The 93,742-nt window shown below is 59.3% G+C and carries 83 protein-coding genes, 3 pseudogenes and 1 riboswitch; of the genes and pseudogenes, 42 read left to right on the top strand and 44 right to left on the bottom strand.

Features of this window, described 5'->3' with window-relative positions; all coding sequences use genetic code 11:
* A pseudogene (locus FOY56_RS21070) lies at positions 1-130 on the bottom strand (IS3 family transposase); the annotation flags it as partial.
* A gap of 79 nt (positions 131-209) precedes the next feature.
* Here FOY56_RS21070 and FOY56_RS21065 point away from each other — a divergent pair.
* Positions 210-1,255: pseudogene (locus FOY56_RS21065) on the top strand (cytochrome ubiquinol oxidase subunit I); the annotation flags it as partial.
* Between the two features lie 97 nt (positions 1,256-1,352).
* A pseudogene (gene cydB / locus FOY56_RS21060) lies at positions 1,353-2,360 on the top strand (cytochrome d ubiquinol oxidase subunit II).
* Between the two features lie 134 nt (positions 2,361-2,494).
* On the opposite strand, the gene ychF reads toward cydB, so the two are convergent.
* Together ychF and FOY56_RS21050 are read right to left on the bottom strand one after the other, a co-directional pair.
* Entirely contained in the window at positions 2,495-3,592 is a 1,098-nt protein-coding gene (ychF, locus tag FOY56_RS21055; RefSeq protein WP_146348129.1) for a redox-regulated ATPase YchF, read from the bottom strand.
* A gap of 69 nt (positions 3,593-3,661) precedes the next feature.
* Positions 3,662-4,681: a Hint domain-containing protein gene (locus tag FOY56_RS21050; RefSeq protein ID WP_146348128.1), complete on the bottom strand. Its 1,020-nt coding sequence runs from the start codon at positions 4,679-4,681 to the stop codon at positions 3,662-3,664.
* Between the two features lie 170 nt (positions 4,682-4,851).
* Here FOY56_RS21050 and trpA point away from each other — a divergent pair, with 170 nt between their 5' ends.
* From trpA to FOY56_RS21025, 5 genes are all read left to right on the top strand, one after another.
* Positions 4,852-5,643 (top strand): tryptophan synthase subunit alpha, encoded by a 792-nt coding sequence (gene trpA / locus FOY56_RS21045; protein WP_146348127.1) that lies wholly within the window; start codon positions 4,852-4,854, stop codon positions 5,641-5,643.
* A gap of 298 nt (positions 5,644-5,941) precedes the next feature.
* Entirely contained in the window at positions 5,942-7,324 is a 1,383-nt protein-coding gene (locus tag FOY56_RS21040) for a trimethylamine methyltransferase family protein (protein WP_281288848.1), read from the top strand.
* 76 nt (positions 7,325-7,400) lie between these two features.
* Positions 7,401-8,567 (top strand): alpha-hydroxy acid oxidase, encoded by a 1,167-nt coding sequence (locus tag FOY56_RS21035; RefSeq protein ID WP_146348125.1) that lies wholly within the window; start codon positions 7,401-7,403, stop codon positions 8,565-8,567.
* 69 nt (positions 8,568-8,636) lie between these two features.
* Complete coding sequence (locus FOY56_RS21030; protein WP_146348124.1) at positions 8,637-9,254, top strand: sulfotransferase family protein; 618 nt, start codon at positions 8,637-8,639, stop codon at positions 9,252-9,254.
* Between the two features lie 119 nt (positions 9,255-9,373).
* A complete protein-coding gene (locus tag FOY56_RS21025; RefSeq protein ID WP_146348123.1) occupies positions 9,374-10,009 on the top strand; it encodes a 50S ribosomal protein L25/general stress protein Ctc in 636 nt (211 codons plus the stop codon).
* Positions 10,010-10,076: 67 nt separating this feature from the next.
* On the opposite strand, the gene FOY56_RS21020 is transcribed toward FOY56_RS21025, so the two are convergent.
* A complete protein-coding gene (locus FOY56_RS21020; RefSeq protein ID WP_146348122.1) occupies positions 10,077-11,999 on the bottom strand; it encodes a DUF3604 domain-containing protein in 1,923 nt (640 codons plus the stop codon).
* Between the two features lie 259 nt (positions 12,000-12,258).
* Here FOY56_RS21020 and pth point away from each other — a divergent pair, with 259 nt between their 5' ends.
* From pth to FOY56_RS21000, 4 genes are all read left to right on the top strand, one after another.
* Positions 12,259-12,948 (top strand): aminoacyl-tRNA hydrolase, encoded by a 690-nt coding sequence (gene pth / locus FOY56_RS21015; protein WP_146348121.1) that lies wholly within the window; start codon positions 12,259-12,261, stop codon positions 12,946-12,948.
* Positions 12,945-13,973, top strand: a complete 1,029-nt coding sequence (locus tag FOY56_RS21010) for a DUF2332 domain-containing protein (RefSeq protein ID WP_146348120.1) — start codon at positions 12,945-12,947, stop codon at positions 13,971-13,973. Before pth ends, FOY56_RS21010 begins: the two co-directional genes overlap by 4 nt.
* Before the next feature lie 72 nt (positions 13,974-14,045).
* Positions 14,046-15,209, top strand: a complete 1,164-nt coding sequence (locus FOY56_RS21005; RefSeq protein ID WP_146348119.1) for a serine hydrolase domain-containing protein — start codon at positions 14,046-14,048, stop codon at positions 15,207-15,209.
* 10 nt (positions 15,210-15,219) lie between these two features.
* The gene (locus FOY56_RS21000) at positions 15,220-15,594 is read left to right on the top strand and encodes a DUF2237 family protein (protein ID WP_146348118.1); all 375 of its coding nucleotides are present in this window, start codon (positions 15,220-15,222) and stop codon (positions 15,592-15,594) included.
* Between the two features lie 103 nt (positions 15,595-15,697).
* Here FOY56_RS21000 and FOY56_RS20995 read toward each other — a convergent pair whose 3' ends face one another.
* From FOY56_RS20995 to FOY56_RS20955, 9 genes are all read right to left on the bottom strand, one after another.
* Positions 15,698-16,150, bottom strand: coding sequence for a hypothetical protein (locus tag FOY56_RS20995; protein WP_146348117.1), 453 nt, complete (start codon positions 16,148-16,150; stop codon positions 15,698-15,700).
* Positions 16,151-16,206: 56 nt separating this feature from the next.
* Positions 16,207-17,454, bottom strand: coding sequence for a tryptophan synthase subunit beta (gene trpB / locus FOY56_RS20990; protein ID WP_146348116.1), 1,248 nt, complete (start codon positions 17,452-17,454; stop codon positions 16,207-16,209).
* A gap of 93 nt (positions 17,455-17,547) precedes the next feature.
* On the bottom strand, positions 17,548-18,732 hold the full coding sequence (locus tag FOY56_RS20985; RefSeq protein ID WP_146348115.1) for a hypothetical protein: 1,185 nt from the start codon (positions 18,730-18,732) through the stop codon (positions 17,548-17,550).
* A gap of 58 nt (positions 18,733-18,790) precedes the next feature.
* Entirely contained in the window at positions 18,791-19,453 is a 663-nt protein-coding gene (locus FOY56_RS20980; RefSeq protein ID WP_146348114.1) for a phosphoribosylanthranilate isomerase, read from the bottom strand.
* 7 nt (positions 19,454-19,460) lie between these two features.
* Complete coding sequence (locus FOY56_RS20975; RefSeq protein WP_146348134.1) at positions 19,461-19,811, bottom strand: lipopolysaccharide assembly protein LapA domain-containing protein; 351 nt, start codon at positions 19,809-19,811, stop codon at positions 19,461-19,463.
* Positions 19,812-19,815: 4 nt separating this feature from the next.
* Positions 19,816-20,097 (bottom strand): integration host factor subunit beta, encoded by a 282-nt coding sequence (gene ihfB / locus FOY56_RS20970; protein ID WP_113825123.1) that lies wholly within the window; start codon positions 20,095-20,097, stop codon positions 19,816-19,818.
* A gap of 280 nt (positions 20,098-20,377) precedes the next feature.
* A complete protein-coding gene (gene rpsA, locus FOY56_RS20965; protein WP_146348113.1) occupies positions 20,378-22,060 on the bottom strand; it encodes a 30S ribosomal protein S1 in 1,683 nt (560 codons plus the stop codon).
* Positions 22,061-22,261: 201 nt separating this feature from the next.
* Complete coding sequence (locus tag FOY56_RS20960) at positions 22,262-22,510, bottom strand: DUF6525 family protein (RefSeq protein ID WP_222435015.1); 249 nt, start codon at positions 22,508-22,510, stop codon at positions 22,262-22,264.
* 266 nt (positions 22,511-22,776) lie between these two features.
* Positions 22,777-23,418, bottom strand: coding sequence for a nitroreductase family protein (locus tag FOY56_RS20955; protein WP_146348111.1), 642 nt, complete (start codon positions 23,416-23,418; stop codon positions 22,777-22,779).
* Between the two features lie 124 nt (positions 23,419-23,542).
* Between FOY56_RS20955 and FOY56_RS20950 the strand changes: the two genes are divergently transcribed.
* Together FOY56_RS20950 and FOY56_RS20945 are read left to right on the top strand one after the other, a co-directional pair.
* The gene (locus tag FOY56_RS20950) at positions 23,543-23,923 is read left to right on the top strand and encodes a winged helix-turn-helix transcriptional regulator (protein ID WP_146348110.1); all 381 of its coding nucleotides are present in this window, start codon (positions 23,543-23,545) and stop codon (positions 23,921-23,923) included.
* Positions 23,924-24,033: 110 nt separating this feature from the next.
* Positions 24,034-24,552 carry a redoxin domain-containing protein gene (locus tag FOY56_RS20945; protein WP_146348109.1) on the top strand — a complete coding sequence of 173 codons (519 nt, stop codon included), beginning with the start codon at positions 24,034-24,036 and terminating at the stop codon, positions 24,550-24,552.
* A 113-nt stretch (positions 24,553-24,665) separates the two neighbouring features.
* Here FOY56_RS20945 and FOY56_RS20940 read toward each other — a convergent pair whose 3' ends face one another.
* The 15 genes from FOY56_RS20940 to miaB form a co-directional block, all read right to left on the bottom strand.
* Entirely contained in the window at positions 24,666-25,664 is a 999-nt protein-coding gene (locus FOY56_RS20940; RefSeq protein ID WP_146348108.1) for an aldo/keto reductase, read from the bottom strand.
* 19 nt (positions 25,665-25,683) lie between these two features.
* Positions 25,684-26,295 (bottom strand): (d)CMP kinase, encoded by a 612-nt coding sequence (cmk, locus tag FOY56_RS20935; RefSeq protein ID WP_146348107.1) that lies wholly within the window; start codon positions 26,293-26,295, stop codon positions 25,684-25,686.
* A complete protein-coding gene (locus FOY56_RS20930) occupies positions 26,292-26,807 on the bottom strand; it encodes a hypothetical protein (RefSeq protein ID WP_146348106.1) in 516 nt (171 codons plus the stop codon). The genes cmk and FOY56_RS20930 overlap by 4 nt, the downstream gene beginning before the upstream one ends.
* A complete protein-coding gene (aroA, locus tag FOY56_RS20925; RefSeq protein ID WP_146348105.1) occupies positions 26,804-28,156 on the bottom strand; it encodes a 3-phosphoshikimate 1-carboxyvinyltransferase in 1,353 nt (450 codons plus the stop codon). The genes FOY56_RS20930 and aroA overlap by 4 nt, the downstream gene beginning before the upstream one ends.
* Positions 28,157-28,203: 47 nt before the next feature.
* Entirely contained in the window at positions 28,204-29,298 is a 1,095-nt protein-coding gene (locus FOY56_RS20920; RefSeq protein ID WP_146348104.1) for an amidohydrolase family protein, read from the bottom strand.
* A 54-nt stretch (positions 29,299-29,352) separates the two neighbouring features.
* Complete coding sequence (gene trmB / locus FOY56_RS20915; RefSeq protein WP_146348103.1) at positions 29,353-30,084, bottom strand: tRNA (guanosine(46)-N7)-methyltransferase TrmB; 732 nt, start codon at positions 30,082-30,084, stop codon at positions 29,353-29,355.
* A 66-nt stretch (positions 30,085-30,150) separates the two neighbouring features.
* On the bottom strand, positions 30,151-30,789 hold the full coding sequence (locus tag FOY56_RS20910) for a COG3904 family protein (protein WP_246139553.1): 639 nt from the start codon (positions 30,787-30,789) through the stop codon (positions 30,151-30,153).
* Positions 30,790-30,890: 101 nt separating this feature from the next.
* Positions 30,891-32,072, bottom strand: coding sequence for a methionine adenosyltransferase (gene metK, locus FOY56_RS20905; RefSeq protein WP_146348102.1), 1,182 nt, complete (start codon positions 32,070-32,072; stop codon positions 30,891-30,893).
* 6 nt (positions 32,073-32,078) lie between these two features.
* A riboswitch (SAM-SAH riboswitch) is annotated at positions 32,079-32,127 on the bottom strand.
* Between the two features lie 32 nt (positions 32,128-32,159).
* Positions 32,160-33,662 carry an apolipoprotein N-acyltransferase gene (gene lnt / locus FOY56_RS20900; RefSeq protein WP_146348101.1) on the bottom strand — a complete coding sequence of 501 codons (1,503 nt, stop codon included), beginning with the start codon at positions 33,660-33,662 and terminating at the stop codon, positions 32,160-32,162.
* A complete protein-coding gene (locus FOY56_RS20895; RefSeq protein ID WP_146348100.1) occupies positions 33,659-34,549 on the bottom strand; it encodes a hemolysin family protein in 891 nt (296 codons plus the stop codon). Before FOY56_RS20895 ends, lnt begins: the two co-directional genes overlap by 4 nt.
* 34 nt (positions 34,550-34,583) lie before the next feature.
* Entirely contained in the window at positions 34,584-35,090 is a 507-nt protein-coding gene (ybeY, locus tag FOY56_RS20890) for an rRNA maturation RNase YbeY (RefSeq protein ID WP_146348099.1), read from the bottom strand.
* A 21-nt stretch (positions 35,091-35,111) separates the two neighbouring features.
* Positions 35,112-36,119: a PhoH family protein gene (locus FOY56_RS20885; RefSeq protein WP_146348098.1), complete on the bottom strand. Its 1,008-nt coding sequence runs from the start codon at positions 36,117-36,119 to the stop codon at positions 35,112-35,114.
* 141 nt (positions 36,120-36,260) lie between these two features.
* On the bottom strand, positions 36,261-36,554 hold the full coding sequence (locus FOY56_RS20880) for a hypothetical protein (RefSeq protein ID WP_146348097.1): 294 nt from the start codon (positions 36,552-36,554) through the stop codon (positions 36,261-36,263).
* A gap of 11 nt (positions 36,555-36,565) precedes the next feature.
* Entirely contained in the window at positions 36,566-37,114 is a 549-nt protein-coding gene (locus tag FOY56_RS20875; protein ID WP_146348096.1) for an OmpA family protein, read from the bottom strand.
* Between the two features lie 261 nt (positions 37,115-37,375).
* Positions 37,376-38,701 (bottom strand): tRNA (N6-isopentenyl adenosine(37)-C2)-methylthiotransferase MiaB, encoded by a 1,326-nt coding sequence (miaB, locus tag FOY56_RS20870; protein WP_146348095.1) that lies wholly within the window; start codon positions 38,699-38,701, stop codon positions 37,376-37,378.
* 123 nt (positions 38,702-38,824) lie between these two features.
* Between miaB and FOY56_RS20865 the strand changes: the two genes are divergently transcribed.
* On the top strand, positions 38,825-39,694 hold the full coding sequence (locus FOY56_RS20865; protein ID WP_146348094.1) for a hypothetical protein: 870 nt from the start codon (positions 38,825-38,827) through the stop codon (positions 39,692-39,694).
* Positions 39,695-39,714: 20 nt separating this feature from the next.
* Here FOY56_RS20865 and FOY56_RS20860 read toward each other — a convergent pair whose 3' ends face one another.
* A complete protein-coding gene (locus tag FOY56_RS20860; RefSeq protein ID WP_146348093.1) occupies positions 39,715-40,506 on the bottom strand; it encodes a phytanoyl-CoA dioxygenase family protein in 792 nt (263 codons plus the stop codon).
* 57 nt (positions 40,507-40,563) lie between these two features.
* Positions 40,564-40,983 (bottom strand): iron response transcriptional regulator IrrA, encoded by a 420-nt coding sequence (gene irrA / locus FOY56_RS20855; protein WP_146348092.1) that lies wholly within the window; start codon positions 40,981-40,983, stop codon positions 40,564-40,566.
* A gap of 188 nt (positions 40,984-41,171) precedes the next feature.
* On the opposite strand from irrA, the gene fabA reads away from it, so the two are divergent.
* The 4 genes from fabA to FOY56_RS20835 all read left to right on the top strand — a co-directional run bounded on the left by fabA (position 41,172) and on the right by FOY56_RS20835 (position 44,122).
* Positions 41,172-41,681, top strand: coding sequence for a bifunctional 3-hydroxydecanoyl-ACP dehydratase/trans-2-decenoyl-ACP isomerase (fabA, locus tag FOY56_RS20850; protein WP_146348091.1), 510 nt, complete (start codon positions 41,172-41,174; stop codon positions 41,679-41,681).
* A 24-nt stretch (positions 41,682-41,705) separates the two neighbouring features.
* Entirely contained in the window at positions 41,706-42,935 is a 1,230-nt protein-coding gene (gene fabB, locus FOY56_RS20845; RefSeq protein ID WP_146348090.1) for a beta-ketoacyl-ACP synthase I, read from the top strand.
* 8 nt (positions 42,936-42,943) lie between these two features.
* Positions 42,944-43,735 carry an enoyl-ACP reductase FabI gene (locus FOY56_RS20840; protein WP_146348089.1) on the top strand — a complete coding sequence of 264 codons (792 nt, stop codon included), beginning with the start codon at positions 42,944-42,946 and terminating at the stop codon, positions 43,733-43,735.
* A 63-nt stretch (positions 43,736-43,798) separates the two neighbouring features.
* On the top strand, positions 43,799-44,122 hold the full coding sequence (locus tag FOY56_RS20835) for a hypothetical protein (protein ID WP_146348088.1): 324 nt from the start codon (positions 43,799-43,801) through the stop codon (positions 44,120-44,122).
* A gap of 57 nt (positions 44,123-44,179) precedes the next feature.
* On the opposite strand, the gene FOY56_RS20830 is transcribed toward FOY56_RS20835, so the two are convergent.
* Positions 44,180-44,611: an FKBP-type peptidyl-prolyl cis-trans isomerase gene (locus FOY56_RS20830; RefSeq protein ID WP_146348087.1), complete on the bottom strand. Its 432-nt coding sequence runs from the start codon at positions 44,609-44,611 to the stop codon at positions 44,180-44,182.
* Positions 44,612-44,762: 151 nt separating this feature from the next.
* Here FOY56_RS20830 and FOY56_RS20825 point away from each other — a divergent pair, with 151 nt between their 5' ends.
* The 10 genes from FOY56_RS20825 (at position 44,763) to FOY56_RS20780 (ending at position 54,784) form a co-directional block, all read left to right on the top strand.
* Positions 44,763-45,449, top strand: a complete 687-nt coding sequence (locus tag FOY56_RS20825) for a haloacid dehalogenase type II (protein ID WP_146348086.1) — start codon at positions 44,763-44,765, stop codon at positions 45,447-45,449.
* Positions 45,449-46,288 (top strand): alpha/beta fold hydrolase, encoded by an 840-nt coding sequence (locus FOY56_RS20820; protein WP_146348085.1) that lies wholly within the window; start codon positions 45,449-45,451, stop codon positions 46,286-46,288. Before FOY56_RS20825 ends, FOY56_RS20820 begins: the two co-directional genes overlap by 1 nt.
* Complete coding sequence (locus tag FOY56_RS20815) at positions 46,275-47,252, top strand: threonine ammonia-lyase (RefSeq protein ID WP_146348084.1); 978 nt, start codon at positions 46,275-46,277, stop codon at positions 47,250-47,252. Before FOY56_RS20820 ends, FOY56_RS20815 begins: the two co-directional genes overlap by 14 nt.
* A gap of 4 nt (positions 47,253-47,256) precedes the next feature.
* The gene (locus FOY56_RS20810; RefSeq protein WP_146348083.1) at positions 47,257-48,447 is read left to right on the top strand and encodes an endonuclease/exonuclease/phosphatase family protein; all 1,191 of its coding nucleotides are present in this window, start codon (positions 47,257-47,259) and stop codon (positions 48,445-48,447) included.
* 62 nt (positions 48,448-48,509) lie between these two features.
* Positions 48,510-49,298 carry a 3-oxoadipate enol-lactonase gene (pcaD, locus tag FOY56_RS20805; protein ID WP_146348082.1) on the top strand — a complete coding sequence of 263 codons (789 nt, stop codon included), beginning with the start codon at positions 48,510-48,512 and terminating at the stop codon, positions 49,296-49,298.
* A 21-nt stretch (positions 49,299-49,319) separates the two neighbouring features.
* A complete protein-coding gene (locus FOY56_RS20800; protein WP_146348081.1) occupies positions 49,320-50,663 on the top strand; it encodes a class-II fumarase/aspartase family protein in 1,344 nt (447 codons plus the stop codon).
* Between the two features lie 70 nt (positions 50,664-50,733).
* Positions 50,734-51,936, top strand: a complete 1,203-nt coding sequence (locus FOY56_RS20795) for a TCR/Tet family MFS transporter (RefSeq protein ID WP_146348080.1) — start codon at positions 50,734-50,736, stop codon at positions 51,934-51,936.
* A gap of 87 nt (positions 51,937-52,023) precedes the next feature.
* Positions 52,024-53,115 (top strand): zinc-binding dehydrogenase, encoded by a 1,092-nt coding sequence (locus FOY56_RS20790; protein WP_146348079.1) that lies wholly within the window; start codon positions 52,024-52,026, stop codon positions 53,113-53,115.
* A 43-nt stretch (positions 53,116-53,158) separates the two neighbouring features.
* Positions 53,159-54,391, top strand: a complete 1,233-nt coding sequence (locus tag FOY56_RS20785) for a mandelate racemase/muconate lactonizing enzyme family protein (protein ID WP_146348078.1) — start codon at positions 53,159-53,161, stop codon at positions 54,389-54,391.
* A 108-nt stretch (positions 54,392-54,499) separates the two neighbouring features.
* A complete protein-coding gene (locus FOY56_RS20780) occupies positions 54,500-54,784 on the top strand; it encodes a metalloregulator ArsR/SmtB family transcription factor (RefSeq protein ID WP_146348132.1) in 285 nt (94 codons plus the stop codon).
* 7 nt (positions 54,785-54,791) lie between these two features.
* On the opposite strand, the gene FOY56_RS20775 is transcribed toward FOY56_RS20780, so the two are convergent.
* Positions 54,792-57,800, bottom strand: coding sequence for a cyclic nucleotide-binding domain-containing protein (locus tag FOY56_RS20775; RefSeq protein ID WP_186766416.1), 3,009 nt, complete (start codon positions 57,798-57,800; stop codon positions 54,792-54,794).
* Between the two features lie 188 nt (positions 57,801-57,988).
* Between FOY56_RS20775 and FOY56_RS20770 the strand changes: the two genes are divergently transcribed.
* Positions 57,989-58,378 carry a DUF3307 domain-containing protein gene (locus FOY56_RS20770; protein ID WP_146348077.1) on the top strand — a complete coding sequence of 130 codons (390 nt, stop codon included), beginning with the start codon at positions 57,989-57,991 and terminating at the stop codon, positions 58,376-58,378.
* Here FOY56_RS20770 and FOY56_RS20765 read toward each other — a convergent pair whose 3' ends face one another.
* From FOY56_RS20765 to FOY56_RS20735, 7 genes are all read right to left on the bottom strand, one after another.
* Positions 58,379-60,091, bottom strand: a complete 1,713-nt coding sequence (locus FOY56_RS20765; protein ID WP_146348076.1) for an adenylate/guanylate cyclase domain-containing protein — start codon at positions 60,089-60,091, stop codon at positions 58,379-58,381. It lies immediately after the preceding gene.
* A 137-nt stretch (positions 60,092-60,228) separates the two neighbouring features.
* The gene (locus FOY56_RS20760; RefSeq protein ID WP_186766415.1) at positions 60,229-65,091 is read right to left on the bottom strand and encodes a PKD domain-containing protein; all 4,863 of its coding nucleotides are present in this window, start codon (positions 65,089-65,091) and stop codon (positions 60,229-60,231) included.
* 41 nt (positions 65,092-65,132) lie between these two features.
* Complete coding sequence (locus FOY56_RS20755) at positions 65,133-67,487, bottom strand: FecR domain-containing protein (RefSeq protein WP_186766414.1); 2,355 nt, start codon at positions 67,485-67,487, stop codon at positions 65,133-65,135.
* A 184-nt stretch (positions 67,488-67,671) separates the two neighbouring features.
* Positions 67,672-68,556, bottom strand: coding sequence for an NAD(P)-binding domain-containing protein (locus FOY56_RS20750; protein ID WP_342779819.1), 885 nt, complete (start codon positions 68,554-68,556; stop codon positions 67,672-67,674).
* Entirely contained in the window at positions 68,462-69,091 is a 630-nt protein-coding gene (locus FOY56_RS20745) for a glutathione S-transferase family protein (protein WP_146348072.1), read from the bottom strand. Before FOY56_RS20745 ends, FOY56_RS20750 begins: the two co-directional genes overlap by 95 nt.
* A gap of 102 nt (positions 69,092-69,193) precedes the next feature.
* The gene (locus FOY56_RS20740) at positions 69,194-70,339 is read right to left on the bottom strand and encodes an acetate/propionate family kinase (RefSeq protein ID WP_146348071.1); all 1,146 of its coding nucleotides are present in this window, start codon (positions 70,337-70,339) and stop codon (positions 69,194-69,196) included.
* Complete coding sequence (locus FOY56_RS20735) at positions 70,336-71,709, bottom strand: bifunctional enoyl-CoA hydratase/phosphate acetyltransferase (protein WP_246139552.1); 1,374 nt, start codon at positions 71,707-71,709, stop codon at positions 70,336-70,338. The genes FOY56_RS20740 and FOY56_RS20735 overlap by 4 nt, the downstream gene beginning before the upstream one ends.
* Positions 71,710-71,886: 177 nt before the next feature.
* Here FOY56_RS20735 and FOY56_RS20730 point away from each other — a divergent pair, with 177 nt between their 5' ends.
* Positions 71,887-72,519: a class I SAM-dependent methyltransferase gene (locus FOY56_RS20730; RefSeq protein ID WP_186766413.1), complete on the top strand. Its 633-nt coding sequence runs from the start codon at positions 71,887-71,889 to the stop codon at positions 72,517-72,519.
* Here the strand turns inward: FOY56_RS20730 and FOY56_RS20725 are convergent.
* Positions 72,503-72,988 (bottom strand): class I SAM-dependent methyltransferase, encoded by a 486-nt coding sequence (locus FOY56_RS20725; RefSeq protein ID WP_146348068.1) that lies wholly within the window; start codon positions 72,986-72,988, stop codon positions 72,503-72,505. The genes FOY56_RS20730 and FOY56_RS20725 overlap by 17 nt on opposite strands.
* A gap of 215 nt (positions 72,989-73,203) precedes the next feature.
* Here FOY56_RS20725 and FOY56_RS20720 point away from each other — a divergent pair, with 215 nt between their 5' ends.
* The 4 genes from FOY56_RS20720 to FOY56_RS20705 are packed head-to-tail and all read left to right on the top strand — an operon-like array spanning position 73,204 to position 79,086.
* On the top strand, positions 73,204-74,976 hold the full coding sequence (locus FOY56_RS20720) for an ABC transporter ATP-binding protein (RefSeq protein ID WP_146348067.1): 1,773 nt from the start codon (positions 73,204-73,206) through the stop codon (positions 74,974-74,976).
* The gene (locus FOY56_RS20715; protein WP_146348066.1) at positions 74,969-76,894 is read left to right on the top strand and encodes an ABC transporter substrate-binding protein; all 1,926 of its coding nucleotides are present in this window, start codon (positions 74,969-74,971) and stop codon (positions 76,892-76,894) included. Before FOY56_RS20720 ends, FOY56_RS20715 begins: the two co-directional genes overlap by 8 nt.
* A 12-nt stretch (positions 76,895-76,906) precedes the next feature.
* Entirely contained in the window at positions 76,907-77,935 is a 1,029-nt protein-coding gene (locus tag FOY56_RS20710) for an ABC transporter permease (protein ID WP_146348065.1), read from the top strand.
* Complete coding sequence (locus FOY56_RS20705; RefSeq protein ID WP_146348064.1) at positions 77,932-79,086, top strand: ABC transporter permease; 1,155 nt, start codon at positions 77,932-77,934, stop codon at positions 79,084-79,086. Before FOY56_RS20710 ends, FOY56_RS20705 begins: the two co-directional genes overlap by 4 nt.
* A gap of 1 nt (position 79,087) precedes the next feature.
* Here the strand turns inward: FOY56_RS20705 and FOY56_RS20700 are convergent, their stop codons facing one another.
* From FOY56_RS20700 to FOY56_RS20690, 3 genes are all read right to left on the bottom strand, one after another.
* Positions 79,088-79,921, bottom strand: a complete 834-nt coding sequence (locus tag FOY56_RS20700; RefSeq protein ID WP_146348063.1) for a glycosyltransferase family 25 protein — start codon at positions 79,919-79,921, stop codon at positions 79,088-79,090.
* On the bottom strand, positions 79,918-82,125 hold the full coding sequence (locus tag FOY56_RS20695) for an FkbM family methyltransferase (RefSeq protein WP_146348062.1): 2,208 nt from the start codon (positions 82,123-82,125) through the stop codon (positions 79,918-79,920). The genes FOY56_RS20700 and FOY56_RS20695 overlap by 4 nt, the downstream gene beginning before the upstream one ends.
* 84 nt (positions 82,126-82,209) lie before the next feature.
* A complete protein-coding gene (locus FOY56_RS20690) occupies positions 82,210-84,534 on the bottom strand; it encodes a mechanosensitive ion channel family protein (RefSeq protein WP_146348130.1) in 2,325 nt (774 codons plus the stop codon).
* 243 nt (positions 84,535-84,777) lie between these two features.
* Here FOY56_RS20690 and FOY56_RS20685 point away from each other — a divergent pair, with 243 nt between their 5' ends.
* Genes FOY56_RS20685 through FOY56_RS20650 form a run of 8 tightly spaced genes read left to right on the top strand, consistent with a single transcriptional unit; the run spans position 84,778 to position 92,574 of the window.
* Positions 84,778-86,058 (top strand): nucleotide sugar dehydrogenase, encoded by a 1,281-nt coding sequence (locus FOY56_RS20685; protein ID WP_146348061.1) that lies wholly within the window; start codon positions 84,778-84,780, stop codon positions 86,056-86,058.
* 5 nt (positions 86,059-86,063) lie between these two features.
* On the top strand, positions 86,064-87,290 hold the full coding sequence (locus FOY56_RS20680; protein WP_146348060.1) for a glycosyltransferase family protein: 1,227 nt from the start codon (positions 86,064-86,066) through the stop codon (positions 87,288-87,290).
* The gene (locus tag FOY56_RS20675) at positions 87,287-88,528 is read left to right on the top strand and encodes a glycosyltransferase family 4 protein (RefSeq protein ID WP_146348059.1); all 1,242 of its coding nucleotides are present in this window, start codon (positions 87,287-87,289) and stop codon (positions 88,526-88,528) included. The genes FOY56_RS20680 and FOY56_RS20675 overlap by 4 nt, the downstream gene beginning before the upstream one ends.
* A 3-nt stretch (positions 88,529-88,531) precedes the next feature.
* Entirely contained in the window at positions 88,532-89,611 is a 1,080-nt protein-coding gene (locus FOY56_RS20670) for a glycosyltransferase family 4 protein (RefSeq protein ID WP_146348058.1), read from the top strand.
* Positions 89,608-90,198, top strand: a complete 591-nt coding sequence (locus FOY56_RS20665; protein WP_146348057.1) for a histidine phosphatase family protein — start codon at positions 89,608-89,610, stop codon at positions 90,196-90,198. The genes FOY56_RS20670 and FOY56_RS20665 overlap by 4 nt, the downstream gene beginning before the upstream one ends.
* Positions 90,195-91,337, top strand: a complete 1,143-nt coding sequence (locus FOY56_RS20660; RefSeq protein ID WP_146348056.1) for a glycosyltransferase family protein — start codon at positions 90,195-90,197, stop codon at positions 91,335-91,337. The genes FOY56_RS20665 and FOY56_RS20660 overlap by 4 nt, the downstream gene beginning before the upstream one ends.
* Positions 91,334-92,101 (top strand): polysaccharide deacetylase family protein, encoded by a 768-nt coding sequence (locus tag FOY56_RS20655; RefSeq protein ID WP_146348055.1) that lies wholly within the window; start codon positions 91,334-91,336, stop codon positions 92,099-92,101. The genes FOY56_RS20660 and FOY56_RS20655 overlap by 4 nt, the downstream gene beginning before the upstream one ends.
* Positions 92,098-92,574: a class I SAM-dependent methyltransferase gene (locus FOY56_RS20650; protein ID WP_146348054.1), complete on the top strand. Its 477-nt coding sequence runs from the start codon at positions 92,098-92,100 to the stop codon at positions 92,572-92,574. Before FOY56_RS20655 ends, FOY56_RS20650 begins: the two co-directional genes overlap by 4 nt.
* Before the next feature lie 817 nt (positions 92,575-93,391).
* On the opposite strand, the gene FOY56_RS20645 is transcribed toward FOY56_RS20650, so the two are convergent.
* Positions 93,392-93,742: integrase core domain-containing protein (locus tag FOY56_RS20645; RefSeq protein ID WP_146348053.1), on the bottom strand; the 351-nt coding region annotated here is incomplete at its 5' end.

Below are 93,742 nucleotides of genomic sequence, written 5' to 3'. Positions count from 1 at the left end.
GGTAATAGGTTTGTTCCGTCACTCCGATCTGTCTGATCGCATCAATCCGGGGCATCCCTTGCCCCATCAGAACTTCAACCTGCCGCAACTTCACGACAATCTCTTCGGGCTTGGGTCTTTTAATGGCCATCTCTGATCCTCAGCTTTCCTAATCATAGGGGCGGACCACTTCAAAGGGGGAGGCTCAGAGACAAGAACGAGTCCTGACCCTAGGGCCTTTAATGGCCTATGAAGTGATGTCGGCCCTTTTTTTCTGGAGGCCGGGCTTCTTGGCATCATGTTGTTCGGGCGTGACCGGGTCGGTAACAAACTGCATATGGCCGCCACGACGATGGTTGCGATTGGAACTTTTGTGTCGGCCACATGGATTTTGAGCGTCAACAGCTGGATGCAGACACCAGCCGGGTATGTGATAAATGAAAACGGCCAGTTCATGCCCGATGATTGGCTGGCAATCATTTTCAATCCGTCGTTTCTGTATCGGCTGGTCCACATGGTTCTGGCTGCCTACCTTACGGTGGCGTTTGTCGTCGGCGCCGTCAGCGCATTGCATTTGTTGCGCGACAGGACAGACCCCGAGTCACGTCGGTCTTTTTCGATGGCGATGTGGACTGCAGTTCTGTTTGCCCCGCTTCAGATGTTGGCGGGCGACCAACACGGCCTCAATACGCTCGAGCATCAGCCGATCAAGGTGGCTGCGATGGAAGGGCATTTTGAACATCACTCAAGCGGCAATCAACCTTTGGCGCTGTTCGGTATCCCAAACACGACCGATGGCCGGTTGGATTATGCAATAGAAATTCCTTATCTGGCGTCTTTGATCCTGACGCACACGCTGCACGATCAGATCCGGGGATTGAATGAATTTCCGAAAACCGAATGGCCACCGGTGGCAATCGTCTTTTTCAGTTTCCGCGTGATGGTCGCCGTTGGGATGGCGATGCTGGCGTTGGCGCCGGTCAGTGCCTGGGCTCGTTACAGGTTGCGATTGTTTGACTGGCCCTGGCTGTTGCGCGCAGCCGTTGTCATGGGCCCGTCGGGATTTATTGCCGTGCTTGCCGGGTGGATCACAACCAAAGTTGGGCGACAACCCTATACGGTGTACGAATTGCTGCGCACATCCGAGTCTCTGGCTCCGGTTAAGGCTCCTGCAGTGGCGGCCTCTCTGATCGCCTTCATTGTTGTCTATTTCTTCGTTTTAGGGGCCGGAACAGTTTACATCTTGCGCCTGATGAACCACCGCCCTTCCACTCCTTGACCGGGGTTGCGAGATGGCCTGCTGCGCGCCACCGGCAGCGCACATAGATCATCGGGCGGGGCTGAGGCTGATCGGGCAAACGGGGGCGGACACCTTGGTCTTTGATCTGGCAAACATCTGGGCCGAGCTGATTGCCTTTGCGGTTCTGACCTATGTCATTCTGGACGGCTTTGATCTGGGGCTGGGCATTCTGTTTCCATTTGCCCGGACAGAGCAGAATCGCAACACGATGATGAATTCAGTGGCCCCGGTCTGGGACGGAAACGAGACCTGGCTTCTGCTTGGCCGCGGCGGGTTGTTCGCAACGTTCCCTTTGGCTTGCGCAATTGTCATGCCCGCATTCTATATGCCGATCATGCTGATGCTGCTTGGATTGGTGTTTCCCGGCGTGTCCTTTGAATTCCGCTGGCGGACCACCGAATGGAGGTCCGTCTGGGACGCCGCTGTTTGTGGCGACTCAACTGTCGCCGCGATGTGTCAGGGAATGGCTTTGGGCGCCTTGCTGCAGGGTATTGAAGTCGAAGGGCGGGCCTATTCCGGTGGATGGCTTGACTGGCTGACAACACTATTTTCGGTGTTCACCGGGCTGGCAGTTGTGGTGGGATATGGGCTGTTGGGGGCGACATGGCTGATCCTCAAAACCGAGGGAGATCTGCAAGCCTAGATGCGCGCCTTTGCCAGGGTTTTGGCGGTCGCCACGTTGACCTTTATCACTGCCGTCACCATCGTGACCCCATTGCTGGTATCGGCCTATCTGGATCGATGGCGGGCCTTTCCGCAATTTCTGTTCACATTCAGTGTTCCGGTGCTGGTATTGGGGCTTGCCGTGTTTCTGTTCTCTGGGCTGAGATCTGGCCGCGACGTGCAACCGTTCTTTTCGACGCTTGGCCTGTTCGTATCTCTTTCATTGGAATCGGCGTTGGGTTTTACCCGATGATCGGGTCCCCTGATATCACCATTGTGCAAGCTGCGGCGCCCGACAAAAGCTTGGCTTTCGTCTTGGTTGGCGCGGCCATACTGGTCCCACTGATCCTGAGCTATACGGCATACGCGTATTGGTTTTTTTTGCGGCAGGATCGACGCGAACAAGGGATACCACTGATGGCCCCGAAACCCGGTTCCACTCAGTTGTTATGGTTTCTCGGCCTTTGGCTGGCAGGCGTTGCGGTGCTAGCCGGTGTGGGCTTTGCCATAAAGTTGGTTCTGACCTGACAGCAAAGCAGGTCATCGTCAGGGTCAGGTGTTGAACAAAAAGTGCAACACGTCCCCGTCCTTGACAATGTACGCTTTGCCTTCCGCGCGCATTTTTCCGGCTTCTTTCGCTCCCTGTTCGCCATTGCAGGCGATAAAATCGTCAAAAGCGATCGTTTCGGCGCGGATGAAACCCTTTTCGAAATCACCATGGATGACACCCGCCGCCTGCGGGGCCGAGGTTCCTTGGCGGATGGTCCAGGCGCGGGCCTCTTTCGGGCCAACGGTGAAATAGGTTTCAAGATGCAAAAGCTCGTATCCGGCCCGGATCAATCGGTCCAACCCAGCTTCTTCCAGCCCCATTTCTTCAAGGAACATCTGCGCCTCGTCATCTTCAAGCTGGCTGATCTCTTCTTCGATCTGCGCCGAGATAACGACATGCGAGTTGCCTTCGGCGGCTGCCATCTCGGCCACACGGGCAGAATGCGCGTTGCCTTCGGCGGCTTCATCTTCGGCGACGTTGCAGACATAAAGCACCGGTTTGGTCGTCAGCAGTTGCAGCATCTGCCATGCTTTGGCGTCTTCGGCATCCACTTCGACCAGACGCGCGGGCTTACCTTCTTCCAGCATCGCCAGCGCTTCGGCCAACAATCGGTCCTGCTGTTGGGCTTCCTTGTCGTTGCCTTTGAGCTTGCGCACCAGATTGGCGCGGCGCTTTTCGATCGATTCCAGATCGGCCAGCATCAATTCGGTTTCGATGGTTTCAGCGTCGGCCACCGGGTCCACACGCCCCTCGACATGGGTCACGTCGCCGTCCTCAAAGCAGCGCAGCACATGCGCGATCGCATCGACCTCGCGGATATTGGCCAAAAACTGGTTTCCAAGCCCCTCGCCTTTTGAGGCGCCCTTGACCAGCCCTGCGATGTCGACAAATGTCATCCGGGTCGGAATAATCTGTTTGGACTGGGCGATTGCGGCCAGCTTGTCCAACCGGGCGTCGGGCACGCCGACTTCGCCCACGTTGGGTTCTATGGTGCAGAACGGGAAATTCGCCGCTTGCGCCGCAGCGGTTTTCGTCAACGCATTGAACAGCGTGGATTTGCCCACATTCGGCAGACCCACAATCCCCATCTTAAAGCCCATACCGGCCTCCCACTATCGATGTGGCGCGTTCTAGGGCTTTGAGCGGGCGCACGCAAGGCGGGCCAGAAATCAGGCCGCCGCGAGGGCTTCGGACTTGTGCACCATAGGCCGGGCAAGAGATCCGAAGGTGTCGATTCCATACTGATCCATACAGGATTGGATCTCGGCCTGATGCGACGATGTAAGCTCGCCCTGCGCGACATCGCCCGGGAAAAAGCTTTCGCTCCACATGCCGTCCGACAAGATAACAGAATGCTGTGGCAAAAGCAGATGAACATATTCGACCCGCCCGCCCTCGATCTTGCGGATCGTTGTGCCATTCTCCAGATCACCGGCCATTGCAAACGCTTCGGGCAACCCGGCGAAGCTTGGTCCTGTCCGGTCCCCCACCAGAAGACGATGACGCTGCGAAACCCGAACAGCACTTTCGGCCCCCAGAACACCGGCTGCGATCTCGATCGGGGCGCATTTCCCAACGGCCCAGAACTTGCGCCGGATTGCACTCAGAACCGGTTGATAGCCACTGTCCCGCGTCAAAACGCGATCCCCCTCAACCAGGGTTTCCACAGATTTCAGACCACGATCCGTGGCAATACGCGATCCGGCGACGAAACAGGGAGGGGTAAAATGGGAAGACGCAAAAACACCGGGGCCTTCCTGAGCGTTGACGATGCGCAGCGGAACGCCCGTGGGGGGCGGGGCCGTGCCAGCAATCGCGATGCCTTCGGCGGCCCGAAATTCTGGCGATGTCGTGACAAAATTGAACGATGTCACCGTCCAGTTTTCTGCCCCTTGAGACACGACGAAAGAATACTCAGCTTCGACGCGCGTTCCGGCCCCGTAGGTCACCCCGCCGAATGTTTGTGCCGTCGTCAGGGTCCGGTTGTCGCAGCCTTGAAACGCGAATTCAGCCCCAGTTATGTCAATCGGGGTCCATTGCGAAGAATCAACCGTCATGGTTTGTCCAACGCGATGGCTGCCATTGCCCTGCATCACGCCATCACGCTCGGCACTGCCGGAAAACAAAACATCGCTCTCAGTGAGAGCCCAAACCACATACTGCACCATTACAAACAGATCCCGCTGCATCCCGCCGTAATCATTATGGGGGTGTTAATTATGAACAAAGGGGAAAGTTGTCGAAAAAAATTCATATCCAGGGTGTGAAGAGAATCAAAGCACCAGAACAGATCGTGGGATTGATTTTCCCGGTCAGTTTCTGCACATCAGGGCGGATGGTTTTTGCAAAGGATTCCACGATGACCCGGATTGACGCCAAGTTCGCCGCCCTTAACACCGCAGGCCGCAAGGCGTTCGTTGCCTATGTCATGGCCGGCGATCCGGATTTCGATACTTCACTGGACGTGGTCAAAGGCCTGCCTAGTGCCGGGGTCGATGTTATCGAACTGGGGTTACCCTTTACCGATCCGATGGCAGACGGCCCGACAATCCAGTTGGCCGGACAGCGCGCATTGGATGCAGGCATGACGCTTGAGCGCACGCTGGACCTTGCCCGCAGGTTCCGCGAAACTGATGACACCACGCCAATCGTGCTGATGGGATACTACAACCCGATCTATAACCGAGGTGTCGACACGTTTCTGGTTGATGCCAAGGCCGCCGGGATTGACGGGCTGATTGTGGTCGACCTGCCGCCCGAAGAAGACGAAGAATTGTGTATCCCGGCGCAGGCAGCAGGCCTTAACTTTATCCGTCTGGCCACGCCGACGACGGATGACAAACGCCTGCCGCGTGTGCTGCAGAACACATCTGGCTTTGTGTACTATGTCTCGATCACCGGCATCACTGGCGCAGGCGAAGCGGATTCGGTTGATGTTGCCCCCGAAGTGTCCCGGATCAAGTCCAAGACCGACCTGCCCGTCATCGTCGGCTTTGGAATAAACACGCCCGAAAAGTCGCGCGCCATCGCTTCGGTCGCAGATGGCGCAGTCGTCGGCTCTGCCATCGTCAGTCAGATCGGCGCGGGCAAACCGGTCGAAGAAGTGCTTGCTTTCGTCAAGACTCTGTCCGACGGCGCGCACTCGGCCTGATATTTCTTTGAGCTGAAGACGCTTTCTGCTATCAAAATCAAAGCTCAAGTCGGCAGGCAGTGAGCCAAATAGGTGTGTGCCACGTTCTTCGCGTCAAACTGAGGTGCCGACATGACCGAACACGCCCCCTGCCCCACACAAACGCCGTGGACGAAATAATCCGCCTGTCACCCGTGGCGCTGCGGATGCCTTTACCCTTGATCCGATGATGACATTCCGAGCCACGTTCGGCTTTCTGGATGCCGACCGCCTGGATTTCATGTAGAATTGGGTTCTGTCCCTGCCGGAAGATTACGGCGTGATGATCGTGCATCCGACGGTCAAAGCAGCCTTGCTGCGCGCCGGAGCCTGCGAAGGAACCGAAGCCGGGCGCCTGCGCTTTCCGCGCGAACTGGTGGCCGAGGCTTTGGCCAATGCGCCAAAATCCATTCGCCTCAGCGACAAAACCCGCGCGCTCGACATGGAACTACCGCGCACGGATGGCAGTTTTATTCTGCGCACCGGTACCGGCGCGCATGGCTATGTGAACCCGCGCGATGCGTCTTATTACAACATGGATCTGACCGCTGCAGGCGAAATAGCCGCCGTAGCCAACACGCTGGATAAGGTCGGGTTCATCGCGCACCCCTGTGTGCATGGCGTGCCCGAAATCACCGCCGATATCCATTCTTATGGACGGATCTCGGCGAACACCCACAAACACGTCTGGATGCAGCCCTATCAAGAGAATAACGTTGAATATCTGATGAAAATCGCCGCCGCGGCTGCGGGTGGCGAAGACGCGTTGCGCGGCAATCCGTCAACCAGCGTTATCACCTGCCCGTTCTCTCCGCTTGAGTTCAAGTTCGTGGATACCGAGGTGATCATTCAGGCAGGCCACTACGGTGTTCCCGTCCACGCCTGCTCGCTGCCCAGCGCAGGTGGAACCGGGCCTCTTTTCCCCTCTGCCGCCGCCCTGATGGCCCCCGCCGAAGTGGTCGGAATGGTGACAATGGCACATGTTCTGGCCCCCGGCACCCCGGTCATCGCAACGCCGCTGATGTTCGCGCTGGACATGCCCACCGGCAGCGCCCTGCAATCCAGCGTCGAGGCCATTCAGGCCGCCAGCCTGTCGATTCAATTGGTCAAACAGGGCTTTGGCCTTGTCGCGCGCACCTATGGCTCAGGGGCGGATACGCCAGACAGCGATCACCAGTCGATGGCCGACCGGGCGTTCCTGATGCAGACCGGGGCCTTGGCCGGGGCTGACATCCTTGGCGGCGTCGGCCAGCTGGAATGCGCCACCGTGTTCTGCCCGGTGCAGGCGGTTCTGGACAAGGAAATGGGCACAATGATGCGCCGCTTCACCCGACCACCGCAAATCGACGAGGCCAGCCTGAACTGGCAGGAAATGCTGAATGTCTCGGTCGGCGGTCATTTCCTGGACAGCGACCACACCGTCCACGGCTGTCGCGACAAGCAGGTGCCCGAAATTTGCCCACGTGTTGGTCGGGACGATTACGAGGAGTCGGGCAGACGAACCGCTTTCAATGTCGCGCGCGATCACGATCTGGCCGCCATTGATGCCGCACCTGAAGAAGGTGTTCTTTCAGCCGATCAACGCAAAGAGATCGCAACCCTTGCAGCAGCAGCCGACAAGCACATCGTCGAAGTCTACAAGGGCGCGGTTGAGACGATCTGACAGGCCAATCTGGCGCATAGACAATGCACCCCTCGATTGGTAATCAATTCTTACCAGTCGAAGGAGCCCGTCCGTCATGCCCGTGATCACCAACATTCAGGACCTAAAGCGGATCTATGAGCGCCGCGTGCCACGCATGTTCTATGACTATGCCGAAAGCGGCAGCTGGACCGAACAGACCTTCCGCGAAAACACCACCGATTTTGACCAGATCCGCCTGCGTCAACGCGTGGCGGTGGACATGACCGGGCGCACAACAAACAGCCAGATGATCGGCGAAGATGTCTCGATGCCGGTGGCACTGGCCCCTGTTGGGCTAACCGGCATGCAGAATGCAGATGGTGAAATCAAAGCAGCGCAGGCCGCCGAGGAATTCGGTGTTCCCTTCACTTTGTCGACCATGTCAATCTGTTCGATCGAAGACGTGGCCGAGCACACCAAGAAACCATTCTGGTTTCAGGTCTATACACTGAAGGATGATGATTTCATGCGCCGTTTGCTGGAACGCGCGCGCGCTGCCAAGTGTTCGGCCATCGTTGTAACCGTCGATCTTCAGATCATGGGCCAGCGGCACAAGGATCTGAAGAACGGCCTGTCCGCCCCGCCAAAGCTGACCCCGAAATCAATCGCCAACATGATGACCAAGGTGCCATGGGGGCTGGAAATGCTTGGGACCAAGCGCCGGTTCTTTGGCAACATCGTCGGCCATGCCGCCGGAGTAGATGATGCGTCGTCGTTGTCTTCATGGACAGCGGGAGCGTTTGACCAGTCGCTTGACTGGGCGCGGATCGCGCAGCTTAAAGAGATGTGGGGCGGCAAGATGATCATCAAGGGCATTCTTGACGCCGAAGATGCCAAGATGGCGGCCAAAGTTGGCGCCGATGCTATTGTTGTTTCAAACCATGGCGGTCGGCAGTTGGATGGCGCGCTCAGCTCGATCCGGATGCTGCCGCAGATCATGGATGCCGTCGGCGACGAAATCGAAGTGCACCTGGATAGCGGTATCCGGTCGGGTCAGGACGTGCTCAAGGCCGTCGCATTGGGCGCCAAGGGGACGATGATCGGTCGTGCGTTCGTTTATGGGCTTGGGGCGATGGGCAAGCAGGGTGTGACAACGGCTCTGGACGTGATCCACAAGGAACTGGACACCACGATGGCGTTATGCGGCGAGAAATCAGTAACAGATCTGGGTCGCCATAACCTTTTGATTCCCCGAAACTTCGAAGGATCATGGCAAGACTGACACATTCCCTGCCCTGCCGGTATTTCCGAAGATTCGACACGGCGGGTGACAAAAACGATGGTCCGGATCATGTTGATTTTTCTGAAGCAGTCCCTTGTGTTCATCGCCGTGCCCAAAACCGGGACCACGGCGATCGAAACGGCGTTGTCGCGCAAGGCCGACATCATTTTAGCGCGTGATCGCAAACACCTGACCGCGCAGCGGTTCCATCGCCAGATTGCTCCGTTTCTGGATAAGACATTCGGAGCGACGCCAGACCGCTTCGCCGTGATTCGCCACCCCGAAGAACAGTTACGCAGTTGGTATCGATACCGGATGCGCGACAGTCTAAAAGACCCGAAACGGACAACCCATTTCCTGAGCTTTGACCAGTTTGTACAAGACGTTCTTAGCGATCAGTCCCCCCGTCACGCCCGGATCGGGAGCCAGTTCCGCATCCTGACATCCGCCCGAAAGGCGCTGTTGGTCCACCACCTGTTTGCCTATGAGCAGCCAGAAAAACTGGCCGCGTTCTTGCAAGACAGATTTGGCGAGACATTCTCCCTCAAGCGCAAGAATGTTTCACCGCCTGTGGACGCGCCGTTAAGTGACGATCTGCGTGCCCGGCTTAAAGCCGAACGCTGCGACGAATATGCATTGTATGAAAAGGTCGTCGCTGCTGGCGGGCATCTGGTCAACCAGATCTGATCGCGCTTATCATGGTCACCGGAATCGCCTTGCATTTCCATCCAAAGGATTTATACGGCCAAGCTTCACGCGGGCATACAGCCTTGGAGGATGCCCGCCCTAACTTTGGAGATATACACATGGCTGGTGAGATTCCTGATCTCGAAGCTCTGGAACGGACGGGGACAGGCAAGGGCGCCGCTCGTCAGGCACGCCGCGACGGCATGGTTCCAGGGATTGTTTTTGGTGGCGACGTTGATCCGCTCCCGATTAACATCCCGTTCAATGTTCTGTTCAAGCGCCTGAAAGCAGGCCGCTTCAAGTCGACATTGTTCAACCTGAAGGTTGAAGGCCACGATGACGTCCGTGTCATTTGCCGCGACGTTCAGCGCGACGTGGTCAAAGACCTGCCGACGCACCTGGACCTGATGCGCCTGCGCCGCAACACCAAGATCAACCTGTTCATCCCGGTTGAGTTCATCAACGAAGAAGAAGCCCCCGGCATCAAAAAGGGTGGCATGCTGACCGTTGTCCGCCCCGAGATCGAACTGATCGTGACCGCCGGTGACATCCCCGAAAAACTGACCGTCGATCTGGCCGGTCTGGAAATCGGTGATACGGTGACCATTTCGTCGATCACATTGCCTTCCGGCAGCAAGCCGACCATCGACCGTGATTTTGTGGTTGCCAACCTCGCGGCCCCTGCTGGGCTTGGATCAAGCGACGACGAAGAGGCCGAAGCCGACGCCGAAGTCGAGACCGCTGCAGAAGAGTAATCTTCGCGACAGGTATTCATATGAAACGGGGCCCTTGCGGGCCCCGTTTTTCGTTTGCGTGGTTCGCTTAGCTGGCTGGCGTGTACCAGATCGGCGACGAATACGCCCGTTCCTGATGGATCAACTGAGCCTCCTCTGGAAGCTCGATCCCAAAGCGCAGCTTGTCATAAACGACCCAGCGCGGTGTCGGGATTTCAAGAACCCGGGTGTAATAGAACGCCCGCTCTTCGGGATCGAACTCGGGGTCCGTCCAGACCGCGGTCAATTCCGAAGCGCCGATCGAGTTTTGCCAGCTTGCGGTTTCAATATCGACGGTGTTGCCAACCTCGGGCAACTTGCCGTCAGCACCAACCTCACGATCACCAGACCAAGCCACATCGAAGACCTTTTCATGCAAGGCCCCGTCTGCATCCATCCAGCCCTTGATGACTTGAATACGGTCCAGATTGGCCCCGATCGGATCCCGCAAAGCGGCAATTAGGAAGGTCGGAGCGCCGTCGCCTTCACGCGGTCGCAAATCTGACCCCATGGGCACGCCCTTGGTATACCCTGACTCAGCCACTGACCGGGTACGCAAATCATTGTCGGTGTACTGCCAGCCCCCAAAGAACCGCAAACCAATCCGGGGGCCTGTCGTGGCATAGGTTTCCCGCCGCTTGAACGCATCAAAGATCGCGGCGCGGGTGTTTTCTTGCGCCCAGACACCGGTATAGCCCGACGCGACCAGCTTGTGACCTTCGATCCGTCCAAGATCACTGGCAATGAACGGGTGTTCGATGCGGGTTGGCGAGGGTTCAACACTCACGGATTTGCTGAAGAAGTTATCTTCTTCGGCGGTGGTCAGGGATGTATGGCTGTCCGTCGCCCCGCCCACTCCGAACTTGTAGGGGTTCGTGCCCAGCTTGGCTTCCAACGCCAAACCCTGTTTCAACGCCTCGCGGGCATATTCACGGCCCAACATGTCCGGCGTCTTCAGTTCGGTTAGATCAAGATTGCCGACGTCCCAGTTTTCATAGTCGGCGAATTCATCTTCGGGGCTAAGAACGGGGTGTGCCTCGCCATCGCCTTTGATCTGGGTGATTTCGTAGTGGGGCTCCCATTTTGCACGCAGCTCGACATACTCAGCATCAACCTTGCCGCCGTGATAGGTATCTTCCGTTGGGAACATCCACCCGTTCGACAGGTTGCCATTGTGCGAAAACGCGACGGCGCGCCCGCCGGTTTTGTCCTGATACGCCTCGAGCCATCGATACAACGAATGCGGGTCAGTATCGCCCAGCGGCGGCTGCGTCACCGGTGGCACCACCTGAAGGGCACGCATCGGGCCGTCGCGCAGCATCACATTACGGTGCAGATTGAACCCTTTGGGAACCGAGGTCCATTCAAACCCGATGAACGCCGTGAACCGGCCCGGGTCATTATGCTGCTCGGCAGCCAGAACGATCTCTTCCCAAATATAAGAGAACGCATCTGACCCCGGGCTGTATGCATCGACGATCGCTTTGGGCAGCGTCATCTGCGAAAAGTTTGTGATAAGATCGAAGGCCGACTTGCCCGCCGCTTCGCCACCTTCAGAATAGCCTTCGTACCATTCCCGCCCCTTAGGGTCGGCCAGAATTTCAGGCTTGCCGGTCTGCAGATCCGGCGCAAACCCCATCAAATCGGTGTGGTCGGTCAGAACCATCCAATCCAGTGGCCGGCTCAATCGGACCGGTTGCCCTGTCGAAGACACTACCTGCTCGCCTTTGGCAAAACGCCAGGCGTCATCCGGTCTCAGGATATTGCCGAAGGCTCCGGCATCCAATGACAGCCCTGTATGCAGGTGCGTCTCACCCCACAGGGGGCGTTCGGGAAACGTTCGGTTGGCATAAGGTGAATACGGTTTATCCGCGAATGAGCCTTCGGCGGCTTCATGAGTTGGAACAACCTGGGCATTAAGAACACTTGCCGAAATAGTTAAAAACGCAGCTATGGACAGTCGACTGAGCATTGAAACCTCCCAATTTCGCTGCCTTGGCTTGGCCTGCAACACGGGCGCGAGGCGCTGCCTTGCAGCTTTTTGCATTTTTTGCTTTAGACCGCTGAGTTTGCCGCAAACCTGCAAAAACTCAAGAAAAAATCGCTTTTGGCTTGCTTTGCACCTGACTGTTTGACTCGGACATTATGGCTGACAATGCTGTGGCTGCACTGGCGTTCGCGCGGGTTTCCGTGCATCTATGGTGCACCTATTGATCAGCGCAGGACATGGCATGAAGCTTTTGGTCGGACTGGGAAACCCCGGCGGAAAATACGAACGCAACCGGCATAACATTGGTTTCATGGCCCTGGACCGGATCGCCAGCGATCACGGGTTTGGCCCGTGGAAAGCCAAGTTTCAGGCCGAGATCAGCGAAGGGCGGCTGGGTTCGGAAAAGGTGCTGTTGCTTAAACCGCAGACGTTCATGAACCTGTCAGGGCAATCCGTTGGCGAAGCCATGCGGTTTTACAAGCTATCGCCCAAGGACGTCATCGTACTGCATGATGAACTGGATCTTGCCCCCGGCAAGGTCCGGGTCAAACAGGGCGGCGGACATGCGGGGCATAATGGGTTGCGGTCGCTCCATTCGCATCTTGGCGACACCTATGGTCGGGTGCGGCTGGGGATCGGGCATCCGGGTCGCAAAGAGCTGGTGTCGGCCTATGTGCTGCACGACTTTGCCAAGGCCGACGAAGACTGGCTGGAAAATGTACTGCGCGGCATTTCCGATGGGGCCGCACATCTTGCCGCCGGGGATGGCGGGAAGTTCATGAATGCCGTGTCCTTGCGTACGGCCCCGCCCCGGTCATCCACCACGCCGAAACCGGCCAAGCCAGCGCCCAAGGCGCCCAAAGCCGAGCCTGACCCTGCACCCGCAGATGATCGCAACGCGTTTCAAAAACTGGTGGATAAATTCAAATGACCCTGACCGACGCGTTCTTGTCTCAGGCCGGATCCTGCACCGCGCTTGGATCCCCATTCATGGGAAGGTTGCTGACCAGCCTTGCCGATGTGTGGCCCACAGAGACCGCTTTGGGCCAGCTTTGCGCCAGCTGGAACGGAGATATTGGCCCCGGCGGCGCGTCCCTGCCCTTGCGGATTGCAGGCGGCCTGCATGCATTGGTGCTGACCGAACGTGACCCGGATCTCGCGACGGTCTATCCCCCTGCAAACCCGACAGATGCCGAACTGACCAAACAGGTTCTGGCCGCGTTGGAGCGAAATCAGGATTTCATGATCGACTGGATGCAAAACGCACCGCAGACCAACGAAGTTCGCCGGAGTGCTGCACTGATCCCGGCGGCACACTGGATTGCGGTCCGCCATGATTTGCCCTTCATGGTCTCGGAACTGGGGGCAAGCGCTGGCCTGAACCTGATATGGGACAAATTTGCCCTGCAGACGGCAGGCGGGCGGCTGGGCCCCGATGACGCGGCTTTGGTTCTGGAACCCGACTGGGCGGGCCCCTTGCCCGCGCAGGCCGAAATCACAGTGGCCGAGCGGCGTGGAGTCGATCTGAATCCGCTGAACGCCAAAGCCCCTGATCAGGGGCTACGATTGTTTTCTTACCTCTGGCCCGATCAACCACACCGGATGCAACTGACCCGTGCCGCTATCGCCGCGCAGGACGCTATCGTTGACCAAGGCGATGCCATCGATTGGCTGGAAGGCCGTCTGGCGCAACAACCCCAAGGCCAGGTGCACCTGATCTATCACACCATCGCGTGGCAGTATTTTCCGACCGAAAGCCAGAAACGCGGAACCGCCCTGATCGAAACCGCCGGAACGCAGGCGACCCCGGACCGCCCTCTGGCGTGGTTGCGCATGGAAGCGGATGAGATCACTGGCGGTGCTGGGCTGACGGTGCGGCTGTGGCCGGGGGATCAGACCGTCACGCTGGGCCGGGTGGATTTCCACGGCCGCTGGGTTCAGTGGGACGCGCCCTGAGCTTTGCCGTCAGGTTAGCATTGCACCAACACGCTGCACGTAGTCTGCTGCGCCAAGCTTAGGGGGGAATCCATGCGTGTAATCGGGAAATGGCTGGGCCGGATCATACTGGCCATTGTTCTGGCCGCTGTCGTCGTTGGTGTCTGGAAACGTGAACAGATCGAACGCCTGTGGACTGTCAATACGCTGTTTGACGAAGACCGGATCGTGCACAACTTCTCGAACATGGGATCGGCATTTCTGACCGCACCTCTGGATCGTGGCAATGGCCCAACCAGCCCACTGGACTATGGCGCTGAAACTACGCTGCCCGACGGGACCGAAGCCTGGATTACTGACCGCAAAGTGACGTCGCTTCTGGTGATGAAGGACGGTCAAATCCGGTACGAGGAGTACTTTCAGGGGACCGGACCAGAGGATCGGCGCATTTCATGGTCGGTCGCCAAAAGCTATCTCTCAGCATTGTTCGGCGTCCTGCTGGATGAGGGCGCAATCGACAGCATCGACGACCCGGTGGTGAAATATGCGCCCCAACTGACTGGAAGCGCCTATGATGGCGCCACCATCCGCAACGTGCTGAACATGGCCAGCGGCGTGACCTTTGACGAGGATTATTTTGACCCCAAATCCGACATCAACCGAATGGGCCGGGTTGTTGCCCTGGGGGGAACGCTGGATGATTTCACGGCCAGTTTCACCGGCCGCTTCGCCGCCCCCGGCGACAAGTGGCAATATGTATCTATCGATACGCATGTCATCGGCATGGTGATCCGTGGCGCGACGGGCCGCGGGATTGCCGAATTGCTGGCCGAAAAGATCCTGCACCCGCTGGGACTGGAATATGACGGGTACTACGTCACCGATGGGGCCGGCGTGGCCTTTGTTCTGGGTGGGCTGAATTTCACGACCCGCGACTTCGCCCGGTTTGGCCAGATGATCTTGCAAAACGGCACCCTCGACGGTCAGCAGATCGTACCCGCCGATTGGATCGCGGAGTCGACCCAGGCCTCGGCCCCGACCGAGCCTGGCAAGATCGGCTATGGCTATCAATGGTGGATCCAGGCCGATGCCCGCCCGGGTGAGTTTCTGGGACGCGGCGTTTATGGCCAATACCTGTATTTCGATCAGCCGCGCGGGGTTCTGATTGTCACGACCGGGGCAGATCGCGGGTTCCGGGGTGACGGCGTGCATGACGGTAACATCGAAATGTTCCGCAAGATCGCAGAAAGCCTGTAAGCTATCCCTCATGAAACCGGATGACAGCATCAATGTACTTGGCGGCCCGCTGGGCTTGTGTTCAATCGACCCGCTCACTGGGTTCTTTCGCGATGGGCAGTGCAACACCTGCGCGCAGGACGCCGGAAGTCACACGGTCTGCGCCGTGATGACAGCCGAATTCCTGGCATTTTCGAAATATGTCGGCAACGATCTGAGCACGCCCCGACCCGAGTTCGGGTTTTCCGGGCTAAATGCGGGCGACAAATGGTGCTTGTGCGCCGCGCGTTTTCTGCAGGCCCATGACGAAGGCTGCGCGCCACAGGTCGATCTGACGTCGACTCATCAAAGGGCGCTGGACATCGTGCCGTTGCACGTTTTGCAGGAGCATGCCCATGGGACTTAAGGTGGTGCCGAAAAGAAGGCTGCCCCAAAAACATGATCGGGGCAGCACGCGTTTCCAACCAAGTCTTACTTGTTAAAGGCAGTCGCCATCAGGCGTCGTGTTCTTATCGACTTGGACCCATCGGCCCGCCTTGACCACCACCGTTGCCATCACCACGTTCGTGAGCTCCGACAGAGTCGCGGTCACCGCCTCCGCGCCCAAAACCGGCCCCTTGATCCCGATCACGGTCGCCATATTTCTCGCCGTCATCCTTGTGAGCGCGATCAGGTCCCCTGTTATCGGTTTCATGTGCCTGATCACGATCTCCGAACCCTTGCATGGCCTGAGCAGATGCCATGCCAGCGCCCGTCACCAAAGCCGCAGCCACTAACCCTGCACTGAAAAATTTCAACATTTGCTTTCCTCCTCTTTCACCAGGCTCTGTAGTTTTCGAGCCATGATAATAGTTTAGCAAACATTCCATTTTCTGTATTTGATGTTGGTCAAATTCTTGATCACGGAAAAACACGCAATAGTCGGACAAGCCGAAGTCTGCGCCAAGGACGGCACCAGACAAACGAATACCTGCAGCTGTTGATGGCTGCAGGTATCAGGAACACGCGGATCTTGGTTTCAGTCGGCCGTGCGCCCTTCGGTATCTGACATGTCAAACCCAAGGTGCTTAGCCACGGTGAAGATGTCTTTGTCGCCGCGCCCACACATGTTCATGCAGATAAGGTGATCCTTCGGCAGCTCGGGCGCGATCTTCATTACATGCGCCAGCGCATGCGAGGGTTCGAGCGCGGGAATGATGCCTTCGCACTCACAACTCAGCTGAAACGCCTCAAGCGCTTCTTTGTCGGTGATCGAGACATATTGCGCCCGACCGACTTCGTGCAGCCATGAGTGTTCGGGCCCGATACCCGGATAATCCAGACCCGCCGAGATCGAATAGCCTTCGAGGATCTGGCCATCGTCGTCCTGCAACAGATAGGTGCGATTGCCATGCAACACGCCCGGACGCCCGCCGGTCAGTGAGGCGCAATGTTCCATCTTTTCGTTCACGCCGCGACCACCGGCTTCGACCCCGATGATGTTGACCGATTTGTCATCCAGAAACGGATAAAACAGACCCATCGCGTTCGATCCACCACCAATCGCAGCGATCAGAGTGTCCGGCAAACGGCCTTCGGCGGCCATCATTTGTTCCTTGGCTTCCTTGCCGATGATCGACTGAAAGTCGCGGACCATAGCCGGATAGGGATGCGGACCAGCCACGGTTCCGATGCAATAGAACGTGTCGCGCACATTGGTGACCCAGTCGCGCAGCGCGTCGTTCATCGCGTCTTTCAACGTGCCGCGCCCGCTGGTGACCGGAATCACCTCGGCGCCCAGCAGGCGCATGCGGAACACGTTCGGGGCCTGACGCTGAACGTCATGCGCGCCCATGTAGACAATGCACTTCAACCCGAATTTGGCACAAACCGTTGCGGTTGCCACACCGTGTTGGCCAGCCCCGGTTTCGGCGATGATCCGGGTCTTGCCCATGCGGCGCGCCAGAATGATCTGGCCCAACACGTTGTTGATCTTGTGAGCACCGGTGTGATTCAGTTCATCGCGCTTCAGATAAACCTTTGCCCCGCCCAGACGCTCCGTCAGGCGTTCCGCAAAATACAGCGGCGACGGGCGACCGACATAATGGGTCCAGAGATCATTCATCTCGTCCCAAAAGGTCTGATCGGTCTTGGCCTTTTCGTATTCCTCTTGCAGCTCCAAGATTAGCGGCATCAGGGTTTCACTGACGAACCGCCCGCCAAAAATACCGAACCGTCCGTTTTCATCCGGGCCGGACATGAAAGAATTAAAAAGGTCGTTGGCCATGGAAACCTCCTGAAGGATCACATTGCGTTTAAGAGCAAACTAGGTCGGGGTAAAGCAGAGCACAGCGAATTTCACACGGTCAACCGACCGGTCCTATTGCCCCGGACGGTTGCGTCCCGCCGCCCGCTGCATAGGGCCACCAGCCCGCGGCCCCGGGCCACCCGGCCTTGGACGACGCGGGCCCCGGTCGCCCGGGTTCGGTTTTGGGGCCCCTGGAAGGCGGTTGGGCTTTAGCGTGCCGCGCAGTTGGCGCAGAACAATCATATCTTCCCGGGTTAGTGCGTAACCTGGCTTTGCCTTGGCTACGAGTTCCCCGAATGGCCCGACCGCCGCATGATCAGGAAATTCATTCGACACGGATTGAACCAAAAGCCTCAGTTGATCTGCAGTGAACGAAAACCGGTCTTCATCACTGGGCGCGTCGCCAAAAACCTCTTCATAGGTTTCCAATACATAGGCTTGTTCAGGGGGAAGGTGGCGATTTTGATCGGCCAAGATTGGCAGAATCTGGGCCTTGAAGGCCTGATACACCTCACGACTTATGTAAGGCTGGGACTCGGGCTTGTGATCGGGCAGTTTGTTGCACAGTACATCCGACACGAACTTGCTGCTGCTGGCGCCCCAGAATTCGTTAAAGCACCGCTGAACGAACAATTCGCTTGGGGTCAGAGATCGGTTGACGTTACCGACCGGCGGTTTCGCAAGCACGCTTTCCGGCACCCCGATGGCATTGGCGAAACTGGACAGCAGCTGTTTTTTGCACCGGCTGTAATTCAACACCGACACTTCAGCGCCGACCTGTTCCATCCGCGTCAGAAACTGGCCCACCAACAGGGGCATCCGGTAAGATAGCACCGCATTGGCGAGATCCCCGGTTTCGCCACCACGCTTGATACCCTGACCATAAAGAGAGATCGCATGCTTCAGCGGATCACGGATGTAGAGGACGATCTTGGTGCGCACGCCGCGTTGCTTGAGCTGGGTGATCAAGCCCGCGTTTGCCAGCAGGGCTTGAAACAATCCTTCATTGGACATCAGAACAGCCCGGGCGCCGGGGCGTTCGGCGGCAGCCTCATCGAACTTCTGCAGCACCTTGTCGACCGGAACATTCCCGCTGGTAATCTGCCCCTGACGCGCCGCATCGGTCCGTTCGGAAGATGGATAATAGATCCCCGCAGCTTCGAGGGCCTGCTGGCTGAGTGCAAAAGATGACTGCAACGCACTGCTCCCGGTTTTGCCGTATCCGACATGCAGGATAAGTGTATCTGGACCGCTCATTTGGTTTCCTTACAGGGGCCGGGACAAAAGATCGATCACCGACGGTATCTTTGGTGTTTTAAGCAATTCGTAAGTTCGGCACCTGTGTCGCGCGCACAAATTCCGCAATTTTCGCAGCATCCTTGATACCCGGAGCGGATTCGACACCTGAACTGACGTCGACCTGAACCGCACCCGTGCATCGAATAGCCTCGCCGACATTAGCGGGTGTCAGGCCCCCGGCAAGCATCCATGGGATCGGCCAGCGTCGACCGGCAATCAGGCGCCACTCGAAGGCAAGGCCATTGCCGCCCGGAAGCGCAGCACCTTTAGGCGGTTTGGCATCGATCAAAATTTGGTCGGCCACGCCAAGGTACCGGTCAAGGTTTTCAAGATCCTCTGCCCCGGCAACACCCACGGCTTTCATCACAGGCAAGCCATAGCGCGACCGAACCTCGGCCACCCGTTCAGGCGATTCGCTGCCATGCAATTGCAGCATGTCCAGCGCCACGGATCCGGTCAGGCGATCAAGGAACGCATCATCGGCATTCACGGTGAGGGCAACCTTGCAAATGCCCTCGGGCACCAACAGCGCCAACGGCCTTGCGTCTTCAACCGACACGTTTCGGGGGGATTTTGAGAAGAATACAAACCCGAAATACCGAGCCCCGGCACCAACCGCAGCGTCGATATCTGCAGCCGTGCTCAAGCCACAGATTTTCACCTGGACCTTGGAAGACATCACAGACTCAGCTGGCTTCGTCGAGGATCGCCAGAACGTCGTCTTTGCCTTCGTTCTTCTGATCCTTAAGGCGTGAGACTTCCCGTTCCAGCTTGCGGACTTCGCGGGTTTTCTTCGTGGCCTCGCGGCGCAGATGATGCTCGCGCATCCATTCCCACAGGAAACCGATTACCAGCCCAAGCGCGATACCGCCAAGAACAACCACGAACAATGGCATGGCGATGGTGAAATTAAATCCAGCCAATCCGGCCAAATCAGCAGGCATAAGTTTCAGAGTGACAAGTTCACGGTTCGCCAGTGACACCGAGATCAGAATGATCCCAAGTGCTGCCAGGAACGCATAGCGAATGTAGCGCATCAATTTACTTTCCGTTCAGACGGTCTCGCAACAACTTACCGGTCTTGAAGAACGGCACATGCTTCTCTTCGACATGCACTGTTTCGCCGGTTCTGGGATTGCGACCAATCCGCGCGTCGCGCTGTTTGACCGAGAACGCGCCGAACCCGCGCAGTTCCACCCGGTCGCCGCGCGCCATGGCGTCGGTCACTTCTTCGAAGACCGTATTCACAATGCGCTCGACATCCCGCTGGTACAGGTGAGGATTTTCGTCGGCGATTTTCTGGATCAGTTCCGAACGGATCATGCGTGTACCCCTCCCAAGGCCAAGGCGGCGAGCAACAGTTCCAAAGACTATAGGAACAAAATCAATTCCTTAAAACAGAAAGAATATCAATATCGGGGGTTTTCCGCCGGAGAACCCCCAAAATTTTTGATGGTTAGACCCTGCCCCCCAGCCAGCGCCGCGATAGCAGGCAACTGCGAAACGTTTTGCGTCCTGTACACGGGGCGATGATTCGGCCAAAAGAAAAAGCCCCGCGCAGTGCACGGGGCTTTTCCAAATCTTCGTTTCGATGGCGCGACGCTTATTCGTCGCCCGTTTTCAGGGCAGCGCCCAGGATGTCGCCCAGCGACGCACCCGAGTCGGACGAACCGTACTGCTGAACGGCTTCCTTCTCTTCGGCGATCTCGCGTGCTTTGATCGACAGACCCAGACGGCGTGTTTTGCTGTCCACGTTTGTGACCCGCACGTCGACCTTATCGCCAACCGAGAAACGCTCAGGACGCTGCTCTGCACGGTCGCGCGAGAGGTCCGAACGGCGGATGAAGGATTTCATGCCTTCGAATTCCACCTCGATGCCGCCATCTTCGATCGCGGTAACGCCAACGGTGATGATCGAGCCACGCTTCACGCCACCAACGGCTTCAGCGAACTTGTCGCCACCGACGTTCTTGATCGACAGCGAGATGCGTTCCTTGTCGGTGTCGACTTCCGAAACCACTGCATGGACCATGTCGCCCTTGCGATAGTTCTGGATGGCGTCTTCACCGCGCTCGTCCCATGACAGGTCGGACAGGTGAACCATGCCGTCGATATCCCCCGGCAGGCCAACAAACAGACCGAATTCGGTGATGTTCTTGACTTCGCCTTCGACCTCGGTGCCCATCGGATGGGTTTCGGCGAACACTTCCCACGGGTTGCGCTGAGTTTGCTTGAGACCAAGCGACACGCGGCGTTTGGCGGGATCGATTTCCAGCACCATGACGTCGACTTCCTGGCTGGTCGAAACGATCTTGCCAGGGTGGACGTTTTTCTTGGTCCAGGACATTTCCGAAACGTGCACCAGACCTTCGACACCAGCTTCCAATTCGACGAATGCGCCGTAATCGGTGATGTTGGTGACGCGACCCTTGTGGACCGACGCCAGCGGGTACTTGACGGCCACCAGATCCCACGGATCTTCCTGCAACTGCTTCATGCCCAGGCTGATGCGGTGGGTTTCCTTGTTGATCTTGATGACCTGAACCTTAACGGTTTCACCGATCGACAGGATTTCCGAAGGATGGTTCACACGGCGCCATGCCATGTCGGTGACGTGCAACAGCCCGTCAACGCCGCCCAGATCAACAAACGCACCGTATTCGGTGATGTTCTTGACCACACCGTCAACTGCCTGACCTTCGGTCAGGTTGCCGATAACTTCGGCACGCTGTTCGGCACGTGATTCTTCAAGGATGGCACGACGCGATACAACGATGTTGCCACGGCGACGGTCCATTTTCAAAATCTGGAACGGCTGCTTCAGCCCCATCAGCGGGCCAGCGTCGCGCACGGGGCGCACATCGACCTGCGAGCCGGGAAGGAACGCAACTGCGCCGCCCAGATCGACGGTGAAACCACCTTTGACACGGCCAAAGATCGCACCTTCGACACGCTGGTCGTCGGCATATGCTTTTTCCAGGCGGTCCCATGCTTCTTCGCGGCGGGCCATCTCGCGCGAGATGACAGCTTCGCCACGCGCGTTTTCGGCTGAGCGCAGATAGACTTCTACCTCGTCGCCAGCAGCGATATCAGGGGCTTCGCCAGGATTTGCGAATTCTTTCAGATCAACGCGGCCTTCCATTTTATAGCCGACGTCGATGATGGCTTGTCCCGCTTCGATTGCGATGACCTTGCCTTTGACAACCGACCCTTCGGTCGGTGTGTCCATTTCGAAGCTTTCATTCAGAAGGGCTTCGAAGTCCTCCATTGATACGTTTTGAGCCATGTGGTCTCAGGTTTCCTTTACAAGTGTTTGACTGGCCGTGCGGTTGTCTCCGCCGGTCTTCGAGATTTCGTTGGTCAGACGGTCCGATAACACAAAGAGGGCCGGTATTCCCCGACCCTGCTCGTCTCTTATGTTTATTGGCGTTACCCGCCTTGTCGACGGAGGCCGTATAGTCACGGTTTGCGTGGAAAGCAAGGGATTTCAGCCGCAACGCCAGATTCCACGATCTTTGTCCAACATGGTTTTTTCCACCGCATTCAAGCGCTCGATTGCCTGCGACGGGTCAGACGACCCGCCAGCTTTCGACCAGATCCGCAGGGCCGAGGCCGGGCTCCACGGCAGGCTGGCCGACGATAGCCAGTGACGCAAGTCAGATGGAAGCGCGTCGTAGTCTCGCATCGCATTCCCAAACCGCCTCCGACGCGGCAGACCTGATTTTATGTTCCGCATCGTCATCAGCCCCACCCCCGCTATCGGGGCATCCCCGGATCGCATTGGGTCAGGCGGGCGAGCCTGCTGATGAGACACCGAACTATAAGGCCAGTGTCTCGTGATACGCGTTGAGGGTTTTCGACCTTGGCCCAAACCGCCGCCATAGTGTTCTCCATCCTTATTAAGCAATGTTATAACATAACAATACCTATGGGACGCAAGCCGAAAATCAACAGAAACCAGTCGCGCGGGATTTGTCCTCCGCGCGACTGCAACAGTGCTATTTAGTCAATCAAGGTGACCATGGTTTCGCTGGCTTTGCGCACCTTCTTCATCGGCAGCAGCCAATCGCCATCGGCCTGACGATATCCAAGCGGCAACAGCAGAACCGACCTCAGGCCACGGTCTTTCAGGCCCAGGATCTCGTCGACCTTGGCCGGGTCGAAGCCTTCCATCGGGGTGCTGTCGACGCCCAGTTCTGCCGCCGCAGCAAGGGCAAAGCCCAGCGCGATATAGGCCTGACGGGCCGCGTGATCATGGTTCACGGTTTCATCGCGCGGCAGATACTTGGCCTTCAGGTTGTCGTAATACTGGTTCAACATCGGGATTTCACCGCGCTCGTCCGTCATCTGCGCCGTCACGGCATCAATGCGATCAGCCGAATAATTGTCCCATGCTGCAAACACCAGCAGATGCGACCCTTCGGTGATTGGCGACTGATCCCAGGCCACTTTGCGAATCTCGGCGCGAATACCGGGGTTGGTGATCACGAACAGTTCGAACGGCTGTGTGCCGCTGGATGTCGGAGCCATCCGAACGGCCTCTACGATCTGATCGACCTTATCCTGCGGGACGACCTGTTCGGGGTCCATTTTCTTGGTGGCATAGCGCCAGCTCAGCTTTTCCATCAGGGTGCTTTGCGACATCGGTGGTCCTTTCAAGGCAGATCGCCAAATAGGTGGTATAGATTTGTAACCGGAGATATAAGCGATACTTAAATGGCCGCAAGAAGGCACATTTCTGAGACCCGGTTACAGAACAGGAACCACCATGCCCGATACCGCCAGCTGCCCCGATTGCAAACGAATCAACGAAGTCCTGTCGCGCGTCGGCGACCGGTGGAGCGTGCTGATCGTGATATCCTTGGCGCAATACGGCGTGCTGCGGTTCAACGAATTGAAACGCCATCTGGGGATTTCGCAACGGATGCTCAGCCTGACCTTGCGCGAACTGGAACGCGACGGGCTGGTCAGCCGCACGTATTATCCGACAATTCCGCCCAAGGTCGAATATGCGCTGACCCCGCTGGGTGAATCGTTTCGCGAACCGGTTAAGGCCATCGGGATGTGGGCGCTGGACAACCTGCCCAACATCGACACCGCCCGCGCCGCTTATGACGAACAGACCGAGGCGCAGAAGAAAAGCGCGTGATCGCGTTGCTTTTGTGACTTACCACATGGACCGCTATACAAGCGTGGATGTCGGGGTTTTTCCAACTCTCACCCGTGCAAGATGATTTGTGAACACAGTTAGGATACCACATGACCGCAACAAAACCTCGGGTCGGCGCGCCGGTCGATACGCTGAGCTTTCCCATCGCCGATTGCCAGAGATCGATTTCGGTCGGCCAGCCCAAAGATCGCTGGACTATGTTGTTTGTATATCGCGGACGGCACTGCCCCCGGTGCAAGCGGTTTCTGAACAAGCTTAACGCCGTATTGCCTGCTTGGCTTGACGCGATGGATGTCGTGGTTGTCTCGGCCGATACCAAAGAGAAAGCCCAGGCAGACAAGGAAGAGTTCGGGTGGGACTTTGACCTTTGCCATGGCATGACCGAAGCGCAGATGCGATCCCTTGGTCTTTACGTTTCGGAACCGCTTTCCGAGGCAGAAACAACCGGTTTGTTTGCTGAGCCCGGCGCTTTTGGAATTCGGCCAGATGGGACGCTGATGCTTGTCGAAATTTCCAATGGCCCCGCCGCGCGGCCTGATCTGGAAGAGCTGTTGGATGGAATGAAGTTCAACATCGACAACAATCGACCCGTCCGGGGAACCGCCTGACAGCTGCACGCACTTTGTATGTGTTTATGACCATAGAATAGACAAGGCCGTCATCTGACAAATCAGGCGACGGCCCTTTTCGTTTTCGGGAACGTTGGCAGCTGTACCCGGACCTAGCAGAACCGTTCCGGGCCGACCCACTGATCAGCATTGTATCGGTCGCCATGCGCCCAACCCACCGGCAGCACCTGTTCGATTGCCGCAAGATCGTCAGCACTCAGTGCTATATCCATACCCGCAGCCAGTTCGCGGAAATGGCTGACTGACCGAGTGCCCGGGATCGGGATTACATGGTCGCCCTGATGCAGCAACCATGCCATCGACAGGGCCGCTGTGCTGACGCCCATATCGGCCGCAAGGGCTCGGTATGCGTCGGTGATCTTTATGTTGGCGCTGAAGTTCGGCTCCATGAACCGCGGGTTTCCGGACAGGAACGGCAAATCCGCAATAGCCTCGGCAGGCAGCGGGTTGTCCGTCAGCAACGACCGCCCTACCGGTGAAAACGCGACCAGCGCGGTGCCCAGTTCGGCGCATGTCTGCACCAGCCCAAGTTCGGGCGCGCGCGTAGACAACGAATATTCGGATTGAACGGCAGCGACGGGATGTTCGGCTACGGCGCGGCGCAGGCTGGAGGGTGCAATCTCGGAGAAACCGATGGCGCGGGTTTTGCCTTTTTCTACCAGCCGGGCAAGGTTGCCGGCGGCCTCTTCGATGGGCATGTCCGCATCACGGCGGTGCGCATAGAACAAATCCACGCAATCGACGCCCAGCTTTTGAAGCGACCCGTCCAGTTCGGCCTCAAAATAATCGGCGGTATTATTGTAGTACCGATTGCCGTCAGAATCGCGGGCGATCCCGGCCTTGGTCGCGATGGTGAAATCGTCCCGCGCAGCCGGGTTTGCGGCAAGGTAGCTGCCAATCGCGTTTTCCGATTTGCCCATGCCATAGACATTGGAGGTGTCGATATGGCTGACACCCAGCTCGCGCGCCACGTCCAGAATGGCGTGGCTCTCCGCCACACTCGTAGGCCCGTAAAAGCTGGTGAACGACATGGCGCCGATCCCGATGGGCGAAATCCGGGTGCCGCCCCGTCCGAGTTCACGTTTTTGCATGGGACCCTCCATTAACCTGTTAATGGCAGTCTTTCACAGCTGCGATGGCTGTGGCAACCGCCTGTTCGATGCTGAGTTCGGATGTGTCGATCAAAATCGCGTCCTGTGCAGCCGTCATGGGCGCGGTCACACGCCCACTGTCGCGGGCATCGCGGGCCTTCACGTCGGCCAGTACCGTTTCAAAAGACGTGACGGTGCCTTTGTCGACAAGTTCTTGATACCGGCGTTGGGCACGCACCTCGACACTGGCGGTCACAAATAGCTTGGCCTCGGCCTGCGGGCAGATTACCGTCCCGATATCGCGCCCGTCCAGAACGGCTCCGCCCGCACGGCGGGCAAAGGCGCGCTGGAAATCGATCAGGGCGGCGCGCACCTCGGGGATTACGGCGACTTTGCTGGCGGCTTGTGCAACCTCGGCTGTGCGCAGGTCGCGGGCTTGCAGATCATTCGCCTGCAATGCCATCGCCGCCGTAACAGGATCGACACCGTCCAGCATCCGGGCCCCGACTGCGCGGTAAAGCAGCCCGGTGTCCAGATGCGCAAACCCGAAATGATCAGCAACTGCACGCGATATGGTGCCCTTTCCAGCAGCGGCAGGACCATCAATGGCAACAGTAAACGGCTCGGTCATCGGGTTATCCATTTGATCCAGGCGGCGCGCAGCAGTCCTAAGATGACCGCAACCATCGCCAAGGTTGTCAGCGCCGATTTCGCAACCGTGGCGCGGCTTGCGGCCAGAATAAGCTCATCCGGAACTGTCCCAGAAGTAGTCAGCATAGCCGCAACACGGGCGTTTTCGACATAATCGGCAGTGGCGCCGGCAAAGGCCGCAACCACAAGCAACAGCCGCAAAGGGCGTGACGGGATCAGGCTCCACACCGCTCCGGCCAGCACAACGGCAAGCAAAGCGGGATAAAAGCGGTCCAGAGCGTGCTGTGGTCCAAGATAGACCTCGCGCCCTTGCACGCTGATCGCCCCCAAGAAGGCGTGCGCGTCGTCAGGGGTATAGCCCGCCAGACGCATATCAAACGGAGCCAGCCCACCGGCCGCATCAGTTATTGCCGGCAGGGTCCAGCCCAGCATGGTGGCATAAACTGCCAAGGTCAGAGCAAATACAAACCAGTATGCCCGGCGCAGCATCATCCGGCTTTGCGTTCCACCGATGCGCCCAAACTAGCCATCAAAGGCTCAAAGATCGGGAAGGATGTGGCGATCGGGCCGCCATCATCGACGGACACCGGCTGTTTCGTGGATATGCCCAGCACCATGAACGACATGGCGATGCGGTGATCCAGATGGCTTTCACAGATCGCGCCACCTGTCACGGTGCCCGGACCATGGCCCGTGACCGACCACCAGTCGGGGCCGTCTTCGACCGCAACACCGCAGGCGCGCAGCCCGGTGGCCATCGCGTCGATCCGGTCGCTTTCCTTCACGCGCAATTCCTTGACCTCGCGCATCATGGTGACGCCGGTTGCATTGGCGGCCACGACAGACAGCACCGGGTATTCGTCGATCATGCTGGCTGCGCGTTCGGGCGGCACATCGATGCCCTTCATATTGGGCGAAAACCTTGCGCGCAGATCTGCAACGGGTTCGCCGCCCTCTTCGCGCTCGTTCTCATAGGTCAGATCCGCGCCCATATCGCGCAGAGTGGTGAACAGGCCAGCGCGGGTTGGGTTCAGCCCGATACCCGGCACCAACACATCCGATCCCGGTGTGATCAACGCCGCGCACACCGGAAACGCCGCTGAAGACGGGTCACGCGGTACTGCGATGGTTTGGGGTTTCAGCTCGGGACGCCCGGTGAGGGTGATAACCCGGCCCTCATCCGTGTCTTCGACCGAAATTTCGGCCCCAAAGCCTTCCAGCATCCGCTCGGTATGATCACGGGTGGCTTCCTTTTCGATCACAACCGTCTGGCCCGGCGCATTCAGGCCCGCCAGCAGCACAGCAGATTTCACCTGCGCCGAAGGCATCGGGACGACATAACGCACCGGCACCGGGTTCGCCGCACCGACAATCGTCATCGGCAGACGTCCACCGGACCGCCCAACGGCTTGCGCGCCAAACAGCGCAATCGGATCAGTGACGCGGGCCATGGGGCGTTTGTTCAGGCTGGCATCGCCAGTGAACGTCGCGGTGATTGGAGACGTCGCCATGGTGCCCATGATCAGACGCACGCCGGTGCCCGAATTGCCGCAATCGATCACGTTGTCGGGTTCGGCAAACCCGCCGACACCGACGCCGTTGACTGTCCAGTTGCCTCCGCCATGGTCCGTCACCTCGGCCCCAAAGGCGCGCATAGCTTTGGCCGTGTCGATCACGTCTTCGCCTTCCAGCAAGCCGGTGATCCTGGTTTCGCCCACCGCCATCGCGCCCAGAATAAGCGAGCGATGTGAAATCGACTTGTCCCCCGGCACGTCAGCCACGCCGGTCAGCGGCCCGCAAGGGGTTGAGGTCATCGGGATCGGGGTGCCGTGGCCAGACATGCGCGCGGTTTCCTTACTTGAGGGAATGTTAGCCGATCCCTACCCAATCACCCCAAACTGGTCCAGAGCGATCTGTCGACTTCGGATGCCTCTCCCAGCCAGATTGCCGGATTGGTTTCGGCCAGTTGCTGAAAAAGCGCCTCGCCCAATGTGTCGCGCAGCCGGATGCACACGGCCCGCTCGCTCAACTTTTCTTGCCGCGTCATATAGAAATCCGACCCGAACAGCACCCGGCGGCGCAATCGTTTGTCGCTGTCCAGGTTGCCCTTCAACAGCAACCGCAAAATGGGGGCATAATCGGCGAAACGGAACAGGGTATAGGAAATGTCGGTCCAGAGGTTTGGGAATTCGCCCGAGCAAATCATCTCGCGGGTCTGGGTCATCCAGTTTTCGCCGCCGCTGGTTGGTTTGGCGTTCATGTAAGCCTCCCAATCGCGGGCACCGCCAAAATGCGCCAGACAGATGCGCATTTCGGGAAACGCGCGCAGCACCGGCAGATAGGCGGCGGGGCGGGTCAGACCGTCAGCCTGATAGTCATCAACATCGCGGCCCTGAACGCCGCCGCGCGAACAATGGGTCATCACCGGCAAATTGCGTTCGGCAAGGACAGGATAAACCTCCTCCATCAGCCTTGGGTGATCCGGGGCAAAACCAAGCCGAGGATAGATTTTCAACCCGGCAAACCCCAGTTCGGTGATTGCGCGCAGGCATTCTTCGACGCTGCCCGGCACGCGCGGATCGACGGTGGCAAAGGGCAGAACCGTGCCAAGGTGATCGGGGTGCAGCCTGAGCCGCGCCAGATCATCATGCTGATCGCGCAGTGAAATGGGAACGTCGCCATACCCGGCACCATTCATCTCCATCGGCAGAACCACGAACCGGGTATCGCCGGGACAATGCTCTTTCACGTCCCTCAGGATTGCGTCCTGCGACCCACGCGCGCCTTGCTGCTGAAACTGATAAAGTCGGTCAACCTGATCCGCCAGATTTTCGCGCCCAAGCAAGCGCAAAAGACTGGCGACGGCAAGGATCAGCATTGGGGACTTGCGCAGAATACGCGCAGCCGGAAACGGGAAATCAACCGGTGCATGCTGGTCGGTAAAGACATGAATATGGCAATTGGTGATTCGAATATCGGCCATGAATTGAGTCCTTTCTAAACGAATGACCCAATTATGCGTTCATTTCCCGATTTCTCAAAGCCGTCTGAATGTCAGGTAGTGTTGGGGCCGTCCTTCACGGATTGCCTTTTGCTCGTACCGGGTCGAAATCCAGTCATCCCAAGGCTCTCGCCAGTCAGACGGGCGTTCGGCCAGCCATTCAAAACCGGCTTTTGGCACTTCTTCCAGCGTCTGGCGCACATAATCCTTGATGTCGGTCGCGACGCGGAAAATGGCTCCGGGCTGCAAGACCTCTGCCAACGGTTCCAGATGCTCTTGCGTCACGAACCGGCGACGATGGTGGCGTTTCTTTGGCCACGGGTCAGGATACAGCAGAAACGCGCGCGAAATGGATTGGGCAGGCAGCACATCGAACAGATCGCGCGCATCGCCGGGGTGCACCGCAAGGTTCTGAACGCCGGATGCCCGGATTTTGCCCAGCAGCATGGCAACACCGTTGATATAGGGTTCGGCCCCGATGATGCCGATGTCGGGATTGCGCGCCGCCTGATGCACCAGGTGCTCACCTCCGCCAAAGCCAATCTCAAGCCAGACAGGTTTTCCACCAAATCTCTCATTCAGGTCCAGTTTCGTACGATCCGGGTTCACATCCCAGTCGACGGCACCGGGCGACAACGCCGCGAGATCCTCTTTCATATAGGTCTGCTGATTGGGCTTCAGTTTCTTGCCCTTGAACCGGCCATAGAAATTCCGCCACGGCGCGCCAGAAGCGTGCTGATCGTTGGTGTCTTGTGGATCGTCGGACATGTTCAAAAGGCCATCAGTTGCAAGGGTGTCCGTGTGCCGCAAGGGCCGCGAGGCGTCAACCCTGGGTCATTCCCGAAGAACACCGGCGCGAGTCAGTTCCAGCCGACTGGGGAACCATTCATCTGCATTCAGCACGCCTTTGGTTTTGATGGCAAACACAGGATCGACACCGCGTTCGATCAGGTACATCAGTTCGGTGTGCATTTCCGATTGCGTGTCTTCGTACACCCAGGATGCAAAATCGAACGGTGTGTTCCAGCCGCTGTCGTCGCTCCATCGCGTGTAGTACGATTCCATTGCGTCAGCAGGCCATTGCCTTTGATGAAACCCGATCTTTGAGCCCAGCAGCATCCGCCGCGAGGTCCCCCCCAGAAAAATTGTTACGCATGAACTGCTGCATTCGCCGGACACCAGCGTATCCAATTCAAAATCGATGACGATCCGCGCCATTTCATTCCCGGCAAAAACGCTGCCACCCGAGCTGTTCAGTTCAAGTTGCGTGATCTGCGGATTGCCGCGCAAAAGCTTGAGCAAGCGATCGACGTCCGTGTTGGTGATTTCGGCTTCATCCCCTTCGATCGTGATCTCGGTATCATAGATCAGCGTCGTGTCATCGATCTGGAATTTGCTGGTGCCATCCATTTCCAAAGCCAGTACAGGGCTGGCAAAGGCACAGATCAGAATGGCGAAAAGGCAAGGACGCATGGCGGCTCCGGTGGTTTGGTCTTTGACGCCAGTTTATTGCCTGTACCGAAAATGGAAAGGGCGGCCCCTGGGCCGCCCGTTACCGAACAAATGCATCTGGATCAGACTGCGTTTTTCAACGCTTCTACCAGATCCGTTTTTTCCCAGCTGAACCCGCCATCGGCATCGGGCTCACGACCGAAATGGCCATAAGCTGCCGTGCGTTCATAGATCGGTTTGTTCAGTTGCAGACGCGTGCGGATGCCGCGGGGCGACAGATCCATGACTTGGGCGATTGCCGCTTCGATGGCTGCCGGTTCAACTTCACCGGTGCCATGCGTGTCGGCATAAACCGACAAAGGCTGACTGACACCAATGGCATAGCTGAGCTGGATTGTGCAGCGATCTGCCATGCCTGCGGCCACAACATTCTTCGCCAGATAGCGCGCGGCATAAGCGGCCGAACGGTCAACCTTGGTCGGGTCTTTGCCCGAGAACGCACCGCCGCCATGCGGGGCCGCACCGCCATAGGTGTCGACAATGATCTTGCGCCCGGTCAGGCCAGCATCGCCATCGGGGCCGCCAATGACGAACTTGCCTGTCGGATTGACGTGCCAGACGGTTCCGTCGGTGACCCAGCCTTCGGGCAGAACTTCGCGAATATAGGGTTCGACAATCGCCTGAATGTCAGCGCTGGTCAGTGCCTCGTCCAGATGCTGTGTCGACAGCACGATTGAACTGACACCAACCGGCTTGCCGTTTTCATACAGGACCGACAGCTGCGACTTGGCATCCGGGCCCAGCGCAGGTTCGGTGCCATCTTTGCGGACCTCAGCCAAACGACGCAGGATCGCGTGGCTGTATTGGATCGGGGCCGGCATCAGCGCGTCGGTTTCGGTCGTGGCGTATCCGAACATGATGCCCTGATCGCCCGCGCCTTCGTCCTTGTTGCCTGCCGCATCGACGCCTTGCGCGATATGGGCCGACTGTTCGTGCAACAGGTTGGTGATTTCGACCGTTTCGTGGTGAAACTTGTCCTGCTCGTATCCGATATCCTTGATACAGGCGCGCGTGATGGCGTCGATGCGCCCCATGTAATCTTTCAGCTTGTCCTGATCGGACAGCCCGACCTCACCGCCGATAACAACGCGGTTGGTGGTGGCAAATGTTTCGCAGGCAACGCGGGCTTCGGGTTCTTCAGCCAGGAAGGCGTCAAGGACGGCATCGGAAATGCGGTCACAAACCTTGTCGGGGTGGCCCTCGGAAACGGATTCCGAAGTAAACGTATAGTTCTGACGGGACATGAAAAGTGCTCCAATGTGATTGCCGTGCCACGTCAGGAAGCCGTTGTGGCAGGTTGACATTTCGGATACTTGCCCTGCCCCGGCGGGTCAATGGTTATTCTGGCGCGTGATCCGGGATTGGCTGGCAAGGCCCGCCGCAAGGGCGACCAAAAGCAATAGAAATACAGGCCAGTCGCCGGTGCGCGCATAAAGTGTGGCTGGCAAAGCTTGTGGCAACGGCGCGTCGGCATATCCGGCCGTGCCCAACGGGATCGACTTTGTGATCCGGCCCAAGGGATCAATGACCGCCGAAATGCCGGTGTTTGCCGATCTCAGCATCGGCAGCCCCTGTTCGACCGCGCGCATTCGGGCCTGAACCAGATGCTGATATGGTCCGGAACGGGTGCCAAACCACGCATCATTGGTGATCTGCAACAGATAGTCGGGCCGTTCAGACGCACCGTTCACATCCTGCGGAAACACCGCCTCGTAACAGATCAGCGGGAGTGCCAGTCCGAGCTTGCCCAAATCCAGCACCCGAGGCCCGGGCCCCGCGCTGTATCCGACGTTCCCGGTAGAGGCGAGCCCGAACAGGCCGAACCGGGCGGCAAGACCGGCAAGCGGGATGTATTCGCCAAACGGGACCAGATGATGCTTGTCATATTGCGCCGCCAATTGCCCTTGCGCATCAAGAAACGCGAGCGAGTTATAGGCCTTCGCGCCATCGAACCTTTGGATGCCGAGAACAACCGAAGCCCCATTCGCCGCCTTGGCGATGCGGTCAAATGTTGGCCCTGCGTTTTCGAAAAGCACCGGAACCGCGCTTTCCGGCCAGATGATCAGATCCACGGGCGGTGCAGCCGAGGTATAATCAAGCTGGCGATTGAAGAAGGTCGGGATAAAGTTCGGGTCCCATTTCTGATGCTGTGGGGCATTGGGCTGGATCACCCGCACCACTTGCCCGGTCGTCAGCACCGGTGTCTTGGGTGGGGCAACCGCCACACTTGCAACACTCAGAAGAATGGCAGGGACCAAGCCCATCAGAATGCCCGTGCGCGACCGCGCCACCACCGCCGCGCCCAATGGCAGCGTTGCCAGCAATGTCACCAGCGCCAAACCCTGCGGCCCGATCAGCGCCAACAGCTGAAATGTGGGCGCCCCAGCCCAGATCTGTCCCAGCGCGGCCCAGGGAAATCCGGTCAGGACATAGGCCCGCGCGAATTCAGCCAGCGACCAGAACGCAATCAGAAGAAAGACCTCCCAGATCCAGTTCCGCCCCAGCGCTTTGGCCGCCCAAAAGGCAAAAGCCCAGAACAGCGCCAATCCACCGGCCAGAAAAACCAGCGCAAAAGGTGCCATCCAGGCATGTCGTTCGGGGTCGACCATGAACGGTTCGATGATCCAGATCAGCCCGTGACCGAACCATCCCGTCCCGAATGCCCACCCGATCCACGCTGCCTGCCGGGTATTGGTCGCCGCGACAAACAGAGCCGACAGGACCAAAAGCGCAAGACCGGAAAGCGGCCATAATTCAAGCGGTGCCAACCCACAGGCACCAACAGCCCCGGCCAAAGCGGCGAACGCCACCCGCAACCACGGCGATTGGATCATTCCTCGCTGTCCGGCAACCGGACCCGCAAGCGCTTGATGCGACGTGGATCGGCGTCCATAACTTCAAATTCCGGCCCGTCGGGGTGCAGAACAACCTCGCCCCGTGTCGGAACCCGGCCCGACAGCATAAACACCAGCCCGCCCAATGTGCCGATCTCTTCTTCGTCGACGTCTTCGTGGCTGGTCAGGGATCGGCCAACTTCGGCCTCAAATTCGGGCAGCGGAGCTTTGGCCTGAGCGACATAGACGCCCGGCTTTTCCATCACCCAAAGCTGATCTTCGTCGGTGTCATGCTCGTCTTCGATTTCGCCCACGACCTGTTCGATCAGATCCTCGATCGTCAACAACCCATCGACACCGCCGTATTCGTCGATCACCAGCGCCATGTGGCGGCGCTCGGTCTGCATCTTGGCCAGCAAAACACCAATCGGCATCGAAGGTGGCACGAACAGCAAAGGCCGCATGATCTTTTTCAAATCGAAATCTTTGCGATGATCGCCGTTAAAGCCATAGAGCAACGACAGGTCCTTGAGGTGCGCAAACCCAAGCGGTGTATCAAGCGTGCCCTCATAGACCGGAATCCGGGTCATGCCGCTTTCGCGGAACACCTGCACCAGTTCATCCAGCGAAACCGTGTTCGGGACCGATACGATCTCGGCTGACGGAATGGCCACATCTTCAACCCGCATACGGCGCAGGTTGATCATCCCATGCGCCAAGGCTTCCGGGACAGGGGTGCCATTTTCCTGAGGGGTTTCCGGCGCGTCTTCGGGGCTGAACGCCTCGATGATCCGGCTGAACAAACCCGGTCTTTCACCGGTTTCTAATGTATCGTCCTGAAGCAGCGCGCGTTGCGCTGCGTTAGAACTGTCTTCTGAATCGCCCATTTTCCTACTTGTTTTTACTTGTCCGAAATAACTGTTACGGCGCGTGTTCAACGTTATATGGGTCATCGATACCCAGTTTGCCAAGTATCTCGACCTCAAGTCGTTCCATCGAAGTGGCATCCGCGTCACGGATATGATCATACCCCAGAAGATGCAGCAGCCCATGTACGATCAGATGCGTCACATGATCGTGCATGGATTTGCCCTGTTCTTTGGCTTCTCGCACGCAGGTTTCCCAGGCAATCGCGATGTCGCCCAGCACGATTTCACCGGTGAAATCGGGTTCCGGTTTTGCCGGAACCGCACCGGGGGAGTCTGCCGCCAGATCCTCGGCGGGCCAGCTCAGCACATTGGTCGGGGTCGGCTTGCCACGAAATTCGGCGTTCAGATCCGCGATGCGCGCGTCATCGCAGGCCAACACACTTAGGTCGCACTCATCCGCATCAATACCCTGATGCAGCAGCGCGCCGGTGATTGCCTTGGACGACAGAGCCTCAAAATCAACATCGACCCACCGTTCGTCTTCAATCGATATGTCCATCACCGGGACACGAGCCCGACTTCATGCGCCATCTGCATCATAAGCTTCGATGATGGCCGCCACCAGCGGATGGCGCACCACGTCCTTGGCCGTGAAGTAGTTAAAGCTGACGCCTTTGACCTTTGTCAGCAAACGTTCCGCATCGGCCAACCCCGACGGCACGCCACGCGGCAGATCGATCTGCGTCCGATCCCCCGTGATCACCATGCGCGACCCTTCGCCCAGTCGCGTCAGAAACATCTTCATCTGCATCGTTGTCGCGTTCTGCGCTTCGTCCAGAACCACAAAGGCGTTGGCCAGCGTGCGTCCGCGCATAAAGGCCAGCGGTGCAATTTCGATGTTCTTTTCTTCGATCAGCTTGGCCAGCTGTTTACCCGGCAGGAAGTCGTTCAGCGCGTCATACAACGGCTGCATGTACGGATCGACCTTGTCCTTCATGTCGCCGGGCAGATAGCCCAGTTTTTCGCCCGCTTCGACGGCCGGACGCGACAGAATGATCTTGTCAACATGCCCGCCAAGAAACATCGAAACGCCCACGGCGACTGCAAGATACGTCTTGCCGGTGCCCGCCGGACCGATACCAAAGGCGAGTTCACTTTTGAACAGCGACTGAACATAGGCTTTTTGAGCATCGGTGCGCGGTTCGACCAGCTTCTTACGGGTCTTGATCTCAACCGGGCCACCTTTGAACATCTCAAGCTGGTCGCCCGTTTCCGAAGAGGGATCCGCGCTTGGCCCCATCCGCAGCTCACGATCGATATCGGGCAGTTCGACAGGTTTTCCGGTTTCCAGCCGCGTATACAGCGCCTGCAACACCTCCGACGCCCGCTTTTGAACGGCCTCTTCGCCCATGATGGACAACTGATTGCCTCGGCGGACGATCTGGACTGAGAGTTTCTGTTCGATGACGGCCAGGTTGCGATCATATTCGCCACACAGGTCGATCAACAGCCGATTGTCAGGAAATTCGATAAGCACCTCGTGGGGTGCGGCTTCAACTTGCGGTGGGGTCAGGGCGCCAATGGCCAATCCACTCTCCTCGTCTGACGTTGTGACCTTAGCGTGCCAAGTTCGGGCTTTGCGCGCAAGCTCTGTGACACGGTTTTTCACCAAACTGAAACAAAAAAGGCCGCCCCCGGCAGGGACGGCCAATTCTTGGTCCGATTGTAATCAGATCGCGTCGACGATACCCGATCCTTCCTTGAACGGGCCGGTGGCCACGCCAGGAGGGGCAGCGCCCGAACACACTGGCTTACCTTTGGAATCCAGACGCTGCGACAGATACCCTTCCAGACCATCATCGATGATCCAGTGGTCACACCCCGTCGGATCCACCCAGATGCCCGCCTTGAGCGTGCTCAGATCTTTGCTGTCGATGCCACGATCGACAGTCTTGTCATACTTCTCGCAAGCGGCAAGCCCGCCAATCGCGACAAGGAGAACAATACCTTTGACGATTTTCATGTCCTGTCTCCTCAGTTCACGCAGATGATTTCGACACGGCGATTCTGCGCCATGTTGGCTGCACTGGTGTTGGGCACCCGTGGGTTCCGTTCACCATAGCCGCGAATCTCGACGATTGTTGCCCCAGTGGAGCGGCCAACCTTGGCCACCGAATTCGCGCGATTTTCGGACAGGCGCAGATTGTACGCGTCCGAAGCCCGGCTGTCGGTATGCCCGGTGATGATATAGCCACGTGCGTTGGTTTCGCGAAAAAACTGCATCAGGCGTTCTTTGCCAGCCGAACTGATCGAATACCGATCCGTTGCAAAGAACTGATCCGTCGGCATCGTACCGCACAAGCTCCCCCGGCGGCAGACCGGGGTGCCATCGCGGCGTACATGAGGCGTCATGTAGCCTTCGGCGCCATCATCCATAACCCAATGTTCGCACCCGTCCGGATCGACCCAGATGGTTGGAACATAACGTTCTCCAATAACTGTCTTCTGTCCACTGGACTGCGCCGAGGCAGGCTCTGCGGCCATCCAAACCAATGCCGCAACGGCCATCAGCACAGCAGCCATGCGTCTTATCTTGAAATCGATCACCGTCGTTATCCTTTACCCAGTTCCCCCGAAAGTAGCAGCCCACCGGGAACAGGTGGGAGCCCCCCACTTCATAATGAGAGTAAACTATTAAAATGTCAGCGTTTAGGGAAGAAAAAACCACCATATATTGTGCCACAGTTTGCGACACTCACTAAAAAAATGTCAGATTGTCGCAACTTTGGAAATGACCGGACCACCTGCGCACACTCATTGGTAGAACGGCGCAGTTGTGGAGACTCACTTGAGAATTACACCGGCCAGTGAATTCGTGACCGACTCGACAATGCGGACCCGGGCGATTTCGCCAATCTCCTTGCCCGCATCCCGGACATGCACCGAGTGCAGATAATCGGACTTGCCGACCATTTGGCCATCGATGCGCCCCGGCTTTTCGAACAACACGCTGACGTCCCGTCCGACCATAGCATCCTGAATGGCACGCTGCTGGCGCGTAATCAGGGCTTGCAGACGCTGCAATCGCTCGGACGATTCGGCCTCATCGACCTGCGCCCGTTCCGCCGCCGGGGTGCCGGGGCGGGTCGAATACTTGAACGAATAGGCATAGCCATAGTTAACCTCTTCGACCAAATCCAAAGTGGCTTGGAAATCGGCTTCTGTCTCTTCGGGGAATCCGACAATGAAATCGCCCGACAACAGGATGTCAGGCCGGGCCGCGCGAATACGTTCGATCACGCGCAGATAGCTTTCGGCCGTGTGCGACCGGTTCATGCGTTTCAGAATCTTGTCCGACCCGGACTGCACCGGCAGATGCAGATACGGCATCAGTTTGGCGCATGCGCCGTGCGCTTCGATCAGATCATCGGTCATGTCGTTGGGGTGCGAGGTGGTGAAGCGGATCCGTTCCAACCCGTCGACCTTGTCCAGGGCCCAAATCAGTTGCGCCAGCGACCAGTCGCTGCCATCCGCTCCGGCCCCGTGATAGGCGTTGACGTTCTGACCCAGCAGCGTGATTTCCCGCACACCGCGTTCAACCAGATCGCGCGCCTCGGTCAGAATCCGGTCAACGGGCCGGCTGACCTCGGCCCCGCGCGTATAGGGCACGACGCAGAAGGCGCAGAACTTGTCACAGCCTTCCTGCACGGTCAGAAACGCGGTCGGTCCGCGTTTCGCCTTGGGGCGGCTCTTCAACTTTTCGAATTTGTCTTCTTCCGGAAAATCGGTATCCAGCGCCTTTTCACCAGTGCGCGTTTTGGCCTCAAGCTCGGGCAGGCGATGATAGCTTTGCGGGCCGACGACCAGATCGACCAAAGGCTGGCGGCGCATGATTTCTTCGCCCTCGGCCTGTGCAACGCAGCCGGCAACACCGATCTTCAGATCCGGTTTTTCGGCCTTCAGCCCCTTGAACCGGCCAAGTTCTGAATAGACCTTTTCGGCCGCTTTTTCGCGGATATGGCAGGTGTTCAACAGGATCATGTCCGCATCATCTGCGGTTTTGGTTTCAACATACCCCTGCCCGCCCAGCGCCTCGGCCATGCGTTCACTGTCATAGACGTTCATCTGGCAGCCATAGGTCTTGATAAATAGCTTTTTGGGCGCAGTCATCGGATCAACCTTCGGGTTGGGGATCGGCAGCGTGCTTTAGAGTGTTTGGCGACGCCTTGCAATGCACGCGCAATTAACCGACTTTGGGGCAAAACGCCAGAAACACGGTGCAGCAGGCAAGCCATGGACTATTCTTCACTGAACGATTTCCTGAAACATGGTAGCGACGCGCTGGCCAAAGGGCCGGTCGCGCTGGTTTTTGTCGAGGACGACACCGAAGTGTCGACAACGCTGCGCCATTACATGACTTGCGGTTTTCCGGTCGTCGTGGCGCTGATGCCAGATGCCTTTGCCCTGCCCCAAGACGTCGCCGCACAAGTGCACCGGGTGCCGTTCAACTGCGGCCCCGAAGGTGCCGTCGTCGATGCCATCAATCAGGTGATCGAAGCCGCACCGGGGATCTGGTTTTATTACTGCTACAACGCCGAATACCTGTTCTATCCCTTCTGCGAAAGCCGCACGGTGGGCGAAATGCTGGCCTTTCATACAGAAGAACGGCGCAGCGCGATGCTGACTTACGTGATCGACCTGTACGCCGATGATCTGGACAAATGCCCCGACGCCGTGTCGCTGGACAGTGCGCATCTGGACCGGTCCGGATATTACGCTCTGGCCCGCAACGACCCGGAAAACAACAATCACCCGAAAGAGCGTCAGCTGAATTTCTTCGGCGGTTTGCGTTGGCGGTATGAAGAACATATCCCCAGCACCAGTCGCAAGATCGACCGTATTGCGCTGTTCAAATCCGCGCCGGGGCTGAAAATACGGGCCGATCACACGTTCAACGACGAAGAATACAACACCTATGCCTGCCCCTGGCACCACAACCTGACGGCGGCGATCTGTTCGTTCCGCACCGCCAAGGCGCTAAAGCGCAATCCGGGATCAACGTTTGATATCCACACGTTCCGCTGGCACAACTCGACCCCGTTCGAGTGGCATTCACGCCAGTTGCTGGATCTGGGATTGATGGAACCGGGGCAGTGGTTTTAAGCCTCAGTTAAAGGCCTTCATTACCGCAAGACTGGAAACCAGTCTTCGCGCAGCATTTGCCCGGCCGCCATGTCATGGTCAGGAAACGGCGGCGACGTGCGCCCCGGCCGTTCAACATAGCGCGCGTCATCCCCGATCAACCGCAGCGAAAACGCGCGGCGGCGGGCGTCTGACGTGTTACCGCGCGCGCCGTGCAGTGTGCGAAAATTGAACGCCAAGGCATCGCCGGGTTCCATGTCGAACTCGACAACGCGCAGACCTTCTTTGTCCGGATCGGGGATCGCCATGTATTGGCCTTCATCCGGAAAGAACCCCTCTTCGCTGACCCAGCGGGTCGGCAGCACTTCTTTTTCCCAACGGTGAGACCCCGCCACACAGCGCAACGTTGCCTCGCGTACCGGGTCCAGAGGCGACCAGAAGCTGACGTTTTGCTGCCCCTCGACAAAGTAATACGGCCCGTCCTGATGCCAGGGCGTCGCCATCGAGGTTCCGGGTTCCTTGACCAGCACATGGTCGTGGAACATCTGAACCCGGTCCGAGCGCATCAGATCGCCCGCAACGTCGGCCACGTCCGGATCATGCACGACCTCCTGAAACTCTGGAATCCGGGTCCAGTTGCAATAATCGTCAAAGAAACGCCCGGTTTCCCCGCTTTTCTGGTTTTCCGAGGCATAAGGCCCGGGATCGGCCATGTTGCGTTCGATGCCACGGCGCAAGGCCTCGACATGGTGCGCGAACAGTCCACGCACCAGCACAACGCCATCACGCTGATAGGTTTCGATGTCGCTGGATGAAATCAGTGGATTGGTCATCGTCATGCTCCCGCGCCGGTCTACCGGGCGGACACAATCAGACTTGCGTGCGCAAGGTCAAGCCTTGGGGCGTAGACGGATCACAACGTCGACCGACGCGATCTCCATGCCTTCGGGGGCCTCGGGCAAGCGGTTGATCACCAGTTCTTCGGAGGGCGCATCGCTGACACGACCGGCACCTTCCCAATAGAAATGCGGGTGGTCATGCGTATTCGTATCGAAATAGCTTTTGGTGCCGTCAACAGTGATCTCTTGCAGCACCCCGGCATCACAGAACGCGCGTAATGTGTTGTACACAGTGGCCAGCGACACCGCAGCGCCCCGATCCTTGGCTGCGTCAAACAGACTTTCAGCTGTGACGTGCCGATGCTTACCGTCCCCGACCAGCAGTTCAGCAAGCGACACACGCTGGCGAGTCGGGCGCAAACCGGCGCGGGCCAGCCAATCCGAGGCGTTTTTTGTGGTGTCAGGTTTCATTCGCGTATCCCGCTTGGCTCGCTAGGTTATATATAAAGCGCTCAGAGTGGTAATTTCAATTGAATTTCATGCGCACGCGAACCTGTTGCGCGGATGCACCCGCAAACGCGCTGCCCTTGCAGGACCCGGCGGGCCGATGATAGACCCGCCCAGTAACAAAGGTTTCGATAAGCAGGAGATGCGGCAGCATGGCTCAATATCCCAGCAGCTTTGACAAAGAGGCACTGCTGAAGTGCGCACAGGGGGATCTGTTCGGCCCGGGGAATGCGCAGTTGCCGGCCCCACCCATGCTGATGATGGACCGCATCACCGAGGTGAGCGCAGATGGCGGAGCCCATGGCAAAGGCCATATCCGCGCTGAATTCGATATCACACCCGACCTGTGGTTCTTTGAATGTCATTTTCCCGGCAACCCGATCATGCCCGGCTGCCTTGGTCTGGATGGGCTGTGGCAGCTGACCGGTTTCAACCTGGGTTGGCGCGGATGGCCCGGGCGCGGCATGGCCGTGGGTGTGGGGGAAGTCAAACTGAAGGGCATGGTGCGGCCTGACCGTAAGATGCTGACCTACAAAATTGATTTCAGGAAAGCGATGCAGACACGCCGTCTGACCATGGGTGTCGCGGACGGCATTGTAGAAGCTGATGGCGACGTTATCTACGAAGTCAAGGACATGAGAGTTGTGCTCAGCGAAGGCTGACCGCTGATTATTTAGGAGAGCGCCATGAGGCGAGTCGTCGTCACCGGTCTGGGAGTCGTTTCCTCGATTGGCAACACCGCGGAAGAGGTTCTTGCATCGCTGAAGTCCGGAACGTCCGGAATTGAGGCCAGTGCCGAGATGGTCGAACACGGCTTTCGCAGCCAGATCGCAGGCACGCTGAATATCGATGTGAAAGATCACGTCGAAAAACGCACGCTGCGGTTCATGGGACCGGGCGCCGCTTATGCGCATATCGCGATGCAGCAGGCGATTGCTGATTCCGGGCTTGAGGAAAGCGACGTGGTGAACCCCCGCACCGGGCTGGTGGCCGGATCGGGCGGGCCGTCGACCAGTGCCATGCTGGCGGCGCATCAGACGGTGCTGAAAACCGGCGCAACCAAGCGGATCGGTCCCTTTGCGGTACCCAAGGCGATGTGTTCGACCGTGTCGGCCAACCTGTCGACCGCGTTCAAGATCAAGGGCATCAACTATTCGATCACCTCGGCCTGTTCGACCTCGCTGCATTGCATCGGCAATGCGGCCGAGCAGATCATGATGGGCAAGCAGGATGTGATGTTTGCTGGCGGCGGCGAAGAGCTTGACTGGACGCTATCCTGTCTGTTCGACGCGATGGGCGCGATGTCTTCCAAGTTCAACGATGATCCAACCAAGGCCAGCCGCGCATTTGACGCGGATCGCGACGGGTTCGTGATTTCGGGCGGCGGTGGCATCGTTGTTCTGGAAGAACTGGAACACGCCAAGGCGCGTGGAGCCAAGATCTATGCCGAAGTCACGGGATATGCCGCAACATCGGACGGTCACGACATGGTCGCCCCATCAGGCGAAGGCGGTGAACGCGCGATGCGTCTTGCCCTGTCGACCCTGCCCGAAGGCCGCAAGGTCAGCTATATCAACGCGCATGGCACCTCGACACCGGTCGGCGATGTAGGCGAAGTTGAAGCGGTGCGCCGGGTGTTCGGTCAGGGCACTACCCCGCCGATCAGTTCGACCAAATCGATGACAGGTCACGCCCAAGGGGCAGCAGGCGCGTTGGAGGCGATCTTTTGCCTGCTGATGCTGGACAATGATTTCATCACGCCATCGATTAATGTGGACACGCTGGACCCTGAACTGGATCCGGCCGAGATCGCGACCGAAACCGTGCTGAATGCCGGTCTCGACAGCGTCATGACCAACAGCTTCGGCTTTGGTGGCACCAACGGATCCATGATCCTTTCCAAATACAACGGGTAATGCACAAGATGTCAGACCTTCTCAAAGGCAAACGCGGGCTGATCATGGGTGTCGCCAATGATCGCTCCATCGCGTGGGGCATCGCCAAGGCCATGCACGAAGCCGGGGCCGAACTGGCCTTTTCCTATCAGGGCGAAGCCTTCGGCAAGCGCCTGAAACCGTTGGCGGAATCAGTCGGATCCGACTTCATGGTGGACATGGATGTGACCGACGATGCGTCTCTGGACGTGGGTTTTGGCGAGCTGCAGAAACGTTGGCCAACCATCGATTTTCTGGTCCACGCCATCGCTTTTTCGGACAAATCCGAACTGACGGGTCGTATCCTTGATACCTCGCGGGCGAACTTCAAAAACTCGATGGATATCAGTGCCTTTTCCTTCATCGACGTCGCGCGCCGCGCCTATCCGATGATGAAAGAAAATGGCGGAACGCTGATGACCATGACCTATCAGGGGTCGAACCGGGTTGTGCCCAATTACAACGTCATGGGCGTTGCCAAGGCCGCGCTGGAATCGGCGACGCGGTATCTGGCTGCCGATCTGGGTCCGGATGGGATTCGGGTCAACGCGATCTCGCCCGGTCCGATGAAAACACTAGCCGGGGCGGCCATCGGCGGGGCGCGCAAGACGTACAAGTTCACCGATCAGAACACGCCTTTGGGCAGCAATGCGACACTGGAAGCCGTTGGTGGAACCGCTGTTTATCTGGCGTCGGATGCAGGCGCCTTCACATCGGGCGAAATCATCCGAGTCGATGGCGGGTATCACGTTCTGGGCATGCCCAAGCAGGAAAACCTGTAAGTTATCGTCAAGTTTTCACAGACTTGCCCTGCACACGCCACAGTTGTGGGGCAAGTTTGCATCATGGCATATGATGACACCCAACTTCGAGAAGCAATGATCCACGCGAACCGCCGCAAGCGGCGGTTGCGTTTCGTGATCCTTGTCTGTTTTGGCCTGCTCGGCTCGATGATGTCGGCGGTCTTGTTGTCCGATCCGCGCGTGGCCGCTCAGGTCGAAGCGATGGCGACAAGTCTGGGTGAGCGCCTGTCCGGGGAAGAGACTGCCGCATCCTCCGAACAGGATCCAGTCGCTGCGCCGGAAGCCACCGGCGGCAAGCCTGCCGTGCGCTATATGCCGACCAGCCGCATCCCGGTGCGACGCGCTGCCGGAGATATACCGGGCTGAGGGCATGTCCCGCAGACCACCTGCAAGACAAGCCGATTTCAAAGCATATTCAATGTCTTAGGGGTTAATTGCAACCAGCTCTATGGCGAAGAACAGGTCCTGCCCGGCCAACGGATGATTGGCATCCAGCGTCACGGTTGCCTCGTCGACTTCGACAATCACAACCGGAAGCACCTGACCGTCGGGGCCTTGCATCTGCAGTTGCGTGCCGAGTTCGAGCGGGATGTCGTCGGGGATACCTTCGCGCGGAATCGCCTGACGCGCTTCGGGGTTGATCGGGCCATAGGCGTCGGTACAGGCAACTTCGACGGTCTTCTTATCGCCAACAACCATGCCGGGGATTGCGGTGTCGAGACCCGGGATAATCTGGCCCGAGCCGACCTCAAACGCAAGCGGATCACGCCCGTCGGAAGAATCGAATGTCGTGCCGTCGCGCAGCGTGCCTGTATAGTGCAGATGCACGTTATCGCCGTTTTGTACCTGGGTCATAAAGGCTCCGTTCCGTTTTGTACAAAGTTGAGCGGCGCACCCTAGAGCCCCTGACGACGATGTAAACCCGGTGTTGGCCAGACCGCCGATGCATGTCCCCTTCCCCCCCGTCACACCTTGTGCAACTGTGCCCCGAATTCAGGAGGATCCCATGGCAATCACGACTTGCGTATTTGATGCGTATGGCACGCTGTTCGACGTCACTGCCGCTGCCCGGCAAGCCGCTGGCGAACCCGCGTTTCCAGCGCTGAAAGACAAGTGGATGGATGTCGCGACACAGTGGCGGCTGAAGCAATTGCAATACACATGGCTGCGCGCAGTGGTCGATGCCCATGCCGATTTCTGGGACGTCACCCAAAACGGTCTGGACTGGGCGCTTGAGTCGACCGGTCTGGATGGGGATGCTGCCCTGCGCCAGCGTCTGCTGGATCTCTATTGGGAACTGGCAGCTTACCCTGAGGTGCCTGCAATGCTGACTGCGCTGAAGGCTGCCGGGTACAACACCGCAATCCTGTCGAACGGGTCGCCCGCCATGCTGGACGGGGCTGTGCAATCGGCCGGGGTTGGCGATGTGCTGGATGATGTGCTGTCGGTGGAAAGCGTCGGGGTCTTCAAGCCCGATGCGCGGGTCTATGACCTTGTCGGGCAGCGGTTCCACTGCGCCACGGACGAAGTTCTGTTCGTGTCGTCCAATGGGTGGGACGCTGGATGCGCCACCGGGTACGGGTTTCAAACCGCCTGGGTGAATCGCGCGGGTGAACCGCTTGACCGTTTGCCGTGGACTCCGGCCCATGTCCTGTCTGACCTCACAACAATCCCTGATCTTGCAGGTGCCTGATGAGCTTTTTCACGACCTCGGACAATCATCGCATTCATTTTGAGGACACCGGCAGCGGCCAGCCGCTGTTGTGTCTGGCGGGTCTAACCCGGAATGGTCGTGATTTTTCATTCCTTGCGCCGCATGTCACCGATCTGCGCTTGATCAAAATGGATTATCGGGGGCGCGGACAGTCGGATTATGTCGGTGATTACATGACCTACAACGTCCTGCGCGAAAGTCAGGACGTGATTGAACTGCTGGACCATCTGGAACTGCCGCAGGTCACGGTTCTGGGCACCTCGCGTGGCGGATTGAATGCCATGGTCATGGCGGCCAATCACCCCGGGCGTCTGTCCGGCGTCATTCTGAACGATATCGGCCCCGAGGTCAGCCCGCAGGGCATTGAGCGGATCATGGAGTATGTCGGAAAGAAACCGGCGGCCCGCACCTATGACGAAGCGGCTGCTGCGATGAAGCACGCGATGGGGCATGAGTTTCCTGGTGTGTCGATCGATATCTGGCGCAAACAGGTTGAGTTTCAGTACGCCGAAACCCCGGACGGGCTGGATTTGCGCTATGATGCAAAGCTGCACACGGCGCTGGTGGAACAGGCCGCATCCGGCCCTGCGCCGGATCTGTGGCCTTTGTTCGACGCGTTGAAGCCGGTTCCGGTGGGGGTTCTGCGCGGGGCCAATTCGGACATTCTGACCCGTGAGACGTTGGACGACATGGCCGGTCGCCATCCCGACCTGATCTGGACCGAGGTGCCGGATCGCGGCCATGTGCCATTTCTGGATGAACCCGAGTCGCTGACCCTGATCCACAAGATATTGGAGCGCACACGTGAGCACGTATGAGATGATCAAGGCCGCCGCAGAGCGGCTGGACGGCCATGCACGGCGCACCCCGCTTCTCGGCTCTCCGTTCATCGACGAGATCGCCGGGCGGCGCGTGATGGTCAAGGCCGAATGCCTGCAACATACCGGCAGCTTCAAGTTTCGAGGTGGTTGGGCGGCGTTGTCGGCGATGGATGACGCCACGCGCAAACGCGGCGTGCTGGCCTATTCCAGCGGCAACCACGCACAGGGCGTGGCCCATGCGGCCACGTTGCACGGTGCGCCTTCGGTCATTGTGATGCCATCAGATGCGCCACAGCTGAAGATCGAGAACACCCGCGCGCTGGGGGCCGAGGTTGTGCTGTACGACCGGGCCAGCGAACCGCGCGAAGAGATCGGGGCGCGGCTGGCCAAGGAACGCAGCCTGACATTGATCAAACCCTATGATGAACCGCAGGTCATTGCCGGTCAGGGCACCTGTGGTCTGGAGATCGCCGAACAGGCGCGCGAAGTCGGAATTGAACAGGGCGACGTTTTGGTCAACTGCGGCGGCGGTGGCCTGACGGCCGGGATTGCTCTGGCGCTTGAGGTCGATGCGCCCGGGTTGCGGGTGCGCCCCTGCGAGCCCGAAGGGTTTGACGATACAGCGCGTTCGCTGGTTTCGGGGCGGATCGAGCACAACGACCGGATGTCAGGGTCGATCTGCGATGCAATCCTGACACCGGCACCGGGTGAAAAGACCTTTCCGATTTTGAAACGCCTGTGCGGCCCCGGTATCGTGGTGAGCGAGGACGAAGCCTTGCGGGCCATGGCGCTGGCGTTCCTGCGGTTGAAAATCGTGCTGGAACCCGGCGGTGCCGTGTCGCTGGCCGCCGCGCTGTTTCACGGTGATCAGATCGACGCGCAGGAGGTCGTTGTTGTGGCCACCGGTGGCAATGTCGATCCGGACCTGTTTGCCCGGGCTTTGGCGACGCTGAAGGACTAGGCGCATGACCCGCTTCACCATCGCGACGTTCAACGTCAAGAACCTGATCGGACCAGATAAAGAGTTCTATAAGTTCCTAAAATACACGCCCGAAGAATACGCCTGGAAGCTGGACTGGATGGCCGATCAGGTGCTGTCGCTGGACGCCGATATCGTCGGGTTTCAGGAGATCTTTGAAGAAGACGCGTTGCGCGATGTCATCACCGAAGCAGATCGTCGCGGTGAGGCATCGAATGCGGCGAGCGTGCCGGGCCCGTCGAAACGCTATCACCGCAAGGCGATTTTCCGCAAACTGGAATACACGCCCTACGGCGATTCCGCCTTGGCTTTTGCGCCTAACGCGTCGGATGGTGGCCCCGGTAAACGCAGGCCCGGGCTGGCCATCGTGTCGCGCTTTGGGTTTGCCGAACCGCCTGTCGTCATTCAGGACCTGGACGAGCCGCTGACCATCCCGATGTCGGCGCTGGGGGGGGAAGCAGGTGCAGGGCAATACACGTTGCGCCGCCTGTCGCGCCCGATCCAGATGGCGCGCATTCCGGTCGGGAACATGGTGATCAGCGTGTTCAACTGCCATCTGAAATCCAAGCTGGGCGAATACATCCGGCCTGACGGGGCGGCGTTCGCCCGCGAGGCCGTTTTGACATCTTATGATCCGGTGGGACGGGCGATGGGATCACTGCGATCCGCCCTGCGCCGCATGGCCGAGGCCTGGGTGTTGCGCAAGCTGATCGTGGCCGAGCTGGACAAGGGCCGCCCCGTTATGATGCTGGGCGATTTCAACGATGGCGAACATGCGGTCAGCAATGAGATCATCAGCGGCGAGATGCCGTTTCGCAACTATTCCTGGATGTTGCGGCACGATGCCAAATCTCCCTCAGATCGGTATTCGGAAGAAGAGAACAAACAAATCACCGAAGCCGTCGACCGGGTGCGCCTGCGGGCGGCCGAGAAAATGTTCGTGCGCAAATCGCTGCGCGACATGGTCTATACGGCGGCGTTTGGGGGTGTGTATGAAAGCATCGACCAGATCTATATGTCGCGCCATTTTGACGAAACCTATGAAAAGGCACTCGGCGAGATGGAGTATTTCAGCGTGTTCAACGACCACCTGACGGATGGCAGCCATGCGGAGGCTCCGTATAACAAGCTGGCGTCGGACCACGGTCAGATCATGGCGCATATGCGGATCGGCTGATCCGGGCGCAACCGAGAATTTTCGTCGAAAATTCTTGGCCCCTCACAAACGGAGGAGACAAAATGCAGATCGCGGATTTGGGTGATGTACAGTTGCATTACGATGTCAGCGGCGATGCCGATGGCGCGCCTGTGGTATTCTCGAACTCATTGAACACGGATTTACGGCTGTGGAATGGTGTTTTGGCGCGCCTGCCCAAGGGGCTGAAGATCATCCGGTACGATATGCGCGGGCACGGGCTGTCGTCTGCGCCCGCCGCGCCCTATTCGATGGGTACGCTGGTGCGGGATGTCGAACGGTTGATGGACCTGCTTGAGGTGCGCGATGCGGTGTTCGTCGGGCTGTCGGTTGGCGGCATGATCGGTCAGGGGCTGGCCGTAAAACGCCTGGATCTGGTGCGGGGTTTGGTGTTGTCCAACACCGGAGCCAAGATCGGGACGCCGGAAATGTGGGCTGACCGCATTGCGACGGTGAAAGAACATGGGCTTGGCGCGCTGACGGATTCGACCATGGAGCGCTGGTTCGGCAAGGCGTTTCGCGAAAGCCCCGAGGTCACCCTGTGGCGCAACATGTTCAGTCGCCAACCGGTCGAGGGGTATCTGGGTTGCGCGGCTGCGATTTCGGGCACGGATTTTTATACGCCGACCAGTGGATTGCGTCTGCCCGCTTTGGGCATTGCCGGATCCGAAGACGGCTCGACCCCGCCCGATCTGGTCCGCGAAACGGTTGCATTGATCCCCGGGTCGCAGTTTGAACTGATCCGCAAAGCCGGGCATTTACCATGCGTCGATCAGCCCGATGCCTATGCCGATATCCTGACCCGGTTCCTGCGCGACATCGGACATATCTGACTTTTCCGAAAGGCACATCCCATGGCCGGTTCCGTTTTTGACAGCGCCTTGTTTTCCCGCCTGTTCCCCACCGCTGACGTGGGTCGGTTGTTCACCGACGCGGCCGAAATTCGCGCCATGTTGTTGGTCGAAGGCGTTCTGGCCCGCACGCAGGGTGACATGGGTTTGATCCCGCAAGACAGCGCGCAGGCGATCACCCGGGCTGCAATGGAAATCCAGCTGGATCCCGGCGCGTTGGCGCAACCGACGGGGCAGAACGGGGTGAGCGTACCCGGGTTGGTGGCCGCGTTTCGCACAGAGATGCAGGCACCGGAACACGCGCAATATGTGCATTGGGGGGCGACGTCACAGGATATCATCGACACCGGGCTGATGCTGCGTCTGCGGCAGGCTTTGACGCTGATGGAGGCCGATCTGGCGCATGTGCTTGACCGGCTGGCCAATCTGGCGGACGACCATGCCGAGCTGCCGATGCCCGCCCGGACCTTTGGGCAGCACGCGACGGTCACAAGTTTCGGCGCGGTGGCGGCCAGTTGGGGCGCGCCGTTGCTGGATCTTTTGCGCGAGATGCCCGGCTTGCGGGACAGATCGCTTTTTGTGTCCCTGTCCGGGGCTGCTGGAACCGCGTCGGAACTTGGGCCGGATGCCCCCGACGTGCGGGCGGCTTTGGCCAAGGGACTGGGACTGAACGACCCCAAGCGCAGTTGGCACACCGATCGCGGGGCGGTTTTGCGGCTGACCGGATGGATGACCCGCGTGACGGTTGCCTTGGGGAAGCTAGGCGAAGATGCAGTTCAGATGGTGCAGACCGGGATTGGGGAAATCGATCCGGGGGGAGTTGGGTCATCCTCGACCATGCCGCAAAAGCAGAACCCGATTGCCCCGTCGACTCTGGTGGCACTGGCGCGGCAGTCGGTGGGGCTGAATGCGGTGCTGCAGGGGGCCGCGATGCCGCGAAATCAGCGCGACGGGGCGGCGTGGTTTACCGAATGGATGTGCCTGCCGCAGATTGTGTTGGGCACAGCGTCGGCGTTGACCATTGCACGCGACTATTGCACGGCACTTGAACCGCGCGGTGGGGTTATGGCCGCGGCTTTGGTCGATGGTCTGGGGTTGATTCATGCCGAGGCGCTGAGCTTTGCGATGACCGATCATATGCCACGCCCCGAGGCCCAGGCGGCGGTGAAGGCCCTGTGCCGCGAGGCGTTTGAGACCGATGCATCGCTTGAAACTCTGGTCAAACGCGACTGGCCCGGTCTGGACACGGCCTGTCTTTTCACGCCTGCGCGTCAATTGGGACAGGCCCCGGCCGAAGCCCGCGCCTTTGCCGCAGCGGTTCGAACGCAACGGCAATCTCAGACTTAGGCTTTCGCCCTTTCATGTGAACGGTGGTCCCGCTAGCGTGCAGCGATTCACTAGACGCGTGCCCGTGACGATGAAAAAATCTCTGCCGATCGTGTTCATTCTGATCACTGTTATGCTGGATGCGATGGGCATCGGGCTGATCCTGCCGATCATGCCGGACCTGATCCGCGAGGTTCAGGGCGGATCGCTGGCCAATGCGGCGCTGTGGGGCGGGGTATTGGCCTCGGCCTTTGCGGTGATGCAATTCCTGTTCAGCCCGGTTGTCGGCAATCTGTCGGACCGGTTCGGGCGGCGACCGGTGATGTTGGTGTCCTTGTTCGCGATGGCCATCGATTACCTGATCATGGCGTTTGCCGGATCAATCTGGCTGTTGCTGGTGGGCCGCATTTTGGGCGGGATCACGGCGGCAACCCATTCGACGGCCAATGCGTATATGGCCGACATTTCGAAACCCGAAGAGAAAGCTGCGAACTTTGGTCTTATCGGGGCGGCTTTTGGGTTGGGGTTTGTATTGGGCCCGATGATCGGCGGGATGCTGGGCACGCTGGGCACCCGCGCGCCGTTCTATGCGGCGGCGGCGTTGTCGATGCTGAACTTTCTGCTGGGCGCGATGGTTCTGAAAGAGACCGTCACAGATGCGATCCGCCGCCCCTTTACCTGGACCCGCGCCAACCCGTTGGGGGCGTTTCGCGCGGTGTCGCGTCTGCCCGGGATCAGCCGACTGTTGTGGGTCTATTTCATCTATTCCGTGGCGCTGTACGTTTATCCGGCGATCTGGGCCTATTTCACGCAGGAAAGCTTTGGCTGGTCGCCGCAAATGATCGGTATATCGCTGGGCCTGTTCGGGATCACCGCCGCTTTGGTGCAGGCGGTTCTGATCCGGCTTGTCTTGCGCTGGTGGGGCGAGCGGAACACGGTGATCTTTGGCCTAGGCTTTGACTTTGTTACCTTTGGGCTATTGGCTGTGGTCCGAAACGGCATGCTGGCGCTGGTGCTGACCCCGATTGCCGCGTTGGGCGCCGTCGTGTCGCCTGCGTTGCAGGGGATCATGTCAAAAGCGGTGCCCGATAATGCGCAGGGCGAGCTTCAGGGGGTGCTGGGCAGCGTGCATGCCTTGTCGATGGTGGTGTCGCCGATGCTGATGACGTCAGTTTTTGCCGTTTTTGCACAACGAGAGTCGTCTTTTTACTTGCCGGGCGCCCCGTTTATCCTGTCGATGGTTCTGCTGGCTGTGGGGCTGGTGTTGTTCATGCGCAAGCCCCTTTCCGAATAGCGAAATTACCAACCGCAGAGCGGACATAAGACTTGCATTCCTGAAAGCTCGCAGTGCAACTGGAGCGCAGGATTTTGGGAGATAGAGATGCAGAAGATCAAAGCCGCCGTATGCCACGAATTCGGAGCCCCTCTGGTTGTCGAGGAGATCCTTATTGATAAGCCGGGTTTTGGCCAGGTCGAGGTGACGCTGAACGCCGTGGCGATTTGCCATTCTGACATTTCGTTTGCAGAAGGCGCATGGGGCGGGTTCTTGCCTGCGGTCTATGGCCATGAGGCTGCTGGTGTTGTGACGGGCGTTGGCGCCGGTGCGGGGGGCTTTGCCGAGGGCGATACCGTTGTCGTGACCCTGATCCGCGCCTGTGGCAGCTGCCCCAGTTGTGCGTCGGGCAAGCCGACGATCTGCGAAACGCCGATCAATGGCACCAAGGGGCCAATCCAGACCGCCGATGGCGGGCCGATCGAACAGGCGATGGCCTGTGGTGCCTTTGCCGAAAAGGTCGTGGTTGATCACAGCCAGATCGTCAAGATCCCTGCGGATATGTCGATGGAGGCCGCTTGCCTGTTGTCCTGCGGTGTGATCACCGGTGTTGGGGCCGCGGTGAACGCGGGCGGATTGCGTCCGGGTCAGGACGTGGTTGTCATTGGCGCGGGCGGTGTTGGCCTAAACGCGATTCAGGGGGCCAGGATTGCCGGAGCCCGCCGTATCGTTGCCGTCGACCTGAGCGAGGAAAAGCTGGAGGTCGCCAAGGAATTTGGTGCGACCCATGGGGTTCTGGGGTCTCTGGATGCGCCATGGAAGGCGTCTTACAAAGCACTGGGCCGGCGCGGGGCCGATCTGGTTCTGGTCACGGTCGGCGCGATCCCGGCCTATGAACAAGCCCCCCGCTATCTGGGGCGCGGAGGTCGTGTGATCATGATTGGCATGCCGCATTCCGGCGCGATGGCCAGCTATGAGCCCGTCATGATGGCGGCGGTCGGACAAGGCATGATCGGATCAAAAATGGGCGACGTGGTGATCCAGCGGGACATCCCGTGGATGATCGACCTGTACCAGCAGGGCCGCCTGAAGCTGGACGAGCTGATCTCGGGACGTTGGTCGCTGGATCAGATCAACGAGGCGATAGTCGACACCAAATCTGGCAGCGCCAAGCGCAATGTGATTCTGTTCGACCGGTAAAACCCGGTCGGGTGCCGCCTTTTGCATGACAGGAATTCGCCCCATGAAGCTTCAGGACCTCGACATTATCGTGACGGCCCCACCGGCGCCGGGTTGGGGCGGCCGGTACTGGATACTGGTCAAGGTGACGACCGATACCGGGATCACCGGCTGGGGCGAATGCTATGCCTCGTCCGTCGGGCCGGAGGCGATGACGCATGTCATTCGCGACGTGTTCGAACGCCACATGCAGGGCGAAAACCCGGAGAACATCGAACTGATGTTTCGCCGGGCCTATTCCAGCGGGTTCACCCAACGCCCTGACCTGACGGTGATGGGCGCGTTTTCGGGGCTTGAGATCGCCTGTTGGGATATTCTGGGCAAAGATCGTGACCGGCCCGTCTGGGCTTTGCTGGGCGGCAAGATGAACGAGCGGATCAGGGCCTATACCTATCTTTACCCCCTGCCCCATCACGACATGGCAAAATTCTGGACCTCGGCCGAGCTGGCTGCAGATACGGCTGCCGAAATGGTCCGGCAGGGCTATACGGCGGTAAAGTTCGACCCCGCAGGCCCGTATACGTTGCGCGGCGGGCATATGCCGGCGATGTCGGACATTGCGACGTCGGTCGATTTCTGCCGCCAAATCCGCAAGGCCGTCGGAACACGGGCGGACCTGCTGTTTGGCACGCATGGGCAATTTACCACTGCGGGCGCGATCCGGCTGGGCCAGGCGTTGGAAGAGTTTTCTCCACTTTGGTACGAAGAGCCGATCCCGCCCGATAACTATGACGAGATGGCCAAGGTCGCGCAGGCCGTACGCATCCCGCTGGCCACCGGCGAGCGATTGACCACCAAGGCCGAGTTTGGGGCCGTATTACGCGCAGGCGCGGCGACCATCCTGCAACCGGCTTTGGGACGTGCGGGCGGCATCTGGGAGATGAAAAAGGTCGCGGCGATGGCCGAGGCCTTTAATGCACAGATGGCGCCGCATCTTTATGCCGGACCTATTGAATGGGCCGCCAATATCCACCTTGCGGTGTCGATCCCGAACATCCTGATGGCGGAATCGATTGAAACCCCGTTCCACGATGCGTTGATCAAAGGGACGATCCGGGTCGACAACGGGTTCATTCCTGCACCCGAAGCTCCGGGCCTTGGAATCGAGGTCGATGAAGAGCTTGCACGCGCGAATCCGTTCACCGGAGGCGGTCTGCACTTAGAAATGCAGGAAAAAAGTTGCGATTATGTGCACGGGAACGCATTTCAGGGTGGTGCACCCATCTCAAAGGGGTGACTTGAACTGATCTTTTGATACATTATCTTGAGTGAGCAAAAAACAAACTGTGAACACGCTGTGACGATCGAAGCTATCGAAAAGACCATGCCTGAAACGCCGACCGATATGGCTAGCCGCGCAAGCGAGGCTGCGGCCTATCTGAAGACCCTGGCGCATGAGGGTCGGCTGATGATCCTGTGCCATCTTGGCACCAGCGAGAAATCGGTGGGCGAACTTGAAGGCCTGCTGGACATCCGGCAGGCTGCTGTCAGCCAGATGTTGGCACGTCTTCGCGAAGAAGGTCTTGTGACGACGCGCCGCGACGGCAAGACGATCTTCTATTCGCTGGCGGACTCTAACACCGAACAGGTCATCGCGCTGCTGTATTCGCTGTTTTGCGGCGACGACTGAACCCGGTTCAGCTGGATACGTAGCCCGCCACCACCTGTAGCAATTTGAACGCCGTGGCGGCGTCATTTTCGACGACGGCAAGAAATTCTTCTTCGCCGATGCGCAGACAGGTCAGCTCACTTTCAGCAACCATACTCAGCGCGCGTGGAACCTGACGGATCAGACCCAGTTCACCGACCAATGTGCCCGCGCCGACTTTGGCGATCAGCTGATCGTCGCCGTCGTCCTTGGGCAGATACAGGCCAGCCTCGCCGTCGAGCACCATGTACGCGCCATCGGTCGGTTCGTCACCTTTCAGAAACACCACCTCGCCCTTCGGGGCCGTGTACCAGCGAGCCCCAAAGGCCAGCAGGCGCAATTGCTTGCGGCTGAGGCCCGAGAACAGCGGCGTCTGTTCCAATGCCCGCAGTTTGCGGTTGAGGTCGGCGCTGGCGGCGCTGTCTTCTTCGACATCGGTCGCACTTTCATCGCTGACAATCCGGCCCTGTTGCATCTCGAAATAGGTCTCGAACACGTCCGGGTTTTCGAAACTGTCGTTCAGGTAAATGACCGTGGTGTCAGGCAGCAGCGCGCGCAGGTTACGATAAACTGACTTCTGCGTCTCCATGTCATAGCTGGCCAGCGCCTGATCCAGAATAAGGATATCGGGCTTTTTCACCGTCGCGCGCGAGAAGGACAGCGGCTCGGCGAATACGCCGGGCAGGTTTTGCCCCTGAAGCGCGATCGGGATGTCATAGATCAGCTCGATCACCAGTTGCTGCGCGCCGTTTTCGGCCAGAACGTCACCGACCAGGCGGCGGAGTTCATCGGCGCGACCACCCGAGGCATCAGAGATCTTACCGAACATGGCGTTCTCAAGCACGGTCATACCGGGTGTAAACACGTCTTCGTCGAAGGGCACAAACAGATCACCAAGGCTTTGCAGCAGGTCGGCCGCGTGGCTTTGACGCAACTCGACAATGCGATCTTTCAGCTCATCCGTGAAACCGGCCCCGATCTGATCGGCCGAAATCAGGAACGGCACGATCAGCAGGCTGGCCATGTCATCGGCGCTGAGGTCTGACGCGTTGCCGGATCGGGTTTTTTCGACCAGATCGACGGCTGTTTCATAGGTGTCGACGTTTAGCCCCAGCTTGCGGAACAGCGGGTGATCGGTGCCATCAAGGCCAAAGATCTGGCGCAGCATATCGATCACATCGCGGGTCAGCTGCACCAGCGTTTCTTCCAGACCCAGATGGCGCAGTTCGGCCATGAATTCTGTCTGGGCGGCCAACACCTGCTGGGTGATTGGATGCCGGGGCGAGGCGTAAAGCAGGTTTTCAGCAACCGGAAGCGCGGTGTTGTAAAGATCGGGCTTCAGGAAAAAAGCGTGCTGGCGCAGCCCCGCGTCGCGCACGGCCTGTTGCACAATGGGGCGCAATTCGACCAGTTTGGCGGCCAGAACCGGATGATCTTCGGCTTCGAACTTCTGTTCCAGCCCGCGCCGGAACAGAGCTGTGCCGGACCCCATACCTTCGATCAGGGTCAGCCACCAGTCGCGCAGCTCATCTGCGGTTTCAAGGCCCGCGATGCGGGGGTCGAGCCATTCGGCATCGAAGGGATCGGCGCTGTTTCCGGCCCGCTGGGCTTCGGCAAAACTGTCGTCTTTGGACTGGTCGGTCAGCGGCCCGTAGCGCATCGGCATCATCACGTTTTCGCCAAAGGTGCCCTGGAACATCACAGGCCGTGACGTGGCATGACCAATGCGGGCGGCGATGATGGACTGATGCAGCGATGAAAGGTCAGCATCGCCAACGAACACCTTGCCGCTGGTGGGCAGCAGTTCGCGGGTCAGTAGTTCGGCCATGGCACGCCGGTCTTCTTCGCTGGGCGCGGCGATGCCGACAACGCTGCCCTTGGCGATGGTCGCATTCAGGTCCTCAAGCACCACGTTGCCATCGACATCGCGCACCGACACGTTTTCAAGCCGGATATCGCCGTCCAGATGCGGGTTGCCGCTGACCTCACCGTCGAACAGGGTTTCGTCGACCATGCCCGCAGGCGCAAAGCGTTCGGTAATCACCTCCCAGCGCAGGGCCATGTCCTGCGTCTGATTGTAATAGGCCAGCAGTTCTTTCCACGGGCTCGACAGATCCTTGTAGGCGGCAAGGGCGGCGACCAGAGCGCCCAGCGAAACCGAGCCTTGCAACACCAGATAGCCACCGATCGAAAAGAAGAAAAACGGGGTCAGTTGCGAGATGAAGTTGTTGAGGAACTTCATGAAGAATTTCTTCTGATAGATCTCGAACCGGATTTCGAACAGGCGACCCAGTTGGTCGGTGATCGCGGACAGGCGATGACGATACCCACCATTGACCCGCAAGGCGCTGGCCCCGGCGGCACTTTCACCGATCTTGGCGGACAAAACGCGGACTTCCTGAATGCGCTTCTTGTTCAGCAGGTTGATCTGCTTTTGCAGCTTCGGAATCAGCCACGCCTGCAGCGGGATCAGCGCACAGGCCGCAAGACCGAACCAGAAGCTTTGCAGAAACAAAAAGCCAAGGATGGTCAGCATCTGACCGGCCTGCAGCACAGGCTGGCTGATCGCATCGCCCATCAACCCGCCCATCGGTTCGGATTCAGCCGTGATCATCGACACCAGTTCAGCCTGGCTGACCCGTTCGAAATAGGGCTGCGGAAACCGCAGAATGCGCGCGATCAGAAGATAACGGAAACGACGCAGCATCCGTTCGGACAGCACGCCTTTCATCGTGTTGATGCGCATCTTCATCAGGCCGTGGGCCAGAACCGCCAGCAGGAAGGCGATACACAGAATGCCCAGAAACGTAACCTGATCAAAGCTGTAGCCGAACAAATCAATCGTCGCGCTCTGCGAGCCGATGGCGTCATTGATGATACGCTTGGGCAGTTCCAGTGTCAGGTACAACAACGGGAATAAGGTCGTGGTCACCATCAACAGAATCAGTTGGTCACGTTTGGAGTATTTCCAGATGAAACCGAAAAGGGTGCGTTCCATGAGAGTCGCCCGTTAAATCAAAATTTCTTGCCCGATCTACTTGGCCATCTCACGGGTTGGTCTCAAAGGGTAACAAGGCAACAACCATGCTGGCAATCCGTTAAGTTTGGCCGCAATCTGCGCAGGCTGTTTGCAGCAACGCACATTAGTGCCTAAGTTTCTTTAAGAGAGCCATTGGGGAGACGGCATTGTTACCCACCATAAGCACCGTTTTGCTTCTGATCTGCCTGCTGCAAGTCAAGCATATGTTTGCCGACTATTTCCTGCAGACTCCGAAAATGCTGTCTGGTCGCGGCGAATACTGGCACATGGGGCGGGCCCAGCACGCCGGGGTTCATGTGGTCGGATCGATCATCGTCTTCGTGATCATGGGCGCGCCGGTTCTGTTCACTCTGGTGATCGTCGCGCTTGAATGGGTCATCCATTTCAACATCGACTATTGTAAGGCCCGGTATTCGGACGACAAGGACCTGAACCCGACACAGGCATTGTTCTGGCGCGCGGCAGGAGTCGATCAAGCGCTGCATCAGTTGACCTATGTCGCGATGGCCTGGGCTTGGGCGGTGTTTACGTACTGATCAGGCCTGCGAGGCGGCAAAGGCCAGAACCGGATCGGCATAGCCTTTCAGGCGGATCGGGTCGAGCGTCTGGAAGGTCACATCTTTCACTTCGGCCGCAGCAGTGCGGGTTTCCTGATCGATCAGAACCTGCCCAGGGGCAGCTTCGGAACACAGGCGGGCCGAGCGGTTGACGGTTGAACCGAGAACGGTGAAATCCATACGTTCCTTCGCGCCCATGGCACCCATCACGACCTCGCCCGAGGCGACGCCGATGCCGACGTGCAGATCGTATTCGGGGAACTTTTCCAGCAGCTTGATCATCGCCTGCGTGATTTCAACACTGCAGGCCACCGCGCGGCTTTCCATGTCGTCGCCTTCGAACACGGCAACCAGCGCATCGCCGACAAACTTGTCGACGTCGCCGCCGTGCTGTTCAACGATGTCGGTTTGTACGTCGAAGTAACTGTTCAGCGCCTCGATCACCGTTTCGGGCGGAACGCGTTCGGAAAACTCAGTATAGCCGCGAATGTCGGTGAAGATGACCGAGACGCGGCGTCGTTCACCGCCGCGATGCATGCCGGTTTCATCCGCACTCTGGATCGCGGACATGGTCCCACGTGAAACGAACTTCATCAGTTCCAGCCGTTCGCCCAGATGCGCGATCATGTTATTGAAACGATCGGCCAGATCGCCGATTTCATCGCGTGACCGGACGTTTTCAACCCGGGCCGAAAAATCGCCCTCGCCGACCAATGCTGCGACTTCGCCGATCTTCAGGATCGGTCGGCTGAGCGCGCGGGCAAAGACCAGCGCACCGACACCGGCCAAAAGGAAGCCGACCAGCCCGACGATCAGGATCTGGCGGGTGATTGCGTTGACGACGGCGTACGCCTTGTCTTCGCTTAGTTCTGTGATGACCGCCCACTGAAACGAGTCCGGAAAGGCATAGGCCCCCAGAAACGCGGTGCCGTCGGGGCGAACATAGGGTTCAAGCGCATCGGCGCGCGCCCCGGCCACGATCAGCGGCAGGGTCGAGGCGACGATGTCGCGTTCGATCAGTTGCCGTGCGTCGTCTTCCAGAACGGTGCGCCCGGATTGGTCGATCACCGTGATCTCGCCGCGTTGGGCAAAGGGATGGCGTTCAACCATTTCCCCCAGCGGGGCAAGGTTGATCTTGGCGGCCATGGTCACCTGACGACCTGCGATCTTGGTGGTCAGCGGCAGAGCCAGCGTCGCCATCCAGTGCCCGGTTTCTTCCAGACGCGACACCAAAGGGCGGCCAAACTGCCCGGTTTCCTGAATGGCCTTGATCAGGTCGGGCGGGGTCGACAGCACTTTGATCGGTTCCAGACCCGCCTGCACCATCTTGCTGGCAAAGCCTTCGTTGGTAACAAGGATCGGCAGATCAGACCCTTGCACCGACAGTTGCAACGCGACGACCTGCGGCAGCTCTTCAAGACCCAGCGTCAGCAGAGACACCTTTTGCGGCACGCCCAGTTCCGCGCTGTCGATGCCATTGCGGATGACCATCAAAGGGGTCAGCCAGCGGCCCTGAAACGTGTTGTCAAAAGCCGCCCGCAGTTCGGCGGCGACGGTGGTCAGATCTTCGTTGGCCGCACTTTTCAGTTCGTCCCGCGCAAGGCGCGTCAGATTCTGCCCGACAAGCGCAAGGGGCGCGATGGCGAGCAGAACAGCAAACAGAAAAAATTTGGAGCGAAGCGGAAATCTCATTGCCGGAATAATACGATGGTTTGTGTACAAACGATATTGAAATCAACACCAGGGTTGAATTTGGCAAAAAGCGCTGAGCCCGCCCAACCAGAGCGGTCAGAGGCGCCCGGTGCGAGCGCCTCTGGCGTGTGTTTCGCTTACTCGCGCGGGACGGCGGTGATGATGGCCGTGTCGCTGCCGATGCCGCAGACAAGGCCTGTGGTGTCACGCGCCTGCACGGTCACGGTGTATTCCCCCGGCTGGGTAAAGCGGTGTGTTGCCACCGCGCCCGCAGTGCGCGCGCCATCGCCAAAGTCCCAGGACACGCGCAGCCCCTGCCCGTCGGGGTCGCTGGCATTGCTGCCGTCAAAGCGGACGATATCGTGGGCGGCACCCACAGGAACGGATTGATCCGGGCCGGCGTCGACCTGAGGCTGGGCATTGACCAGAATGCGTGCGGCGTCGGTGCCGATGTCACAGCCCTCTGCCCCGCTGTCATCCCGCACGGTCAGGCGCACGCGCAAATCAGCGGCGGTGTCAAAGCTGCGGGTCACGATGGGGCCTTCCAGCGTCTGGCCATCGCTGAAATCCCAGATCCATTGCGACAGCTCTCCGTCCAGATCGCCAGAGGCACCGGCATCAAAGGTAACCTGATCGCCCGGGCACACGATCCGGTCGGGTCCGGCCAAGGCGGTTGGGGCGCGGTTCACACGCACATAAACCTCTTCGCTGCGGCGGCTGGACAACAGCCCCGCACCGTCATCCATGGCGACCAGAACCGGGAACAACCCGGCCCGTTCAAAGGCGTGTGACACGGTCGATCCCGTTTTGGATGCGCCGTCACCAAACCGCCAGTCCACTTGCGTTCCGTTGTCAACTGCGACGGTCCACGGAACGTCCTGTGCCGGGCAGACCGATTTGGGGGCCTGCAGGCCAGCAATCGGAGCCGGTTTGACGGTCACGGTCTTTTCCAGGATCACTTCGCTGTTGTCCACGCCCGCGTCGTCCAAGGCGGCCAGACGCAGGGTGTAGGTGCCGGGGGTGTCATAGCGGTGTGCTACAATGACGCCCTGCCCCGTGGTGCCATCGCCAAAGTCCCAGAGATAGCCAATGATCGCGCCATCGCTGTCACGGCTTTGGCTGGCGTCATAGGTGACCGATTGGCCGACCGCGACCATTTCGGGGCCAGCGATAACCGGTTCCGGGGCCGAATTGACGATCACCTTGCGCACGGTTTCAAGCTCACTACAGCTGGCGTTGCCGCCAATGATGCTGGCGCGCAGGGTGACAAGGTATTCGCCGGGCTGTGCAAAGCTGTGTTCGACCTCGTCTCCGTCCATCGTGGTGCCATCGCCGAAGTCCCAGCTGACGCGATCGATGGTGCCAGAACCGGTGCTGGCAATCTCGGCCGTGTACAGTGTCGAGATGTCTGATCCGACACGTTCCGGCCCGATGATCATCAGTTCCGGCGCGGCGATGACGGTGACCTTCGCCGTATCGCTGTCCAGCGGGCTACAGGCGCCACGCGCTTCGCCGGTGATGGTCAATGTCACGGTATAGGTGCCGGGACGCGTAAAGACGTGCACCGGCTGTTCGCCATTGCCAGTCGCGCCATCGCCGAACGTCCAGTCGAATGCGTTCACAGCGCCGTCGGCATCTGTCGATCCTGACCCGTCAAAACGCACCTGCTGGTTCGAACAGACGGTCAGATCCTCACCCGCATTGGAAATCGGGCCTTCGCGGACCAGTGCGGCGATCCGGTCGATGTCAGAGCCATGTTCGGTGCCGGTTTCGTTGCGGACCCGCAGGGTCACGGGGTAAACGCCCGGGAATTCATAGGTCTTGGTCGGGTTGATCAGGTCTGAGCCGGTCTCGTCTCCGAAATCCCAGGTGTACAGCAGCAGACCGCCATCGGGATCGACGCTGGCCGACGCATCAAACAGGATCGGTTCGCCCGAACAGACGTCGCGATTACCGCCCGCATCTGCCATGGGCCGAGTCTGAATGGTGACTGTGGTTGCGTCGATGGCGCGCGCGTTCGACAGGCCGGTTCCGTCATCGACCCGCAACGTAACCGGGAAGATGCCCGAGCGGGGGAAGACGTGGGTGACTTTCTCGCCATAAGCGGGCAGCGATCCGTCGCCGAAATCCCAGCGATAGATCAGTGCGTCGCCATCGGCATCCGCCGAAGCTGTACCATCGAATTCGACATAGAGGCTGTCTGTGGTGATCGCTGCGCCAGCTTCGGCCACCGGGGCATTGTTGACGCGGATCGTCACGTCGTCAGATGCCGTGGCATTCAATACGCCGCTGTCATCGGTCACGACCAGCTGCGCCGACCAGACACCGGGCGTAACATACGCCCGTTCCACGCGCGGAGAGTCGAGCGGTGCTCCGAGATCATCAAACTCCCACCGGAAGGCCGACATCTTGCCGTCTGTGTCATAGGACTGCATGGCATCAAACACCACGCTGTCGCCCGGTGCGATCAGATGGTCTGATCCGGCCACGGCGACGGGCGGGGCGTTGACGGTGATCAACACTTCGGATTGATCCTGTGCCGCGCCGCCAGCGAAATTGTCATAGACGGTCAGACCGATCCGGTGCAGGCCGGGTTCTGACAGCACATGCGATGCGCGCTGGCCGGTGGCCTCGGTCCCGTCCGGGAAGGTCCAGACATATTGGCTGATCTCGCCATCCGGATCGACCGAAGCGCGACCTGACACGATGAACTCTTCACCCGGGGCCACGGTTTGTGGCGGGCCTGCATCGGCGATCGGCGTCGCGTTCACGGTCACCAGCATGGTGTCGCGGTCGGTGTTCAGCGGTGCGCCACTGTCATCGCGGACCACCACGGCAACCTCGAAAATGCCCGAGCGCAGATAGGCGTGATCGACGGTCTTGCCGGTGGCGGTGCCGCCATCGCCAAAGTCCCAGACCCATTCGGTCACCGACCCATCGGGATCACGCGACCCGCCGCCGTCAAAGGACACCACGCTTGCAGTCACATATTGATCCGCGCCAGCATCGGCCACGGGGGCCGCATCGACGCGGACAAGGCGCGATGTGCTTTGCATCGCCGAGGCCGTGCCGCTGTCGTCCGTGACGGTCAGCGTGACGGAGAAGGTGCCGGGTTGGGTCCAGGCATAATCGACCACCTGGCCTTCGCCAGACGCGCCATCGCCAAAGTCCCATAGGTAAGACAGGATCTGCCCGTCTGCGTCGGTCGAGGCGCTGGCATCCAGCAGGCCGACTTCGGACACGGATATTGCACGGGGCGGGATTTCAAAGCTGGGTTCCGGCGGGCTGTTGACGCCCACAAACATGCGATCCACCGCCATGTTGTTGGCGACGCCGCTATCGTCGGTCACGGTCAGGGCCACCGGGTAATACCCGGAGGTCTGGAAGGTGTGCGACACCGTCGGGCCGGTCAGCACGGTGCCGTCGCCCATATCCCAGCTGTAGCTTTCAATCAGACCATCAATGTCATAGCTGGCCGCGCCACTGAACACGACGGGCTGGCCCACAACCGCAGACTGGCTGGTGCCAGCCTCGGCGACGGGTGGGAAGTTCACCACGACGTTGCGGGTTTCAACGCCAAAGTTGCAGGGGTGCAGGCTGTCGTCTTCGACCCTCAGCACAGCGCGGAACTGGCCGGGGCTGCCATAGACATGCGACGCCATCGGACCTTCGGAAATGGCGCCGTCACCAAAGCTCCACTTATAGCGGGTGATCGGGCTGTCGGACGGTTGCGACAGGGTGCCATCAAAGCTGACCGGTTGACCGGGGGCCACGACGATCTTTGCACCGGGCACAGCAATCGGGGCGTTGCGCACGTGGACAGGCACGTCGACCGCACCGCCACGACCCGGACGCGTGCCGCTTTCGAGGATCTCAAGCCGGGCGGAGTAACGACCCGGCGCTGCATAACGATGCGCGATGACCGGCTCGGACGAGGTCGTGCCATCGCCGAAATCCCAGGTCACGCCCAGTGGGATGCGCCCGCGCGAGGCGCTGGCATCAAAAGCAACGGCCCGGCAATCGGCCAGGGGACGGGCCGTGCCGGTGACAAAGGGACGTGCAGGTTGCAGGGCGCGGGTCGGGGGCATTTGCAGCGGGACAGGCGCACCAGTGTCGTCGAACACCGCCAGTGTGACATCGTTCGGAGTTTCAAATCCGCCCAGAAGGCTGAGCGCAACATTTGTGTCGTCGGTCTGGACGGTGTCCGAGGTCCAGAAATCCTGCCCCGAAATCCGCACGCCCAGATCGGCAAAGTCGGTCACAACAGCCAGTTCGCCGTTGGCGCCATCAAAGCTTTGCACGGTCAGATTGCCATCGGGGGCCGTGTTTGTGAACCAGACCTGTGTTGGCGGATTCTGAGCGGCCCACCGCACCGTCGGGCGGTACGAGAACATTTCCAGCCCTTCCGGAGACCGCGCGCGATCGCGTGACAGGCTGACGCCAACCGAAAACCCGTTGCCGTCATTGCCCGCCGTGCCCTGCACATCGAGGCGGAAATAGGCGCGGTCGCCGACGATTTCGCCCTGCCGGGCGCGCACGGCGGACAGGTTGACCCAGCGCCCATCGGTTTTCTTGTCGCTGGTCCAGGCGCTTTCCTTAAGCAGTTTGCCGGGGCCTGTAACGGCTGTGACCTCGGCAAGACGCGGCTCACGTGCACCGTCGGCCACGGGTTGCGGGCGGTCAGCGTCTGAAAAGGCGCCATCGCCGCCGAACAGGCGGAATGTGGTGATGGAATCGCGCGGGCCACCATAGGTGAAATCGTTGTCGCCCGAGGTTTCGGGGTCAAACAGGCGAACATACACACGATCCTTGAGGTCTGCCGGGACGCTGAAAAAGATCTGTTCACGCCGGTCGGTATCGCCCTCGCGGCTGGCGGCGGATTTGCCATAGACCACCAACAGGCCCTGTTGCCCGTCTGCGGCCTGAGCATGGACCGTGCCGCCCTGCGCCAACAGGGCGAGGCCGAGCAGCGCGGCTGTCCATTTGCGTACGATCGCCATGTGTCGTCCTCCGTAGCCGGTTCGCCCCAAACCGGTCCTCATCAGTAAAATGCCGCGTTGCCGGCGTAGTCTTCGATAATCAGTTCGATCAGTTCCAGATCGCCAGCTTCCGGTGGCAGGCTGCCACGACAAACACCGCTTTCCGTGTCGCAGCGCAGGAATCCATCGACTTCGAGCCCATCAATTGAAATCACGAAAGGTGCTGCCTGCCGCAGACCGCTTTCGTCACTGGCCTCGACCAAAAGTTCAATCGGGCCGGTGTCACCCTGCGGGCGGCCCAGATCGACGTTCAGGATCTCGGGCGGGTCGATGTCCAGCAAGGTGCTGAACTGCGTGACGCTGATATTGCCAACGGCGTCCGTCGCCGCCAGATCAAAGCTGTTGAGACCCGGTGCAAGTGTCATGGACAGGTCAAACCGGCCATTCACCAGCGGCACTTGGGTTCCGCCAAGTTCCAGCCGGATCGCGTCGCCAGCGCTGCCCGCCAGTTGCATCTCTTGGTCCCCCGTCGCGCGCGGTGGCGGCAGATCCAGCAGGATTTCGGGCGCGATCCGGTCGCGTATGGCCGTGAATTCGAGCGTTCCTTCGGGTGTGCCATTTGGCGAAAGAATTTCGATGGAATACGCCCGCGGTGCAGCATCGACCGGCACCGTGAAGCTGAGCCCGCCGTCCGGGGCGACCCGGGTCTGCAGAACAATCGCTCCGCTGGCATCGCGGACAGCCACGGGGGCATCGACTGTCGCCGAGGTCTGACCAGTCAGCGACAAGACTTCGGACCGTGTTGCAAGCGCGCCTTCGACGCGCGGAATCTGATTGTTCAGCGAGATCTCGACAGCAACCGTGGGGCGGTACACCACCGTCAGGCTGCGGTCGCTGGTGTTGCCTGCCGGATCGATGGCCTGAACCGTGATTGTGTTCGTTCCTTCGGTCAGCGGCAACGTGGTGACAAAGCTGCCGTCCGATCCGATGACCAGTGGCGCGCCGTTCAGCTTGAGCACGGCATCAATCTCGGACGCGCCCAGAATTTCGACCTCAGGCTGTGTCACGATGCTGCCCGATGCCGGCGACAACAAGGTCAGGTAGGGCGGCGTATTGTCGATCCGAAGGGTGAAGTCCTGCGCGGTGCTCCATTGTCCGGGCAGGCCGAGCTGATCAAGCGCGGCGACGCGCCAGTGGTATTTGGCGGGTGGCAAGCTGTCGGCCAGAAACGCCGTTTCACGGATACCCCACTCAGAGATCTGCATCTGGTTGAAGGCCGGATCCAGCGCAACTTCAAGCCAATAGCCCGCCGCCTCGCCGAACGGCTCCCAACTCAGGGGCGCAAGGCCGGTGTAAATGACATCGCCCACTTCGGGTGTCAGCAAAAGCGGGCTGTCCAGAACCTGCGCGCGCTGGGCTGTCTTGCCTGCCAGAACGACGCCTTCGTTCTCGCCAAGCATGATCTTTTGACCGTCGCGCTCAATCGCAAGGTCCGAATCGTCATAGTTCACAAATCGGGCGCCAGACTGGTCATTCTTGATCCAGAAGTCGGACGAATTGGTCGTGGATTCGATCCCCGGCACCTCGATCTCGAACGCGTTTTTTTCGGTGAGCTGGTTCAGGAGCGCGTAGAAGTCACCGTTGGCCAGCGACACTTTCGTAACCTCGCCCCCGGTCAGCGGATCGGACCGCATGCGTTGGATCGTGGCATTGGAATTGGGGTTCAGCCGCAAGCGGGAGAGATCGCGGAATGTGATCTGGGTCGTGCTGTTGGACAGAGTGCGCAGGCGTTCGAATTCGATCAGAATGTCATCCAGACTGCGGTTCGACCAGCTGGGTTCTGCGGGGGCACGCCCTTCCACGGTTCCATGCACGTCCGAAACCACCGCTTCGGCAGCGCGGTCGCGTTGCGCGACCGAGATATCAAGTGCCTGATTGGCGTAGCCCGTGGCCTCTCCGGCATAGCTAACCACCTGACGCCATTCGCCTTCCTCGCGCCGCACCATCGCCGTGTCGCGGGTGGTAATGGCGTTTCCGATTTCGCGTGGCGCAAAGATCCGGGCCCCTTCAGCGGTGGCTTTCTGGATCGCGGTCAGGGACCGCAGCAGCGCGTCATCAGCAGCGAATACCTGACGAACCGGCAGGTACAGTTCGATCCCGGGCACCAGATCGGCGGGGGATGCGATGTTGTTCAGTGCCAGCACGGTTGGCCACAGGTCCGGGTCGCGCAGGTACTGACCGACGATGCCGCGAATGGTGTCATCTTCGCCGAACTCGACCCGCTCCAGCGGCGCATCTAACGGATCGGTCTCGGCCTGAATTGGGGGCATCAGCGGCACAGTCCACGCCCACGCAAAGACAGCCACCGCACCGGTGGTTTTCGCAAATGTCCTGAGGTTGGCTCGGAGCCCTGTCACGCGGTAACCCTTGCGATGTAAAACATTACTTTTAGTCTTAATTAGACTCATGTTTGTCTCTGGCCGCTCGTCCGGCAAGAAAATTCGCGATATGCGCTCCATGCCAGTATGCACGGGTGTTAACCAATTTTCAAAAGCTGTGTCGGGACCACTTTGTTTCCCTTGGCGGGACAATCGCCGTGGCTTAGTCGCCCAGTCGCGCGCTGATCGCCTGTAATGCATCGCATAAAACGTCGTGCACGCCGTCGTCGCGCAATGCCTCGACCATTTGCAGGCTGATCGTGCCATCCGTGGCAAGTGCGTCCCGCTCGCGGGCCAGTACTTTGTCGTCACGCCCCTGAACGGCCACCAGAAAACCGGCGATCAGTTGCGTGGTATAAGCGGCAGCCCCGTTCTGGTCGCCGGTCTGGTCACCCAGCCAGGATGCGGCGGTGGCCATCAGGTCCAGCATCCCCGGCACCATGGTGCAGATCGCGAAATGAGCGTTCAGACCGGTTTCGGTTGCCACCCCGATCACCGGGTTTTCCGGGGCGAAAAGGCTGGCCAGAAGATCGGGCTGGGGACAGGCGGGCAAAGGGCAGCCGCCTTGTTCCAGAAACCCGATCGGGATCGTCAGTGTAAAGTCCGAGGCCGGGGCGCAGAGCGTGGTCAGCGTGGCAAGCGGGACACCGGCCATGACCGATACGATGCGATGATCAGCGCGAAAGGTCAGATCGCGTAAAACAGCTTGGGCCACGTGTGGGCGCAGGCAAAGGAACACGATATCGCTGGCGTCCAGAACCGCCTGATTGTCCAGAACCCTGGCCCCGATGCTGTTTACCAAAGACTGCGCGACGTTGGCGTTGCGGTCGGACACGTTGATCCGATGCCCCTTGCCTGACAAAAACCGCGCCATGGGGGCCGCTATGTGTCCCGTGCCGATGAAACCGATAACGCTCATGTACAGCCTTCTGTCAGGGTCAGGTTGGCACGGCTTACAGCGATGCGCTAGGGCGTTGCTTGATCCGGTCGAACCAGTCTTGCGTCGCAGTGTTGGCTTCGGGGATGCGTTCCTTGATGACGCGGGCAAAGTCGACCATCACGAACCCGGTGATGTCGGCCAGCGTGAACCGGTCACAGGCCAGATACGGGCTGTCTTGCAGCCGCTCTTCCAGCAGATCGAAGAACTTGGCGACACGGGCGCGGCCACGGGCGGCCAGTTCGGGGATCTGTTCATAATTCTCAGGACCCGGAATGGCGCGGCCTTTCATGTGGGGGTTGGAGTTGCGCAGGGTTTCGGCAATCGGCAGGCCGCCGTTCTGTTCGACCATGGCGTTCCACATCAGCACCAACCCCTTTTCGTCTGGGGTTTCGCCCATCAGGGGAGGTTCGGGAAACGCCGCTTCGAGATAGGCGGCAATGCCAAGGTTTTCGCCCAGAACGGTGCCGGTTTCGGTGATCAGCACGGGCACGGTGGCGCGTGGGTTTACGGCCAGAAAGTCGGCTGACAATTGTTCGCCCTTCATGATCGACACTTCGCGGGTTTCGATTGCAAGCCCTTTTTCAGCGATGAACATGCGAGCCCGGCGCGGGCTGGGGGCCGTAGAGCAGTCGTAGAACAGCATGAAAGATCCTCCCGATCATTTAACGGCAGGATACAGAAAAGCCGGGGTTCGCCCAGACCCGATCTGCGCCGGATCTGGTAACGCCACGTCGATCAGGGTGGCTTAGGCCAATGCGTCTGCGACCGAGCGCGCAATAACCCGTTCTTCGTCGGTTCGGATCACGAGGACCTCGGCCGGACCCGCCCCGATATCCGTGTCGTTCTGCGCGTTGGCGGCGGCATTCAAGGTCAGACCCAGATAACCCATGCCATCGATCACCCGCGCGCGGACTTCTGCCGCGTTTTCACCGATGCCGCCGCAAAACACCATGCCGTCCAGACCGCCCAGAACAGCCGTCATCGCGCCCAGTTCACGCCGGATGCGGAAGACATAATAGTCAATCGCCTCGCCCGCCTTGGGATCATCGCTGGCCAACAGAGTGCGCATGTCGTGGCTAAGTTCGGACAGGCCTTTCAGGCCACTTTCCTTGTACAGGATACGGGTCATTTCCTCGGGACCCATACCCTGATCCATCAGGTACAGCAGAACGCCCGGATCCAGCTGGCCGCAGCGCGTGCCCATCGGCAGGCCATCAAGCGCGGAAAACCCCATGGTCGATCCGATGCTGTGCCCGTCCTTGATTGCGCACATCGACGCCCCGTTGCCCAGATGCGCAACCACGACGCGGCCCTTGGCAAGCTCGGGCCAGTCGCGTTTCAGGCAGGAGGTGATGTAATCATAGCTAAGCCCGTGAAACCCATAGCGACGCACGCCTTGGTCATAAAAACGACGCGGCAGGGCGAAAGTGTCGTTCACAAAGGGATGGCCCTTGTGAAAGGCGGTGTCGAAACACCCGATCTGGATTGCCTGTGGAAAGGCGGTTCGGGCGGCGTCGACGGCAGCCAGATTGTGCGGCTGATGCAATGGGGCAAGTGGCGACAAAGCGCGGAGTTGGTCCAGCACATCATCGGTCAGTTCAACCGGCGCACCAAAGGTTTTGCCGCCGTGGACGATGCGGTGACCAACGCCGGAAACCTGCTCGCCCTCAAGATAGGGTTCAATCGCTGTCAAAATGGCCCGCACGCCAGCCGCATGATCAGCAGGGCCGATATCGGTTTCCTGCCGCGTGTCGCCTTTCAGGATCAACCGGGCAACGGGACCAAGGTTTTCGACCTGCCCCGTACAGATCAGGTCAGGTTCGGCACCGGCCCGATAGACCCCGAACTTGATCGAGGAACTGCCAGCGTTCAGCGTCAGGATTGTTGTCATTTTGCCCCCCGTTCCGCAACCAAGGCCGCGATGGCGCAGGAGGCCAGACGCGCCTGATCGTCATCGGCCCGGCTGGTCAGGATCACCGGGCATTTCGCCCCCATGACAATGCCACCGGCCTCGGCATGGGCCAGAAAGGTCAGCTCTTTTGCCAGCATATTGCCGGATTCAAGGTTGGGCGCGACCAGAATTTCGGCACGACCCGCGACCAGCGATGTGATGCCCTTGGTCGCCGCAGCGGCAAGGTTGATGGCGTTGTCCATCGCTAGCGGGCCGTCGACCAGACCGCCGGTGATCTGGCCCCGATCCGCCATTTTCGACAGAGCCGCCGCATCAAGTGTGGACGGAATCGCCGGGTTCACGACCTCGACCGCGGACAAAACGCCGACTTTGGGTTGTTCGATGCCCAGCGCGATGGCGAGGTCGATGGCGTTCTGTACGATGTCAGCTTTGGTGTGCAGATCTGGCGCGATGTTGATCGCGGCGTCCGTGACCATCAGCAAATGATCCAACCCGGGTACATCCATCACAAACACATGGCTGAGACGGCGGCCACCCTTGCGCAACCCGCCCTCGCGTTTGACGATTTCGCCCAGCAGGATGTCGGTGTGCAGATGCCCCTTCATCACGGCGGCGGCCTCTTTATCAAGTACCATCCGAACGGCTTCTTGTGCGGCCAGACGATGATCGCGCATATCGACGATGCGATAGGGGCTCAGGTCGATACCCTCGGCCTCGGCAGCTTCTCCAATCCGGTCGGCATGGCCGATCAGGATCGGATCGATCAGCGTGTGCCTGGCCCCCAAGATTGCCCCGGCCAGCGCATCCGGGGATTCGGGGGCGACCACGGCAGTGGGGATCGGCGGCAGGGGTTCGGCCAGTGTCAGAAGGCGATCAAAGTGGACGTGTTGCTGAACGGTGAGACCCGGCACGTCGCTGGCCTCGAAACTCATCGATTTATCGGGCGCAAAAACTTCGGCCTCGCCCTCAAGTATACGGGTGCCATCGCCGTCTTCGACCCATGTGTCGAACTTGACCAGACGGTCATCACCCTTTTCGGTCAGGCGCACTTTGCAGGTCAGCTCATCACCGGCATGGGCGCGCCCGACAAAACGCAGGGTTTGGGCATGATACAGCGTGCCGGGCCCCGGCAGCTTGCAACCCAGCACTGCCGAGATCAACGAGGCAATCCACATGCCCGGTGCGACCGATTCGGGTTGGCCGTCGCCATCTCCGTCTTCCTTGGGCAGGTGCATCGGGTTCACGTTGCCCGACGAATTGGCATACACGTACAGGTCTTCGGCCTTCAGCGTTCGGGTGCGTTCGGCCACCATCCCGACCTCAAGTTGGTCAAAGGGGACATTTTGCATGCGCTCACTCATTAGAATTCGACTCCGTTCTTGCAGGATGGAACTGACCGCCCACCTTTGCCATTTTTTTCGTAGTTTCGCACGCGGCGCTCTTCCGGCACTGCAACATTGCCATTACACCGGATGATATGTCGCAATCTCGACGCTGTCTTTTTGATCTGAATGAACCCCGTTTGCATGGGTGACGTTGAGGAATTTGGGCTGAAGGTACGGGCCGGGTATGCCAACGCGGCGGACAACCTGATTGCGCCCTATGATGCGATTGACTGCGATCACCTGTTCGCCCCTGTCCGGCATATGTTTCCGGCAAGCCCCACCCACATCATCGATATTGGCGCAGGGACCGGGCGGGATGCGCGGTGGCTGGCATCACTGGGACACCGTGTGACGGCAATCGAACCGGTTGATGCGTTTCGCGCGGCAGGTCAGGCCAGACGCTGCGACGGTGTCGACTGGATCGACGATTGCCTGCCGGATCTGGCAAAGACCACGGCGACCGGGTTCGGATTTTGCCTGATAAACGGCGTGTGGCAGCATCTGACGGATCCAGAGCGCGCCATTGCTCTGCCCCGAATTGCCAGCATGCTTGCACCGTCTGCGGGTATGGTTTTGTCGCTGCGCCATGGTCCCGGGGTACAGGGCCGCCCGGTGCTGCCGATTTCTTTGGACCGCACGTTGTCCACGGCGGCCAAGGCCGGGATGGCCTTGCGCGACCGGGTCGATACCCAGTCGATCCAGCCCGGCAATCAGCGGGCCGGGGTCACCTGGACCTGGCTGTCGCTTGAGACCGGACTCACTTGCGATAGATAAAGCAGCGGCCTTCGACCGCTCCGGGGGCCAGCGGCAACTCGGTCAGGTTTTCGAAATACATCCGGTCGCTGGACACCATCAGACCGCCCGGGGCCAGCAAAGGTTCGATCAGCGGAGACACCTTGCGGGCAAAGATATCGTTTTTGGCAAGGTTATGACCGCCCAGATCAGCATGGATCAGGCTGGCCGTCGGGCCAAACTGTTCAAGCGCCTGCGGCAGGGTATCGGTGACTTCACCCAGAAGAAGAAACGCATCGTCAGGTGTCGAATCAGGATGCGAGGCCACGGCGCGTTCGAACACATAGATGTCACGCCCCTCGATGGTTTCGCGCATGTGGTGATAAGTGCGCCCGTTGCCCAGACCCAGCTCGAAGACAGGTCCGTCCATCGCCGCCGTTTCGGCGATCCCAAAGTCGAGGCTGGCGCGCTGCGACACCATTCGGTCAATAAAAACATCCAGACGGCTCACGCGGCGTCCTCCTTGGGTTGACTGGCTAGCTGCCCCCTCATGCCAAATACCGGGGGTAATGTGTAGGCCACACTCGACCGGAAATCTTCAAACCTTTGAGATTCTCCGGAATTGGGGTTTGACTAATGGATGGCGGGCAAGCGATGGTAATCGAACAATATTGATGGGGATGTGAATTGACGAACTCGTTTGGTCGGCAGGGTGAGCGTGGCTGAATGCGTCCGTTGTTGTCTGTTGAAAACCTAAGCATTGGGTTTGGTAAAGGTGACGCGGTGGTGCGCGACGTCAGTTTTGACGTCAATCCGGGTGAGACCCTTGCAATTGTTGGGGAATCCGGATCCGGCAAAACCGTGACCTGCCGCGCGGTCCTGCGTATTCTTCCCCGCACCGCTCAAATCCGTACCGGATCGGTCACGCTGAACACCGATGACGGTGTGTATGATCTGACCAAGCTGAGCGAACGTCAGTTGCGTGACGTGCGCGGCAATCAGGTGTCGATGATCTTTCAGGAACCGATGCGATCCCTGTCGCCACTGCACCGGATCGGCAATCAGGTCAGCGAAGTCCTGTGGCTGCACCGTGGCAACAGCGAAAGCGAGGCCAAGCGTCTGGTGCTTGAGACCTTTGATCGCGTTGGCTTTCCTGACCCCGAACGCGCTTACAGATCTTACCCGTTCGAATTGTCCGGCGGCATGCGTCAGCGTGCCATGATCGCCATGGCGATGGTGGCGAAACCCGATCTGCTGATCGCGGACGAACCAACCACCGCGCTGGACGTAACCACGCAGGCGCAGGTTCTGGGCCTGATCAAGGAATTGCAGAAAGAAACCGGGATGGCGATGATCCTGGTAACCCACGATCTGGGCGTCGTGGCGAACATGGCCGAAAAAGTCGTGGTGATGCACAAGGGTCGGGTCATGGAATCCGGCGCCGCTGAACCGCTGCTGAAATCTCCGGCGCACCCTTATACCCGACAGTTGTTTGACGCCGCCCCGACGATACCCGCCAATCCCAAACTTGCGCCGCCGCTGCCCGAAGAAGACCTTATTCTCGAGATCAAGAATGTCTCGAAGACCTACAAGATGCGGGCCGGGTCGGCCTGGCGGCCTGATGTCCTGATCCACGCCTGTCGCGGGATCGACCTGAACCTGCCACGCGGCAAGACGCTGGCTATTGTCGGGGAAAGCGGATCGGGGAAAACCACGGCTGCGCGAATCGCTTTGGGTGCCGAGCCACCAGATCCCGGTGGAGAAGTCTGGTTTCGCCCGGATCCGGCCCGTGAACCGATTGCGGTCCACAACATGTCCCGATCTGTCCGCACCGCGTTTCAACGCGAAGCGCAGATGGTGTTTCAAGACCCCTATTCGTCGCTGAGCCCCCGGATGCGGATTCTGGATACGATGACTGAACCGCTTGAGGTGCATGGCATCGGCACCCGTGCTGAACAGCGTGACCGCGCAACCGAAATGCTTAAGCAGGTCGGTCTGAACCCCGACATGCTGAAACGCTTTCCACATGCGTTTTCCGGTGGTCAGCGTCAGCGCCTGTCGATTGCGCGGGCGATGATGCTGGACCCGCGGTTGATCGTGTGTGACGAACCGACGTCGGCGCTGGATGTCAGCGTGCAGGAGCAAATTTTGCAGCTGCTGGAAGATATTCGCGACGAGATGAACCTGTCTTATCTGTTCATCTCGCATGATCTGGCCGTTGTCGCGCGGATCGCCGACGAAGTGGCCGTGATGCGTCAGGGGCTGGTGGTGGAACAAGCCCCGCCCGAGACCCTGTTTTACAACCCAAAACACCCCTATACCAAGGCGTTGATCGCCGCTCAACCCACGCCGGATATCGAACGGCCCATCAACCTTAAACTGGTCGCTCAGGGGGCAGGTTCCCCCGACAGTTGGCCGGAAGCCTTCCGTTTCTCGGGAGAGGTGATACCGTCGCTTATCGAACTTGAACCCGGTCACAAGGTACGCAGCCATGTTTGACACGACCCGATCCCTGATCCCCGCCGCCATGACCGTTTTGGCCATGACCCTGTCGCCACTGGCCGCCGCGGCCGCGAACACGCTGCAGGAGAGCATTTTCTGGAAAGAAGAGGTCGACAGCGGCAATCTGCCCCCGATCGATGAGCGCCTGCCCGACATGCCTTTGGTTGTCGATCTTGAGGCGAAGGGCCGTGTGCTGGGCACCCCCGGCGGAACGTTAAGCACCATGGTCACCCGCAGCAAAGATATCCGCCAGATGGTCGTTTACGGCTATTCCCGGCTGATCGGGTATGACGAGAACTATGAGCTGAAAGCCGATTTGCTGGAGTCGTTCGAGAACGAAGACAACCGCAAGTTCACCCTGCGTCTGCGGCCCGGCCACAAATGGTCGGACGGCACCCCGTTCACGGCCGAAGATTTCCGGTACTGGTGGGAAGATGTCGCCAACAATCCATCGCTAAGCCCCGCTGGTCCGCCTGACTTCCTGCTTGTCGATGGTCAGCCGCCGGTCATCACGTTCCCGGACGACACCACTGTGGTGCTGGAATGGACCACCCCGAACCCCAGCTTTTTGCAGACGCTGGCGCAGGCCCGCCCGCCCTTTATCTATCGCCCCTCGACCTTTCTGAAGAAATACCACGAGAAATACGCAGATCCTGCGTCCATCGCGGCGTTGGTCGATGATGCGCGGGTGAAAAGCTGGGCAGCGCTGCACAACAAGCTCGACAATATGTACAAATACGACAATCACGAACTGCCGACACTGCAGCCGTGGATGAACGCGACGTCGGGCAAGAAGATCCGCCACATTTTTGTGCGCAACCCATACTATCACCGCATCGATAGCGAGGGCGTTCAGTTGCCCTATATCGACGTCGTCGAGATGGAGATTGTGGCAGCCGGTCTGGTCGCAGCCAAATCCAACGCTGGCGAAAGCGATCTTCAGGGGCGTGGTCTGGATTTCCGCAATACGTCGATCCTGAAAAAGGGTGAAAGCGAGGGCGGCAATTATCGCACCTTGCTGTGGCCCACAGGTGTTGCGTCGCAGATCGCGATTTATCCGAACCTGAACTATGAAGATGACGCGTGGCGCGCCGTTCTGCGCGATGTGCGGGTGCGCCGGGCGCTGTCGCTGGCCATTGACCGTCAGACGATCAATCAGGCGCTGTATTTCAAGCTGGCCAAACCGGGCGCAATGACGGTGCTACCGCAAAGCCCGTTCTTCGACCAGAAACTGCGCGAAGCCTGGTCTCAGTATGATATCGAACAGGCCAACGCCTTGCTGGACAAGGCCGGTTTGGACGGGCGCACCAAGGATGGCTATCGCACTCTGCCCGATGGTCGCATCATGGAAATCGTGATCGAAACCGCAGGTGAACGTCAGGAAGTCGAAAATGCGTTGCAGATCATCACCGACAACTGGGCCGAAATCGGTGTCAAACTGGTGATGCGCCCGCTGGACCGCGATATTCTGCGCAACCGGGTGTACAGCGGTACCACGATGGCCGCCGTCTGGTTCGGATGGGACAACGGTATCCCGCAGGTCTATACCTCGCCCGCCTACCTTGCCCCGACAGATCAGGTGTTTTTCGCCTGGCCGAAATGGGGACAGTATTATCAGACTGGCGGCGAAGCAGGCGAACCGCCTGATCTTCCCGAAGCCCAGCGCCTGATGGAACTGGTCTCTGAATGGGAGCACGCAACAACAGATGATCAACGTGCCGCCGCGTGGCGCGAGATGTTAGAGATTCACGCCGATCAGGTATATGGCATCGGAACATTGGCCGAGGCTCCGCAGCCGATCGTGGTGAACCGCCAATTGCGCAACGTTCCGGAAAAAGGCATGTGGGCCTGGGATCCGGGTGCGCATTTCGGGATTCACCGTCCCGACGAGTTCTTCTTTGAAAATGGCGGGTAACCAGACCAACCGATGAGCATTCTGCGCTATACCATCTTCCGTTTCGGGACCATGCTGCTCACCCTGTGGGCGGTGTCGGCGCTGGTGTTTCTCATCATCAACCTGCCGCCCGGCGATTACCTGAGCAATCAGATCGCCGAGCTGCGCGCCTCGGGTCAGTCTGCCGGGGTGGCCAAGGCCGAATTCCTGCGCAAGGAATACGCGTTGGACCGCGCGCTGTGGGAACAATACATGATCTGGATCGGCTTTTTGCCGGGGCCGCATGGGTTTTCGGGGCTGGTTCAGGGCAATTTCGGCTGGTCGTTCGAATTTGACCGCCCGGTGCGCGATATCGTCGGCGACAGCCTGTGGCTGACTGTGCTGGTTAACGTGGCCGCCATCATCTTTGTTTATGCCGTAGCCTTGCCTTTGGGCGTGATTGCTGCGGCGAAGTCGCGGACGTGGATCGATTATACCTCGGCCTTTGTCGGGTATCTGGGACTTGCCACACCGAACTTTCTGCTGGCGCTGATCTTGTATTATTACGGACGAAAATACCTCAACATCCCGATCGGCGGCCTGATGGACCCGATTTTCGAGGGTCAGCCGCTGAGTTGGGAAAAGATCAAATCGATCTCGGTCCACATGATCGTGCCGACCATCGTGATCGGCACGGCTGGCGCGTCTGCCATGATGCAGCGCCTACGCGCCAACATGCTGGATGAACTGGGCAAACCATACGTCGAAACCGCCATCGCCAAGGGCATGTCGCCGAGCCGGATGCTGGCCAAGTACCCCTTGCGGGTGGCGTTCAACCCCTTTGTCGCGGACATCGGGAACCTGCTGCCGTCGATGGTATCGGGATCGGTTCTGGTGTCGGTTGTGATGGGCCTGCAAACCATTGGGCCGACCCTGCTGACCGCGTTGAAAACGCAGGATCAGTTTCTGTCCGGTTTCGTGCTGATGTTTGTCGCCTTGCTGACCCTGATCGGCACGATGATTTCGGACATTCTGCTGGTACTGCTTGATCCCCGAATACGGTACGAGGGGCGCGAGTCATGACCCAGTTGCCCGATGGTCGCTATGTCGATGACGCGCCTTATGACCCGCAAGCCAGCATTCAGACCCTTGAACGCGCCGATCTGGACGCGCCGAACTGGCTGTTGGTGTGGCGCAAGTTCAAGCAACACAAACTGGGGCTGATCTCGGGCGTCTTCCTGCTGCTGTGTTATCTGATGCTGCCCGTCGCGGGCTTCATCGCGCCCTATACGCCGAATGAGCGTCAGTCTGAGCACCTCTATTCCCCGCCGCAATCAGTGAACTATTGGCACGAAGGTGAATTCCTGGGGCCGTTTGTTTATCCGATGACGGCTGAGGCGGATCTTGAGACGTTCCAGTGGAAATTCGTGCCTGACTTGTCGAACCCGCTGAAGCTGGAGTTCTTCTGTAAAGGCGGCGAATACCGGCTGGCCGGGCTGATCAAATCGGACACGCATCTGTTCTGCCCGCCCGACGGCGCGACGCTGTTCCTGTGGGGATCTGACAGGCTGGGTCGCGATGTGTTCAGCCGTATCCTGTATGGCGCGCAACTGTCGCTGACCGTGGGTTTGATCGGGATCTCAGTGTCGTTCTTCCTTGGCATCCTGTTCGGATCTATCGCCGGGTATTTCGGCGGCCGGATCGACTGGGTCATCAACCGTGTCATCGAAATTCTGCGATCCTTGCCCGAGCTTCCATTGTGGCTGGCATTGTCAGCCGCTGTGCCGTCCAACTGGGGGCCGGTGTCGGTGTTCTTCATCATCTCGATCATTCTGGGAATCCTTGACTGGCCGGGGCTTGCCCGTGCCGTACGCGCCAAGTTCCTAAGCCTTCGGGAAGAAGAATTCGTGCGCGCGGCCGAGATGATGGGCGCAAGTTCCAGCCGGGTAATCCGCAAGCATTTGTTGCCGAACTTCATGTCGCATCTGATCGCGTCGGCCACTTTGTCGATTCCGGCGATGATACTTGGGGAAACGGCACTATCGTTTCTGGGGCTGGGCCTGCGGGCGCCGGCGGTCAGTTGGGGGGTCATGCTGAACGACGCGCAAAACCTGGCGTCGATCGAGATCTATCCCTGGACCGCAATTCCGATGCTGCCGATCATCATTATCGTTTTGGCGTTCAACTTTTTGGGCGACGGTCTGCGGGATTCGCTGGACCCGTATCAAAGCTGAGTTATTGCCGGTATGGTGGCAGGTCCGGCGCAAGGTCGGGCCGCGCGATAATACCGCCTGCCGCCAGCAGGGCGGTGTCGCCCCCCATCTTGCGGGATAGCCGTGTCTTCAATCGGGTCAGTTCCTTGCGCAGGCGGAACAGAACCGGCCCCTTGTTGGCCTTGCCCCCTGCCCGCATGGCATCCCCCCCGCGTTCGCTGCTGGCCATCACCCGAACCACGCCTGCATCGGCCACACACATCGCCTGAACAGCCACGGCCGGGAAAATCTGGGCTGGGTGGATGCCAGCGCGGGGCATAAACGCGAAGTCATCAAGCGTCATGCAGTACTGCTGGCTGTCGCTTAGCAACGCCGCAGCAGCCGTGCGCGAGATCGCATAACAAGCCGCGCTGGGAACATGTTCGCAGATTGGGCGGACCGACACGGTCTCCATGGCTTCTGGTGGCCCATACCGGCGGGCCGCATAGAACCCATCAAGCTTTACGATACCAAACCGTTCCAGCTCCAGCGAAGCGAGCGAGGTTGGAAAGCTGTCCGAAACAAGGATGTCGTCCTCGCATATCACGGCCCCCGGCAGCCCGTCGTCGATCACCCTCTGCCAGACCGCCCGGTGGCTTTCGAAGATGGCCTGTTCTGAGGCAAGCAGGCTCCACCGGTCATGCCACGATGCGGGCGCATATCCAGGCGCCGTGAACTCAGCCGCGCTGGCATCAACCGCAGAAAAACGCCGGACGTGATCCGCCAGCCCGACCGCGTCGAATTGTGCGCGCACTTCTTCGATCCGGTCAGGGACGCGGTCCAGATTGATCACAAAGATCGGCAGATCCGCCGTCATTTTCGGCCGCGAAAAAACTTGCGGATGCGATGCTTGGAGCGGGATTTTTCCTTGTCGCTCATGAATTCGTCGCCCGCTTTTTCGGCAGTGGTGTCATAAAGCAGCGGCTCAGAGGTCCAGGGATCAAACGGGATCATCTTACGCTCAAGCAGCGATGGCCGCGCAAAGCCCTGCGCCTGCCCGTTCAACAGTGACGCAAGGAACGAAAAGCTGCTGTTGGCCACACCGACATAATCCGCACAGGACAGTGCGGTGAAATCAGCAAAGAACTCGGGCTCATGATCGCTCAGGCCAAGATCGGTCGCCGAGATCACGTTGAATTCGGCAAAATCCGTCGCCGCCGCTTCAGGGTCATCCGTGGCAATATAGACCGACAGATCGGGGTGTTCTGTACGCAGGTCGCGCAGCCAATCGACGTACCATTCATTGGGCGTAATGAAGAAATATTTGTACCCATAATCACCGCGCCGCAGGTGAATGGCCGCAACCGGACCGGGTGCTGCATCAAAAGCAGCGCGGATTTGTGCAGCCCGTGCTGCATAGGGCGCACGCCACGCAAGGTCCTGCAGGACGATATCCTTGTAGGGCGCGTAGTACCGCATGTCGTACTGGAAATAGCCCAGAATATCAGTGTTCGGAAAGGTCACCGGCGCATTGGCGATGTTACAATCGTTCAGCCGCAATCCCTGTTGTTCGACCGAGAACGCCATCTTGGCCACATCAGGCGTGCCCGGCTGAACATGAAACAGCTGATCACCGATCCACGGCGGGTTGGCAAAATCGTAGCCGTGTTCTTCAGCATAGCAGCGCAGGAACATGTACTGGTATACCTGATTGGCAAATCGACCCATTTCGCCCAGACGGCTGTCAGTGACCATCGGACGCCGGACATATAGACCATCGCCCCGCTCGCGGCAGTCGGGCGTCATGGTCAGCACGCGCTCCATGCCAGCCTCGGCCAGAAAGTCGTCGATGTCATAAATCAGCGCGCGGCCATCAGTCGGCGCGTCATAGCATACTCCAAGCTGGATTGCGTCGACATGCTGCAACAGATCGGACGCGCCACGCAGCGCCTTCAGTTCAGCGCCTTGATTGTCCATCACGACCAGATTTAGGCGCGATGCATCAACGCCTGCGTCGGCCAGCGCCTTGTCCAGCCTGAAGGTTTGAACCGTGGTTTTCTCTTCCGGCATGGTCGACGCGACGGGCAGTCCGGGCTGATCACTACTGGCTAGATTGAACTCTGCCGTGCCATCTCTGTCCGACGCGGCACCTTCGATGACGATTATGTTGGAATCGTCGCTGTATGTGTCGCGCAGCCCCTGAGCCAGAGCCGGGTCAGCCTCGACCAACACGATAGGGCTAAGACCCAGCTTGCGGAACGCATCGACTTCTTGCCCCTGATGGGCACCGACCCGCAAAACACCGCGCGGTTCGATCCCGTGGCGCACGATTTCGTCGGTGCGCAGGGTGATATCCCCGGGCTCTCCGGCAAACATGGGGGCCAGACGGCCATGCACGGCCAAGACATTCGAAAACTGGTAGGTTTCGTCTGATTTCTGAAAGGTCTTGAGCTCGCTAAACTTGGGGCCCTTGACCAGAAACATCCGGTAGCCCGCGCGACGCAGCAACGACCAGACGTTTTCCAACGTGACACCGGCATCCTGAAACGTGCCGCCGTATTCGAATTGTATATAGTCGATCTGGCCGCGCCTGAGCAGGCGGTTCGCCCCGCGCAGCGCATCGTATTCAGCGCCTTTGACATCAAGCTTTAGAAAGTTGATCTGGCGGCGTTCGTCGCCCCAATAGGCATCCAGCGACGTGCAGGGCACGGTTTCTTCCGCGTACCCGGATGGCGGGATCTGTTCTTCAGCGTTCTTGGGTCGATAGATCGAGCTAAGCCGCGCATCGTCTCGGCAGGTGTGAAATGTGGTCTCACCCACGTGGTTGGACACGGCCAAGTGGTTGACCTGTGCACGGTCCGACAGGCGGTCCGCCACTTCGATGTGGGATGCGCCAGAGGCTTCGAACACGTGCAGTTCGGCCCGTGTTTGGTGCTTCAGCACCGCCTCGGACCACGCTCCGTGATGCGCGCCGACGTCAAAAACCACATCACCAGACTGAATGCAGCGCCGGATGATTTCGCTTTCTTCCAGCTGAATTGGATCTTCCCGGTCTTTCCGGCGCTTCTTGAACAGACGCACTCTGCTGTCACCCGTGTCTGGCTTGCCAATTTCGTCGCTTAGGTATCAATGCAGGCGGGTTTAGGCAATCAAAACCCCCTCAGGCTATCGGTCATCCCCGCCCGGCCCGATGTCATCCAGATAATCTTCGTCAATCGCGGCCTCGACCGCGCCGGTGATGGCGTTGCGCTGACTCTGTGTCAGATTTTCCGTTTCGGCCCCATCGGCCAGCCTTACGGTGACTTCGCGATGCGCAAATTTGATGCCTTCCTTGGCAAACAGTTCACGAATGTCCTGATAGACTTTCTTGCGCACCAGCCATTGATCGCCGGGTTTGGTCATGAACTTGACCCGGATGATCATGGCGCTGTCCTGCATTTCGATCACGCCTTGCGATTTCAGCGGCTGGATAAAGTTCTCTCCGATCACCGGGTCTTCCAGCAACTGCTGCCCCAACTTCTTGATCAGCTTGCGTACTTTTTCAACGTCAGTGTCATAAGTGACCCGCAGCGGCAGTTTCATGATCACCCAGTCGCGCGAATAGTTGGTCAGAACCTTGATCTCACCAAACGGGATCGTATTCAGCGCGCCAAGGTGGTGGCGCAGCTGGAACGAACGGACCGAGATCTTTTCGACCGTGCCCTTAACATCGCCAATATCGATGTATTCGCCCTTGCGGAACGCATCATCGATCAGGAAGAACGCACCCGAGAAGATATCGCGCACAAGGGTCTGCGCACCAAAGCCGACGGCCAGACCGACAACACCAGCACCTGCGAACAGCGGGCTGACATTGATACCCAGCTCCATCAGAATAATCAGGCTGATCGAAACGACGACCACCGACAGGATCGCACCCCGAAACAGGGGCAAAAGGGTCGCCAGACGACTGACAGTGACCTCGCCGCCTTCGTCGCCCATTTCGGCTGGTTGGCCGTCGACCAGTTCATCGTCAATCTTGGTGTCGATCCAGATGCGGAAGGCATGGTAAACGATATAGCCGAGAAACAGCACGATCGACACATCCATCATGCGGCTGAGCAACGTGTCGTCAGACAGATCGATATCTGGCATCCAGAGAAAGATCAGCACCCGTGATCCGGCAACGAAGGCCAGAATGCCAGCAACCCGGCGCGCAAGGTCTTCGAAGGTGGACAAATCGTGCCGCCGGACGGTGACAGGCATCAGTCCGTCCGCCACCTCTTGGGCGTCATGTTCAGACTTCAGGCGATTGACCTCGCGGGCGCGGTCAAAATACCGCTCGATCACGAAATTGATCACGCCATAGACAACAACAATCGGCAGCAGGATCCCATAAGATCCGGCGACCAGCGGCAGGGAAATGTCATTCTCGGTGACCAGATCAAAGCTGAGTTCAAGCCAGCTGAACACCACATAGATCAACCCGAGAGGGGCCCAGGCAAACGACACAAAGCGGGTGAGCCAGCCAACCTGATCGGCATCTTTACCGTTGCGGATGGCGCGAGAGATCGGCCCGGCATTGAACAGGATAAGCAACGCTGTGCCCACCGCTCCAATCAGCGAGAGTACGCCGTACAGAAGGGCATATACGTTATAGTTCAGTCCGAAATCTGCGATCCACGTGCTGAACACCAACGCCGAAATGTCAAAGGTGGCAAGGATCCAGGCCCAGCGATACAGCCGCAGCGCTTCACGGTCAGTGAACTTCGGAATCCGGTATTGCGACAGAAACGGCGACAGGATCATCCGCCACAGATCCGATATGACCCGGATCACGAAAAAGGCGACGAGAATCGCGGTGACCGTGAACCGGACCGAGATATCTTCAACCTGACCAAAGAATATCAAACCAAGAAGCGCGGTTAGCACGATGCAGATCAGCGTGGCAGCAACGCCGAGCATGAACCGAAAGATCAAAAACGGCATCTTTCCGGAATAGCCTTGCGGGTCTTCCAGGATGCGTGGTTCGACGATTTGTCTGGCAAACCGCATACTGAACAGCCGAAACGTGATGTATCGCGACACCGCAAGCAGAACCAGATTGATGAACAGCACCCAGGCATAGGTCATAATCCGACCGTCAGGGCTGGTGGCGCGCAGGATATAGGAAACTTCGGTAATCGAATCGGGCAGCGAAGCCAGCCTTTCATCCAAAGTTTCGTTAAACTCATGCATGCGCGACTGCGCTTCCATCAGCGGGGACGCGCCATCTTTGTGGTCGTCGCCAGCCGCTGGCGCCGGTTTGGTCGGACTGGTGGTGATGACCTGGCCGTTGGCATCGATCACGATCACCCCGACACCGGCATCGGCCGCCTGCTGGATCGCATCACTTAAGGTGCTGGTGTCTTTGCTTTTGCTGCCCGTCAGTTGGGCCAATTGGGCCGAAATCTGGCCTGCTGGCAAAAGCAAAACCAGCGTCAACATCCACAGGCTCAGAAGTCTTTTCATCATTCGTTCCGTCCAGAGCCCGTGACAGGCGTTCGCCCCACGCTACTCGACACGCAATACCGGCGCAATTGCCCCACCTTCAAGATCATACACATGTCAAAAACAGGTTTTCATCCTGCCCTGATTTCACTATTTGGGCGCTAGCGCGGCCCGATGGGGCCGGGCGCATCCAATAGACACCCACAGCAGGCACCCCTTTACCTGCGCGCAACCCGCAAGACGGGGCAGGACGGGAGGCAGGCCATGGCAACGCAAACCGGGCAGGAATCGATTGCGGTTCTCGGACTGGGCTATGTCGGGTTGCCGCTGGCCGTCGCTCTGGCGCGCGCCGGGTTTTCGACGCTGGGGTTTGACACAGACACCGACCACGTTGCGGCGTTGCAGGATGGGCAGGACAAGAACGGCGAAGTGTCAGAAGCGTCGTTGAAGGCCAGTTCGGTTCGTTTTGCCGCTGATCCTGAAGCGCTAACAGGCTGCACTGTGTTTATCATCGCCGTGCCAACGCCGATCACCGATGCCAAGACACCGGATCTGACCCCATTGCAGGCGGCCTGCCGGATGATTGCGCCATATCTGACCCCCGGCGCCTTGGTGATCGTGGAATCCACGGTCTATCCCGGCGTGACCGAAGACGTCTGCGGACCGGTTCTGGCAACCGAAAGCGGACTGGCGCTGTATGACGATATCCGGCTGGCCTATTCGCCCGAACGTGTGAACCCGGGCGATGCCGAACACTCGATGGAAAACGTGGTCAAGATCATCTCGGCGCAGGACGACGCCACGCTGGATCGGGTCGATGCGATCTATGCCCCTGTGGTCAAAGCCGGGTTGCACCGTGCCAGTTCGATCATGACAGCCGAAGCCGCCAAGGTGATCGAAAACACCCAACGCGATCTGAATATTGCTTTGGTCAACGAATTCTCGTTGATCTTTTCGCGCCTTGGGCTGGACACGTTGGAAGTGTTGGAAGCCGCCGGAACCAAGTGGAATTTCCTGCCGTTCAAGCCGGGCCTTGTCGGCGGTCATTGCATCGGAGTTGATCCATATTACCTGACCTATCGCGCCGAACAGATGGGATATCACCCGCAGGTGATTCTGGCCGGGCGGCGCATCAATGACCAGATGGGTGTGCATGTGACGCAAGAACTGATCAAGGCGTTGCTGAAGGCCGGGATTGATCCCAGCAAGGCGCGCGTGCTGGTGATGGGCTTTACCTTCAAGGAAAACTGCGCCGATACGCGCAACACGCGGGTTGCCGATATCGTCAGCGAATTGACCGAATATTCAGTCGCGGCTGATGTGTTTGACCCTTGGGTGGATGATGCAGCCGTGCAGGCGGAATATGGGATTTCGCCCATCATTGCGCCAGATACCGGGGCATATGACGCCATAATCGTTGCCGTTGCGCATAACGAGTTCGTGAAAATGGGCAGCGACGCCATTCGGGCCTTGGGCAAACCGGGTGCGGTTCTCTACGATATCAAGGGAATTTTTGGCAAGGCGGGCTCGGACCTCAGACTGTGAACTTCATGACCCTGCCCGCATCCTCTCAGCCAAATGCCCCTGTCAAAGCGCGCGCGCCGCGCATTATGCTGTACAGCCATGACACGTTCGGGCTGGGCCATCTCAGACGCTCGCGCGCGTTGGCGGCCGCGATTACGGATGCCATCCCGGACGCGTCCGCCTTGATCCTGACCGGGTCGCCCGTCGCCGGGCGTTTTGCTTTTGCCGACAGAGTCGACCATATCCGACTGCCCGGTGTCACCAAGCTGAGCGACGGAAGCTATGCATCGCAAGCGATCGGGCTGGACATCGAAGACGTCACCGAACTGCGGTCGGAACTGATCCTGACATCGGCCAAACAATACGACCCGGATGTGCTGATCGTCGACAAGGAACCGACCGGGTTTCGTGGTGAGCTGATCCCGACGCTGGATCATTTCCGCGAAACCGGACGCACCAAGATTGTCCTGGGGCTGCGCGACGTGCTGGATGAACCCGAGGTTCTGGCTGTCGAGTGGGAACGCAAGGGCGCGCTGCAGGCAACCGAAACCTACTACGATGAAATCTGGGTTTACGGACAACGGTCGATCTATGATCCGACCGCCGGGCTTGATCTGACGGAGGCTGCGCAGAAACGTATCCGCTGGACCGGCTATTTGCGCCGCGATCTGGGCGATGTCGGGGATCCGCCTGAACAACCTTACGTGCTGATTACACCTGGTGGCGGTGGAGATGGCCGCGCAATGGTTGATCTGGTGTTGTCAGCTTATGAGCAAGACCCGGATCTGTCGCCACGTGCGGTGCTGGTTTACGGACCGTTCCTGTCGGGCGAAACCCGGGATGATTTTGAAACGCGGGTTGAGAAGCTGAATGGCCGTGTCACGGCTGTCGGGTTCGAATCCCGTATTGAGACCTTGTTTGCCGGCGCCGAAAGCGTTGTGTGCATGGGCGGCTATAACACCTTCTGCGAGGTGCTGTCGTTCGACAAACGCGCCGTGATCGTGCCCCGCACCGTCCCGCGCCTTGAACAGTGGATACGCGCCAGCCGCGCCGAAGATCTTGGCCTTGTCCGCATGCTGGAAGAAACCCGCGACGGGTTGTCCCCGCAATCGATGATCCGTGCCATTCGTGCCCTGCCCGATCAACAACTGCCCTCGGAATCGGGCAGCGACGGATTGCTTGACGGGCTCGACTGCGTGACCCGCCGCATTGCCGCCCTTCTGGGCCAGGACGAGACGTCAAACCCCTCATGACACCCACCGATCCCCCGCTTGCCGTTCTGGTCAAGGGCTGGCCTCGCTTGTCCGAAACCTTTATCGCGCAGGAACTTGTTGCGCTGGAAGACGCCGGACACCGGTTCGATATCTGGTCCCTGCGCCACCCGACGGACACCAAGCGCCATCCGTTGCATGACCGCTTGAATGCGCGGGTGTTTTACCTGCCCGAGTATCTGTACGATGAACCGCAGCGTGTCTGGGCCGCCCGTTCTGTCGCGCAGACCTTGCCGGGATATGCCGAGGCGTATCGTGTTTGGCGCGCAGATCTGCGCCGCGATCTGACCCACAACCGCATTCGCCGGTTCGGGCAGGCCTGTGTTCTGGCCGCAGAGCTGACCGGCGACGCCCGAGCGTTATATGCGCATTTCATGCACACGCCGTCCTCGGTCGCGCGATATGCTGCGATCATGCGCGGCCTGCCATGGAGCTTTTCGGCCCATGCCAAAGACATCTGGACCTCGCCCGAGTGGGAAAAACGCGAAAAGCTGACCGCCACGACCCATGGCGCGGCCTTTGGGGCGACCTGCACAGCCTATGGCGCCGAACACCTGCAATCTTTGGCGGATGATCCGGGTCGTGTTGATCTGATCTATCACGGGTTGGATCTGACCCGGTTTCCGGCACCACCCACGCGCGTTGCGCGACAGGTCAATGACCCGTTTCGCATCGTTTCGGTTGGCCGACTGGTCGAAAAGAAGGGCTTTGACAGGCTTGTCGCGGCGCTGTCCATGTTGCCCGACGACGTGGATTGGCACTGGATCCATATCGGCGGCGGCACGCTTGGCACGGCGCTGGAGGCTCTGGCCGCTGACCTTGGGATTGGCGACCGCATTACATGGCGCGGCGCCTGCAATCAGCCCGAGGTGATCGATGCCATGCGCAGCGCCGATCTGTTCGCCCTGCCCAGCCGGATTGCATCGGATGGCGATCGCGACGGGTTGCCGAATGTGCTGATGGAAGCGGCCTCGCAAAAACTGGCGATCCTGTCGACCGCTGTCGCCGCGATCCCCGAGTTTATCGATAGCGGCACGCATGGGCTGTTGGCGGATGACGCACCCGACGCGCTGGCCGCCGCCATGACCCAGATCGCCCACGACCCTGCAGGCTCTGCGCGCATGGCCGACGCCGCTTATGACCGGCTGATCGCAGACTTCGGCATGGACCCCGGCATCGCGCGGCTGTCATCCCGTCTGACAGCATTGCTGGACGGTTAAACCATGACGCGGGTCGCCTTTTTCGCCCCCATGAAGCCGCCCGATGACCCTGTCCCGTCTGGCGACCGCGAAATGGCCCGCAATCTGATCACTGCCATTGGCGCAAACCGCGCGCAGGTCGATCTGGTGTCAAACCTGCGCCTGCGGGATTCCAAAGGCGATGCCGTCAAACAGGACGCCTTGCGCGAGGCTGCCAAGGCCGAGGTCGCCCGTCTGATCGAAACCTTGCCTGCCAACACCGACCTGTGGGTCACCTATCACAACTATTACAAGGTCCCCGATCTGATTGGCCCCGCCGTCTGCAAGGCGCGGGGATTACCTTATGTACAAATCGAAGCCTCGCGCGCCAAAAGCCGCCTGACCGGGCGTTGGGCCGGGTTTGCCAAATCGGCTGAAGAGGCCTGCGATGCCGCCGATGTGGTGTTCTACCTGACGGCCCATGATCGCCTCGCATTAGAACGAGACCGGTTGGCGCATCAGACCCTGGCGCATTTGCCACCGTTTCTGCCCGATGAAGATCTGCCCAAACCATCAGATTGCACGGGTCCAATGCTGACCGTTGGGATGATGCGCGACGGGGATAAGTTGGCGTCGTACCGGGTGATCGCCGACACGCTGCCGCACTTGACCGCGCCCGATTGGCGGCTGGACATCGTCGGCGATGGCTCTGCCCGGTCCGAGGTCGAAGCGATGATGGCCCAGTTTGGCAAGCGCGTGCAGTTCCTTGGCCAACTTGATCGCCCGGCGCTGAAGCATGTTTATGCAAACGCGGGAGCTTTCCTGTGGCCCGGTGTCAATGAAGGCTTCGGCATGGTCTATCTGGAAGCGCAGGCCGCCGGAGTTCCTGTGATCGCGCAGGACCGCCCCGGAGTGCGCGACGTGATCCTGCCCGGTTCATATCCAGCGCCCGAAGATGGGCCGGTTGCCCTTGCCGCAAAGATTGATACGCTTTTGACCGACCCGGCCCTGCGCCGCAAAACCGGGGCCGCCGCGCGGGACATGGTGCAGGCCAGCCATCTGCGCCCCGCTGCAACGGACCGGTTCTGGGCCGTCGTCGCGCCGCTTCTGGAGGATCACGCATGATAAGATTGGCAATGCTGCGCCACGGCCACACCGCATGGAACCGCGCCGGACGCATTCAGGGCGCAAGTGATATCCCTCTGGATGACGATGCGCGCACCGAGTTGGCACAGTACCATTTGCCAGCGCCATGGGATTCAGCCGATCTGTGGTCCAGCCCGTTGGGCCGCGCCGAAGAAACCGCACGGATTGTCAGCGGCCGTGCCCCTCGCATCGCGCCTGAACTGACCGAGATGAACTGGGGTGAATGGGAAGGCCAGCGCGGTGTCGACCTGCTGGAAACACCTAACAGCGGGTTCCGGCATATCGAAGATTGGGGCTGGGACTATCATGCGCCCGGCGGCGAAAGCCCCGCTGATCTGTGGTCCCGCCTGCAGCCATGGGTGGCGTCATTGCAATCCGACGCGGTTGTCGTTTGCCATATCGGGATCATGCGCATTCTGCTGGCCCGCGCCCATGGATGGGATTTCGACGGACCCGCCCCGTTCCGCATCAAACGCAACCGGTTGTTCGTTTTGCACGTCGACGGGACACGCCTGAGCGCTGAACCGGACCCTGTTCGCCTGATCCGAGAAACGGCTGCATCGTGAAGGTTCTGATCAGCGTCACGCATCTTTTGGGAACCGGCCATCTAAGCCGCGCGCTGACCCTTGCCCGGGCCTTTGCCGCTGATGGGCACATTGTAAAGCTGTGTTCGGGGGGAATGCCCGCGCCGCAGCTTGATCATTCAGGTGTGGAAATCATCCAGTTGCCGCCTTTGCGATCCGATGGGACCAATTTCACGACGTTGCTGGACCAACATGGCGGGCGGGTAAACGACGCCCTGTTGGCTGAACGGCAGGCCGTGCAAAAGGCCACTCTGACCAGCTTTCAGCCCGATATCCTGATCACCGAACTGTTCCCCTTTGGCCGCCGCATCCTGTCGGAAGAGTTTCTGGATGTGCTCAACGCCGCCCACGCAATGGCACACCGGCCCATTGTTCTGTCATCGATCCGGGACATCCTTGCCCCGCCATCGAAACCGGCCAAGGCCGAGCGGGCTGACCAGATTATCGAACAGCTTTATGATGCTGTGCTGGTGCATTCTGATCCTCAGACCACCCGGCTGGAGCGCAGTTGGCCAGTGTCAGAGATGCTGCGGGACAAGCTGCGGTATACCGGATATGTCGCCCCTCCGGCGGCTGGCGTGCATCCGGACCGCGCGGGCGACAGCGAGATCCTTGTCAGTGCCGGGGGCGGCTCAGTCGGGACACGATTGTTTCAAACCGCTGTCGATGCGGCCCGACTGATGCCCGACGCGCGCTGGCGGCTTTTGGTCGGAGGAAGCGATGCTGGCGACCGGATTGCGGCGTTGCGTGAGCAGGCGCAAGGCACAGCAACGATCATCGAACCGGCCCGGCCCGATTTTCGCCAGATGCTGAAACACGCGGCGGCATCGGTCAGCATGTGCGGGTACAATACGGCGTTGGATCTGTTGCAGGCCGGAACGCCGTCGGTTTTGATCCCCTTTGACGCAGGCAACGAGGTCGAACAGGGGCTGCGCGCCGAAAGCCTCGCCGCCCTGACCGGGTTTTCGGTTCTGCGAAGTGCACAAATGACACCGGATGCCTTGCGCCTGGCGGTCACTCAGGTGCTTGAGCAAGGGCCTCGGCAGGATCTTTCGCTGGGTTTCGACGGGGCAGAGCAATCCGTTTCAATCGCTTGCAGGATGGTTAGGGCACGGTCATGACACTTGATTGGTCTTCTCTGGATGCCGAACTGGCAATGTGGACCGAGCAGGGCCTGACCTTGCCCGTCTGGTGGCGCGACGACGATGCCGTAGCGCCGACGGCGGCGCTTGGTCGCTTGACCGCTCTGTCCGACCAGACCGGGCTGAACGTTCATCTGGCCATCATTCCATCGGGCGCGACGCCCGCTCTGGTGGCGGCAGTACGGGCCAACCCGACGTTGATCCCGGTTGTGCACGGTTGGGCGCATCGCAACCATGCGCCTCTGGGCGAGAAGAAAGCTGAGTTCGGAGCGCACAGGCCAACGGCGGCGGCGTTGGAAGATGCGAGGGCTGGGCTTGAGCGATTGACGTCGTTGTTCGGTGATAGTCTGAGGCAAATGTTCGTGCCCCCCTGGAACCGCATCGCGCCCGAGGTTGTGATCGGATTGCCAGCGCTGGGGTATACCGCAATGTCGACTTTCACGCCGCGCAAGGCGGCGATGGCGGCGCCGGGTCTGGCCTGTATCAACACGCATCTGGATCCGATTGACTGGAAGGGCAGCCGGTCGCTGGTGGCACCTGATCGGCTGATCGCGCAGATCGCTGGACAACTGGCGGACCGACGCGAAGGGCGGGCGGACAACGCGGAACCTTATGGCCTGTTGACGCATCACCTTGCACATGACGACGCGATCTGGGAGTTCATGGCAGCGCTTGTGACCCGACTGATGGCCGGGCCCGTGCGTCCGTGGATTGCTGCAACCAAAAAGGATCTAACCCTATGAGTCGATTGGATTCTATGCTTCGCCGTCTGGCTGCTCAGCGGGATGGGCTGAACTGGATGGCGGACCAGATTACCGGGATCGAGGGCGACGTGGTCGATTTCGGGCTGGGCAACGGGCGCACCTATGACCATCTGCGTGAAATCCTGCCGGACCGCCGCATCTGGGTGATGGACCGGGTGCTGCAATGCCATCCGTCCTGCACCCCCCCGGCCGAGGATTTCCTGCAGGGTGAAGCCGAACCGATGTTGCGTAAACTGCGGGAAACAGGGGTAAAAATCGCCCTGGCGCATTACGATTTCGGATCTGGGATCAAAGACAACGACGTGGCTGAATCGGCCCGTCTGAGCCCGCTGATCGCGGCGATCATGCAACCCGGCGGATACCTTGTGTCGGGCCAGCCGCTGGTCGGATTCGAGCAGATCAAAGGACCTGACACCATCGCGCCAGACCGATATCTGTTCTACCGCGCCTAGGAGCGTTCGCCCGGTTAATCCACAATTCGGGACGGGTTATGCAGGGCTGCGCCACTTAAGGACGCATGCAAATCGGAGGGTTTCCCGCCGCTTTCGTACGAAATCGGGATACATGAAATGCGCCTATATCCCGGATTGGGGACTCTGCACCCGGTTTCGTACGATTTGACCCGATTGCGCAGGCTGCGGCGCAAAATTTGGTTAACGCGGGGCGATTCACCGCAGACGACGCCCCATCCGACATCCCCGTCTTGATCGTAACAGGCATGGTTCAAAAACAGGATGTCCAACGTGCGGGCAACCTGACCGACATGCAGGGGATGACTTTGACAGGACATTCATTCACCGACTCAACAACGGCAGAAACGTGGGACAAAATGCCGTTTATCTGCGAACACGCTACTACCGCTTCCGGCCCAAACCGGAACTTCGACTCATTCTTGATCGCCGCGGTGCAGCTTCACCAGAGCGGACACTCACCTATCTTACTGCATCCTAGGCGATCAATGGCTTGAGTGCGAACACAACAGCGTTTAAATTGGTGCCAATTTGGCAAAATGATGAGCGCTAGGCCAATGCTAAATCTTTATTTGGGAGCTTTATTTGGGAGTATGTTATGCAGGGCTTCGAACCAAATCCGTTGACCAAGCTATTCCCACTGGCGGTCGGCGCATTTGGGTGGCAGATACACGGATTGCTAATCGGTCTAATCCTTGCAGTGATATACATCGGCATCGTAATAGCTTCGAACGCTCAGGTTATGGTAAATGCGCCCGACGGTAATCCCCCCATTTTTAATGGGGTCCAGCCGTAGAATTCAGGCGGCTGCTTTCAGTTTCATTGCGGGTGTGATGCCGCCGATGCCCATGTTGGGTCGCTCGTTGTTGTAAGTCCAGAGCCATTCCGTTGCCTGGTCCTGTGCCTCCTCGATGGTTTCAAAGATGTACTGACCCAACCACTCGCCGCGAACGGTGCGATTGTAACGCTCAATGTAGGCGTTCTGCTGGGGCTTGCCCGGCTGGATGTATTCAAGCCGAATGTTGCGCTTTTGGGCCCATGCCATGAGCGTGCCACTGACATATTCGGGTCCATTATCGACACGAATTGCCTGCGGTTGTCCGCGCCATTCAATGATCTGGTTCAGACTTCGGACGACCCTTTCTGCAGG

It is taken from the genome of Falsiphaeobacter marinintestinus (assembly GCF_007923355.1).
In the GTDB taxonomy this organism is placed as follows: Bacteria; Pseudomonadota; Alphaproteobacteria; order Rhodobacterales; family Rhodobacteraceae; genus Phaeobacter_A; species Phaeobacter_A marinintestinus.
This window is presented reverse-complemented; position numbering and strand designations above follow the sequence as displayed.

Coding starts and splice junctions, on each gene's coding strand:
- FOY56_RS20940 (WP_146348108.1), bottom strand. CDS start 25,664: ATGCAAAAACGTGAACTCGGACGGGGCGGCACCCGGATTTCGCCCATC.
- FOY56_RS20880 (WP_146348097.1), bottom strand. CDS start 36,554: ATGAAAATCGTCAAAGGTATTGTTCTCCTTGTCGCGATTGGCGGGCTT.
- FOY56_RS20655 (WP_146348055.1), top strand. CDS start 91,334: ATGACACTTGATTGGTCTTCTCTGGATGCCGAACTGGCAATGTGGACC.
- cmk (WP_146348107.1), bottom strand. CDS start 26,295: ATGACCGAGCCGTTTACTGTTGCCATTGATGGTCCTGCCGCTGCTGGA.
- FOY56_RS20800 (WP_146348081.1), top strand. CDS start 49,320: ATGGCCGGTTCCGTTTTTGACAGCGCCTTGTTTTCCCGCCTGTTCCCC.
- FOY56_RS21050 (WP_146348128.1), bottom strand. CDS start 4,681: ATGCAGCGGGATCTGTTTGTAATGGTGCAGTATGTGGTTTGGGCTCTC.
- FOY56_RS20705 (WP_146348064.1), top strand. CDS start 77,932: ATGACCCAGTTGCCCGATGGTCGCTATGTCGATGACGCGCCTTATGAC.
- FOY56_RS20760 (WP_186766415.1), bottom strand. CDS start 65,091: ATGGCGATCGTACGCAAATGGACAGCCGCGCTGCTCGGCCTCGCCCTG.
- metK (WP_146348102.1), bottom strand. CDS start 32,072: ATGTCCCGTCAGAACTATACGTTTACTTCGGAATCCGTTTCCGAGGGC.
- FOY56_RS20795 (WP_146348080.1), top strand. CDS start 50,734: ATGAAAAAATCTCTGCCGATCGTGTTCATTCTGATCACTGTTATGCTG.
- FOY56_RS20835 (WP_146348088.1), top strand. CDS start 43,799: ATGGCATATGATGACACCCAACTTCGAGAAGCAATGATCCACGCGAAC.
- FOY56_RS20700 (WP_146348063.1), bottom strand. CDS start 79,921: ATGACGGCGGATCTGCCGATCTTTGTGATCAATCTGGACCGCGTCCCT.
- FOY56_RS20735 (WP_246139552.1), bottom strand. CDS start 71,709: ATGCAAAATGTCCCCTTTGACCAACTTGAGGTCGGGATGGTGGCCGAA.
- FOY56_RS20740 (WP_146348071.1), bottom strand. CDS start 70,339: ATGACAACAATCCTGACGCTGAACGCTGGCAGTTCCTCGATCAAGTTC.
- trmB (WP_146348103.1), bottom strand. CDS start 30,084: ATGTCCGACGATCCACAAGACACCAACGATCAGCACGCTTCTGGCGCG.
- FOY56_RS20650 (WP_146348054.1), top strand. CDS start 92,098: ATGAGTCGATTGGATTCTATGCTTCGCCGTCTGGCTGCTCAGCGGGAT.
- FOY56_RS20765 (WP_146348076.1), bottom strand. CDS start 60,091: ATGAGATTTCCGCTTCGCTCCAAATTTTTTCTGTTTGCTGTTCTGCTC.
- FOY56_RS20945 (WP_146348109.1), top strand. CDS start 24,034: ATGACCGCAACAAAACCTCGGGTCGGCGCGCCGGTCGATACGCTGAGC.
- FOY56_RS20895 (WP_146348100.1), bottom strand. CDS start 34,549: ATGGGCGATTCAGAAGACAGTTCTAACGCAGCGCAACGCGCGCTGCTT.
- FOY56_RS20670 (WP_146348058.1), top strand. CDS start 88,532: ATGACGCGGGTCGCCTTTTTCGCCCCCATGAAGCCGCCCGATGACCCT.
- FOY56_RS20980 (WP_146348114.1), bottom strand. CDS start 19,453: ATGTCTTCCAAGGTCCAGGTGAAAATCTGTGGCTTGAGCACGGCTGCA.
- FOY56_RS20775 (WP_186766416.1), bottom strand. CDS start 57,800: ATGGAACGCACCCTTTTCGGTTTCATCTGGAAATACTCCAAACGTGAC.
- ihfB (WP_113825123.1), bottom strand. CDS start 20,097: ATGATCCGTTCGGAACTGATCCAGAAAATCGCCGACGAAAATCCTCAC.
- FOY56_RS20685 (WP_146348061.1), top strand. CDS start 84,778: ATGGCAACGCAAACCGGGCAGGAATCGATTGCGGTTCTCGGACTGGGC.
- FOY56_RS20920 (WP_146348104.1), bottom strand. CDS start 29,298: ATGGCCGATATTCGAATCACCAATTGCCATATTCATGTCTTTACCGAC.
- FOY56_RS20820 (WP_146348085.1), top strand. CDS start 45,449: ATGAGCTTTTTCACGACCTCGGACAATCATCGCATTCATTTTGAGGAC.
- FOY56_RS20680 (WP_146348060.1), top strand. CDS start 86,064: ATGACCCTGCCCGCATCCTCTCAGCCAAATGCCCCTGTCAAAGCGCGC.
- irrA (WP_146348092.1), bottom strand. CDS start 40,983: ATGAAACCTGACACCACAAAAAACGCCTCGGATTGGCTGGCCCGCGCC.
- FOY56_RS20950 (WP_146348110.1), top strand. CDS start 23,543: ATGCCCGATACCGCCAGCTGCCCCGATTGCAAACGAATCAACGAAGTC.
- FOY56_RS20675 (WP_146348059.1), top strand. CDS start 87,287: ATGACACCCACCGATCCCCCGCTTGCCGTTCTGGTCAAGGGCTGGCCT.
- FOY56_RS20910 (WP_246139553.1), bottom strand. CDS start 30,789: ATGCGTCCTTGCCTTTTCGCCATTCTGATCTGTGCCTTTGCCAGCCCT.
- lnt (WP_146348101.1), bottom strand. CDS start 33,662: ATGATCCAATCGCCGTGGTTGCGGGTGGCGTTCGCCGCTTTGGCCGGG.
- trpA (WP_146348127.1), top strand. CDS start 4,852: ATGACCCGGATTGACGCCAAGTTCGCCGCCCTTAACACCGCAGGCCGC.
- ybeY (WP_146348099.1), bottom strand. CDS start 35,090: ATGGACATATCGATTGAAGACGAACGGTGGGTCGATGTTGATTTTGAG.
- trpB (WP_146348116.1), bottom strand. CDS start 17,454: ATGGCCAACGACCTTTTTAATTCTTTCATGTCCGGCCCGGATGAAAAC.
- FOY56_RS20810 (WP_146348083.1), top strand. CDS start 47,257: ATGACCCGCTTCACCATCGCGACGTTCAACGTCAAGAACCTGATCGGA.
- aroA (WP_146348105.1), bottom strand. CDS start 28,156: ATGTCTGGCCACGGCACCCCGATCCCGATGACCTCAACCCCTTGCGGG.
- FOY56_RS20985 (WP_146348115.1), bottom strand. CDS start 18,732: ATGAGCGGTCCAGATACACTTATCCTGCATGTCGGATACGGCAAAACC.
- FOY56_RS20875 (WP_146348096.1), bottom strand. CDS start 37,114: ATGGCTGCTGTGCTGATGGCCGTTGCGGCATTGGTTTGGATGGCCGCA.
- FOY56_RS20780 (WP_146348132.1), top strand. CDS start 54,500: ATGGCTAGCCGCGCAAGCGAGGCTGCGGCCTATCTGAAGACCCTGGCG.
- FOY56_RS20785 (WP_146348078.1), top strand. CDS start 53,159: ATGAAGCTTCAGGACCTCGACATTATCGTGACGGCCCCACCGGCGCCG.
- FOY56_RS20860 (WP_146348093.1), bottom strand. CDS start 40,506: ATGACCAATCCACTGATTTCATCCAGCGACATCGAAACCTATCAGCGT.
- fabB (WP_146348090.1), top strand. CDS start 41,706: ATGAGGCGAGTCGTCGTCACCGGTCTGGGAGTCGTTTCCTCGATTGGC.
- FOY56_RS21030 (WP_146348124.1), top strand. CDS start 8,637: ATGTTGATTTTTCTGAAGCAGTCCCTTGTGTTCATCGCCGTGCCCAAA.
- FOY56_RS20975 (WP_146348134.1), bottom strand. CDS start 19,811: ATGCGCTACATTCGCTATGCGTTCCTGGCAGCACTTGGGATCATTCTG.
- FOY56_RS21035 (WP_146348125.1), top strand. CDS start 7,401: ATGCCCGTGATCACCAACATTCAGGACCTAAAGCGGATCTATGAGCGC.
- FOY56_RS20710 (WP_146348065.1), top strand. CDS start 76,907: ATGAGCATTCTGCGCTATACCATCTTCCGTTTCGGGACCATGCTGCTC.
- rpsA (WP_146348113.1), bottom strand. CDS start 22,060: ATGGCTCAAAACGTATCAATGGAGGACTTCGAAGCCCTTCTGAATGAA.
- FOY56_RS20720 (WP_146348067.1), top strand. CDS start 73,204: ATGCGTCCGTTGTTGTCTGTTGAAAACCTAAGCATTGGGTTTGGTAAA.
- FOY56_RS20825 (WP_146348086.1), top strand. CDS start 44,763: ATGGCAATCACGACTTGCGTATTTGATGCGTATGGCACGCTGTTCGAC.
- FOY56_RS20745 (WP_146348072.1), bottom strand. CDS start 69,091: ATGCTGTTCTACGACTGCTCTACGGCCCCCAGCCCGCGCCGGGCTCGC.
- FOY56_RS20790 (WP_146348079.1), top strand. CDS start 52,024: ATGCAGAAGATCAAAGCCGCCGTATGCCACGAATTCGGAGCCCCTCTG.
- FOY56_RS20665 (WP_146348057.1), top strand. CDS start 89,608: ATGATAAGATTGGCAATGCTGCGCCACGGCCACACCGCATGGAACCGC.
- FOY56_RS20960 (WP_222435015.1), bottom strand. CDS start 22,510: ATGCGGAACATAAAATCAGGTCTGCCGCGTCGGAGGCGGTTTGGGAAT.
- FOY56_RS20840 (WP_146348089.1), top strand. CDS start 42,944: ATGTCAGACCTTCTCAAAGGCAAACGCGGGCTGATCATGGGTGTCGCC.
- FOY56_RS20715 (WP_146348066.1), top strand. CDS start 74,969: ATGTTTGACACGACCCGATCCCTGATCCCCGCCGCCATGACCGTTTTG.
- FOY56_RS20730 (WP_186766413.1), top strand. CDS start 71,887: ATGGGTGACGTTGAGGAATTTGGGCTGAAGGTACGGGCCGGGTATGCC.
- FOY56_RS21000 (WP_146348118.1), top strand. CDS start 15,220: ATGAAACCGGATGACAGCATCAATGTACTTGGCGGCCCGCTGGGCTTG.
- miaB (WP_146348095.1), bottom strand. CDS start 38,701: ATGACTGCGCCCAAAAAGCTATTTATCAAGACCTATGGCTGCCAGATG.
- fabA (WP_146348091.1), top strand. CDS start 41,172: ATGGCTCAATATCCCAGCAGCTTTGACAAAGAGGCACTGCTGAAGTGC.
- FOY56_RS20830 (WP_146348087.1), bottom strand. CDS start 44,611: ATGACCCAGGTACAAAACGGCGATAACGTGCATCTGCACTATACAGGC.
- FOY56_RS21025 (WP_146348123.1), top strand. CDS start 9,374: ATGGCTGGTGAGATTCCTGATCTCGAAGCTCTGGAACGGACGGGGACA.
- FOY56_RS21010 (WP_146348120.1), top strand. CDS start 12,945: ATGACCCTGACCGACGCGTTCTTGTCTCAGGCCGGATCCTGCACCGCG.
- FOY56_RS20955 (WP_146348111.1), bottom strand. CDS start 23,418: ATGTCGCAAAGCACCCTGATGGAAAAGCTGAGCTGGCGCTATGCCACC.
- pcaD (WP_146348082.1), top strand. CDS start 48,510: ATGCAGATCGCGGATTTGGGTGATGTACAGTTGCATTACGATGTCAGC.
- FOY56_RS20930 (WP_146348106.1), bottom strand. CDS start 26,807: ATGATGCTGCGCCGGGCATACTGGTTTGTATTTGCTCTGACCTTGGCA.
- FOY56_RS20865 (WP_146348094.1), top strand. CDS start 38,825: ATGGACTATTCTTCACTGAACGATTTCCTGAAACATGGTAGCGACGCG.
- ychF (WP_146348129.1), bottom strand. CDS start 3,592: ATGGGCTTTAAGATGGGGATTGTGGGTCTGCCGAATGTGGGCAAATCC.
- pth (WP_146348121.1), top strand. CDS start 12,259: ATGAAGCTTTTGGTCGGACTGGGAAACCCCGGCGGAAAATACGAACGC.
- FOY56_RS20690 (WP_146348130.1), bottom strand. CDS start 84,534: ATGAAAAGACTTCTGAGCCTGTGGATGTTGACGCTGGTTTTGCTTTTG.
- FOY56_RS21020 (WP_146348122.1), bottom strand. CDS start 11,999: ATGCTCAGTCGACTGTCCATAGCTGCGTTTTTAACTATTTCGGCAAGT.
- FOY56_RS21005 (WP_146348119.1), top strand. CDS start 14,046: ATGCGTGTAATCGGGAAATGGCTGGGCCGGATCATACTGGCCATTGTT.